Source organism: Mesorhizobium waimense (assembly GCF_003601975.1).
Classification (GTDB): domain Bacteria; phylum Pseudomonadota; class Alphaproteobacteria; order Rhizobiales; family Rhizobiaceae; genus Mesorhizobium; species Mesorhizobium waimense.
Genome location: NZ_QZWZ01000004.1, coordinates 164162 through 275046, shown reverse-complemented (window position 1 = coordinate 275046; position 110885 = coordinate 164162). Strand labels below are relative to the sequence as shown.

Annotated in this window: 111 protein-coding genes, 1 other RNA gene, 1 pseudogene and 1 riboswitch (1 of these 114 cut by a window edge); of the genes and pseudogenes, 61 read left to right on the top strand and 52 right to left on the bottom strand. The window is 63.7% G+C overall.

What is annotated here, in order from left to right; all coding sequences use genetic code 11:
- Together D3227_RS08185 and D3227_RS08180 are read left to right on the top strand one after the other, a co-directional pair.
- On the top strand, window positions 1–1655 hold a 1655-nt coding region (locus tag D3227_RS08185; RefSeq protein WP_120013588.1), incomplete at its 5' end, for a biotin/lipoyl-containing protein.
- Between the two features lie 268 nt (window positions 1656–1923).
- A complete protein-coding gene (locus D3227_RS08180; protein ID WP_006204859.1) occupies window positions 1924–2184 on the top strand; it encodes a DUF2312 domain-containing protein in 261 nt (86 codons plus the stop codon).
- Between the two features lie 276 nt (window positions 2185–2460).
- On the opposite strand, the gene D3227_RS08175 is transcribed toward D3227_RS08180, so the two are convergent.
- Window positions 2461–2799: a hypothetical protein gene (locus D3227_RS08175; protein WP_147377585.1), complete on the bottom strand. Its 339-nt coding sequence runs from the start codon at window positions 2797–2799 to the stop codon at window positions 2461–2463.
- 475 nt (window positions 2800–3274) lie between these two features.
- Between D3227_RS08175 and D3227_RS08170 the strand changes: the two genes are divergently transcribed.
- The gene (locus D3227_RS08170; RefSeq protein WP_120013586.1) at window positions 3275–5458 is read left to right on the top strand and encodes a TonB-dependent siderophore receptor; all 2184 of its coding nucleotides are present in this window, start codon (window positions 3275–3277) and stop codon (window positions 5456–5458) included.
- A gap of 108 nt (window positions 5459–5566) precedes the next feature.
- The gene (locus tag D3227_RS08165; RefSeq protein WP_120013585.1) at window positions 5567–6019 is read left to right on the top strand and encodes a hypothetical protein; all 453 of its coding nucleotides are present in this window, start codon (window positions 5567–5569) and stop codon (window positions 6017–6019) included.
- An 89-nt stretch (window positions 6020–6108) separates the two neighbouring features.
- On the opposite strand, the gene D3227_RS08160 is transcribed toward D3227_RS08165, so the two are convergent.
- Window positions 6109–6618: an arsenate reductase ArsC gene (locus D3227_RS08160; RefSeq protein ID WP_120013584.1), complete on the bottom strand. Its 510-nt coding sequence runs from the start codon at window positions 6616–6618 to the stop codon at window positions 6109–6111.
- Between the two features lie 208 nt (window positions 6619–6826).
- Between D3227_RS08160 and D3227_RS08155 the strand changes: the two genes are divergently transcribed.
- Entirely contained in the window at window positions 6827–7171 is a 345-nt protein-coding gene (locus tag D3227_RS08155) for a hypothetical protein (RefSeq protein ID WP_167480638.1), read from the top strand.
- A gap of 138 nt (window positions 7172–7309) precedes the next feature.
- On the opposite strand, the gene msrB is transcribed toward D3227_RS08155, so the two are convergent.
- The 5 genes from msrB to D3227_RS08130 all read right to left on the bottom strand — a co-directional run bounded on the left by msrB (window position 7310) and on the right by D3227_RS08130 (window position 11194).
- Complete coding sequence (gene msrB, locus D3227_RS08150; RefSeq protein ID WP_120013583.1) at window positions 7310–7714, bottom strand: peptide-methionine (R)-S-oxide reductase MsrB; 405 nt, start codon at window positions 7712–7714, stop codon at window positions 7310–7312.
- Between the two features lie 100 nt (window positions 7715–7814).
- Window positions 7815–8612, bottom strand: coding sequence for an MBL fold metallo-hydrolase (locus D3227_RS08145; RefSeq protein WP_120013582.1), 798 nt, complete (start codon window positions 8610–8612; stop codon window positions 7815–7817).
- An 18-nt stretch (window positions 8613–8630) separates the two neighbouring features.
- Window positions 8631–9821 (bottom strand): vWA domain-containing protein, encoded by a 1191-nt coding sequence (locus tag D3227_RS08140; protein ID WP_120013581.1) that lies wholly within the window; start codon window positions 9819–9821, stop codon window positions 8631–8633.
- 8 nt (window positions 9822–9829) lie between these two features.
- Window positions 9830–10276, bottom strand: a complete 447-nt coding sequence (locus tag D3227_RS08135; protein ID WP_120013580.1) for a GNAT family N-acetyltransferase — start codon at window positions 10274–10276, stop codon at window positions 9830–9832.
- Window positions 10277–10354: 78 nt separating this feature from the next.
- Window positions 10355–11194, bottom strand: a complete 840-nt coding sequence (locus tag D3227_RS08130) for an AAA family ATPase (RefSeq protein WP_120013579.1) — start codon at window positions 11192–11194, stop codon at window positions 10355–10357.
- Window positions 11195–11340: 146 nt separating this feature from the next.
- Here D3227_RS08130 and ssrS point away from each other — a divergent pair.
- The 6 genes and pseudogenes from ssrS to D3227_RS08100 all read left to right on the top strand — a co-directional run bounded on the left by ssrS (window position 11341) and on the right by D3227_RS08100 (window position 14548).
- Window positions 11341–11496: non-coding RNA, 6S RNA (gene ssrS / locus D3227_RS08125), on the top strand.
- 96 nt (window positions 11497–11592) lie between these two features.
- The gene (locus tag D3227_RS08120; protein ID WP_120013578.1) at window positions 11593–12174 is read left to right on the top strand and encodes a 5-formyltetrahydrofolate cyclo-ligase; all 582 of its coding nucleotides are present in this window, start codon (window positions 11593–11595) and stop codon (window positions 12172–12174) included.
- Window positions 12175–12236: 62 nt separating this feature from the next.
- Window positions 12237–12686, top strand: coding sequence for a DUF3592 domain-containing protein (locus D3227_RS08115; RefSeq protein ID WP_120013577.1), 450 nt, complete (start codon window positions 12237–12239; stop codon window positions 12684–12686).
- Window positions 12687–12715: 29 nt separating this feature from the next.
- A pseudogene (locus D3227_RS42595) lies at window positions 12716–12802 on the top strand (5-formyltetrahydrofolate cyclo-ligase); the annotation flags it as partial.
- 74 nt (window positions 12803–12876) lie between these two features.
- Window positions 12877–13701, top strand: coding sequence for a TIGR00282 family metallophosphoesterase (locus D3227_RS08105; protein WP_120013576.1), 825 nt, complete (start codon window positions 12877–12879; stop codon window positions 13699–13701).
- Window positions 13702–13780: 79 nt separating this feature from the next.
- A complete protein-coding gene (locus D3227_RS08100; RefSeq protein WP_006200155.1) occupies window positions 13781–14548 on the top strand; it encodes a TerC family protein in 768 nt (255 codons plus the stop codon).
- 49 nt (window positions 14549–14597) lie between these two features.
- On the opposite strand, the gene D3227_RS08095 is transcribed toward D3227_RS08100, so the two are convergent.
- The 4 genes from D3227_RS08095 to D3227_RS08080 all read right to left on the bottom strand — a co-directional run bounded on the left by D3227_RS08095 (window position 14598) and on the right by D3227_RS08080 (window position 16420).
- Entirely contained in the window at window positions 14598–15065 is a 468-nt protein-coding gene (locus tag D3227_RS08095) for an SRPBCC family protein (RefSeq protein WP_120013575.1), read from the bottom strand.
- Window positions 15066–15091: 26 nt separating this feature from the next.
- Window positions 15092–15454 carry a hypothetical protein gene (locus tag D3227_RS08090; protein WP_120013574.1) on the bottom strand — a complete coding sequence of 121 codons (363 nt, stop codon included), beginning with the start codon at window positions 15452–15454 and terminating at the stop codon, window positions 15092–15094.
- Window positions 15455–15516: 62 nt separating this feature from the next.
- The gene (locus tag D3227_RS08085; RefSeq protein ID WP_120013573.1) at window positions 15517–15909 is read right to left on the bottom strand and encodes a VOC family protein; all 393 of its coding nucleotides are present in this window, start codon (window positions 15907–15909) and stop codon (window positions 15517–15519) included.
- 28 nt (window positions 15910–15937) lie between these two features.
- Window positions 15938–16420: an SRPBCC domain-containing protein gene (locus D3227_RS08080; RefSeq protein ID WP_120013572.1), complete on the bottom strand. Its 483-nt coding sequence runs from the start codon at window positions 16418–16420 to the stop codon at window positions 15938–15940.
- Window positions 16421–16471: 51 nt separating this feature from the next.
- Between D3227_RS08080 and D3227_RS08075 the strand changes: the two genes are divergently transcribed.
- From D3227_RS08075 to D3227_RS08065, 3 genes are all read left to right on the top strand, one after another.
- A complete protein-coding gene (locus D3227_RS08075; protein WP_120013571.1) occupies window positions 16472–16795 on the top strand; it encodes an ArsR/SmtB family transcription factor in 324 nt (107 codons plus the stop codon).
- 224 nt (window positions 16796–17019) lie between these two features.
- Entirely contained in the window at window positions 17020–17769 is a 750-nt protein-coding gene (locus D3227_RS08070; protein WP_120013570.1) for a YebC/PmpR family DNA-binding transcriptional regulator, read from the top strand.
- Window positions 17769–18095 (top strand): Rdx family protein, encoded by a 327-nt coding sequence (locus tag D3227_RS08065; RefSeq protein WP_120013569.1) that lies wholly within the window; start codon window positions 17769–17771, stop codon window positions 18093–18095. The genes D3227_RS08070 and D3227_RS08065 overlap by 1 nt, the downstream gene beginning before the upstream one ends.
- Window positions 18096–18127: 32 nt before the next feature.
- Here the strand turns inward: D3227_RS08065 and D3227_RS08060 are convergent, their stop codons facing one another.
- Together D3227_RS08060 and D3227_RS08055 are read right to left on the bottom strand one after the other, a co-directional pair.
- Entirely contained in the window at window positions 18128–18607 is a 480-nt protein-coding gene (locus D3227_RS08060) for an anthrone oxygenase family protein (RefSeq protein ID WP_120013568.1), read from the bottom strand.
- A gap of 1 nt (window position 18608) precedes the next feature.
- Window positions 18609–19445, bottom strand: coding sequence for an NAD(P)H-binding protein (locus D3227_RS08055; RefSeq protein WP_120013567.1), 837 nt, complete (start codon window positions 19443–19445; stop codon window positions 18609–18611).
- A gap of 111 nt (window positions 19446–19556) precedes the next feature.
- Between D3227_RS08055 and D3227_RS08050 the strand changes: the two genes are divergently transcribed.
- Window positions 19557–20201 (top strand): TetR/AcrR family transcriptional regulator, encoded by a 645-nt coding sequence (locus D3227_RS08050; protein ID WP_120013566.1) that lies wholly within the window; start codon window positions 19557–19559, stop codon window positions 20199–20201.
- Between the two features lie 91 nt (window positions 20202–20292).
- Here the strand turns inward: D3227_RS08050 and rpmE are convergent, their stop codons facing one another.
- A complete protein-coding gene (gene rpmE, locus D3227_RS08045) occupies window positions 20293–20514 on the bottom strand; it encodes a 50S ribosomal protein L31 (protein ID WP_006200144.1) in 222 nt (73 codons plus the stop codon).
- Window positions 20515–20720: 206 nt separating this feature from the next.
- On the opposite strand from rpmE, the gene D3227_RS08040 reads away from it, so the two are divergent.
- A complete protein-coding gene (locus D3227_RS08040) occupies window positions 20721–22523 on the top strand; it encodes an ABC transporter transmembrane domain-containing protein (RefSeq protein ID WP_120013565.1) in 1803 nt (600 codons plus the stop codon).
- Between the two features lie 44 nt (window positions 22524–22567).
- Here the strand turns inward: D3227_RS08040 and D3227_RS08035 are convergent, their stop codons facing one another.
- On the bottom strand, window positions 22568–24055 hold the full coding sequence (locus D3227_RS08035) for a carboxypeptidase M32 (RefSeq protein WP_120013564.1): 1488 nt from the start codon (window positions 24053–24055) through the stop codon (window positions 22568–22570).
- Between the two features lie 167 nt (window positions 24056–24222).
- On the opposite strand from D3227_RS08035, the gene D3227_RS08030 reads away from it, so the two are divergent.
- On the top strand, window positions 24223–24576 hold the full coding sequence (locus D3227_RS08030; RefSeq protein ID WP_120013563.1) for a DUF1304 domain-containing protein: 354 nt from the start codon (window positions 24223–24225) through the stop codon (window positions 24574–24576).
- A 62-nt stretch (window positions 24577–24638) separates the two neighbouring features.
- Here the strand turns inward: D3227_RS08030 and D3227_RS08025 are convergent, their stop codons facing one another.
- The 9 genes from D3227_RS08025 to D3227_RS07985 form a co-directional block, all read right to left on the bottom strand.
- Window positions 24639–25073, bottom strand: a complete 435-nt coding sequence (locus D3227_RS08025; RefSeq protein WP_120013562.1) for a hypothetical protein — start codon at window positions 25071–25073, stop codon at window positions 24639–24641.
- 242 nt (window positions 25074–25315) lie between these two features.
- The gene (locus D3227_RS08020) at window positions 25316–26347 is read right to left on the bottom strand and encodes a peptidoglycan -binding protein (protein ID WP_120013561.1); all 1032 of its coding nucleotides are present in this window, start codon (window positions 26345–26347) and stop codon (window positions 25316–25318) included.
- Between the two features lies 1 nt (window position 26348).
- Window positions 26349–27374 (bottom strand): MotA/TolQ/ExbB proton channel family protein, encoded by a 1026-nt coding sequence (locus D3227_RS08015; RefSeq protein WP_120013626.1) that lies wholly within the window; start codon window positions 27372–27374, stop codon window positions 26349–26351.
- Between the two features lie 104 nt (window positions 27375–27478).
- Entirely contained in the window at window positions 27479–28171 is a 693-nt protein-coding gene (gene trhA / locus D3227_RS08010; protein ID WP_120013560.1) for a PAQR family membrane homeostasis protein TrhA, read from the bottom strand.
- Between the two features lie 198 nt (window positions 28172–28369).
- Window positions 28370–29170, bottom strand: a complete 801-nt coding sequence (locus tag D3227_RS08005) for an inositol monophosphatase family protein (protein ID WP_006200134.1) — start codon at window positions 29168–29170, stop codon at window positions 28370–28372.
- A 26-nt stretch (window positions 29171–29196) separates the two neighbouring features.
- Window positions 29197–29763 (bottom strand): elongation factor P, encoded by a 567-nt coding sequence (efp, locus tag D3227_RS08000; RefSeq protein ID WP_006200133.1) that lies wholly within the window; start codon window positions 29761–29763, stop codon window positions 29197–29199.
- A gap of 174 nt (window positions 29764–29937) precedes the next feature.
- Complete coding sequence (locus D3227_RS07995; RefSeq protein WP_425374483.1) at window positions 29938–31014, bottom strand: tetratricopeptide repeat protein; 1077 nt, start codon at window positions 31012–31014, stop codon at window positions 29938–29940.
- Window positions 30974–31621, bottom strand: coding sequence for a thiamine phosphate synthase (locus D3227_RS07990; RefSeq protein WP_120013625.1), 648 nt, complete (start codon window positions 31619–31621; stop codon window positions 30974–30976). Before D3227_RS07990 ends, D3227_RS07995 begins: the two co-directional genes overlap by 41 nt.
- Window positions 31622–31764: 143 nt before the next feature.
- Window positions 31765–32682 (bottom strand): DMT family transporter, encoded by a 918-nt coding sequence (locus tag D3227_RS07985; RefSeq protein ID WP_120013558.1) that lies wholly within the window; start codon window positions 32680–32682, stop codon window positions 31765–31767.
- 133 nt (window positions 32683–32815) lie between these two features.
- Between D3227_RS07985 and D3227_RS07980 the strand changes: the two genes are divergently transcribed.
- Window positions 32816–33271 (top strand): Lrp/AsnC family transcriptional regulator, encoded by a 456-nt coding sequence (locus tag D3227_RS07980; RefSeq protein ID WP_120013557.1) that lies wholly within the window; start codon window positions 32816–32818, stop codon window positions 33269–33271.
- Here the strand turns inward: D3227_RS07980 and D3227_RS07975 are convergent.
- Entirely contained in the window at window positions 33255–33731 is a 477-nt protein-coding gene (locus tag D3227_RS07975) for a GNAT family N-acetyltransferase (RefSeq protein WP_120013556.1), read from the bottom strand. The two genes, D3227_RS07980 and D3227_RS07975, sit on opposite strands and share 17 nt — an antisense overlap.
- A 187-nt stretch (window positions 33732–33918) precedes the next feature.
- Between D3227_RS07975 and D3227_RS07970 the strand changes: the two genes are divergently transcribed.
- Window positions 33919–34689 (top strand): sulfite exporter TauE/SafE family protein, encoded by a 771-nt coding sequence (locus tag D3227_RS07970; RefSeq protein ID WP_120013555.1) that lies wholly within the window; start codon window positions 33919–33921, stop codon window positions 34687–34689.
- Between the two features lie 9 nt (window positions 34690–34698).
- Here D3227_RS07970 and D3227_RS07965 read toward each other — a convergent pair whose 3' ends face one another.
- Window positions 34699–35250, bottom strand: coding sequence for a DUF2269 family protein (locus D3227_RS07965; protein WP_120013554.1), 552 nt, complete (start codon window positions 35248–35250; stop codon window positions 34699–34701).
- Between the two features lie 514 nt (window positions 35251–35764).
- On the opposite strand from D3227_RS07965, the gene rcdA reads away from it, so the two are divergent.
- The 5 genes from rcdA to D3227_RS07940 all read left to right on the top strand — a co-directional run bounded on the left by rcdA (window position 35765) and on the right by D3227_RS07940 (window position 39691).
- Window positions 35765–36295, top strand: a complete 531-nt coding sequence (gene rcdA, locus D3227_RS07960; protein ID WP_120013553.1) for a protease adaptor protein RcdA — start codon at window positions 35765–35767, stop codon at window positions 36293–36295.
- Window positions 36296–36418: 123 nt separating this feature from the next.
- Window positions 36419–36928, top strand: a complete 510-nt coding sequence (ruvC, locus tag D3227_RS07955) for a crossover junction endodeoxyribonuclease RuvC (RefSeq protein ID WP_120013552.1) — start codon at window positions 36419–36421, stop codon at window positions 36926–36928.
- A gap of 10 nt (window positions 36929–36938) precedes the next feature.
- Window positions 36939–37559, top strand: coding sequence for a Holliday junction branch migration protein RuvA (gene ruvA, locus D3227_RS07950; RefSeq protein ID WP_120013551.1), 621 nt, complete (start codon window positions 36939–36941; stop codon window positions 37557–37559).
- 43 nt (window positions 37560–37602) lie between these two features.
- Window positions 37603–38640, top strand: a complete 1038-nt coding sequence (ruvB, locus tag D3227_RS07945; RefSeq protein ID WP_006200120.1) for a Holliday junction branch migration DNA helicase RuvB — start codon at window positions 37603–37605, stop codon at window positions 38638–38640.
- Between the two features lie 142 nt (window positions 38641–38782).
- Window positions 38783–39691, top strand: coding sequence for a metallophosphoesterase (locus D3227_RS07940; protein ID WP_120013550.1), 909 nt, complete (start codon window positions 38783–38785; stop codon window positions 39689–39691).
- Window positions 39692–39712: 21 nt separating this feature from the next.
- Here the strand turns inward: D3227_RS07940 and D3227_RS07935 are convergent, their stop codons facing one another.
- A complete protein-coding gene (locus D3227_RS07935) occupies window positions 39713–40963 on the bottom strand; it encodes a glycoside hydrolase family 5 protein (protein ID WP_120013624.1) in 1251 nt (416 codons plus the stop codon).
- Window positions 40964–41015: 52 nt separating this feature from the next.
- Here D3227_RS07935 and ybgC point away from each other — a divergent pair, with 52 nt between their 5' ends.
- The 9 genes from ybgC to ftsH all read left to right on the top strand — a co-directional run bounded on the left by ybgC (window position 41016) and on the right by ftsH (window position 50976).
- Complete coding sequence (gene ybgC / locus D3227_RS07930; RefSeq protein ID WP_120013623.1) at window positions 41016–41489, top strand: tol-pal system-associated acyl-CoA thioesterase; 474 nt, start codon at window positions 41016–41018, stop codon at window positions 41487–41489.
- A 311-nt stretch (window positions 41490–41800) separates the two neighbouring features.
- Window positions 41801–42511: a protein TolQ gene (tolQ, locus tag D3227_RS07925; protein WP_120013549.1), complete on the top strand. Its 711-nt coding sequence runs from the start codon at window positions 41801–41803 to the stop codon at window positions 42509–42511.
- A gap of 9 nt (window positions 42512–42520) precedes the next feature.
- The gene (tolR, locus tag D3227_RS07920; protein ID WP_006200115.1) at window positions 42521–42973 is read left to right on the top strand and encodes a protein TolR; all 453 of its coding nucleotides are present in this window, start codon (window positions 42521–42523) and stop codon (window positions 42971–42973) included.
- 8 nt (window positions 42974–42981) lie between these two features.
- Window positions 42982–44139 (top strand): TonB family protein, encoded by a 1158-nt coding sequence (locus tag D3227_RS07915; protein ID WP_120013548.1) that lies wholly within the window; start codon window positions 42982–42984, stop codon window positions 44137–44139.
- 79 nt (window positions 44140–44218) lie between these two features.
- The gene (gene tolB / locus D3227_RS07910; RefSeq protein ID WP_245451690.1) at window positions 44219–45490 is read left to right on the top strand and encodes a Tol-Pal system beta propeller repeat protein TolB; all 1272 of its coding nucleotides are present in this window, start codon (window positions 44219–44221) and stop codon (window positions 45488–45490) included.
- Window positions 45491–45761: 271 nt separating this feature from the next.
- Window positions 45762–46268 (top strand): peptidoglycan-associated lipoprotein Pal, encoded by a 507-nt coding sequence (pal, locus tag D3227_RS07905; RefSeq protein ID WP_120013546.1) that lies wholly within the window; start codon window positions 45762–45764, stop codon window positions 46266–46268.
- A gap of 188 nt (window positions 46269–46456) precedes the next feature.
- A complete protein-coding gene (gene ybgF / locus D3227_RS07900) occupies window positions 46457–47533 on the top strand; it encodes a tol-pal system protein YbgF (protein ID WP_120013545.1) in 1077 nt (358 codons plus the stop codon).
- Window positions 47527–48918: a tRNA lysidine(34) synthetase TilS gene (gene tilS, locus D3227_RS07895; protein WP_120013544.1), complete on the top strand. Its 1392-nt coding sequence runs from the start codon at window positions 47527–47529 to the stop codon at window positions 48916–48918. Before ybgF ends, tilS begins: the two co-directional genes overlap by 7 nt.
- Before the next feature lie 123 nt (window positions 48919–49041).
- Window positions 49042–50976 (top strand): ATP-dependent zinc metalloprotease FtsH, encoded by a 1935-nt coding sequence (gene ftsH, locus D3227_RS07890; protein ID WP_120013543.1) that lies wholly within the window; start codon window positions 49042–49044, stop codon window positions 50974–50976.
- Window positions 50977–51249: 273 nt separating this feature from the next.
- Here the strand turns inward: ftsH and D3227_RS42590 are convergent, their stop codons facing one another.
- Window positions 51250–51906, bottom strand: a complete 657-nt coding sequence (locus D3227_RS42590; RefSeq protein WP_425374486.1) for a hypothetical protein — start codon at window positions 51904–51906, stop codon at window positions 51250–51252.
- Between the two features lie 887 nt (window positions 51907–52793).
- On the opposite strand from D3227_RS42590, the gene glmM reads away from it, so the two are divergent.
- The 7 genes from glmM (at window position 52794) to D3227_RS07850 (ending at window position 62812) form a co-directional block, all read left to right on the top strand.
- Window positions 52794–54146 carry a phosphoglucosamine mutase gene (gene glmM / locus D3227_RS07880; protein WP_006202419.1) on the top strand — a complete coding sequence of 451 codons (1353 nt, stop codon included), beginning with the start codon at window positions 52794–52796 and terminating at the stop codon, window positions 54144–54146.
- A 256-nt stretch (window positions 54147–54402) separates the two neighbouring features.
- A complete protein-coding gene (locus D3227_RS07875) occupies window positions 54403–55245 on the top strand; it encodes an outer membrane protein (protein ID WP_120013541.1) in 843 nt (280 codons plus the stop codon).
- A gap of 289 nt (window positions 55246–55534) precedes the next feature.
- Window positions 55535–56410 (top strand): outer membrane protein, encoded by an 876-nt coding sequence (locus tag D3227_RS07870; RefSeq protein WP_120013540.1) that lies wholly within the window; start codon window positions 55535–55537, stop codon window positions 56408–56410.
- Between the two features lie 200 nt (window positions 56411–56610).
- Window positions 56611–57786, top strand: a complete 1176-nt coding sequence (locus D3227_RS07865) for a phosphoserine transaminase (RefSeq protein WP_120013539.1) — start codon at window positions 56611–56613, stop codon at window positions 57784–57786.
- 69 nt (window positions 57787–57855) lie between these two features.
- Entirely contained in the window at window positions 57856–59457 is a 1602-nt protein-coding gene (serA, locus tag D3227_RS07860) for a phosphoglycerate dehydrogenase (RefSeq protein WP_120013538.1), read from the top strand.
- A gap of 210 nt (window positions 59458–59667) precedes the next feature.
- A complete protein-coding gene (locus tag D3227_RS07855) occupies window positions 59668–60966 on the top strand; it encodes an adenylosuccinate synthase (RefSeq protein ID WP_120013537.1) in 1299 nt (432 codons plus the stop codon).
- A 73-nt stretch (window positions 60967–61039) separates the two neighbouring features.
- A complete protein-coding gene (locus D3227_RS07850) occupies window positions 61040–62812 on the top strand; it encodes a hypothetical protein (protein WP_120013536.1) in 1773 nt (590 codons plus the stop codon).
- Between the two features lie 20 nt (window positions 62813–62832).
- On the opposite strand, the gene D3227_RS07845 is transcribed toward D3227_RS07850, so the two are convergent.
- Both D3227_RS07845 and D3227_RS07840 read right to left on the bottom strand, forming a co-directional pair.
- Entirely contained in the window at window positions 62833–63132 is a 300-nt protein-coding gene (locus D3227_RS07845; protein WP_120013535.1) for a CcdB family protein, read from the bottom strand.
- The gene (locus tag D3227_RS07840; RefSeq protein ID WP_120013622.1) at window positions 63132–63374 is read right to left on the bottom strand and encodes a type II toxin-antitoxin system CcdA family antitoxin; all 243 of its coding nucleotides are present in this window, start codon (window positions 63372–63374) and stop codon (window positions 63132–63134) included. Before D3227_RS07840 ends, D3227_RS07845 begins: the two co-directional genes overlap by 1 nt.
- A 167-nt stretch (window positions 63375–63541) precedes the next feature.
- Between D3227_RS07840 and D3227_RS07835 the strand changes: the two genes are divergently transcribed.
- Window positions 63542–64480, top strand: a complete 939-nt coding sequence (locus tag D3227_RS07835) for a homocysteine S-methyltransferase family protein (protein ID WP_120013621.1) — start codon at window positions 63542–63544, stop codon at window positions 64478–64480.
- A gap of 27 nt (window positions 64481–64507) precedes the next feature.
- Here the strand turns inward: D3227_RS07835 and D3227_RS07830 are convergent, their stop codons facing one another.
- Together D3227_RS07830 and D3227_RS07825 are read right to left on the bottom strand one after the other, a co-directional pair.
- Window positions 64508–66331: an ABC-F family ATP-binding cassette domain-containing protein gene (locus D3227_RS07830; RefSeq protein WP_120013534.1), complete on the bottom strand. Its 1824-nt coding sequence runs from the start codon at window positions 66329–66331 to the stop codon at window positions 64508–64510.
- Between the two features lie 2 nt (window positions 66332–66333).
- Window positions 66334–66978 carry a thiamine diphosphokinase gene (locus D3227_RS07825; RefSeq protein WP_120013533.1) on the bottom strand — a complete coding sequence of 215 codons (645 nt, stop codon included), beginning with the start codon at window positions 66976–66978 and terminating at the stop codon, window positions 66334–66336.
- Between the two features lie 134 nt (window positions 66979–67112).
- Window positions 67113–67227: riboswitch (TPP riboswitch) on the top strand.
- A 43-nt stretch (window positions 67228–67270) separates the two neighbouring features.
- On the opposite strand from D3227_RS07825, the gene thiB reads away from it, so the two are divergent.
- The 4 genes from thiB to D3227_RS07805 all read left to right on the top strand — a co-directional run bounded on the left by thiB (window position 67271) and on the right by D3227_RS07805 (window position 72294).
- Window positions 67271–68269, top strand: coding sequence for a thiamine ABC transporter substrate binding subunit (gene thiB / locus D3227_RS07820; RefSeq protein WP_120013532.1), 999 nt, complete (start codon window positions 67271–67273; stop codon window positions 68267–68269).
- 8 nt (window positions 68270–68277) lie between these two features.
- Window positions 68278–69888 (top strand): thiamine/thiamine pyrophosphate ABC transporter permease, encoded by a 1611-nt coding sequence (gene thiP, locus D3227_RS07815; protein WP_120013531.1) that lies wholly within the window; start codon window positions 68278–68280, stop codon window positions 69886–69888.
- The gene (gene thiQ / locus D3227_RS07810; RefSeq protein ID WP_120013530.1) at window positions 69885–70670 is read left to right on the top strand and encodes a thiamine ABC transporter ATP-binding protein; all 786 of its coding nucleotides are present in this window, start codon (window positions 69885–69887) and stop codon (window positions 70668–70670) included. Before thiP ends, thiQ begins: the two co-directional genes overlap by 4 nt.
- 217 nt (window positions 70671–70887) lie before the next feature.
- Window positions 70888–72294, top strand: a complete 1407-nt coding sequence (locus D3227_RS07805; RefSeq protein ID WP_425374485.1) for a M48 family metalloprotease — start codon at window positions 70888–70890, stop codon at window positions 72292–72294.
- A gap of 18 nt (window positions 72295–72312) precedes the next feature.
- Here D3227_RS07805 and D3227_RS07800 read toward each other — a convergent pair whose 3' ends face one another.
- Entirely contained in the window at window positions 72313–73176 is an 864-nt protein-coding gene (locus D3227_RS07800; protein ID WP_120013528.1) for an RNA polymerase factor sigma-32, read from the bottom strand.
- 329 nt (window positions 73177–73505) lie between these two features.
- On the opposite strand from D3227_RS07800, the gene D3227_RS07795 reads away from it, so the two are divergent.
- The 3 genes from D3227_RS07795 (at window position 73506) to D3227_RS07785 (ending at window position 75880) form a co-directional block, all read left to right on the top strand.
- Entirely contained in the window at window positions 73506–74279 is a 774-nt protein-coding gene (locus D3227_RS07795) for an amino acid ABC transporter substrate-binding protein (protein WP_120013527.1), read from the top strand.
- Between the two features lie 162 nt (window positions 74280–74441).
- Window positions 74442–75122, top strand: a complete 681-nt coding sequence (locus tag D3227_RS07790) for an amino acid ABC transporter permease (protein WP_120013620.1) — start codon at window positions 74442–74444, stop codon at window positions 75120–75122.
- Window positions 75119–75880 (top strand): amino acid ABC transporter ATP-binding protein, encoded by a 762-nt coding sequence (locus D3227_RS07785; protein ID WP_120013526.1) that lies wholly within the window; start codon window positions 75119–75121, stop codon window positions 75878–75880. Before D3227_RS07790 ends, D3227_RS07785 begins: the two co-directional genes overlap by 4 nt.
- A 51-nt stretch (window positions 75881–75931) precedes the next feature.
- Here D3227_RS07785 and D3227_RS07780 read toward each other — a convergent pair whose 3' ends face one another.
- The 5 genes from D3227_RS07780 to D3227_RS07760 all read right to left on the bottom strand — a co-directional run bounded on the left by D3227_RS07780 (window position 75932) and on the right by D3227_RS07760 (window position 82572).
- Window positions 75932–76513 carry a CarD family transcriptional regulator gene (locus D3227_RS07780; RefSeq protein WP_120013525.1) on the bottom strand — a complete coding sequence of 194 codons (582 nt, stop codon included), beginning with the start codon at window positions 76511–76513 and terminating at the stop codon, window positions 75932–75934.
- Window positions 76514–76884: 371 nt separating this feature from the next.
- Window positions 76885–77223, bottom strand: a complete 339-nt coding sequence (gene fdxA, locus D3227_RS07775; RefSeq protein WP_006202440.1) for a ferredoxin FdxA — start codon at window positions 77221–77223, stop codon at window positions 76885–76887.
- A gap of 150 nt (window positions 77224–77373) precedes the next feature.
- Window positions 77374–77760, bottom strand: coding sequence for an RNA-binding S4 domain-containing protein (locus tag D3227_RS07770; RefSeq protein WP_120013524.1), 387 nt, complete (start codon window positions 77758–77760; stop codon window positions 77374–77376).
- Window positions 77761–77772: 12 nt separating this feature from the next.
- The gene (locus D3227_RS07765; RefSeq protein WP_120013523.1) at window positions 77773–81180 is read right to left on the bottom strand and encodes a helicase-related protein; all 3408 of its coding nucleotides are present in this window, start codon (window positions 81178–81180) and stop codon (window positions 77773–77775) included.
- A gap of 693 nt (window positions 81181–81873) precedes the next feature.
- Complete coding sequence (locus D3227_RS07760; RefSeq protein WP_245451688.1) at window positions 81874–82572, bottom strand: TetR/AcrR family transcriptional regulator; 699 nt, start codon at window positions 82570–82572, stop codon at window positions 81874–81876.
- Between D3227_RS07760 and D3227_RS07755 the strand changes: the two genes are divergently transcribed.
- Window positions 82541–83791 (top strand): FAD-dependent oxidoreductase, encoded by a 1251-nt coding sequence (locus D3227_RS07755; protein ID WP_167480637.1) that lies wholly within the window; start codon window positions 82541–82543, stop codon window positions 83789–83791. The genes D3227_RS07760 and D3227_RS07755 overlap by 32 nt on opposite strands.
- Before the next feature lie 99 nt (window positions 83792–83890).
- Here the strand turns inward: D3227_RS07755 and phbB are convergent, their stop codons facing one another.
- Window positions 83891–84616 carry an acetoacetyl-CoA reductase gene (gene phbB / locus D3227_RS07750; RefSeq protein ID WP_120013521.1) on the bottom strand — a complete coding sequence of 242 codons (726 nt, stop codon included), beginning with the start codon at window positions 84614–84616 and terminating at the stop codon, window positions 83891–83893.
- 85 nt (window positions 84617–84701) lie between these two features.
- Window positions 84702–85880, bottom strand: a complete 1179-nt coding sequence (locus tag D3227_RS07745; protein WP_120013520.1) for an acetyl-CoA C-acetyltransferase — start codon at window positions 85878–85880, stop codon at window positions 84702–84704.
- A gap of 301 nt (window positions 85881–86181) precedes the next feature.
- On the opposite strand from D3227_RS07745, the gene phaR reads away from it, so the two are divergent.
- On the top strand, window positions 86182–86793 hold the full coding sequence (gene phaR, locus D3227_RS07740; protein ID WP_120013519.1) for a polyhydroxyalkanoate synthesis repressor PhaR: 612 nt from the start codon (window positions 86182–86184) through the stop codon (window positions 86791–86793).
- A 33-nt stretch (window positions 86794–86826) separates the two neighbouring features.
- Here phaR and D3227_RS07735 read toward each other — a convergent pair whose 3' ends face one another.
- On the bottom strand, window positions 86827–87972 hold the full coding sequence (locus D3227_RS07735) for a citrate synthase (protein WP_120013518.1): 1146 nt from the start codon (window positions 87970–87972) through the stop codon (window positions 86827–86829).
- Between the two features lie 94 nt (window positions 87973–88066).
- Between D3227_RS07735 and D3227_RS07730 the strand changes: the two genes are divergently transcribed.
- The 6 genes from D3227_RS07730 to D3227_RS07705 all read left to right on the top strand — a co-directional run bounded on the left by D3227_RS07730 (window position 88067) and on the right by D3227_RS07705 (window position 97069).
- A complete protein-coding gene (locus tag D3227_RS07730; protein ID WP_120013517.1) occupies window positions 88067–89155 on the top strand; it encodes a citrate synthase/methylcitrate synthase in 1089 nt (362 codons plus the stop codon).
- Window positions 89156–89358: 203 nt separating this feature from the next.
- Complete coding sequence (locus tag D3227_RS07725; protein WP_120013516.1) at window positions 89359–90489, top strand: patatin-like phospholipase family protein; 1131 nt, start codon at window positions 89359–89361, stop codon at window positions 90487–90489.
- 159 nt (window positions 90490–90648) lie between these two features.
- Window positions 90649–92070 carry a coniferyl aldehyde dehydrogenase gene (locus tag D3227_RS07720; protein ID WP_120013515.1) on the top strand — a complete coding sequence of 474 codons (1422 nt, stop codon included), beginning with the start codon at window positions 90649–90651 and terminating at the stop codon, window positions 92068–92070.
- 310 nt (window positions 92071–92380) lie between these two features.
- A complete protein-coding gene (locus D3227_RS07715; protein WP_120013618.1) occupies window positions 92381–93562 on the top strand; it encodes an efflux RND transporter periplasmic adaptor subunit in 1182 nt (393 codons plus the stop codon).
- Between the two features lie 75 nt (window positions 93563–93637).
- A complete protein-coding gene (locus D3227_RS07710) occupies window positions 93638–96814 on the top strand; it encodes an efflux RND transporter permease subunit (RefSeq protein ID WP_120013514.1) in 3177 nt (1058 codons plus the stop codon).
- 96 nt (window positions 96815–96910) lie between these two features.
- Window positions 96911–97069, top strand: a complete 159-nt coding sequence (locus D3227_RS07705) for a DUF3309 family protein (protein ID WP_006203743.1) — start codon at window positions 96911–96913, stop codon at window positions 97067–97069.
- Window positions 97070–97134: 65 nt separating this feature from the next.
- On the opposite strand, the gene D3227_RS07700 is transcribed toward D3227_RS07705, so the two are convergent.
- The gene (locus D3227_RS07700) at window positions 97135–98100 is read right to left on the bottom strand and encodes an SDR family oxidoreductase (protein ID WP_120013513.1); all 966 of its coding nucleotides are present in this window, start codon (window positions 98098–98100) and stop codon (window positions 97135–97137) included.
- Between the two features lie 95 nt (window positions 98101–98195).
- Between D3227_RS07700 and D3227_RS07695 the strand changes: the two genes are divergently transcribed.
- A complete protein-coding gene (locus D3227_RS07695) occupies window positions 98196–99110 on the top strand; it encodes a LysR family transcriptional regulator (protein WP_120013512.1) in 915 nt (304 codons plus the stop codon).
- Here the strand turns inward: D3227_RS07695 and D3227_RS07690 are convergent.
- Both D3227_RS07690 and D3227_RS07685 read right to left on the bottom strand, forming a co-directional pair.
- The gene (locus tag D3227_RS07690; protein WP_120013511.1) at window positions 99068–100249 is read right to left on the bottom strand and encodes an MFS transporter; all 1182 of its coding nucleotides are present in this window, start codon (window positions 100247–100249) and stop codon (window positions 99068–99070) included. The two genes, D3227_RS07695 and D3227_RS07690, sit on opposite strands and share 43 nt — an antisense overlap.
- A 119-nt stretch (window positions 100250–100368) precedes the next feature.
- The gene (locus D3227_RS07685; RefSeq protein ID WP_120013617.1) at window positions 100369–101040 is read right to left on the bottom strand and encodes a DNA alkylation repair protein; all 672 of its coding nucleotides are present in this window, start codon (window positions 101038–101040) and stop codon (window positions 100369–100371) included.
- 301 nt (window positions 101041–101341) lie between these two features.
- On the opposite strand from D3227_RS07685, the gene D3227_RS07680 reads away from it, so the two are divergent.
- Entirely contained in the window at window positions 101342–102193 is an 852-nt protein-coding gene (locus D3227_RS07680) for a dienelactone hydrolase family protein (RefSeq protein ID WP_167480636.1), read from the top strand.
- A 21-nt stretch (window positions 102194–102214) separates the two neighbouring features.
- Here the strand turns inward: D3227_RS07680 and D3227_RS07675 are convergent, their stop codons facing one another.
- Together D3227_RS07675 and D3227_RS07670 are read right to left on the bottom strand one after the other, a co-directional pair.
- Window positions 102215–102523 carry a DUF1244 domain-containing protein gene (locus D3227_RS07675; RefSeq protein ID WP_120013510.1) on the bottom strand — a complete coding sequence of 103 codons (309 nt, stop codon included), beginning with the start codon at window positions 102521–102523 and terminating at the stop codon, window positions 102215–102217.
- 13 nt (window positions 102524–102536) lie between these two features.
- Complete coding sequence (locus tag D3227_RS07670) at window positions 102537–103334, bottom strand: N-formylglutamate amidohydrolase (protein WP_120013509.1); 798 nt, start codon at window positions 103332–103334, stop codon at window positions 102537–102539.
- Between the two features lie 215 nt (window positions 103335–103549).
- Here D3227_RS07670 and D3227_RS07665 point away from each other — a divergent pair, with 215 nt between their 5' ends.
- A complete protein-coding gene (locus tag D3227_RS07665) occupies window positions 103550–104074 on the top strand; it encodes a DUF1036 domain-containing protein (protein WP_425374482.1) in 525 nt (174 codons plus the stop codon).
- A complete protein-coding gene (gene pyk / locus D3227_RS07660; protein ID WP_120013507.1) occupies window positions 104071–105507 on the top strand; it encodes a pyruvate kinase in 1437 nt (478 codons plus the stop codon). Before D3227_RS07665 ends, pyk begins: the two co-directional genes overlap by 4 nt.
- Before the next feature lie 120 nt (window positions 105508–105627).
- On the opposite strand, the gene D3227_RS07655 is transcribed toward pyk, so the two are convergent.
- The 3 genes from D3227_RS07655 to ykgO form a co-directional block, all read right to left on the bottom strand.
- Window positions 105628–106686, bottom strand: a complete 1059-nt coding sequence (locus D3227_RS07655) for an alpha/beta fold hydrolase (protein WP_120013506.1) — start codon at window positions 106684–106686, stop codon at window positions 105628–105630.
- Window positions 106687–106757: 71 nt separating this feature from the next.
- Window positions 106758–107354: a tetratricopeptide repeat protein gene (locus D3227_RS07650; protein WP_120013505.1), complete on the bottom strand. Its 597-nt coding sequence runs from the start codon at window positions 107352–107354 to the stop codon at window positions 106758–106760.
- A 113-nt stretch (window positions 107355–107467) separates the two neighbouring features.
- Window positions 107468–107593 carry a type B 50S ribosomal protein L36 gene (gene ykgO, locus D3227_RS07645; protein ID WP_006327841.1) on the bottom strand — a complete coding sequence of 42 codons (126 nt, stop codon included), beginning with the start codon at window positions 107591–107593 and terminating at the stop codon, window positions 107468–107470.
- Window positions 107594–107846: 253 nt separating this feature from the next.
- Between ykgO and D3227_RS07640 the strand changes: the two genes are divergently transcribed.
- The gene (locus D3227_RS07640) at window positions 107847–108278 is read left to right on the top strand and encodes a lysozyme inhibitor LprI family protein (RefSeq protein ID WP_120013615.1); all 432 of its coding nucleotides are present in this window, start codon (window positions 107847–107849) and stop codon (window positions 108276–108278) included.
- Window positions 108279–108334: 56 nt separating this feature from the next.
- Here D3227_RS07640 and D3227_RS07635 read toward each other — a convergent pair whose 3' ends face one another.
- From D3227_RS07635 to D3227_RS07625, 3 genes are all read right to left on the bottom strand, one after another.
- Entirely contained in the window at window positions 108335–109411 is a 1077-nt protein-coding gene (locus tag D3227_RS07635; protein WP_120013504.1) for a 5-(carboxyamino)imidazole ribonucleotide synthase, read from the bottom strand.
- Window positions 109408–109905, bottom strand: coding sequence for a 5-(carboxyamino)imidazole ribonucleotide mutase (gene purE, locus D3227_RS07630; protein ID WP_120013503.1), 498 nt, complete (start codon window positions 109903–109905; stop codon window positions 109408–109410). Before purE ends, D3227_RS07635 begins: the two co-directional genes overlap by 4 nt.
- 68 nt (window positions 109906–109973) lie before the next feature.
- On the bottom strand, window positions 109974–110885 hold the 3' portion of the coding sequence (locus D3227_RS07625; protein ID WP_120013502.1) for an aminotransferase class V-fold PLP-dependent enzyme. Its footprint extends 294 nt past the window's final position; 912 of the gene's 1206 nt are visible here — the last part of the coding sequence; its start codon lies off the right edge, out of view — the gene reads right to left on this strand; the stop codon is at window positions 109974–109976.

Genomic DNA, 110885 nt, shown 5'->3' with positions numbered 1-110885 from the left:
GGCTGTCGCTGGTGCGCGAGGCGGCGCCCAACCTCTTGCTGCAAATGCTCCTGCGCGGCGCCAACGGCGTCGGCTACACCAACTATCCCGACAATGTCGTGCAGCATTTCGTCCGCCAAGCGGCTAGCGGCGGCGTCGATCTGTTCCGCGTCTTCGACTGCCTGAACTGGGTGGAGAACATGCGCGTCGCCATGGACGCGGTCGGCGCCGAAGGCAAGCTGATCGAAGCGGCGATGTGCTATACCGGCGACATACTCGATCCGGCGCGGGCCAAATACGACCTCAAATATTATGTCGGGCTGGCGAAGGAATTGCAGGCCGCGGGCGCCCATATCATCGCGGTCAAGGATATGGCCGGGCTGCTGAAGCCGAGTGCGGCGCGCGTGCTGTTCAAGGCGCTGCGTGAGGAGACCGACCTGCCGATCCATTTCCACACGCATGACACGTCGGGCCTGTCGGCGGCCACGGTGCTGGCGGCGGTGGAGAGCGGTGTCGACGCCATCGACGCAGCGATGGACTCCTTCTCGGGCAACACTTCGCAACCGTGTCTCGGCTCGATCGTCGAGGCGCTCAAAGGCACCGAGCGCGACCCCGGCCTCGACCCGCAATGGATCCGCCACATCTCGTTCTACTGGGAAGCGGTGCGCAACCAGTATGCCGCGTTCGAGAGCGACCTCAAAGGACCGGCCTCGGAAGTCTATCTGCACGAGATGCCGGGCGGGCAGTTCACCAACCTCAAGGAGCAGGCGCGCTCGCTCGGTCTCGAAACGCGCTGGCACGAGGTGGCGCAGACCTATCACGACGTCAATCTGATGTTCGGCGACATCGTCAAGGTGACGCCGTCGTCCAAGGTCGTCGGCGACATGGCGCTGATGATGGTGAGCCAGGACCTGACCGTCGCCGATGTCGAGAACCCGAACAAGGACATCGCCTTCCCGGACTCCGTGGTGTCGATGCTGCGCGGCGATCTCGGCCAGTCGCCCGGCGGCTGGCCTGAGAAGCTGCAGAAGAAGGCGCTGAAGGGCGACAAGCCAATCATGACGCGGCCGGGCTCGCTGCTCAAGCCAGCCGATCTCAAGGCCAGCCGCAAGGAGATCGAGCAGAAGCTCGAGCGCAAGCTCAGCGAGTACGAATTCGCCTCGTGGTTGATGTATCCGAAGGTGTTCTCCGACTTCGCCGCCACGCAGGAGATCTATGGGCCGGTCAGCGTGTTGCCGACGCCGACCTATTTCTACGGCATGAAATCGGAAGACGAGATCTTCGTCGACATCGAAAAGGGCAAGACGCTGGTGGTGCGCTGCCTGGCGATCGGCGATGTCGACGAGAAGGGCATGGTCACCGTGTTCTTCGAGCTCAACGGCCAGCCACGCCGCGTGAAGGTGCCGGACAGGGCGCATGGCGCCTCCGCCGCCAAGGCACGGCGCAAGGCCGAGCCGGGCAACGAGGCGCATGTCGGCGCGCCGATGCCGGGCGTCGTCTCCGCGCTTGCCGTTGCCGCCGGCCAGGCGGTCAAGGCCGGCGACGTGCTGCTCTCCATAGAGGCGATGAAGATGGAAACGGCGCTGCATGCCGAGCGCGACGGCACCGTTGTCGAGGTGCTGGTCAAGGCCGGCGACCAAATCGATGCCAAGGATCTGTTGATCGCCTTCGGCTGAGACCTTCTCCATAATTCTACTCCGGCGGTCACCTGACGCGGTTTTGTGCGTTTCCGGTGACTCAAATGTCCGCTGCGCTCCGGTTCTCGACAACCACGCCATCTGACTCGCCGGAGCGAATTCTGAAGAAGGTCTTGGGCTGGCGGCAACCCTTCGTGTCGCACCGATAACGGCTTGACCCGTGCCGCCCGCTCGGGCATCGAACTCGCTCGAATTTGCCGCGGCGAGAATCGCCTGATCGCGGCGCAGAAAAGACGTGGAGAAAAAGATGGCCGACGATATCACCGAGACCAGCCAGACTGTTGCCGCCGGCCAGCTACGCGCCTTCATCGAGCGTATCGAGCGGCTCGAGGAAGAAAAGAAGACGATTTCCGACGACATCAAGGAAGTGTTCGCCGAGGCCAAGGGCACCGGCTTCGATACCAAGGCGATGCGCTCGATCATCCGGCTTCGGAAAAAGGATCAGGCCGAGCGACAGGAAGAGGAAAGCATCCTCGACCTCTACAAGGCCGCTCTCGGCATGGTCTGAGACCGGTCCGCTTCCGCGACCCTTTCTGTGGAGAGCCTCGGCGTTTGGCTTCGTCCCGCATTTGCCGGCACTTAGGCTTGAGGCGATTGCCATCGCGCGCGGCCCGCGCAGAATAGTCTGCCGAGCATTCGAAACGCGCTGTCGCGCCGGAGCCCGCAGGCTCGCAGGAAGGGGCTATCCCGGCGATAGAGCCAAGCCTAGATCTCGGCGAATTCTGCCGGGCGCATCTCTGGGCTTAGCTCCAATGCCCTACTTCAAAGTAGCCGCTGCACGGGTTCAAATTCCATGTTCACCAGCCGCCACAGCTGGTGCCTGGACTTTGGAAGGTGCATGCGCGATGGCAGGTCTTTGGCAATTCGCATCGGCAGCGCTTGGTGCATCGACGCGCATGGCATTGACGGCGCAAGCAGCGCCGGTTTCACCGCAAGCGCCGGCAGATCGCTTCGCGGGCGAGGGCGATATCGTCCTTGTCGGCACGAAATCCGTATCGACTTCGAAATCGTCCAGCTCGTCGAAATCGACGTCGAGGAGCTGCTCCGGCGGCTCTTGCAGCAGTGACAGGGATCGCGACCGCGACAGAAGTACAAACGGCAGCACGTCGACCAGCACCAGCACCTCGACGAGCTCGTCCAGCAACTCGAATTCCAATTCGAACTCGAACTGATCGAACCCGTCTCAACGCTCCAGAGCCCGCTCCAGCCCGCTTCTCGCGGCGGCAACGCAAGCGGCTGCGTGGGAGACGGCCAGCTGGGGCCTGAGTGCCCCCTCTTTTGGATTTCTATTGGTTTGGCTTCGCTAAGCTGAACCGTCGCGAGGCTACCGCGCGGGTCGCCGATGCCGTTTGGAACTCGGCGCCCACCTTGGCGGGGCGGTCGATGCCATGGGTTCGCAACGCGGCTCCCCGGTGCCCATTTCCGGCATCCTTCGTTGCCTCGCATCTGGAGCGCGTTTTTCCTTCCCAATGCCTTATAACCGATTGACTAAGAAACATGACTATTCTAGTCAACATTGAACTTGACTCGAGAAGTCAACAATTCGCAGGCGCCGGTGACCGCCGCCCGCGGCGGCCAAAGCAGTGGGGCATATCGAGATGGCATTTCATCGTGGTGGCGACGTGGCTGGACGTGGCGGAGTCCTTTACCGGAGAAGGCTGATTGCAACGACCTGCCTGTCGACGCTGCTTTATGCAGGTCATGCAGCGGCACAGGAAAGCGGCGCTCCCGCATCGGACGGCACGACGGTGCTGGAGCAGATCAAGGTGAGCGACAAAGCCGCCCAAAGCGATTCCCAGGAGGACAGCAAGACGGTCGTGGCCAAGCGCAGCTCCGGCGCGACCAAGACGGACACGCCGCTGATCGAGACGCCGCGCTCCGTCTCGGTGGTGACACGCAAGGAGATGGAACAGCGTGGCGCACAGGACATCATCGAAGCGGTCCGCTACTCGGCCGGCGTGACGACCGGCGCCTATGGCTTCGATCCGCGTTTTGACCAGATCTACATCCGCGGCTACAGCACGACGACGATCGGCGACTACAAGGACGGCCTGCGCCAGCCATACATGAACTACGGCACCTTCCGCACCGACCCCTATTCGCTCGAACGTGTCGAGGTGATCAAGGGGCCGGTATCGGTCCTCTACGGCGCCGGCACGCCGGCCGGCATCATCAACAAGGTGTCGAAACTTCCCACCGAAGAGAAGATCCGCGAGGTAGAACTACTCTACGGGACGCAGGACAGGGCGCAGGCGGCATTCGATGCCAGCGGCCCGGTTCAGGAGGGCAGCAACGATTTTCTGTACCGGGTCGTCGGTCTGGCGCGGAACGGCGAAACCAATTTCGACATCGCCGACGACCGTTATTTCCTGCAGCCTTCGCTTACCTGGGCTCCGGATGCCGCCACGTCGTTCACGATCTACGGGCTGGTGCAGGCCGACGAGACCGACACCGACGTCGGAGCCGTGAAGGACCCGTCGGGAAAGATTCTCCAGCTGCGCTCCAGCGATCCGGACTATGACTATCAGAAGGTGCGGCAGCAGCAGATCGGCTACAGGTTCGAGCACGAGTTCGACGGCGGCATCACGTTGCGCCAGAACCTGCGCTATTCGCATCTGGACCTGCAGTCGCGCTATCTCAGCATCTACAGCTGGACCGGCACGGTCGCCCATCGCGGCGCGAGTTCGATCCGCGACGAGATGAACGTCTTCCAGGCCGACAACCAGCTCGAGGCCAAGTTCGACACCGGGCCGCTGGCGCACACGGTGCTGTTCGGTCTCGACTACACCAACGTGACGTCTTCCTTCGGCTACGGATTGGATCTCGTCACCAACCCGGCCTACGATTTCGATATCGCAAATCCTACCTATGGTGTCTCCGGCCCGACCCCGGATTACACTTTCACGCAGTCCGACGCGGATCTGCGGCAGACCGGCCTCTATGTGCTGGACCAGATCGAAATGGACAAATGGCGCTTCACGCTTGGCGGCCGTCAGACCTGGGTCGAGCAGACGCGCGTTCAGCTTCTGAGCGACGGCTCCGAGGATGTGAAGAAGGACGCTTTCAGCGTGCAGGCCGGCGCCCTCTATCTGTTCGACAACGGCGTCGCGCCTTTCGCCAGCTATGCGACCTCGTTCGAGCCGATCACCAACCAGTCGGTGTCGGGCGGCATCCTCAAGCCCCAGGAGGGCGAGCAGTTCGAACTCGGCGTCAAGTACCAGCCGCCGGAAACCGATATGCTGCTCTCGGCGGTCGCCTATCATCTTGTTGAGAAGAACAAGCCGGTCGTCGTCAACGCCAATCTGGGGACATACCGTTCGCTGGGCGAGGTGACCAGCAATGGTCTGGAGCTGGAGGCCCGCGCCGCCGTCATGGACGGGCTGGATGTGATCGCTGCCTATACCTACAACCATGCCGAAATCACAGCAGGCGACAGTGTCGGCAATGCGCCGGCCGTCACGCCCGAGCATGTGGCGACCCTCTGGGCGAACTACACATTTGATCAGAGCTCGACCGTTTCGGGGCTGTCGGTGGGGGCCGGGGTGCGGTTCCTCAGCGAGACCTATACGGACACCGCCAACACCAGCAAGAATGATGCGGCCATTTATCTCGATGCCTCCGCGTCCTATGATTTTGGCGCCATCGACAAGAAGTATGACGGCGTCACCGCGGCCTTTGCCGTGCGCAACATCGCCGATGACCGTGCGACGGTGTGCAACGAAGGCTATTGCTATCTCGGCCAGGGCCGCAACATGACGGCGTCGCTGAAGTATCGCTGGTAGGTTCCGTGCGCCCAGGCGATGGCCGGGCGTGATCGTTGCATGTCAGCATGATGGTGTGATGTAAGGCAGCCTCGGCTATCCAAGGCTGCAACGAGCATCGAACCAACCATGAGCGAATTCGATTTTGGCGCCCGCCGCGGTTCGGAATTCCGGCATCGCGGCTTCTGGGCGCTGTTTGCGGAACGGCATCCGGAAGAAAGGGCCAGGCTGGCTCGGCGCGGGCCCTGGTTCTGGCAGCGCGGGCTGCCGGACTTCGCACTGGTCCTTTCCATGTATGTCGCGCCGGCGCAGAACCATGTCGGCGTTTTCTTCGGTCGCAATGAGAAGTTCGGTGCTACGGAAGCCTGGTCGCGGTTGAAGCCGTTCCAGCCGGCGATCGAAGACAGGCTGAAGCTCAGGCCGGAACAGAGTTGCGACGGCCTCGGCATCAATTCGCTGTGGCGCGTGAACTGCTTCGCCGAGGACAACTGGCCGGCCATGGCCGACTGGCTGGTGACGGAGGCGTCGCGAATCGAGCGCGCCGTGATCGAGGTGCTCGGAGATGGCGACGACGGTCCATGAATCGCCTCGCCGCCATTGTTCGCCAGCCCTGCTTGCGCCTGCGGCCATCCCGATAGGATCGCGATGGCCGCAACCGGGTCAGGCCTAGTTTAGTTCGGCTTCGCCTGGTCGCGGCCGATCTCGTCCAGATGGTTTTGCAGCGTCAGATGGTCGAGCGCGTCCACAGGCAGGTTGGTGAACAGCGAGATGCGGTTGTTCAGCATGCGATAGGCATCGGCGAAGGCAAGGTGCATCTCGGCGTCGGTCCCCGCCGCCTTGGCCGGGTCTGGTATAGCCCAGAGCGCCGTCATAGGGTGGCCGGGCCAGATAGGGCAGGTCTCGTTCGCGGTGTTGTCGCATACCGTGAAGACAAAGTTCATTTCCGGTGCGTCAGGCGCTGCAAATTCGTCCCAGCCTTTCGAGCGGGCAAAACTCGTATCGTAGTTGAGGCTTTCCAGCAGTTGCAGCGCATAAGGATTTACCGTGCCTTTCGGCTGCGAACCGGCGGAGAAGGCCTTGAACTTGCCGGCGCCGATCCGGTTGAGGATGGCTTCCCCCATGATCGATCGCGCCGAATTGGCGTTGCAAAGAAACAGTACGTTGTAGAAATTGTCGCTCATCTCAAGACCTCCCTGGCAGGCGACTGGATGATTGGCCGGCAGTTCCGGCAGGTGCCGATGATGCCGACAGGGGCGACGTAGGAAGGTTTCACGACGGTTTGATGACAATCGTTCAAATAATAGTCTCGCGCATGCCCGACGATCGCTTCGCGTCGACGTGCTTGTGGCGTTCTGCATGTCGGCGGCCGTCAAAAAGAAGGCCGCGGCAATGAGTGCTCCTGAGCCCTTCGCAGGCGAAGGTGGCAAGGCAGGCCGCATGCCGGGCTTCTTCCGCTCGCGCTGGCAGGGCTCGGTGCCGCTCGATCGTCTGTTCTGGCGCGACCTGGTGCTTGTCGGCACGGCGATCAACATCGCATTGTCGGTGGTGGCGCTGATCCTGCTCGGGATGAAGCTGTCGCTCGCCGTGGTTCTGGCGGTGCATTTCCTGCCGGTGCCCTACAATATCTTCCTGACCTTTGCCGTCTGGCGCACCGCGGAAAAATCCGGTGGTGCCAAGGCCTCGCTGATGATGCTGGGTTCCGCGCTTTGGCTGATCCTGGTGGTCGTGGTCTGACAGGCACGTCTCAGATCATTGTTGCCGGCGAAGAAAAAGGCGGCCGAAGCCGCCTTCCATTCTGATCGACTTGCCGCTTATCTCTTTGCTTGGACGCAATTCCGGACGGAAAACCGTTCACACTTTTCCTGGAATTGCTCAGGCGGCCGGTTCGAATTTCAGCGCTACGCCGTTGATGCAATAGCGCAGGCCGGTCGGCGGCGGGCCGTCTTCGAAGACATGGCCGAGATGGCTGCCGCAGCGGGCGCAATGGCATTCGGTGCGGACCATGCCGTAGCTGCGGTCGATGGTGTTCTCGACGGAGCCCGGCACCGGATCGTTGAAGCTCGGCCAGCCGGTGCCGCTCTCGAACTTCAGCTTGGATTCGAACAGCGGCTGGTCGCAGCCGACGCAGGAAAAGGTGCCGGCGCGCTTCTCGTAGAGCAGGGCGCAGCTTCCCGGGCGCTCGGTGCCATGGTTGCGCATGACGGCATATTGCTCCGGCGTCAGCCGGGCGCGCCATTCGGCGTCGGTGCGGGTAACGGGGTAGGCGTGGGTGTCCATTTGATCTCCTCAGCCTTGGCGACTTGTTGTTGGTTGCAACCTATGTTCGCACCAACATAGGCATTTGTTACGGATTTTGCCCGCATTTTCGATCTTGTTTTCAGGCAATGGCTGCGAGATAGCGTGTGACCGAAGCGGCGAATGCCGCTTTCGCACCGCCGATGATGTTCTGGCCCCACCAGGCACCATAGATATGGTCGAACTCGAATGGCTCCAGCGCCACCGCGATGCGGCGTACCGCCGCCGCGTTGAGCGGAATCTGGTTCGGGTAGCTGTACATGAAGCTGACATGGCGGCGGGTCGGCGTGACTTGCAGGATGTCGCCGGACAGCAGGGCGTTGCCGCTGTCGCGCTTCCAGTGCATCACCTGGCCACCAGCAAAGTGGCCGCCGCAGCGGATAAGTGTCAGCAATGGATTGATGGCAAGCCTCTCGCCTTCCCAACTGACGATGGCAGGATGTGGCCGCATGATCCACTGACGGTCGTCGGCATGGAGGTAGATCGGCACGCCGCCAAACGCTTCGCTCCACTCGACCATCACCGAATAATAGTGAAAGTGCGAGATGGCGATGGCACCCAGGCCGCCACGCCGGTTGATCTCGGCCACCGCCTCGTCGCTTACCATCGAGATGCAATCCCACAGCACATTGCCGTGCGGCGTCTGCGCCAGCAGAGCCCGCTGGCCGATGGCGAAACGCGGCTCGATGCCGAAGGCGAGCACGCCGGCATCGTCCTTCATCACAAGCCGATGCGTGGCGGCGAGCTCTTCCGACGTGATCCAGGCCTGGCCCTCCCAGCGCACAAATTGACGCTCGTCCTCGCAGATCGGGCAGTGTTGCGGAGGCGCTTCGGTCGCTGCGAACTGGACACCACATTGCAGGCAGAGGAAGCAGGTCATGGTGGCTCCGGGAATTGCTCAGTGCTTACGCGAAAGCTGCTTCGTCGCGGCCTCGAGCCCGGCCAGCGTCAGCGGAAACATGCGGCCGCCGAAGATGTCGCGGATGATCGTGATCGAATGGGTAAAACCCCAGTTCTTCTGGTTTTCCGGGTTGAGCCAGACGGCATTCGGCCATTGCTGCAGCAGGCGAGCCAGCCAGATGGCGCCTGCCTCCGGATTCCAGTGCTCGACCGAGCCGCCGGGATGGGCGATTTCGTAGGGGCTCATCGAGGCGTCGCCGACTATGATCACCTTGTAGTCCGGCCCGTATTTGTGAAGCAGGTCGAAGGTCGGGATCGTCTCGGTGAGACGGCGGCGATTGTCCTTCCACACGCCCTCGTAGAGGCAGTTGTGGAAATAGAAATATTCGAGCTGGCGGAACTCGGCGCGAGCGGCCGAAAACAGCTCCTCGATGCCCCTGATGTGGTCGTCCATTGAGCCGCCGACATCGAAGAACATCAAGAGCTTCACCGCATTGCGCCGTTCGGGACGCGTCTTGACGTCGAGATAGCCGTGCTCGGCGGTGGCGTGGATGGTGCCGGGCAGGTCGAACTCTTCCTCGGCACCCTCGCGCACCCAGCGGCGCAGGCGCTTCAGCGCGATCTTGATGTTGCGGGTGCCGAGCTCGACGGCATCGTCGAAATTCCTGAACTCGCGCTTGTCCCAGACCTTCACAGCGCGGCGGTGGCGGCTTTCGTGCTGGCCGATGCGCACGCCTTCTGGATTGTAGCCATAGGCGCCGAAGGGTGAGGTGCCGCCGGTGCCGATCCATTTCGAGCCGCCCTGGTGCCGGCCTTTTTGCTCCTCAAGCCGCTGCTTCAAGGTCTCCATCACCTTGTCGAAACCGCCGAGCGCCTCGACCAGTTTTTTCTCCTCGTCGGTCAGATGCTTTTCGGCGAGCCGGCGCAGCCACTCCTCGGGGATGTCTGCGACGTCGATCGCGTCCGTCCCGGCCAGCGCCTCGACGCCCTTGAAGACATGCGCAAACACCTGGTCGAAACGGTCTATGTGACGCTCGTCCTTCACCAGGGTGGCGCGGGCGAGGTAATAAAAACCCTCGACGTCATAGTCGACCAGCCCGGCCTCCAACCCCTCCAGCAGCGACAGGTATTCCCGAAGCGAGACGGGAACCCGCGCGGCCTTCAATTCGAGGAAGAAGGCGATGAACATGGCGCTATCTACAGCAAATCGTACTCGATGAAGCCGGTCCGCCGCGCGACATGGTCGTAGAGTTTGCGCGCGGTGGCGTTGGTTTCGTGGGTCATCCAGTAGACGTTCTTGACGCCGATCTTGCCGGCCTCCTGCTTGACCGCTTCGATGAGGGCCGCACCCACGCCCTTGCCGCGCACCTCCGGGTCGGCGAACAGGTCCTGCAGATAGCAGTTGTTTTTGTCCGACCAACAGGAGCGGTGGTAGAGATAGTGGGTCAGGCCGACAGCCTTGCCGTCGAGCACGGCGATGAAACCCTTTGGCTCGAACTCGCCCGCCGTGAACAGCCGCTTCCAGGTAACGGCATAGACCTCTTCCGGCAGCTTGGTCTCGTAGAAGGTCAGGTAGGCGGTCCACAGGCGCTGCCAGTCGGCATGGTCGGACTGCGCCAAGGGGCGGACGGTGATCTCGGTCATTTCATTTCCTCCGAAGGTTCGGGCCTGAAGCTGCCTCCCTGTTCTGCTGCCGGCAACGGTCCACAGCCAGGAAAAGCACTACCCCTGCCGTCTCGCCATGAAGGCCAGGCGCTCGAACAGATGCACGTCCTGTTCGTTCTTCAGCAGTGCGCCGTGCAGCTTGGGTAGCGCGTTCTTCGGGTCGGCGCGCAGATCCTCCGGCGCGATGTCATCGGCAACCAGCAGCCGGATCCAGTCGAGCGCCTCGGAGGTCGATGGCTTCTTCTTCAGGCCCGGCACATCGCGGATCTCGAAGAACTGGGTCAGCGCCGCCCGCACCAGGTTCTGCTTGATGCCGGGATAGTGCACGTCGACGATTCTGTGCAGCGTGTCGACATCGGGAAAGCGGATGTAGTGGAAGAAGCAGCGGCGCAGGAAGGCGTCCGGCAGTTCCTTCTCGTTGTTGGAGGTGATGATGACGATCGGCCTGACCGCAGCTTGGATCGTCTCGCCGGTCTCGTAGACGAAGAACTCCATCCGATCGAGTTCCTGCAACAGATCGTTGGGGAATTCGATGTCGGCCTTGTCGATCTCGTCGATCAAAAGCACGACCTTCTTGCCGGCCGCAAACGCCTCCCACAGCTTGCCGCGCTTGATGTAGTTCCTGATGTCGTTGAAGCGGTCGTCGCCGAGCTGGCTGTCGCGCAGCCGCGAAACGGCGTCGTACTCGTAGAGGCCTTGCTGCGCCCTTGTGGTCGACTTGACGTGCCATTCGATCAGCTCGAGGCCGAGCGCTGCCGCCACCTGGCGGGCGAGTTCCGTCTTGCCGGTGCCGGGCTCGCCCTTGACCAGTAATGGCCGTTCCAGCGCGATCGCGGCGTTAACCGCCACCATCAGATCCTTGTCGGCGACATAGGCCGCCGTGCCTTCGAAACGCATTTTGGCTCCTTGGTTCGATCGAGCCGACCGTAAGGAGGCGGCCTGGCCGGCGCAAGGGTGGGTTGGCGGTGGCGGGGGCCTGAACCCAGCGTGGAAAGAATGCCGTCTCTCTGGCGCTTGGCCGCCCATCGGCCTATATTGGGGTCGGCGGTCTGCGCTTCCCGGCAGGAGACACTTTTCCCCGGGGCCTTAACGATCCTTAGGGAGCTGTCCCTGGGAAGACCCGTGGGTTTTCTCACACGGCGCCCACCTACTTTGTAGGCACCCGGGATCGACTTCTCCACCGGTTGTGTGGATCGTCACTTGTCGCAAGGCAGCCGCACATTCCGGTGGATCATGCGGTAGAAAACGTCGCTCCCAACACTTCATCCAGATCTGACCTTTTCTACCTTGGCCGCATGACATCTTCGAGAGTCCTGAAAAAACAGCTGCGCAAGGAAGCGCTTGGGCGTCGCGATGCGCTCGACGAATTCTGGCGGGTGGAAATCGCGCTCGAAATGGCCGAGACCGCGCGCGACCAGATCGCCGTCGAACCGGGCCAGATCGTCTCCGGCTTCTGGCCGATGCGTTCGGAAGTCGACGTCCGACCGCTGATGTTTGCCTTGCGCGAAAAGGGCGCTAGGCTTTGCCTGCCGGCGATCCTCGACAAGACCACCATCGTCTTTCGTGAGCTGGTGCGGGGCGTGCCGATGGTCGAGATGGGGTTCGGCACGGTCGGCCCGCATGAGGAGGCTGCTGTGCTCGATCCTGCGGTGATGCTGGTGCCGCTCGCCGCTTTCGATGCGCGCGGCCACCGCATCGGCTACGGTGCCGGCTACTATGACCGCGCCATCGCCAAGCTCGTCGACAAGGGCCAGCCGCCGCGGCTGATCGGCATCGCCTTCGATTGCCAGGAGGTGGCACAGGTGCCGGATGAGAACCATGACGTGGTCATTCCGGAAATACTGACCGAGAGCGGGCTGCGTCGCTTCGATAGATGATGATCTGCTTAACGCGATTCTAAGACATTTCGGATAGTACTTCTGCAATACAATCCGATTCGATGGCAGCAATAGCTGTGGTCTTAATGCGTTTCCTCCTGATGCCGTTCGCTCTGATCGCGGTAGTGCTGTTTGCGATGGGATTGCACATCACCGGAACCACCCTGTATCACAAAGCCGCCTGGTATCAGACGGTCGCCACCGTGACGGATGTCGATCCCTACACTGAAACGAAAAGAAACGGCCTAACGATAGATGGCATCAATGTCGCCGTTACCTATGTGGTTGACGACGCGCCGATGACTTGGTCCGGAAAGGGAAAGATCATCGGTCTTTATGCGGCGTCCATAGGCGACAAGGTAGAATTGTACTACGACCCTGCCGATCCATCGAACCTCGATACCGCCGCAATGAACGGCTGGCGCGTTGGGCTGTTGCTCATTGCCGCTACCGGGGGTTTCAGCGCCTTCTACGTCTGGTTCTTCTGGCTACGCCGGCGGAACGCGCCGTAGACGCCGCCTAGCCCGATCGCGTTGCGGGCGCGCAGGTGCCGGATGAGAATCACGGCGTGATCATTCCGGAAATAGTCACCGAGAGCGGGTTGCGTCGCTTCACCCCGCAATTGTAGATAGTCTTGGGGTGCATGGTCTTTTGCGGAAAGTCATGCAGCTGGTGCTTCATGGACTTTCGGCTCGGGATCTTATGAGACTTCTCTTCCTCGGCGACATGGTTGGCAAGACTGGACGCACGGCGGTGTGGGAACAACTTCCCGGCCTGATCGCCGACTTCAAGCTCGACTTCGTCATCGTCAATGGCGAGAATGCCGCTGGCGGCTTCGGCATCACCGAAGAGATCTTTCGCGACACGATCGCGGCTGGAGCCGACGTCGTCACCACCGGCAACCATGTCTGGGACCAGCGCGACGCTTTGGTGTTCGCGCCGCGCGAGGAGCGTTTCCTGCGCCCATCCAATTTCCCCAAGGGAACGCCGGGGCGCGGCTCCGGCGTCTACATCGCCAGGAACGGCGCGCGCGTGCTGGTCGCCAACATCATGGGCCGCGTGTTCATGCACCCCGAGCTCGACGATCCGTTCCAGGCCGGCGAGCGCGAACTGGCGGCATGCCCGCTCGGCGAACAGGCCGATGCGGCGGTCATCGACTTCCACGCCGAGGCGACCTCCGAAAAAATGTGCTTTGCGCATTTCGTCGACGGCCGTGCCAGCCTCGTCGTCGGCACCCACACCCACCAGCCGACCGCTGACCACCAGATCCTCAATGGCGGCACCGGGTACATGTCCGACGCCGGCATGTGCGGCGACTATGATTCCTCGCTCGGCATGGACAAGGAGGAGCCGCTCAACCGGTTCCTGTCGAAAGTGCCGAAAGGGCGGTTCGAGGCGGCGAACGGACCGGCGACCCTATGCGGTGTCGGCGTCGAGATTTCCGATCGCACCGGGCTGGCCGAGAAGATAGCGCCGTTTCGTCGCGGGCCGCGGCTCGAGGAAACTGCGCCATCCTTCTGGTCGTGACATTGATATGAGCGTTGGCAGTCCCTAACTGCCGACGAACTCCGCCAAACTGCTCTAGATCGTAGAGGGGACGACCTCCATGCAGCTCATCGAATTCCTGGCGCCGCATTTTGCCTTTGTCTCGGACCCGACCGCCTGGGTCGCGCTGCTGACACTGGTGGTGCTGGAGGTCGTGCTCGGCATCGACAATCTGATCTTCATCTCGATCCTCACCAACAAATTGCCGGAAGCGCAACGCGCCCGCGCGCGCCGGCTTGGCATCTCGGCGGCGCTGATCATGCGGCTGGTGCTGCTTGCCACCATCTCGATCATCGTCCAGCTGACGACGCCGGTGTTCACCGCGCTTGGCCACGGATTTTCCTGGCGCGACCTGATTCTGATCGCCGGCGGCCTGTTCCTGGTCTGGAAGGCGACCAAGGAAATCCACCACACGGTCGATCCCGACGACCACAAGGACACGATGCTTGGCGAGACGCTGCAGATATCGCTTGCCGGCGCCATCTTCCAGATACTGCTGCTCGATCTCGTCTTCTCGATCGATTCGATCATCACCGCCGTCGGCATGACCGACGAGATTGCCATCATGTACATCGCCGTGATCGTGGCGGTCACCGTGATGATGCTGGCGGCCGGGCCGCTCGCCGACTTCATCGCCAAGAACCCGAGCATCGTCATGCTGGCGCTGGGCTTCCTTTTGATGATCGGCATGACACTGATCGCCGACGGCATGGGCTACCATGTGCCCAAGGGCTACATCTATGCCGCCATGGGGTTTTCGGCACTGGTCGAGGGCCTCAACATGTTGGCGCGGCGGCGGAGGAAGGCAAGGTCCGGCGGCGGGCACTGAAGCTGCAATTCCGGACGGAAAACCGCTACACACTTTTCCGGAATTGTTCTTAGCTTGCTGGCACGCCCTTCGGATGGCGATCGCTGATCAGCCTCAGCGTCAGACCCTGCTCCAGCCAGCCCTTGGCGCTGGCCAGCACGAGTGAGAAGCCGCCGGTCGAATCGATCGCCTGCCTGACCTGTTCGTCACCACTGCCGGCGAAGCCGAAATTGCGGACCTCGAGAAAGGTGGCGTTGCCTGGCATTTCGGTGAAGGTCCAGACCACCGTTGTTTGTGGATCGCTCCACTGCATGACGATCTTCTTGTCCTTGACGATCTCGCTGACATCGACCGCCGTCGAGACTCCGTACATGCGCCACTCCCACTGAACCGGCTTGCCTGCGTCCAGCCGGCCGCTGCCGTGAGTGAACCAGAACTTCGTGGTGACGGCCGGATCGACGATCGCTTCAAACACCTCGGCAACAGGCCGCCTGATCAGCATGGCAGTTTCGGCGGTTGGCGCTTCGTGGATTTCCATGACGGTCTCCTTTCAGGCTTTGGGGTTCACCATGCGTCGGGTTCGCGCACCATGTGGATGATGCCGACCGGATTGGTGATCCAGAAGCCATGGAAACCTTCGCCCAAGGGCTCGATGGCGTCACAGCGCACAATGCCGGCCTTGGCGAAATGATCCGCGGCCACCGGGAAATCGTCTGTGAACAATTCCAGCCAGATTTCGGCCTGGCTCATCATCGGCGCTTCATCGATCCACAGGCGGTTGGGGCCGAGTTCGAAGCCGATTGCCGGCGCCTTGGTGGTGAATGGCTTCAGGCCGACGACGTCGCGGTAGAAAGCGATCGTCGCCTCATACTGGTGCGGCGGAACTTTCATGGCGATGTTGACGCCGCCGGTGATTTTCGTGGTCATTGCTGGCTCCACTTCCTGCGTTCAGATGTTGTTTCTTCATCAGCCGGCGCGGCCCGCGCTCGCTACGCCAGATTGACCTGCCAGGAGACTCCGAACCTGTCGTTCAGCCATGCGAAACGGCGGCTGAAGCCATAATTGTCGGGCGGCATCAGGAACGCGCCGTCCTTTTCCATTGTCTCGACAATGCAGTTCAGCTCCTGCTCGGAGGAACAATCCACGTAGAGCGAGGCCGACGGCGTGAAGGTGAAGGCATGGTGGACGGGGCTGTTGTAGACCATCACTTCCAGGCCGCCGATGGACACACGTGCCAGCTTGAGCGTTCCTTCAGGGCCGTCTTCGCCGGGGCCGTAACGGGTGACGTCAAGGACGCTGCTGTCGGGAATGGTCTCGCAGTAGAGGGTCATCGCCTCCTCAGCCTTGCCCTCGAACATCAGGAATGGCGTTACTCTCTTCATCGCAGGCCTCCGTCTTCATCACGGTCGCTCAGATATTGGTCTCGTTGGCGGGTTCGCCCTTCATCTCGCTGCGGTAATAGCCGTCGCGCAAATTGATGCCGTATTCGACATAGGCCTTCATGCAGGCCAGCATCTGCGACCAGCCTTCGCAATTGAGGTAGGACTTCTTCAACCCGACCTCGCCCTCGTGCCAGCCGCTTTCGGCGATGGTGACGAAGGTGCCACCGTCGTCCAGCGGCTCGAAATTCATTTCGATGCGCGTCTTATAGGCCGGCTTGCCGTCGGCGTCGGTAGCATCCCAACGCAGCACGATGCGGCTGTCTTTCGCGACCTCGTCGACTTCGACAGGCACCGTCTTCCACCATGTTACGGTAGTGCCCGCCACCAGCGGTGCGCTGGCGCCGCCTATGGTGGTGAAGTAGCCGCTGAGCTTGTTCGGATTGACGACCGCGTCGAAGACTTCGTCGACCGGTTTGCCGATGCGTCCGGAGATCCTGAATCCAAGGGACATATCCACAGCTCCTTCCTTGATCTGCCCGACAATATGTTATAGAAACATAACATGTCAAGCCGATCGCAAGACGACAATGTTTTCAAGGCGCTGGCGCATCCACGCCGGCGCGAATTGCTGGACCAGATGAAGGACGCGCCGCGCACCACCGGCATGCTGTGCGAGGCCTTTCCCGACATGGACCGCTGCACCGTCATGCTGCACCTCAAGGTGCTGGAGGAGGCCGAGCTGATCGTGGCGCGGCGCGAGGGGCGCGAGCGCTGGAACCATCTCAACGCGCTGCCGATCAAGCAGATCCATGACCGCTGGATCAGTCAGTATGCCGGCCACGCGATCAGCATCATCGACCGGCTGAAGTCCGATCTCGAGGGCTGAACGGCTGCGGGCCAGGCCCGTCGGGCTGATCCCGCCCATGTCGCCAACGGCGCGGCTGGACGAATTGAGCCGATTTATTTATAAGCCGGCCATTCCGACAGAGATCGCCGTATGTCCAATCGGGCGTACCAGGGGCGTTCTGAAATTTGAATTCGAGCATTTTCGCAAACGCCGGGTGAATCCGCCCGGCCGCAAATGCTCTAGCCGAAGACGACAGGGGTGCCATGGCTGGCCATTCACAATTCAAGAACATCATGCACCGCAAGGGCCGCCAGGACGCGGTGCGGTCGAAAATGTTTTCCAAGCTGGCGCGCGAAATCACCGTCGCCGCCAAGACCGGGACGCCGGACCCGTCGATGAATCCGCGCCTGCGCCTTGCCGTGCAGAACGCCAAGGCGGTGTCGATGCCGAAGGACAACATCCAGCGCGCCATCAACAAGGCGTCGATGGGCGACGCCGAAAACTACGAAGCGGTGCGCTATGAAGGCTACGGGCCGGGCGGCGTGGCGCTGATCGTCGAGGCGCTGACCGACAACCGCAACCGTTCGGCCTCGAACGTGCGCGCGGCCTTCACCAAGGCCGGCGGGGCGATGGGCGAAACCGGCTCGGTGTCGTTCATGTGGGATCGCGTCGGCGAAATCTATTATCCGGCATCAGTCGGCAGCGCCGAAAAGGTCATGGATGCGGCGATCGAGGCCGGCGCCGACGACGTGCAGTCGGACGAGGAAGGCCACACCATCTATTGCGCCTTCGAAAATCTCGGCGAAGTCTCCAAGGCGCTGGAAGGCGCGCTCGGCGAGGCTGAATCGGTGAAGCCGATCTGGCGGCCGCAGAACAATATCCCGGTCGACGAGGAGCGCGCGCAGTCGCTGATGAAGCTGGTCGCCACGCTCGAGGACGACGACGACGTGCAGAGCGTCTACGCCAATTTCGAGGTCGACGACGAGACCATGGCGAAACTCAGCGCGGCGTGATGAGCGAAACGCCGCTGCCCACCATCCGCATCACATATTGCACGCAGTGCCAGTGGCTGCTGCGCGCCGGCTGGATGGCGCAGGAACTGCTCTCCACCTTTGGTACGGATCTGGCCGAGGTGACCCTGGTGCCCGGCACCGGCGGCATCTTCACCATCAGTTGCAACGACACGCTGGTCTGGGACCGCAAGCGCGATGGTGGCTTTCCGGACGCCGCAAAGCTCAAGCAATTGGTGCGCGACGTCATCGATCCGGATCGCGATCTCGGCCATGCCGACCGCAAGGGCCACACGTCAAAGGATGACACGCAAAAAAACCCCGCCTGAAGCAGTGTCTTTTGCATTTTGGGCCGTCATTTTCAGAGCAATGCGAGAATGAAGCAGGCCATCGCGTCGATCGCGGTGACAGTGCGGACATGGTTCCACATCACCCAGTTGGTCAGATAGTTCGTCCACACGGTGGCGCCGTTGGTGCTGGCCGGATCGACCGCGGCCAACCCATCGTTGAGCGGTACGTTGAAGACCATGGTAACGATCGGGTTGCCGACGAGATAGAGCAGCGCGCCGGCGAGCAGCCAGAACGAGCCCGGCTGGCCCCAGCCGATGATCGCGCCGGCAATGAGCACCAGGCAGACCAGCCCGGTGCCGAAAAGCGCGGTCATGAACAGCGGCGTAATCACGGTGATGTTGATCGAATTCATGGCAGCGATGCCGCCCGCGGCGGGCAGGCGGGCAAGCGCCGGCATGACGAAGTTGGAAAAGGCGAAGAAGACGCCGCCGACGATGCCCGAACCGAGCGCGGCGATGAAGATGAGGGTGGGAAGAAGCTTCGCGATCATGTCAGTTGCTCCAGATGCCAGAGGCCGCGGTTTCGGTTGTATAGGCGGAAAAGTCTTTTGGCGCACGGCCGAGAACGCGTTGGACGCCGTCGGCCAGCGCCTCGTTGCGGCCGTCGAGCACCTCGGTGAAGAGCTCGTTGAGCAGCCAGGCAAACTCGGCCGGCAGCTCGTGCGCGGCGATTGCGGCGGCGAACTCGGCATGCGAAATCTGCTTGAAACGGATGTTGCGGCCGGCGGCCCTGCCGATCTCGGCGATTGCGTCGGCGAAACTCAGCAGCCGCGGTCCGGTCAGTTCATAAAGCTGGCCGACATGCCCTTGCTGGGTAAGCGCCACCTCGGCAGCGTCGGCGATGTCGTCTGCATCGACAAAAGGTTCTCCGACATTGCCGACCGGCAACGCCACCTCGCCTTCGAGCAAGGGGCCAAGCAGAAAGCTCTCACTGAAGTTCTGGGCAAACCAGGCACAGCGCAGGATCGTCCAGTCGGCGCCCGAAGCCTTCAGTATCTGTTCGGCGCGCTGGGCCTCGGTTTCGCCCCGCCCCGACAGCAGCACCAGCCGCGTGATGCCGTTTTGCACGGCAAGATTGGCGAAAGCGCCGACCGCTTCAGCGGCACCCGGCACGGAAAGATCGGGATAGTAGCTGATGTAGACGGCGCCCACGCCCTGCATTGCCGGGGCCCAGGTCGCGCTGTCTTCCCAGTCGAAAGATGGGGCGCCGGAGCGTGAGCCGATGCGCACCGGAAGGCCACGCGCCGTCAGCCGCTCGGCGAGGCGGCGGCCGATCTTACCGGTGCCGCCAAGGATCAAGGTCGGATGTTTTGCTGTGTCAGTCGTCATCTCGGCTTCCTCTATTACAAATATGAGTAATCCTCACATTTGCAAAACGTGATAAACCCTCGTATTTTGCGAGTCAAGCCAGTTTGTCGAAGAATGTTTCCGGAGAGAGCCATGGAAGGCAGGTCCGCCGTGTCGCCGCAACAGGATGGGCAGGTTACATCGCCGCGCCGGGCGCCCAGCCAACAGCGCAGCCGCGAGCGGGTCGAGCGGATGCTGGCCGCGGCCTCGGCGTTGATCGCCGAGCAGGGCAGCGACGCCATGCGCATGGGCGAGGTGGCGGAGAGGGCTGGCGTGTCGATCGGCTCGCTCTACCAGTTTTTCCCGGACAAGCGGGCGATCGTCTGGGCGCTGGCCGAGCGCTACACCGCCGAAAGCCAGGCCTGTATCGCGGCCGCGCTGAAGGATGTCGGCGACGCCGAAGGCTTGCGGCAGGCGTTTTCGGAGCTGGTGGACATCTATTACCGGCTGTTCCTGGCCGAACCGGTGATGCGCGACATCTGGTCGGGCACGCAGGCCGACAAGGCGCTGCGCGAACTGGAGCTCGCCGACAGCCGCGCTAATGCCGAATTCCTCATCGCGGTGCTGAGGCGGCTGCGTCCGGCCGCCGACCCGGTGGCGCTGGAGACGACGGCGTTTTTCGTTTGGCAGATGGGCGAGGCCGCCATGCGGCTGGCGATCTCTGTCGATCGAGAGGAAGGCGACAGGCTGGTCGCGACCTACAAGCGCATGGCGCTGCGCGAACTGCTTGCAGAGTAGGCTGCGACCTCGGCTGAGAAGCGGCAAGGCTCAGACAACAAAAAAACCCGCCTCGAAGGCGGGTTTTTGATTCGTGAAGGACCGATGCGGCTTAGATGCCGAAGCCTTCGAAACGCTTCTTGAACTTCGACAGACGGCCGCCGCGGTCGAGCAGGGTCTGCTGGCCGCCGGTCCAGGCCGGATGGGTGGTCGGGTCGATATCGAGGTTCATCGTATCGCCTTCCTTGCCCCAGGTCGAACGGGTCATGTATTCGGTGCCGTCGGTCATGACGACCTTGATCGTGTGGTAGTCGGGATGGATGTCGGTCTTCATGGTTCTGTTCCTGGCTCGCAGGCGCTGTCGACGGGCCGATGGCCTGCGTCGATGCGCCCCTTTTTAAAACTCGAAGCCGCAGCTATTGAGGAGCCACGGCTTCTAAAACGGTCGGCGAGCCTATACATCAGCCGGAATTGAATCACAAGGCCGCGGCAGGCGCATATTGAAAGCGCCCCACCTGGAAGCGGCCAGAGGAAACGGTCATGGCGGATATCAGCGGCGAGGAAGACGGGCGCCGGCGCTCGCTCGGGCCGCTGAGGCGTCTTTTTCCCTACATTACCCGCTACCGCAAAATGGTCATCGGCGCGGTCATCTCGCTGGTCGTCGCCGCTGCGACGACGCTGGCCTTGCCGCTCGCCGTGCGGCGCATGATCGACCATGGCTTTTCCGCGTCCGATTCCAGTTTCATCGCCGAATATTTCGCCATGCTGGTGGTGATGGCCGCCTTGCTGGCGGCGGCTTCGGCCAGCCGCTACTATTTCGTCATCACGCTCGGCGAGCGCGTCGTCGCCGACATCCGCAGCGATGTGTTTGCCCATGTCACGACGCTGTCGCCGGCCTTCTTCGACACCGCACAGTCGGGCGAGATCGTGTCGCGGCTTGCCGCCGACACCACGCAGGTGAAATCAGCGGTCGGCGCTACCGCCTCGGTGGCGCTGCGCAACGTCATCCTCGGCCTCGGCGCGGTGGCGATGATGGTCGTCACCAGCCCGAAACTGTCAGGCCTGGTGATTGCCGCGATTCCCGTCATCGTGCTGCCGCTTGTTGCCTTCGGGCGCTCGGTCAGGCGCAAGTCGCGGCAGGCGCAGGACACGCTGGCCGACGCCACCGCCTATGCCAGCGAGCAGATCGGTGCGGTGCGCACGCTGCAGGCCTTCACCAACGAAAAACTGGTCACCGGCAAGTTCTCCGGTGCTGTGGAGGCCGCCTTCGAGGCGGCGCGGGCCTCGATCTTCGCCCGCTCCTTCCTGACCTTCTTCGCCATCTTCATGATCTTTTCCTCGGTCGTGGCGGTGCTCTGGTTTGGCTCGCGCGACGTGTTGGCTGGCACGCTATCGCCGGGCACGCTCGGCCAGTTCCTGCTCTATTCGGTGTTCGCCGCCGGCGCGCTCGGCGCGCTATCGGAGGTCTGGGGCGAGCTTGCCCAGGCGGCGGGCGCGGCGGAGCGGCTGACCGAGATCCTGGCCGAAAAGCCCGCCATCCAGTCGCCGGCCAATCCCGCGCCGCTGCCGGTGAAAGCGAAAGGCGCGATCAGCTTCGACGACGTGTCCTTCTCGTATCCGGCAAGGCCCGACCGCGCCGCCGTCCATGGCCTGAGTTTTCAGATCAAGCCCGGCGAGACGGTGGCGATCGTCGGCCCCTCGGGCGCCGGCAAGAGCACGGTGTTTTCGCTGATCCTGCGCTTCTATGACCCCGAGACCGGCCGCATCGTCATCGACGGTGTCGACCTGCGCGAGGCCGATCCCGCTAGTGTCAGGGAGCGCATCGCGATCGTACCGCAGGACGTCACCATCTTCGCGGCCAGCGCGCGCGACAATATCGGCTTCGGCCGGCCTGGCGCCAGCGAGGCCGAGATCGAGGCGGCGGCAAAGGCCGCCCTTGCCGACGAGTTCATCCTGAAACTCGAAAAGGGCTATGACAGCCAGGTCGGCGAGCGCGGCGTGACCCTGTCCGGCGGCCAGCGCCAGCGCGTGGCGATTGCCCGCGCCATATTGCGCGATGCGCCGATCCTGCTGCTTGACGAGGCCACCTCGGCGCTCGATGCCGAAAGCGAGACACTGGTGCAGACGGCGTTGGTACGGCTGATGCAGGGCCGCACGACTTTAGTCATCGCCCATCGCTTGGCGACGGTGCTGAAGGCCGACCGCATCCTGGTCATTGAAGGCGGCTGCGTCGTCGAGGAAGGCACGCACCAAAGCCTCGTCGCCAAGGGCGGCATCTATGCGCGATTGGCCAAACTGCAGTTCGAGACCGGCGCCAGTGCCTTCAAGGGTGCGGCCGAGTAGCCCACGTTATCCGGCGCGTGGCTAATGCCAGATCGCCTTCGCTGCTACACGGCACCGTATCTCTTGCGCAGATGGTCGGTGAAATACACGGCATTCAGCTTCTCGCCGGTGGCGCGTTCGAGCAGGTCCGGCGTCGACCAGCGCGACCCTTGCGACCAGATTTTTTCACGGCGCCAATCGTTGATGGTACTGAAATCCCCCTTGGCGAGATCCCCGTCGGCTGAAGGATGTTCGCTGGTCAGCGTCGCCCATTGCTGCGCCGCCATCATGGCGCCCAGCGTGTAGGACGGGAAATAGCCGAAGGCGGCGCCTGGCCAATGCACGTCCTGCATCGGGCCGTCGGCGGGGTTGTCGATGGTCGACAGGCCGAGATAGTCGCGCATCTTGGCATCCCATGCTTCGGGCAGGTCCGCCGCTTCCAGCCGTCCCGACACAAGCTCCTGTTCCAGCTCATAGCGCAGAATGACGTGCAGCGGGTAGGTGACCTCGTCGGCATCGACGCGGATCAGGCCGCGGTCGACCCGGTGCACATGTGGCAGGATGTCGTCGATCGACCAGGCCTCGCCGAGATGCTTTTCGACCACCGGTAGCGCCCAGCGCCAGAAGGCCGGGTTGCGGCCGATCTGTTTTTCGACGAACAGGCTCTGGCTTTCATGCACCGCCATGCCCCGCGCCTTACCGAGCGGCCAATGCGACCAAGCCTTGGGCAGGTTCTGCTCGTAAAGCGCATGGCCGGTCTCGTGCAAGACGCCCATCAGCGCCGACAGGAAATCCGACGTCTTGTAGCGGGTGGTGATGCGCACGTCGCTCGGCACGCCGCCGCAGAAGGGATGATGCGACACCGACAGCGAGCCATGGGTCAGGTCGAAACCGACGGCCGCCATCATGGCGAGGCCAAGCTCGCGCTGCCTGTCGATCGCATAGCTGCCGGAGAGCGGCTTCAGCGGATGCTTTGCCAGGCGCTCTTCCTGCACGGCCAGCGCCTCGGGCACAAAGCCCTTCAGAAAAGTCTTCAGCTCGGCGAACACCGGCGTAATGTCGGCGGCGCGATTGCCGGGATCGTACTGTTCCATCAGCGCGTCGTAGGGGTCGAGGCCGAGCACGTCGGCGCGCAATGCCGCCTCCTCGCGCACCAGGGCGACTACGCCCTCCAGCGCCGGCAGGAAGCCTGCCCAGTCGTTCTTGGCGCGCAGATCGCGCCAGAGTTGTTCGGAGCGCATGCGCGCCGTCGTCTGGCGCTCGACAAACTCGACCGGCAGGCAGGTCAGGTTGGTGTATTGTCGGCGCAACTCCCTGACCGCCGCCTGCTGTTCCTCGTTCAGCACCTCTTGTTCCGCAGCGGTGATCCAGTCTGATATTTCGGGCGCCGTCGCCCGGGCGTGGAGCATGCCGGCAAGCGCCGACATCGCCTCGGCGCGCTTCTCGCCGCCGCCGATCGCCATATGCGTCGCCTCGTCGGCGCCGAGGATGGCAAGCGCATGCTCCAGCGCTTCGAGCTTGTGGCCGAGGTCGTCGAGTTTTTGAAAGGACATGGCAGGTTCCGGTCTGGTCGGCTTCGATTGGCTGGCGGGAAAAGATACCAACATGCCGGGGTTGGCAACCCTGAGCCTCGCGCGGCCTAAGCTCAAGGCATCTTGCGCAGCGAGGCCCGTGCATGATCAATGCTGGCTGGCCGCAAAGACGGCAACGGAGGGGCAGAATGATCGGTAGCATTCTGGTCGGGCTGGTGGCGCTGATCCACTGCTACATCGTCTATCTGGAGATGGTGCTGTGGGATACGCCGCGCGGCCACAAGGCGTTCGGCCTGACGGCGGACTTCGCCAAGGCGTCCAAGGTGCTCGCCGCCAACCAGGGGCTCTACAATGGCTTTCTCGCCGCCGGCCTGATCTGGGGCCTCACGCTCGGGGCGGCCGGCTTCCAGATCAAAGTGTTCTTCCTGCTCTGCGTCGCCCTGGCGGGCCTCTATGGCGCGGCGACCGTCAGCAGGAAGATCCTGTTCATCCAGACCGTGCCGGCCGTTCTTGCCCTGATCGTGCTCTGGCTGGGCTGGTAAAAAAGGCGCCCTTGGGACGGGTTCCCTCGAGCGCCAGGTGGTCCCTTCCTCTGTTCCGGTGATCAGCCGTTCGGATAGTGGCCGCCGTCGGCGCCGTCGCCCATCAGGAAGCCGGTGCCCGTGTCGCTCCGCAGCGCCTGGTCGACATTGTCGAGCCGGCGCAGCAAATCATGATACTGCGCAGCCGGTATCCTGCCATGATCCGCGGCGGCCGTTCTTGCGGCAGCCTGGCTGATATGGGCGGCGCGCATGTGCAGCGTCTGCGCCTCGGACGGCGTGATCGTGTTCGCCTGCCTTGCATCGGTGATGCCTTCGTCGACGCCCTTCACTTGTTCGATCAGGCCGGTTATGCGCGGGCCGACCATGTCGGTCGGGTCCGTTGCGTCGAGAGCGCCCTTGTGATGTCCGGCGGCATAGGCGCCGGCCAAAGGAACCGCCACGAGAAAGGCGGCGATCGTTGCAGTCCTGATTGTTGTCCTGGGAGCAAAAGAGCGCATGGCTGCGTCCTCCTCTTAACATGGAAGGGGCGATTGCTGCGCCCAACTTCCGGTCACAGGCCGTCCGGTTCCGTCGCGTCGCGATGATGGGTGTCATCGCCGGCGGTTCTCGGCCTCCGCAGCGGAAACTAGTAGCGCTCGGCGACGAAGTGTAATTAAAAAAAGATAATCTTTTCAGGCCTTGCCGGCCTAATGTCTGCGCCCTAGCGTTGAGCCGGCGAACAAATTCGCGTGATGCGCGATCACCGTTCGGTGAGCTTCAGTTCAATCCGGCGGTTCTTGTTGCGCGCCTCGTCAGTGTCGGCGGGGTCGAGCGGCTGGAACTCGCCGAAGCCGGCGGCAACCAGCCGGTTGGCCGGCACGCCATTCTCGATCAGGAACTTCACCACCGAGGTCGAGCGTGCCGTCGACAGGTCCCAATTGTCGCGGTAGCGGCCGGTGCCGGACAGCGGCTTGTTGTCGGTGTGGCCGTCGACGCGCAGCACCCAGTTGATCTCCGGTGGGATCTCCTTCTGCAGTTCGATGATGGCGTCGGCGAGCTTCTTCATCTCGACCTTGCCGGCATCGTTGATCACCTCGGAGCCGGTCGGAAATAGCACTTCCGACTGGAAGACGAAACGGTCGCCGACGATGCGGATGTTCTCGCGGTCGGCGAGGATTTCACGCAGTCTTCCGAAGAAATCGGAGCGGTAGCGGTTCAGCTCCTGGACGCGCTGCGCAAGTGCGACGTTGAGGCGGCGGCCGAGATCGGCGATCTTGGTGTTGGAGTCGCGGTCGCGCGTCTCGGACACGTTGAGCGCGTCCTCGAGCGCGCCGATCTGCTTGCGAAGTGCTGCGATCTGCTGGTTGAGGATCTCGACCTGGCTCAGCGCCTGCTGGCTGATCTGGCGCTGGTTGTCGAGTTCGCCCGACAGGGCCGTGGCGCGCTGAGTGGCCGCATCGCCGGCGCCAGCGCCTTGCGCCAGCAATTGCTGGAGCCGGCTCTTTTCCGCCTCCGACGCCGACAGCGAGGCCTGCAAATTGGCCAGCGAATCCTCCTTGTCCTGCGTCGATGAGCGCTCAAGCGCCAGAAGCTGGGTCAGTTCGTTGATCTGCGAGTTGAGGCGGTTGAGCACAGTGTCCTTGCCGGAGATTTCGCGGCCGAGCAGGAACTGCGCCAGCACGAACACGGTGAGCAGGAACATGATCGCCAGGAGCAGCGTCGACAGCGCGTCGACGAAGCCCGGCCAGTAGTCGATGCGGCGATCGGAGCGCCGCGCGCGCGCCAATGCCACGTCAGTGCACTCCCTGCTTCTTCAGGGCGTCGGCGATCTTTTCCAGCGTGTTGCGCATCGCCTTCTGCTCGTCGGACTGGGCTTCGACCCAGTCGCGCATGATCTGCTGTTCGGAGCGCATGTTCTTGACAAGACCGGAGATGCCGTCGGCAAGATTGGCCATGGCGGTGGCGACGCGCGGATTGGAGCCGCCGCCATTCTCTTGCAGGCTGCGCAGCCTTTCCGACAACAGGCGGATCTCGTCGGAGGGTTCGTTTCTGGCCGGATCGGCAACGACGATGTCGGAGGAGAGATCGGTGACCGAGGACAGCCAGTTTTCCAGCTCGGTGTAGAAGCGGGTCTGGGCGCGGCCTGCCTGCAGGTCGAGGAAGCCGAGCACCAGTGAACCAGAGAGACCGAATAGCGAGGACGAGAAGGCGGTGCCCATGCCGGCCAGCGGCGCCGACAGGCCTTGCTTGAGCGAATCCAGCACGGCGGCGGCGTCACCGGTTCCGGGATCGAGAGATTCGATGGTTTCGCGGATCGAGCCGATCGTGTTGAGCAGGCCCCAGAAGGTGCCGAGCAGGCCGAGGAACACCAGGAGGCCGACGAGATAGCGCGAGGTGTCGCGGCTTTCGTCGAGGCGGGTGGCGATTGAATCGAGCATGGTGCGCATCGAGGAGGTCGAGAAGGCCACAGTCGACGAGCGGCCGATCATCGCCTTCATCGGCGCGAGCAGCACCGGTTCGGTGGTTTCCGAGCCGGCGCGGAAGGAGTTGACCCAGCGCACCTCGCGAAACAGGCGCCCGACCTGGGCGAAGGCGAGCAGGATGCCGACCACCAGAACGCCGATGATCAGCCCGTTGAGGCCCGGATTGGTGACGAATGCGCTCGAGACCTGGCGGGTCAGGATGGCGGCGATGAAGCCCACGATGACCAGGAAGATCAGCATGGTCAGCAGAAAAACCTGCGGGCTGGACAGTTTATGGGGGTCGTAGATCAGAACGTCGGAGCGTCTGCCGATGCCGAAGGATCTGAGAAAAGCCATTCGTGCCCCGTTTCCGATGCCGCTGCCGTCGATCAACTTGTTCGCGACTCTAAACGGAATTGTGACCAAATTGAATGGCGCTTGGCAATATTGCAGGCCAAAGCTTAGAAGCGGTTTATCACCAGGCAGTCGACCATGGCGGCCAGATGCAGGCCGGCGCCGGTCACGACAAAGCCGTGCCAGACCGCGTTGTGGAAGCGCAGGCCCTTCCATGCGAAGAAGATGACGCCCAAGGAGTAAACAACGCCGCCGGCGACGATCAGCGCGATCGACGTCGTCGGCAAGGTCTGCACCAGCGGGCCGACCAGGACGATGCCGCTCCAGCCGATGGCGAGATAGAAGACGACCGCCAACCGGTCGAAGCGGCCGGGAAGAAACACCTTTATGGCGATACCGATCGCCGCCGAGATCCAGACCAGGACGATCATCGAGACAGCCAGCGGAGAGCCGTCGAGCTGGGCGAGGAAGGGCGTGTAGGTCGCGGCGATCAGGAGATAGATCGCGGCATGGTCGAAGCGGCGCAGGATCCACTTCGCCGGCGATGATACCGGCCACAGATTGTAGGCCAGCGACACCGACAAGACGGTGAGCAGCGACACGACGTAGAAGGCGGCCGCGATATACTCCCCGGGACCGACATGGAAGGCCGCCAGCGCCAGGAACGCCGAGCCGGCCGAGATCGCCAGCACGATGCCCACCGCATGCACGATGCCGTCGGCGATCATTTCGGCGCGCGAATAGTGCCAACGGCCCATCGACGGGATTTCGAGCTGCAATTGTGGTCCGGTGTCGCTCATGAATAGTCCTGCATCGCCCGTATCTGGGCGGTTGCCGGACAGTATTTCAAGCTTTGGTTGCGATTTTGCGACTGCGGCGCTTCAGCGCGGCAACCTTCGTCAGAGCGCTTCAGTTTGGTAGAATCGTTGAGCCGCCCTGAGTATTTGTCGTACGCAATTCCGGACGGAAAACCGCTACGCACTTTTCCTGGAATTGCACTAGCGCGGCGTAACCGGCTTCTTCACCGTCTTCAACAGCGCGCGCTGGATGATCTCGTTGCCGGCGACGACCGAGCCGTTGTCCAGCATGTCCTGGCCGCCGTCGAAGTCGGAAACGAAGCCGCCTGCTTCGCGGATCAAGAGCAGGGCGGCGGCGATGTCCCAGGCCGACAGGCCGACTTCCCAGAACCCGTCCATGCGGCCGGCGGCGACATAGGCGAGATCGAGCGAGGCGGAGCCGAGGCGGCGCACGCCCGAAACCTCGGCCATGACATTGCGCAGTTCGACAAGGAAGTTGCCATGCTGGCCGCGTCCGAGATGCGGCATGCCGCAGCCGATCACCGCGTCGACCAGCTTGGTGCGGCCGGCGACGCGCAGCCGACGGTCGTTCATGAAGGCGCCGCCGCCGCGCTCGGCGGTGTAGAGCTCGTCCATGGCCGGATTGTAGATGACGCCGGCGACGATCTGGCCCTGGCGCTCGAGTGCGATCGAGATGGCAAACAGCGGAATGCCGTGCAGGAAATTGGTGGTGCCATCGAGCGGGTCGACGATCCAGCGGTGCTGGCCGTCATCGCCTTCGACGGCGCCGCGCTCCTCCATCAGGAAGGAGTAACCCGGCCGTGCCTTCGAGAGCTCGGTAAACAGGATGTCCTCGGCCTTGCGGTCGGCCTGGCTGACATAGTCGCCCGGGCCCTTCATCGATACCTGCAGGTTCTGCACTTCGCCGAAGTCGCGCGACAGCGAGCGGCCGGCCTTCATGGCAGCCTGGACCATGACATTGAGGATCGCGGAACGCGCCATTTTTGTTCTTCCCGCTGCTCGCAGCCTTATTCGGCGCGGCGAATGTAAGTGATTTCGTTGGTGTCGACGAGGATGCGCTCGCCGGCGCCGATGAACGGCGGCACGAGAACGCGGATGCCGTTTTCCAGGATCGCCGGCTTGTAGGACGAGGCCGCCGTCTGGCCTTTCACCACCGGGTCGGCCTCGGTGATGGTCAGCGTCACCTGGTCGGGCAGCGAAATACCGATCGGCCGCTCTTCATAGAGCTGCACCGTCACCATCATGCCGTCCTGCAGGAAGGCGGCGCGGTCGCCGACGAAATCCTTCTGCAGTTCGAGCTGTTCGTAGCTCTCGGTATCCATGAACACCAGCGCGTCGCCCTGCTCGTAGAGGAAGGAAAAGTCCTTCATCTCCAGCCTGATCTGCTCGACCGTCTCGGCCGAGCGGAAGCGCTCGTTGAGCTTTGTGCCGTTGATGAGGTTCTTCAGTTCGACCTGGTTGTAGGCGCCGCCCTTGCCGGGCTTGACGGTGTTGGTCTTGACCGCCACCCACAGGCCGCCATCGTGCTCGATGACATAGCCGGGACGGATTTCGTTGCCATTGATCTTGGCCATGTTGATGTGATCCGGAATGAGATGTTCGCCGCGAAAGGCGATTTGGCGCTCCCAAGACCACAAATCGCCAGGAGAGGCAAGGGAGCGAGGCGAGGCGGCCCTGAACCGTGGCGAGGCCATTGCCTTGCAGGCCGGCCGTCGGCGAGCAGGCTGGGCATGACAATGCGGGGCCGGTCAGGGCAGGCGGTTGGCCTTCTGCAGCGCCTGCCTGGTCTGGTCGTCGGTCAGGCCTTGCAGGAAATCGTCCATCTGCGGATCGATCAGCCCGGCGCGGCGGGCGACGACGTACCAGGCGCCGGCAAGGACGAAGTCGGGGTCGGTGCCGATGCCTTCCATGTAGAGCTTGGCGAGGCGGTTCTGGGCCGCGACGTTGCCGCCCTCGGCGGCCTGCTTCATCCAACCGAAGCCGGACTTGAGGTCGCGCGTGCCGCCGCGCCCTTCGATCATCCAGGTGGCGAGGTCGATCTGCGCCGTATCGTAATTCTGCCTGGCGGCCTGCGCCAAAAGGGTGCGCGCCTGGGCATCGTCGCGCGGCTTGCCGCCGATGCCGTTGGCATAAATCTGCGCCATCGCATATTGCGCGTCGGCGAGCCCGGTGGCCGCGGCCCGTTCGTAGTAGGACGCGGCCTTGGCCATGCCGACATCACCCGGGTCCTGCTGGACGAGCAATTGCGCAAAATTGAACTGCGCCAGGCGATTGCCGGCCTCGGCGGCGGCCTGCATCAGCGCATAGGCGCCCTTCTCGTCCTTCTTGACGTAGCGGCCGTCGAGCAGCATCAGCGCGTACTGAAACTGCGATTCCGGCACGCCCTGCTCGGCGGCAAGCGCGTACCATTTCGCGGCTTCCGCCGCGTTCAGCGGCACGCCAAGCCCGCGCGACAGGATCTCGGCCACCAGCGTTTCGGCCGCCGGATCGCCGTTCTGCGCGCGCACCAGAGCGAGATTGTAGGCGGTCTTGTAGAGCCCGCGCTGAAAGGCGCCATAGGCCGGATCCGCCGGCTTGGCGCCGAAACGGTCGGGATTGATGGTGTCGGCCGAGGGCAAAGGTGCCGTGGTGGCGGGCTGCGGCAGCGGCGTCTCGATCGGCTTGTCGACATGCGCGCCTCCATCCGGCTTGGGCTGCGGCAGCGGAACGGTCTGCGCGGCAGAGACGGGCTGGACCGCAACGGCCACGACCAGCGCCAGGAGAGTAAAACGCAGCCAGCGCACGTCAGTCCCCGAAACGCGGCGCGGTTTCGTCGAGCATCGCATTGGCGGTGGCGACCGCCGCCTTCGGGTCGATGCCGTCGGCAAAAACGGCGCTGGACAGCGCCACGAATTCGGCACCCGTGGCGGCCACGGTTTCGACGGAAGCGATGTCGGAGCCGGCCATGACGATGCACGGAATCTGGATCATATCCGCCCACCATCGCCCGAGCGACAAATTGCGTGGATGCGGCTCCGGCTTGTTGTCGTAGCCGAAGCGGCCGAAGAAGATGTAGTCGGGCCTGGCTTCACCGAGTTCCAGCGCGTCGTCGCGGGTCTTGGCGCCGCCGGCGCCGACCATCATTTTTCCCTGAAAATGTTCGATGGTCTCGGCGAGCTCGCCTTTGGAGACCTCGACATGGATGCCGTCGGCCTGGACGCGTCCGGCGATGCGGCTGTCGCCGGCGATGACGACGGCGATGCCGGCGGCCTGTGCGAGCGGCACGATCTGTTCGGCGAAGGCCTGGAAGGAGGCCTCGTCCATGCCGTTTTCAGGCAGGATGAGCGAGGCGACGTCGCCACCCTCGAAGGCCGCCGCAATGCGCTCGGCCGGCGCGTCTTTCGGCGCGATCAGCACGATGCGGCAGCGGTTGGGCGGTGTGGCGTCGTTCATTGGCTTTCGATCCCGGTTTTCGCCTATGCCGGGCGAAGATGGTTGCATTGCGGCATAGAACAAAGCGCCCGCCTTGAACAGGCCGGCGGGGATCATTGCGATGGCCTTGGTTTACGATCGTCGACGGGCGGCCGACCGCAGGTTCATTTGACGGCTTGAGGGCTTTCGAGCGGCGGTTTCGATTTCCACAGCGTCCAGCCGAGATTCATGCCGGCGGCGGCGATCAGGATGGCGGCGGCGCCGATGATCTGGGCGGGATGCAGCCGGTGGCCGAAGGCAACGACATCGACCAGGATCGCCACGACGGGATAGATGAAGGACAGCGATCCCTGCAGCTGCGTCGGCAGCTTCTGGATGGCGCCATACATCAATATGTACATCAGGCCGGTGTGGACGATGCCGAGCGTGGCCAGCATGGTCCAGTTCCACGCGTTGGCGGGAAGATTGGAAAGGTTGGCGAAGGGCGCCAGCATGACGACGCCGACGCAGACCTGGATCAGTGCGATCAGCTGCGGCGGCGTGCCCTTGAGTTTCTTGGTGACGATGGCGGCGACGGCCCAGAAGAAGGCTGCCCCGAGCGCCATCGCGATGCCGGTGAAATAGTCGGTGCCGATGGTGCCAGAACCGGGGCCGGCATCGGGCGTCGCCTGCACGATCAGCAGCATGCCGGCAAAGGCGATGCCAAGCCAGGTCAGCTTGGTCAGGGTCAACCGCTCGGCGAAGAAGAGCGCGCCGAAGCCGACCAGCATGAAAGGCTGGGTGTTGTAGACGGCGGTGGCGATCGAGATCGAGGCGCGCGAAAAGGCGCTGAACAGCAACAGCCAGTTGATGACGATGGCAGCACCGCCGAGGGCGGCGATCACCACGATGCGAAGCGTCAGCCTGCCGCGCAGCAACCCAAGTGCGGCGCAGATCACCAGCAGCGTGACGGCGCCGAAGGCACAGCGCCAGAACACCACGTCCATGATCGGCTGACCCGACATGACGACAAACCAGCCGATCGTGCCGAGGATCGCCATTGCGGCCGTCATTTCGATCGTGCCGCGCACTGTGTTGTCCATAGCTTGCTCCCGAGATCATCAATGCCTGACAATCCCATGTTGCTCGGGCTCATTCCATGAGATAGTAAATAAGGAACCGAGGCGATGCCTAATTTAATTAGGTATTCACGACATTTTAATTCAGGAAATAAAAATGCTGGATGAGCTGGATAGGAAGCTTCTCGAGATACTGGTGAAGGATTCACGGACTTCGCTGAAAGTCCTTGCGCAGCAGGTCGGGCTGTCCTCGCCGAGCGTCTCGGAGCGGTTGCGCCGGCTCGAGGAGCGCGGCGTCATCCGGGCCTTCACCATCGAGATCGATCCACAGGCGCTGGGCTTTTCGCTGCAGGCGATCGTGCGCATCCGCCCGCTGCCGGGCAAGCTGCATATCGTGCAGAAGCTGATCGAGGAAATTCCCGAATTCGGCGAATGCGACAAGGTGACCGGCGACGACTGCTTTGTCGCGCGGCTGTTCGTGCGTTCGATCGGCGAGCTGGATCACCTGCTCGACCGTATCGCCGACAAGGCGGAAACCAGCACGGCCATCATCAAGGGGCAGCCGATCCGCAGACGCCCGCCGCCGCTGGAGGCCCTTACCGGCCGGAGCTGATCAAGAGTTCCAGCTTGTAGCCTATATGGCTGGCCTTGAAGCCCAACCGCTCATCGAAGCGATGCGCGTCGAGGCGGCTCTTGTTGGTCGTCAGTTGGACCAGCCTGCAGCCGCGCCGGTGACACTCTTCGACCGCCCACTCCAGCAGGCGCCGCCCCAGCCTTGACCCGCGCCTGTCATCGGCGATGCGGACGGCTTCGATCTGGCCGCGCAAGGCGCCCTGGAGCGACAGCCCGGCAAGGTAGGTGATCTGCAGCGTGCCGATGACGCGGCTGTCTTCCGTCATGACGGCGAGAAACTGGTTGGGGTCCGCGTCGACAGCCGCGAAGGCATCGCGATAGGCCCTGGCAATTGGTTCGCTGGTGTCCTCGCGGCCGCGGCCGAGCGCGTCGTCGGCAAGCATGGCGACGATGGCCGGGAGGTCGGCTTCTTTCGCGCGGCGGATGGTGATTTCGCTCATTTTAAAAACCTTGTGCACAGGCCGGCGACCTTATGCATCGGCAGCAGCCTCGCCGCAAATCCGCGAGCGGCGGGTTACGGACAGTTGATCGTCAGCAGCGGCTGCCTCCAATATTGGCTGTCGCGGCGCGAAGGTTTCTGGGTTATTGCAGGGTTCCCGCCGTTCCTCCAGCCACCTCTCTCCTCTCATGTCAGGTCTGTTCGCCGATCCGTGGTTCTATGCCGCCGCCCTTCCGGCGGTCATTCTCGTCGGCCTGTCGAAAGGCGGCTTTGGCGGGGCGGTCGGCTTTGTCGGTGTGCCGTTGATGGCGCTGACGATGCCGCCGGTGCAGGCCGCCGCCATCCTGCTGCCGATCCTGTGCTTGATGGACATCGTTTCGGTCTGGACATGGTGGGGCGTCTACGACCGCAAGATGCTGGTCGACATGATGCCGGGAGCGGTGATCGGTATCGGCCTCGGCTGGCTGACGGCAGCTTTGGTTACCGAAGAGATGGTGCGGCTGATCGTCGGCGCGGTCGCGCTGATCTTCGTGCTGCGCTGGCTCTATCTGCAGTTCCGCCACGGTGCCGACCATGCGGCGGCGCACAATCGCGTGGCGGCTGCCTTCTGGGGCACCGTCGCCGGCTTCACCAGCTTCGTCGCCCATGTCGGCGGCCCTCCCTTCCAGGTGTATGCGCTGCCGATCCGGCTCGATCCCAAGGTGCTGTCCGGCACATCGGCGATCTTCTTCGCCGCCACCAATGCGCTGAAGCTCATTCCCTATTTCGCGCTCGGCCAGTTCGACACCGCCAATTTGACCGCATCGGCGGTGCTGATGCCGCTGGCGCCGCTCTCGACCATCGCCGGCGCCTGGCTGGTGCGGCGCATGCGGCCGGAGATTTTTTATCCGTTCACCTACGCCACCGTGGCGGTCGTCGCGGTCAAGCTTTTGTGGGATGGTGTCGCCGGCCTTTTCTAGATGGTGGCGTCAGGCTCCGCTCGGCACCAGCCGGCGGCTGCCGCCGAAGGCGAGCGTGGCGCCTGCCAGCACGACCAGCGCCATGCCGGCAAGGACGGCGATGTCCTGCGCGCTGGGCTTGAGAACCATGTCGGCGACAATGACCAGCATGACTGCATAGTCGAAGCGCGCTACAGTCATCATGCGCTGGCCCACGGCAAGGGCGGCCGGCGTCACGCCATCCTTGGCGATCATGCCAGCCATAAGCTCGGCGGTCGGCTTGAAGATGAACATGCCGATCGAAAAGGTCGTGGCGTAGCCGGCAAGGCCGATCAGGATCCACAGGTCGGAGAAACCAACCCAGAAGCCGCACATGATGAGCCCGAAGATGAGCGTCAGCATCGACATCGGCGCGAAGAAACGGCCGCCCAGCTGCCCGCTGGCGCGCATCGCCTGCAGCTTGTCCTCGATGTTGCCGGCGCGCTCGGCAAGCAGGCCAAGCAGGAACAGTACGAAACCGCCGCCGACCCACAGGGTGGCCGAGACGATGTGGAGAAATTTGACGATCGAGTACCAGTCCATGCTTTGCTCCTGAGTGTTCTGGTGATTGCAGCGGAGCGATTTGCCCCGCCCGGTTCAGAGGAGCGGGCGTTTAGCGTGGCGGCTGTTTCGGAACGATGTCGGGAGGGAGACCGGCTTGTATCGACGCCCGTTTGTCACGGGTGTGGGCGATGCCCGCCCTGTCCCGAAGCGGGACAGATTTGCGGCGCCGGGAGAATTTTTCCGACCTTGTTAAGGGTTCATTAAGCTTTACGGGCGTTTACTATGCGCATCCAGTGATCTGGATTCTTACCGAGTGGTTGGAGCCACTTTGTTTGACGCCTCCCTGTTAAACTTCTGAGAGCCGCCTTATCCGCGGCTCTTTTTTTGCCCGCTGCCGGCGCGACATCCACGCCGCCTCCACCGTTAACCCTTCGTTAAACATGTGCTTGCCTTCACCGCCGGCGAAGCGCATTTTCAAGCTTCAGTCATTTAGGGTTCAGGGCGTGACGGCATACGATGCCGAATCGGCTTGTGGCCGTGCAGGGGCGTAGCGATGAACGAGCCTTCCAAGGGAAGCGCGAAAACCATCAAATTGGCGGAGCGCCGGGTTTTCTCCCAGTCCTTCAAGCCACTCTACCAGGAGGGCATGGGCCTGGTCGAGCAGGCGGCCGAATATCTCGACGGCAAGGGCCGCGCCGAGGCCAAGAAGCTGTCGCGGACGGCTGCGACCCTCTATGCGGCCGAATCGATGCGGCTGACCACAAGGTTGATGCAGGTCGCTTCCTGGCTGCTTCTGCAGCGGGCGGCCAATTCCGGCGAGATGACCCGCGACCAGGTCGCGTCCGAAAAGTCCAAGGTGCGTCTCGACACCGCTTCCGCGCATGACGAAGCGATCGGCTGGGCCGAATTGCCGTCGGATTTTCTCGACCTCGTCACCCGCTCGCTGCGCCTGCAGGCGCTGGTGCGCCGCATGGACGAGGAGATCTACGGCAACGCCTTCGCCGATGCGCCGCCGGCGGTTCGCCGCGCCAATCCGGTTTCCGACCAGATCAGCTTGCTGAACACGGCCTTTGCCCGCGGCTGAAAAGCCGCTGCATTTCTCCCAACAGAGCGAACTTTCAAGCAGCCAGTGAGTTGCTGTGAGGCATCGTTTCTGGTTTGTTCACATTTCGCTGGCATCGCTTGCCGCCAAGGGTAAAGTTGGCGGATGGGGGAAACGATTCGCATCATCGGCATAGATCCGGGGCTCAGGCGCACCGGGTGGGGCATCGTCGAGAGCCTCGGCAATTCGCTGCGCTTCGTCGGCTCCGGCACCGTGCGTTCCGACGACAAGGCGGCGCTGGCGGTGCGGCTCTGCCAGTTGCATGACGGGCTGGCCGAGGTGCTGCACGCCGCCATGCCGCATGAGGCGGCGGTCGAGCAGACCTTCGTCAACAAGGATGCGACGGCGACGCTAAAGCTCGGCCAGGCGCGCGGTATCGCCATGCTGGTGCCGGCGCGCGCCGGGCTGGTGGTTGCCGAGTATGCGCCCAACGCCGTCAAGAAGGCGGTGATCGGCGTCGGCCATGGCGACAAGAAGCAGATCCACATGATGGTCAAGGTGTTGATGCCGAAGGCGACCTTCGACACCGACGACGCCGCTGACGCGCTGGCCATCGCCATCTGCCACGCGCACCACCGGCAGAGCGTCGCCTACCGGATGGCGGCGCTGGCATGAGGGATCAAGCATGATCGGCAAGCTCAAAGGCACGCTGGACGAGATCGACGAGGATTTCTGCATCGTCGACGTGCATGGCATCGGCTACGTCGCCTATTGCTCGGCGCGCACGCTGGCTTCATTGCCGGCGCCTGGCGAAGCGGTGGTGCTGTTCATCGAGACCTATGTGCGTGAGGACATGATCAGGCTCTACGGCTTCCAGTCGGTGCTGGAGCGAGAGTGGTTCCGGCTATTGATGAACAATGTGCAGGGCGTGGGCGCCAAGGTGGCGCTGGCTATCCTCTCGACGATGGCGCCGGCCGATCTCGCCAACGCGATCGCGCTGCGCGATATCGCCATGGTCAGCCGGGCACCTGGCGTCGGCAAGAAGGTGGCCGAGCGCATCGTCACCGAATTGAAGAACAAGGCGCCGGCCTATGCCGGTGCTGCCTCCGGCACCATCGGTCTCAAGCAGGAGCTCGGCGAGGGCGTCGCACCTGCGCCGATCACCGATGCCGTCTCGGCGCTGGTCAATCTCGGCTATTCGCGCGACATCGCCGCCAATGCGGTGTCGGCGGCGCTGAAGACAGCCGGCGAGGGCGCCGATGCCTCGAAGCTCATTCGATTTGGGCTGAAGGAACTGGCGCGGTGAGGCGTCGCTTGTTCCGTTCCCTGCCCTGTGCAAGGAAGGCAGCATGAGCCTTTCGCCCCGCCTGATTGCCCCCGACAAACGCGGCGAGGATGCCGAGCAGACCTTGCGGCCGCAGACGCTTGACGACTTCGTCGGCCAGGCAGCGGTGCGGGCCAATCTCAAGGTCTTCGTCGATGCAGCCAAGGGGCGCGGCGAGGCGCTCGACCATGTGCTGTTCGTCGGTCCGCCCGGTCTCGGCAAGACGACGCTGGCGCAGATTATGGCGCGCGAGCTCGGCGTCAATTTCCGCTCGACCTCGGGCCCGGTCATCGCCAAGGCCGGCGATCTGGCAGCCCTGCTCACCAATCTCGAAGACCGCGACGTGCTGTTCATCGACGAGATCCACCGGCTCAATCCGGCGGTCGAGGAAATCCTCTATCCGGCGATGGAGGATTTCCAGCTCGACCTGATCATCGGCGAAGGGCCGGCGGCGCGCTCGGTCAAGATCGACCTCGCCCGTTTCACGCTGGTTGCCGCCACCACAAGGCTCGGCCTTTTGACCAATCCGCTGCGCGACCGTTTCGGCATTCCCGTCAGGCTCAATTTCTACACGGTCGAGGAACTGGAGCAGATCGTGCGCCGCGGTGCCCGGATTCTCTCGATGCCACTGGGCGACGACGGCGCGCTTGAGATAGCGCGGCGCGCCCGCGGCACGCCGCGCATCGCCGGCCGGCTGCTGCGCCGGGTACGCGATTTCGCATCGGTTGCCGGTGACGGCCATGTCGACCGCCGGATCGCCGACGAAGCATTGACGAGGTTGGAGGTCGACGCGCTCGGCCTCGACGCGCTCGACCGCCGCTATCTCTCGATGATCGCCCGCAATTTCGGCGGCGGGCCGGTCGGCATCGAGACCATCGCGGCGGGGCTCTCCGAGCCGCGCGACGCCATCGAGGACATCATCGAGCCCTACCTGATCCAGCAGGGCTTCATCCAGCGCACGCCGCGCGGCCGTGTGCTGACCGCCAATGCGTGGCGCCATCTCGGCCTCGATGCGCCGAAGGACCTGGCGCAGCAGCAGATCAGCCTGTTCCAGGAAGAGTAACGGAGATTTGTTCGTCGGTCGCCCGAGGAACGGCTCTTCTGCGCAAAATCTCCTCGCCTCCGCCAGCGTGAAGGCGCAATTGCTGGCTCTAAGGCAAGCTCCTCAATGGAATTGCCATTCCAGGAACTGCCGGAGCCGACCGATGATCACCAGACGTGGTTTCCTTCGTTTCATGGGGGCCTCGTTCTTGTCAGCCGTGTCGCTCAGCGCCTATGCAGTCGGCATCGAGCCGATGCTGCTGACGCATGTGAAGCGCTATGCGCTGACACCGCCGCATTGGCCGGCAGGTCTCAAGCTGCGCGTCGTCGCGCTGGCCGACATCCATGCTTGCCGGCCGTGGATGACGCCCGAGCGGATCGCCTCGCTTGCCGCCGAGGCGAACGCGCTTCAACCGGACCTGATCGTCCTGCTTGGCGATTTTCCGGCCGGCACGCGCCTGATATCGGACTGGGTGGAGGCATCGGAATGGGCCCCCGCTCTGTCCGGGCTGAAGGCACCGCTCGGCGTCTGGTCGATCCTCGGCAATCATGACTGGTGGCAGGATCGTGCCGCGCAGGCGGCCGGGGCTGGGCCAACGATTTCGCGCAAGGCGCTGGAGGCCGTCGGCATTCCGGTGCTGGAGAACGATGTCGTGCGCCTGGAAAAGGACGGACACGGCTTCTGGCTTGCCGGACTTGCGGATCAGCTGGCGCTACGCCCTGGCCAGGCTTGGGGCCGGACCGGCTTCAAAGGTCTGGACGATCTCGATGGTACGCTGGCCAAGGTTAGCGACAGTGCGCCTGTCATCCTGCTCGCGCACGAACCCGATATCTTTCCGAAGGTGCCGTGGCGGGTTTCGCTGACCCTCTCCGGCCACACCCATGGCGGACAGGTCAGGTTGTTCGGGTATTCGCCGGTCGTGCCGTCACGGTTCGGCAACCGCTACGCCTATGGCCATGTCGTCGAACAGGACCGCAACCTGATCGTATCCGGCGGGCTCGGCTTTAGCATTATGCCCGTGCGCTTCGGCATGCGCCCGGAGATCCTGCAGATCGATCTCGGTTCCGTCTGATGCGCTCCAACCTCAGGAGCCTCAGTGAAGCGACCTGATCGCGTCCATCACTTCAGGCTCGGCCTTGTCGCCGTCGAAAGCATCGACGATGCCGAAGGCGCCGCCGAAACTCCACACCGACCAGGAAAAGCCGTGCGCTTCGGCGCGTGCGATCATGTCGCTGACATAGGCTGCGCGGTAATCGCCCGGCATCACATAGGAATTGCCGTATTCCTGGCGGATCATGCCGAACTCGCCCAACGTGATGTTTTCCGGCTTGATGCCGTTGGCCTTGGCCCAACCTTCCACCGTCTTGAATGGTGCATCCATCAGAGCAAGCAGTTTTTCGTCCGTGTCCATGCTGGCGACCTGCTCGTCGAGATAGGCAAGCATGCCGTTCTGTCGTGTCCATGGCGCTTCAGCCTTGATCCGGGCGCGGATCGTATCCAGCGCCACATCGAGCTGAGCGTGCGGCACCGCGGTCAGTGGAAAGGGCAGGCCGGTGACGTAGCGGATGAAATCGCCGGCCCAGGTTGCGCCCTGATGGGTGAGCAGGAACGGATCGTAGGAATGGAAGGTCCAGATGATGTTGTCGTCGGCGATCATCCTCGGGTCGATCTTTGCCAGCGAGGCGGCGTTGGAATAACAAGCCCCGGTCAGGATCAAGGTGAGCTTGGTCGCCGAGGAGCGCGCCGCCGCGAACAGCTTCAGCTGCCGGTCAGGCCACAGGCTGGTGCCGTCGCCGTCGCAGTCGACGATCGGCTCGTTCATCGGCTCGAAGGCGACCTGGCGCGGATTTTCGGCAGCCAGCGTGCGCGCCATCTTGCGCACCATTTCGACATAGGCGTCGAAGGTCTCGGGATCGTCCATCACCTCGCTCATGCCAATCTTGCGGCTGCCGCCGGACGGGATCAGGTGCAGGTCGACGATGACCTTCAGACCGGCGCGATTGATCATGCGCACCGAGTCCAGCACGCTGGCATAGAGCTCGTCGCGCAACGCCACCGTCTCGTCGGAGAGGAAAGGCGAGGGATCGACCGGCATGCGCAGGAAATCGAAGCCGGCATCCTTCAGCGCCTTGAGGTCATCGTCCCCAAGGACTTTGCGCCATTCCGGAAAGGGCAGGATGGCTTTCGGGTCGTTCCACTTCTCCTCGCCGACCCAGGTCGTCCACTGGTCGAGGTTGAGGCCGCGCTTCATGGAGAAGGTCGCCGCTTGGCCAGGCAGCACCAGATTGGTCAGCACCAGCAGCATCGCCAGCAAGGTCTTGATCATCGCGCCCAACAGTGCCATCCGGTTCCCGCGCCGCAACACCTGCCTGCTCATGCCCGAAAAGGAAAGCGCAATGGACGATCATGGTGAATCGGCAACGCTTCGGGCCGGGCTTTCCGGCGCGCTGACGGAATTCGGCCACCGGCTGATGGCGCGGGTCTATTATGCCGACACGGATTTCTCCGGCGTCGTCTACCATGCGCGCTATCTCGAATTCTTCGAGCGCGGCCGTTCCGACTATCTCAGGCTCGCCGGTGTCCACCACACCGAGCTGGCCGACGGCAAGCATGGCGAAAAGATCGTCTGGGTGGTCAGGCGCATGGAGATCGATTTCCGCTCGCCCGCCCGTATGGATGACATCCTGACCATCGACACGCGCACCGAGGACATTTCCGGCGCCCGCATCGTCATGGCGCAACAGCTTAAGCGCGGCGGCGAAGTGCTGGTCGAGGCGCGGGTCGAGGCGGCGATCATCGGCGAGAACGGAAGGCCAAGGCGCTTTCCCAAAGACTGGGTCGCGGCTTTCTTACCCAAGGCCAGCGGCTGATATTTCTCGCATCGGCGACCTCGGCAACGATTCGAATAACAGACGCGACCGCCGGCCAAGCAATCCGGAGGCGCGGCAATGCGCCGCGCTTTGCGTCCTAACCCATCCTTAACCATAACGGTTCATGAAGAGATTGGTGAAGATTGGCGGAATCCGAACGCCTTCCTTTGACCAATATTTGCCCCGAAAAGGCCGAGAACGGCGCATTTCGGGGTTGCTCCCGCAAGCTTCAAGCTTCGCACGAACGGACCACAAGGGATGCCCATGGGCCAGCCGCCAGCGATGCCCGGAAAATCTTTAAGGACGTAACCATGGAAAACATCGCACTCGCCGAACCGGGCGCGCATCTGTCGATTTGGGCGCTGTTCATGCAGGCCAGTTGGGTGGTCAAGCTGGTCATGATCGGCCTGCTCTTCGCATCGATCTGGACCTGGGCGATCATCGTCGACAAGCTCGTCACCTATGCCCGTATGCGGCTGGCGCTCAACCGCTTCGAACAGGTATTCTGGTCGGGACAGTCGCTGGAAGAGCTTTACCGCACGTTGGCCGACCGCAAGACCACCGGCATGGGCGCGATCTTCGTTGCCGCCATGCGCGAATGGAAGAAGAGCTTCGAAAAGGGCGCGAAATCGCCGCTTGGCCTGCAGACCCGCATCGACAAGGCGATGGACTTGGCGCTGACGCGCGAGATGGAGCGGCTGGAAGGCCGGCTCGGCTTTCTCGCGACCACGGGTTCGGCCGCGCCCTTCATCGGCCTGTTCGGCACCGTCATCGGCATCATGACCTCGTTCCAGGCCATCGCAGCGTCGAAGAACACCAGCCTGGCGGTGGTGGCACCCGGCATCGCCGAAGCGCTGCTGGCCACGGCCATTGGCCTGCTCGCCGCCATTCCCGCGGTCATCGCCTACAACAAGCTGTCATCGGATGCGAACAAGATCGCGGTGCGCATGGAAGGGTTCTCGGACGAGTTCTCCGCCATACTCTCGCGCCAAATCGATGAAAAAGTCGTGCAGAAGGCCTGAGGTACAAACATGGGTATGTCCGTAGGCATGTCGGGACGCGGCGGGCGCGGCCACAGGCGGCGCGGCCGCCATCATGCGCTGATGTCGGAAATCAACGTCACGCCGATGGTCGACGTGATGCTGGTGCTTTTGATCATCTTCATGGTTGCAGCACCGCTGCTGACGGTCGGCGTGCCGATCGACCTGCCGGATACGCAAGCCAAGGCGATGAATGTCGATACGCAGCCGATCACCGTCTCCATCAACGCCTCCGGCCAGATCTATCTGCAGGAAACCGAGATCCCGATCGACGAACTGGTGGCGAAGCTGCAGGCGATCTCGAAGACAGGCTATGACGAGCGCATCTTCATCCGTGGCGACAAGCTGACGGACTACGGCACGGCCATGAAGGTGATGGCCCGCATTTCGGCCGCCGGTTACAAGAATATCGGCCTGGTTTCGCTGCAGGAACAGGATCAATAGACAAGAAGATGAGGACCGGGCTCACCACATCGGTAATCTTGCATACTGTGGCGCTCGCCCTCGGGCTGTTCACGCTGTCGTCGCCGGCTGCGCTGCCGGCGGCTGATGTGGAGTCTGTTTCGGTTGACATCGTGCCGACGGAGGCCATGGCGCAGGTGCTGCAGGGCGATAAGAAGGCGGTGATGCATGACAAGCCGGCGCCGGTGCCGACCCAGCGTCCCGATATCGTTCCTGATGCCAAGAAGATCGGTGAGAACAGCGTCGATACCGACAAGCCGATAACGCCGGAGGCCAAGCCGAAGCCGGTCGACATGACGTCGGCGCCGCCGCCGGCACCAACGCCGGTCGAGAAGCCGAAGCCCGAGGACGTGCCGAAGCCGCAGGAAAAGCCGAAGCCTATCCCGGCGACGGAAGTGGCGCCGGTACCGCAGCCGAAGGAAGAGGTCAAGCCAGAGCCGGTCAAGCAGGCGGAGCCCAAGCCGACACCGGCCAAGGAGCCTGCCCCCACGCCGCCGGAGGACAAGACCGCCGCGATCGACCCGAAGCCCGAGGTCAAGCCCGACGCCGTCGCCGAAGCTATTGCCCAGGAGCCGCCGACCGAGACGACGCAGTTGCCCGACTCTGCACCGGCGCCGGAAGCCCGGCCGAAGCCGAAGCCCGCGCAGGCCGAAAGCGCCAAGGCGCCGGACCGCAAGGACGCCGAAAAGCCGGCCAAGGAGGCCTCCTCCAAACCGAAGTCGGAAGACAAGCAGTTCAACGCAGACGAGATTTCCGCCATGCTCGACAAGCAGAAGCCGTCGGGCGGTGGCGCCAAGCGCTCGACCCAGCAATCGTCACTTGGCGGCGACAAGGATCAGGGCGCGAAGCTTTCCAAGTCGGAGCAGGGGGCGCTGGAAAGTCAGCTCGGCGGTTGCTGGACCCTGCCGGTCGGGCTCGAGGGTTCGGAGAACTTCGTCGTCGTGGTCCGGTTCAATCTTGACACCTCCGGCAAGCTGGACGGCCGTCCATCTGTCGAGCAATCGAGTGGCAACCGCCAGTTCGACGAAAGCGCCGTGCGCGCGGTGCAGAAATGCGATGTGGCCGGCCTGCAGGTTCCCGCCGGCAAGCAGGACATCTGGAACGACATCCGGGTCACCTTCGATCCAAGGGAGATGCTTGGCCTCTAGGTCTGGCGTCCACACAATCAAAGAAGAGAAGCGAGAAGATATGAGATCTTTCCTCAAGCCGCTCCTGACGATTGCAGCGATGGCGCTGGGCATGACCGCCGCGGTGCCGCTGCCAGCGTGGGCGCTCGTCGAGCTCAACGTCAACAAGGGTAATGTCGAGCCGCTGCCGATCGCCATCACCGACTTCCAGGGCGGCGATGCGCTGGGGGCGGAGATTTCCGACATCGTCACCGCCGATCTCAAGCGTTCGGGTCTGTTCGCGCCGATCGACAAGAGCGCCTTCATCGAGAAAATCTCCAATCCCGATGCTCAGCCCCGCTTCGATGACTGGAAGGTGATCAATGCGCAGGCGCTGGTGACCGGCAGTGTCGGCAAGGAGGCCGACGGCCGCATCCGTGCCCAGTACCGGCTCTGGGATACATTCGCCGGCCAGCAGATGTCGGGCGAGCAGTTCTTCGCCAACGACGCCAACACCAGGCGCGTCGCCCACATCATCGCCGATGCCATCTATGAGCGGCTGACCGGCGAGAAGGGCTATTTCGACACCCGCGTCGTCTTCATCGACGAATCCGGCGCCAAGAACGCGCGCAAGAAGCGCTTGGCCATCATGGACCAGGACGGCGCCAATGTGCGCTACCTCTCGGATGGCCGGGCGATCGTGCTGACGCCGCGTTTCTCGCCGAACCGGCAGGAAATAACCTACATGTCCTATGAGAGCGGCCAGCCGAAGGTCTATCTGCTGCAGATCGAGACCGGGCAGCGCGAACTGGTCGGCAACTTTCCCGGCATGACCTTTGCGCCGCGCTTCTCGCCTGACGGCCAGAAGGTGATCATGAGCCTGCTGCGCGACGACGGCAATTCCAACATCTTCGCCATGGATTTGAGAAGCCGTTCGACGACCAGGCTGACCAATTCGACGGCAATCGACACCTCGCCGTCCTATTCGCCGGACGGCAGCAAGGTGGTGTTCACCTCCGACCGTGGCGGCCGCGCGCAGATCTATGTGATGGGCGCCGACGGTTCGGGCCAGACCCGCATATCGTTCGGCGACGGTGTCTATTCGACGCCGGTGTGGTCGCCGCGCGGCGACCTCATCGCCTTCACCAAGCAGACCGGCGGTGAATTCCAGATCGGCGTCATGAAGACCGACGGCTCGGGCGAACGCATCCTGTCCTCGGGCTTCCAGCAGGAAGGGCCGACCTGGGCGCCCAACGGCCGCGTGCTGATGTTCTTCCGCGATGCCAATGGCGGGCCGAAGCTCATCTCGGTCGATCTCACCGGCCGCAACGAGCAGTCGATCCCGACCTCGAACTTCGCCTCGGATCCGGCCTGGTCGCCGCTGCTCGAGTAGTCCCGGCAACCGATGTTCGGGTCGAGCATCCGTTGCTCAGTTGCAATTCGGTAACGGTGCCGGAAAAGCCCTATTTTGGGGCTTTTTTCATGCCTTGGTCGCGTTTTGGCCGCATTTCCGCCTACGGTCCGCGCCCATTGTGGCTCGCGCCAAAAGGGCTGCGGACGGGCAGCCGAAACCAAATTTTAACCGTGTTTCTTGAATGCCGGTTAACCCAAACGTGGTTACTGGGTGATCAACGAAATCACTCGAAATGCGAAGGAGAGGCGGCATGGGCCGTATCGCAGCACTTACTCGAAACCCGGTGATGATCGCGCTGGTCGCGATGCTCGCCATCACCGGTTGCGCCTCGAAGAAGACCCCGAACAGCGCCGCCGATCTCGGCCTTAACGGCGCCGGCGCGGCGACCCCCGGATCGGCGCAGGACTTCACTGTCAACATCGGCGACCGCATCTTCTTCGACACCGACTCGTCCTCGATCCGCGCCGATGCGCAGACGACGCTTGCCCGCCAGGCACAGTGGCTGAACCAGTACAAGCAGTATGCCATCGTCATCGAAGGCCATGCCGACGAACGCGGCACGCGCGAATACAATCTGGCGCTTGGCGCCCGCCGTGCCGCCGCCACCCGCGACTTCCTGGTCGCCAAGGGTGTCTCGGCGCAGCGCCTGAAGACGATTTCCTACGGCAAGGAGCGTCCGGTCGCGGTCTGCGACGACATCTCCTGCTGGTCGCAGAATCGCCGCGCCGTTACCACGCTGAGTGGCGCCGGTTCCTGATCGGCAAAAATACAACACACCTGTGCGAAAGGCGGCCTCGGGGCCGCCTTTTTCATGTGCCGCTTCGATATCCTTCGGCCAAACAAAATTTGGCCGAAGTCTCAGGCCCTGCTATGAGCCGAGGGCGCTTGGTCCCACTCTGATCGGAAGGGCGCAACAGACCAACGATTTTCACGGCGAGAGACATAATGCATTTCAGAACGGTCCTGAGCGGCACGCTTGCGCTGCTGCTCGTATCAAGCATCGCCGCCCCGGCAAGCGAGACCGGGCAGCCAGCAGACAGCGGGTTCTCCTTCCACCTGCCGACGCTGGGTATTTTCGGCCAGAAGAAAAAGCCGGACCAGCAGCAGGTCGCGCAACAGGACCCTGCCGGCACCGGCCTGGAAGATCAGCTTCGGCAGATGAACGGCAAGATCGAGGAACTCAATTTCCAGATCCTGCAGATGCAGGAGCAGATGCGCAAGCAGCAGGAAGACAACGAGTTCCGCTTCCAGCAGCTTGAAGGCGGCACGCAGGGGGCCCAGCAGCCGCCGGCACAGAAGAAGTCGGACGCCGCACCGGAGAATACCGACAACAGCGTCGCCGAGGCCCCGGCGACGCAGGCACCTGCCGATGCGGGCACGCCGTCGGCGGGTGGCCAGAGCGTCGGCGAGGTCATTGTCGAATCGCAGACCGGCGATCCGGGCAAGGTGATCACCGGCGCGCCGCCGAAGACGTTCGGCACCATCACCGTCGACAAAAACGGCAATGTGGTCGAGGCCGGAGGCAACACGCAGGCGAGCGCGCCGGCGGAGACTGCTGCTCCGGCCACCGAGGCTCCGGCAACCGGGCCCAAGACCGGCAAGCCCGACGGCACAGTGGTTGCGGCGCTGCCGTCCACCAACAATCCCGACGAGCTCTATCGCAACTCCTACCAATTCATCCTGTCGGGGGACTACGGCACCGCCGAACAGGGCTTCCGCGACCACATCAGTCGCTTCCCCAAGGACGCCAAGGCGGCGGACGCGCATTACTGGCTGGGTGAGTCGTTGCTCGGCCAGCAGAAATACCGCGACGCGGCCGAGATCTTCCTCGCCGCCAGCAAGGACTATCCGAAGGCCAAGAAGGCTCCCGACATGCTTTTGAAGCTCGGCGTATCGCTGGTCGGCCTGAAGCAGAACGACGTGGCCTGCGCCACCTTCGGCGAGATCGGCAAGCGCTATCCCGACCTTTCCAGCGCGCTCAAGGAACGTATCAAGCAGGAAAGGGCGCTCGCGGCGTGCTGACGCGCGATACCAGGCCTGACCTTATTGGGCCTGACCTTTCGGATTTTTCCAAGATCGACTTTACCAACGGCGCCATTGCAGCCGTGTCCGGCGGCAGCGACTCGACCGCCCTCCTCCTTCTCCTCAAAAACCATCTCGACCGCACCGCGCCGGCCACCAGACTGCTGGCGGTGACGATCGATCACGATCTGCGCCCTGGATCGGCGGCGGAAGCGCGAGCGGTGGCCATCCTCTGTGCCGAGCGCGGCATCGCGCATCGCACACTTCGCTGGTCTGGACCAAAGCCATCGAGCGGCCTGCCCGCCGCCGCGCGCGAGGCGCGCTACCGGCTGCTGGCGCAGGCCGCGCAAAGCGAGGGCATCGACCTGATCCTGACCGGCCACACCGCTGACGACCAGGCTGAGACCGTGCTGATGCGGCACGCGCGGGATGAGGGCCGAGGACCTGCCGAAATGGCAGGCCGCGGCGTTGCCGGCATGGCGCCGGCCACGCTCTACGATTGGCGGACCTGGATCGTCAGGCCCTTGCTTGGCATGAGGCGCGAAGCTTTGCGTGACATCCTGCAGAGCCAATATGTCACCTGGGCCGAAGATCCGACCAACGTGGACGCGCATTTCGAACGGCCGCGCATCCGGGCAAACCTTGCCGGCGAGGGTGGCGAGCGGCGTTTCGCGGAGCTGATTGCGCAGGCCGGGCAGGCTGGCGTCGAGCGCGAAGAACTCGGGCAGCGCGCGGCCATGCTGATCCGTGAATTTGCTACCATGCCGGCCAACGGACTCATCCGTCTCGACCCTGCCTTCGCGACATCTGGTGATGCCCCGGCAGCCATCTACGCCATGCGCATCCTTTTGGCGACTATTGGCGGCGTATCCTTCCCACCCGACGAGGCGCGCAGCGAAGCGCTGTTCCGCCGGCTGCGGGCCGGACCGCTTTGCGCCACATTGTCGCGGACGGTGGTCGACGCGCGGCGCGCCGGCATCTTCCTGCGCCGGGAAGCGCGCGGTCTGCCCTTGGCGGCGCCGGCCAGTGGCGATGTCTTTTGGGACGGCCGTCGGCGGATCACATTGGGCGACAGGTCAGGCGCATTGTTGATCGCGCCGCTCGGACAGGCTGCGGCTGCAAAGCGTGCTGTTGCCGAAGACGGCACGCCGCCGAGCCTTGCGCGCGCCGCCCTGGCCGCCGAGCCGGCGCTTTGGCGTGGGGCCGAATGCTTGGGTTCTGCGGGCGAGAGCGGCGTGCCGACGACGGTCGGCGTGTCTCCTGTCGTGGCGCCCTTTGCCCGCTTCCTGCCGTCCTTCGATCTGGCACCTGCTGCAGCCGTTGCAGGGCTGATCGGCGCGCCGCCGCTACCGGCCCTGCCTTTCCGCGGCCACAGTGCCGGGTGATCATGGGCGAAAGCTTAACCCAGACGTGCTGTTATGCTTGGCAAGGGGAGGCGCTCTCCCTATGTTAGGCACAAGCTTCCTCTCATCATGTGTGTCCGCGTGCGGGCGCCAACGGGACATTAGATGAATCCGAATTATCGCAACCTCGCGCTCTGGGCGATCATAGCGGTCCTGCTCATCGCCCTGTTCAACCTGTTCCAGACGCCGCAGACGCGCGGCGCCTCGAGCGAGGTCGCCTATTCGCAGTTCCTGCAGGATGTCTCGGCGGGCCGGGTCAAGACGGTGACGATCGCCGGCGCCCGCATCTCCGGCACCTACACCGACAGTTCGACCGGCTTCCAGACCTATTCGCCTGGCGACCCGTCGCTGGTCACACGGCTGCAGGACAAGAACGTCACCATCAATGCCCGGCCTGAATCCGACGGTTCCAACTCGCTGTTCGGCTACCTGATCTCCTGGCTGCCGATGATCCTGATCCTCGGCGTCTGGATATTCTTCATGCGCCAGATGCAGTCAGGCTCCGGACGCGCCATGGGCTTCGGCAAGTCGAAGGCAAAGCTTCTGACCGAAGCGCATGGCCGTGTCACCTTCCAGGATGTCGCCGGCGTCGACGAAGCCAAGGAAGATTTGGAAGAGATCGTCGAATTCCTGCGCGATCCGCAGAAGTTCCAGCGTCTCGGCGGCAAGATCCCGCGCGGCGTGCTTCTGGTCGGCCCTCCCGGAACCGGCAAAACGCTGCTCGCCCGCTCGGTCGCCGGTGAAGCCAACGTGCCGTTCTTCACCATTTCCGGTTCGGACTTCGTCGAAATGTTCGTCGGCGTCGGCGCATCCCGTGTCCGCGACATGTTCGACCAGGCCAAGAAGAACGCGCCCTGCATCATCTTCATCGACGAAATCGACGCCGTCGGCCGCCATCGCGGCGCCGGCCTCGGCGGCGGCAATGATGAACGCGAGCAGACGCTGAACCAGTTGCTGGTCGAGATGGACGGCTTCGAATCCAACGAGAGCATCATCCTGATCGCCGCCACCAACCGGCCGGACGTGCTCGATCCAGCGCTGTTGCGTCCGGGCCGCTTCGACCGCCAGGTGGTGGTGCCGAACCCCGACATCGTCGGCCGCGAGAAGATCCTCAAGGTGCATGTGCGCAACGTGCCGCTGGCGCCGAACGTCGACCTCAAGGTCATCGCGCGCGGCACGCCGGGCTTTTCCGGCGCCGACCTGATGAACCTCGTCAACGAATCCGCTTTGATGGCGGCGCGGCGCAACAAGCGTCTCGTCACCATGGCCGAGTTCGAGGACGCCAAGGACAAGATCATGATGGGCGCCGAGCGTCGCTCGTCGGCGATGACGCAGGCCGAGAAGGAGCTGACCGCCTATCACGAGGCCGGCCACGCCATCCTGGCGCTCAACGTGCCGTCGGCCGATCCGCTGCACAAGGCGACTATCATCCCGCGTGGCCGCGCGCTCGGCATGGTCATGCAGTTGCCGGAAGGCGACCGCTATTCGATGAGCTACAAGTACATGGTCTCGCGGCTTGCGATCATGATGGGCGGCCGCGTCGCCGAGGAGTTCAAGTTCGGCAAGGAGAACATCACCTCGGGCGCGTCCTCGGACATCGAGCAGGCGACCAAGCTGGCGCGCGCCATGGTCACGCGCTGGGGCTTCTCCGACAAACTCGGCCATGTCGCCTATGGCGACAACCAGGAAGAAGTCTTCCTCGGCCACTCTGTGGCGCGCACGCAGAACATCTCGGAAGAGACGGCGCAGATCATCGACGCCGAAGTGCGTCGGTTGATCGACGACGCCTATTCGACGGCGAAGGTCGTGCTGACCAAGAAGAAGAAGGAATGGATCGCGCTGGCGCAGGGCTTGCTCGAATACGAGACGCTCACCGGCGAGGAGATCAAGCAGCTGATCGCCGGCCACAAGCCGGCCCGCGACCTCGGCGACGACACGCCGCCGAGCCGTGGCTCGGCCGTGCCGAAAGCCGGTACCGGCGGCCGCCGCAAGAAGGGTCCCGAGCCCGAAGGCGGCATGGAGCCTCAGCCTTCGAGCTGAGGTTACTGACACTGGTTTCGAAACGCCGCGGCTTGGACCGCGGCGTTTTTGTTTGGAGGACTGGCGAGTTGTCCGTCACCTTTCACCTGCAACGCTGGCGATTGGCGAAAGCCGGCGTGACGACCAATCTCCCCCACAAGGGGGGAGATTGGCAGCGTCGCCGAAAGCGCATCCTTGCAGCGTAGACATGACCTCTCCCGAGGTCGTCCAGCAAAAAGGCCCGCGCACCTTGCTGGTGCGCGGGCCCTCGTCGTTGGGAATATTACTACGCTATCAGCTCTTCAGCTTGGCGTTGCAGAGGCTGTAGAAGCCGCCGCCCTTCTGGATCCACTTCAGGCCGCCCAATGTGTTGGCGTCCTTGTTGGCATAGTACCGTTCGAGGCAGGTGTGCATGCGGCCCTTGCCCGGGGCCTCGCCGGCAAACTTCTTCGAGATCGCCGTCGGGAATTTTACGCCCCCGGGGGCCGCAACCGTCGGCTTTTGCGGATCGCTGGTGTAGGTCGCCTCGTCGGCGGCCGGCACGGTGTCGTCGTCGGAGGCGGATGCACCGCACTCGCTCTTGCGGAAGTCGTTCCACTTCTTGCCGCCCAGCGAGTTGCTTGCCTTGGCCGCCTGATACTTGGCGCTGCAATCGGCCATGCTCAGGCCCTTGCCGTCTTCGGCAGCTGCCTTCGTCGTTGCCTTGGCGGGCTCGGCTGCGGCCGTTGCGCCGGCGGCGCATTCGGTCTTGCGGAAGTCGTTCCACTTCATGCCGTTCAGCGTGCCGGCGGCCTTGGCGGCCTGGTACTTGGTGCTGCATTCCTTCGCCGTCAGACCCTTGGCCGCATCGTCGTCACTGGCCGCGGCGGCTTTGGTCGTCGCCTTGGCGGGCTCGGCCGCGGCCGTTGCGCCGGCGGCGCATTCGGTCTTGCGGAAATCGTTCCACTTCATGCCGTTCAGCGTGCCGGCGGCCTTGGCGGCCTGGTACTTGGTGCTGCATTCCTTCGCCGTCAGGCCCTTGGCCGCATCGTCGTCACTGGCCGCGGCGGCTTTGGTCGTCGCCTTGGCGGGCTCGGCCGCGGCCGTGGCGCCGGCGGCGCATTCGGTCTTGCGGAAATCGTTCCACTTCATGCCGTTCAGCGTGCCGGCGGCCTTGGCGGCCTGGTACTTGGTGCTGCATTCCTTCGCCGTCAGGCCTTTGGCCGCATCGTCGTCACTGGCAGCAGCCGCCTTGGTGTCGGTCTTGGTTGTCTTCTTGGCCGGCTTGGTGTCGGTCGTCGCCGCCGCTTCGGTGCCGCACTCGGCCTTGCGGAACTGGTTCCACGTCTGTCCGCCAAGTGTTCCCGCATCCTTGGCTGCGTTATACTTGGTGCTACACTCGGCCATGGTCAGCGCGTTGGCCGGAGCCGCCAGGAACAGAGTTGTGACGGCAAGGCCCGTCAGTATTGCAAGTCGGTGGATGAGCATGGCGTTTCTCCGTTGCTGCCGCCCAAGTTTGTCCCTTTGCGGAATCAATAGCTCTCAACGGGTGGTTGCGCCAGATGCTAACTGGCGCGGGCGCCGCCGCAAATTGCGTTCTCCCGACAAGATGATGAAATCGTTGCGGACCAAGGCCGCCGGGGCAAAAGAGTTGCCTGGCGAATCCTCCCAGTTCCGCCCGCCGCGACTGGTTTATTGCGGCGAGACAGTGTCATCGTGGTAGACTGTCGAATCGCTTGAACTGCACGCGACAATGATTTTCTAAGGAATCGTAATACATAATCACGAAATGTGATGTTCGGACGCAGCCCAATTGTGGCAATACGGACGGCTGAAAATCGACGGGGACCAAGGCAGGTATGGCAGGGCAGTATTTCGGCACCGACGGCATTCGCGGACGCGCCAACAAATTTCCGATGACGGCGGAGATCGCCATGCGGGTCGGCATGGCCGCCGGCCTGTCGTTCCAGCGCGGCAGCCACCGCCACCGCGTCGTACTCGGCAAGGACACCAGGCTTTCCGGCTACATGATCGAGAACGCGATGGTGTCGGGCCTGTGCGCCGCCGGCATGGACGTGTTCCTGCTCGGTCCCATTCCGACGCCCGCGGTTGCCATGCTGGTGCGTTCGCTGCGCGCCGACATCGGCGTGATGATCTCGGCCTCGCACAACCCCTATTATGACAACGGCATCAAGCTGTTCGGCCCCGATGGCTACAAGCTCTCCGACGAGATCGAGGAGCGCATCGAAGGCATGCTCGACAAGGATATCGAACTGGCGCTTGCCGATTCCGACGGGCTTGGCCGTGCCAAGCGCGTCGACGGCGTGCATGACCGCTATATCGAATTCGCCAAGCGTACCTTGCCGCGCTCGATGTCGCTGTCGGGTCTCAGGATCGTCGTCGATTGCGCCAATGGCGCCGCCTACAAGGTGGCGCCCGAGGCGCTGTGGGAACTCGGCGCCGAGGTCGTGGCCATCAATGTCGAGCCCAACGGCTTCAACATCAACAAGGAATGCGGTTCGACCCATCCGGCCGGCCTGCAGAAGAAGGTGCACGAGGTGCGCGCAGATATCGGCATCGCGCTCGACGGCGATGCCGACCGCGTCGTCATCGTCGACGAGAACGGCACGATCGTCGACGGCGACCAGATCATGGCGCTGATCGCCGAGTCCTGGCACCAGAGCGGCCGGTTGGCCGGCGGCGGCGTGGTTTCGACGGTGATGTCCAATCTCGGCCTCGAACGCTTCCTCGGCGACATGAAACTGCAACTGCACCGCACCAAGGTGGGCGACCGCTATGTCGTCGAGCATATGCGCGCGCATGGCCTCAATGTCGGCGGCGAGCAATCGGGCCACATCGTGCTCTCCGACTTCTCGACCACGGGCGACGGCCTGGTCTCGGCGCTGCAGGTGCTGGCCTGCATCAAGCGGCAGAACCGGCCGGTCAGCGAACTGTCGAAGAAGTTCGAGCCGGTGCCGCAGCTTTTGAAGAATGTGCGTATCGCCGGCGGCAAGCCGCTTGAGGAGGCGCCGGTCAAGGCGGCGATCGAGGATGCCCGTCACCGCCTGGGCAAGGCCGGGCGACTGGTCATCCGTCCTTCCGGCACCGAGCCGCTCATTCGCGTCATGGCCGAGGGCGACGATCCGCAGTTGGTCGAGGCGGTCGTCAACGACATCGTCGGCATCATTTCCGAGACCCGCAGCGCCGCCTGACACCTGGCGCGTCCGAGAAGGGCGCGGCGCGAAAACTACCTGTTCCAGAGTTGCAAAGGCCCGCCTTCAGGCGGGCCTTTTGTGCTTGCCGGAACACCCTGCTGCTTGGGGAAAATGCTCTACTTCTAAAATTCTATAGATTCGTGGTTAATCAATACGGTTAAACGCCTTTTAACCTTTGCAATTCATTATCCACGCCGAGGTCAATCACATTCGGGCGGATACGTCGTTCCGAGGCTTCTTAGGGGTGACAAGCATGTTCAATACAGCAAGAATGGCACTGTTCGCCGCGCTGTTGGCGGGCGTGGCCGGACCGGTCTTCGCCGCCGATTTCGTGGAACCGCCCGTGGTCGAGCAGGCGCCGCCGCCAGTGGCCTATCAGGAACCGGCCGATTTTGGCGGCTGGTACATTCGCGGCGACATCGACTACCATTGGTCGGAGTTCGGCGGTGGCGACTATACCACCTACAGTGGAACAGCGCCCCAGAATCCTGGGTCTTTTGCCAGCGGTTCGCTGAAGGGCGCTTTCTCGGCCGGCGCCGGTGTCGGTTATCAGGTCAATCGGTACTTCCGCACAGACCTGACCTTCGACTGGATGGGCAAGTCTGATTTCCGCGGATCGACGAACGGCTTCTGCACCGGCGGCACGGTGGCCTGTACTTCGACCGACACTTCGTCCTATTCGGCGATGCTGCTGCTGGCCAACGCCTATGTCGACATCGGCACCTGGCACGGTGTGACGCCCTATGTCGGCGCCGGCATCGGCGGTGCCTGGGTCAAGTGGGATACGCTACACAATACCGACCTCGACGGCTCCTTCGAACACACGGGCGGCAAGGGCTGGCGCTTTGCCTATGCCCTCATGGCCGGCGCTTCCTACTGCCTGACCGACCAGGTCAAGCTCGATGTCGGCTATCGCTACAGCCACATCAATGGCGGCAAGATGTTCGAATACGCTTCGGACAGCAATGTCGGCCCGGGCTACGACCATGGCATCAACGTGCATGAAGTGCGCGGTGGCCTGCGCTACCAGTTCGGCCGGTCCGACTGCGCTCCTCCGCCGGAGCCCTATGTGCCGGAGCCGGTCTACACCAAGTAAGCGCCTCTATTTCAAGCTTCGCCAACCGCCCGGCCCTGCCGGGCGGTTTTCGTTTGTGCTGCTTCACTCCTGTCCGACTTTTTCGGAACCGAAGATCAGCGAAGCAAAGACCGGATCGCTTTCTGCCGCCCGACCTTCAGCGGGTTTCATGCTCCAGTCAAAACCCTGCCGAAATCAATTCGCTAACGCTCTGTTATCCTTAACCGGCACTTAACCACTATGGTTAACAATGCTCCCTGAAACGGCGCGTGCGATTGCAATGCGCGCCAAGTTCGGGAGCCCGGGGACCATGGTACTCAAATCGCGTATAGCGCTGGCGCTTGCGGCAATCATGCTGATGCCGGTGACGCAGGCGTCGTCTGCCGACTACGATCCGCCCATCTATGTCGACCAGGCACCCGACTATGTGCCGGTCGAGGTCGGTTCGGGATGGTATCTGCGCGGCGATATCGGCTACGCCTTCAGCCATCCATTCGACCACGAAGAGACCCCTGCCGGGTTCACCTCCAAGAGCAGCCTGTTCGAGGGCAGCGTCGGCATGGGCTACCATTTCAATGACTATCTGCGCGCCGACCTCAACTTCGGCATCCTGCCCACCAACAGGTTCGGCGACAATTTCGTCACCACATGCGACGGCTCGATCACCACAACTCGAACCGACGTCAATACCGGGATCGTTATCGATCAAACCAACGCCGCGGCTTCGGCACCTTGCAATGGCTCGAACATTGCGAACAACAAGGCCTACAGCCTGATGGCGAACGGCTATATCGATCTCGGCACCTATGTCGGGCTGACGCCGTATATCGGTGGCGGCCTTGGCGTCGTCTACAGCAAATACAGCAGGGCGATCGGCCAGCGCGATTGCACCGAAACGACCACCACCAACACAGCCGGCGGTATCCAGACCGTCGATCAATTCAACTGCGATGATCCCGCGGGCTACGCCGGCGCGGTTGCCTCGAAGGGCAGCTACGATCTCGCTTATGCGCTCGCTGCCGGCTTGTCCTACCAAGTCACGAAGAATGTTTCGGTCGACCTGGGATACGAATACTTCGCGATCCCCGGTGCCAAATACGTCGCCTATGACGGCGGCGCCTTCAACATCCATGAGGGCGTCGACTATCAGAGCGTCAAGGTTGGGTTGCGCTACGATCTCTGGTAGGATTGCCAGATCGACAACGGGACGGCGGATCTTCGGTCCGCCGTTTTGCATTTGCAGCCTTGGCTTTCTCTCATCTCACCCGGCCAGTATCCTGCCAGCGACAAAAACTTTCCTCTTGACGCCGGAAGCCTGAACGCATATCGCCGTCCGTGGGCCACCCCTCCCCAACGAGGGGCCACTATCTGGAAGGATAGACCACGATGACGACGCTTACGAAGCCCGGACTCCGTCCGGCAAACCCCAATTTCTCCTCAGGTCCCTGCGCAAAGCGCCCCGGCTGGTCAGTCGAGGCACTCCAGAATGCCGCGCTCGGACGTTCCCACCGCGCCAAGATCGGCAAGACCAAGCTCGAACAAGCGATCGAGCTGACGCGCGAGATCCTCCAGGTACCAGCGGATTACCGCATCGGCATCGTGCCGGCGTCGGACACCGGCGCGGTCGAGATGGCGCTGTGGTCGCTGCTCGGCGAGCGCGGCGTCGACATGGTCGCCTGGGAGAGCTTCGGTTCCGGCTGGGTCACCGACGTGGTCAAGCAGCTGAAGCTCGCGGATGTGCGCAAGATCGAAGCCGGCTACGGCGAACTGCCTGAGCTGGCCAAGATCGACTTCGACCGCGACGTGGTCTTCACGTGGAACGGTACGACATCGGGCGTGCGGGTGCCGAACGGCGAGTTCATTCCGGCCGAACGCCGGGGCCTGACCATCTGCGACGCGACGTCGGCAGCCTTCGCGCAAAGGCTCGATTTCGAAAAACTCGATGTCGTCACCTTCTCCTGGCAGAAGGTGCTGGGCGGCGAGGGCGCGCATGGCATGCTGATCCTGTCGCCCCGCGCGGTCGAGCGGCTGGAGGCCTACAAGCCGGCCTGGCCGCTGCCGAAGATCTTCCGCCTCACCTCGGGCGGCAAGCTGATCGAAGGCATCTTCAAGGGCGAGACCATCAACACGCCGTCGATGCTGTGCGTCGAGGATTATCTGGACGCGCTGCAGTGGGCGAAGTCGATCGGCGGCCTCGAGGCCCTGATCGCCCGTGCCGACGCCAATGCCGCGGTGCTCGATCGCTTCGTTGCCAAATCCTCGTGGCTCGGACACCTGGCCGTGGAGCCGGCGACGCGGTCGAACACCTCCGTCTGTCTGTCCTTCACCGATCCGGATGTCGCGGCACTCGACGCCGACGGCCAGGCGGTGTTCGCCAAGGGACTGGTGTCGATGCTCGACAAGGAAGGCGTCGGCTACGACACCGGTGCCTATCGCGACGCACCGCCCGGTCTGCGCATCTGGTGCGGCGCGACGGTCGAGACCTCCGATCTCGAAGCACTGCTGCCCTGGCTCGACTGGGCCTTTGCCATGCAAAAGGCGTCGCTGAAAGCGGCGGCCTGAGTTCATTGCGCGGCGGCCTTCGGGCCGCCGATTCCCGTACGGATCAATCCCATTTTCAAGGAGGCCGCCATGGCGCCCCGCGTTCTCGTCTCAGACAAACTTTCCACCACCGCAGTGCAGATCTTCAAGGACCGAGGGGTCGAGGTCGACTATTTGCCGGATCTCGGCAAGGACAAGGAAAAGCTCGCCGAAGTGATCGGCCAGTATGATGGGCTCGCCATCCGTTCGGCGACCAAGGTCACGGAAAAGCTGATCAATGCCGCTACCAAATTGAAGGTCGTCGGCCGCGCCGGCATCGGCGTCGACAATGTCGACATCCCGGCGGCGAGCCGCAAGGGCATCATCGTGATGAACACGCCCTTCGGCAATTCGATCACCACCGCCGAGCATGCGGTTGCCATGATCTTCGCGCTGGCGCGCCAGATCCCGGAGGCCAATGCCTCCACCCATGCCGGCAAATGGGAGAAGAACCGGTTCATGGGCATCGAGATCACGGGCAAGACGCTCGGCGTGATCGGCTGCGGCAATATCGGTTCCATCGTCGCCACGCGCGGCGTCGGCCTGAAGATGCATGTCATCGCCTTCGACCCGTTCCTGTCGGACAGCCGTGCGGAAGAACTTGGCGTCGTGAAGGTCGAACTGGACGAGCTGTTCGCCCGCGCCGATTTCATCACGCTGCACACGCCGCTGACCGACAAGACGCGCAACATCATCGACGCGTCGGCGATCGCCAAGATGAAGGACGGCGTGCGCATCATCAATTGCGCGCGCGGCGGCCTGATCGTCGAGGCCGATCTGGTGGCGGCGCTGAAGAGCGGCAAAGTGGCCGGCGCCGGCATCGACGTGTTCGAGGTCGAACCGGCGGAGAGGAATGAGCTGTTCGGCATGCACAATGTCGTGGCGACGCCGCATCTCGGCGCCTCGACCACGGAAGCGCAGGAGAACGTCGCGCTGCAGGTGGCCGAACAGATGGCCGACTACCTGATCAAGGGCGCCGTTTCCAACGCCATCAACATGCCGTCGATCAGCGCCGAGGAAGCGCCGAGGCTGAAGCCTTTCGTCAAGCTCGCCGAAGTGCTCGGCGCCTTTGTCGGCCAGGTCACCGAGGATCCGATCAAGGAGGTCGAGATCCTGTTCGACGGCTCGACAGCGACGATGAACACGCGCGCGCTGATCAGCGCCGCCCTTGCCGGCCTGATCCGGCCGCAGGTCTCCGACGTCAACATGGTGTCGGCGCCGATCATGGTGAAGGAGCGCGGCATCATCGTCGCCGAGGTCAAGCGCGACAAGTCGGGCGTGTTCGACGGCTATATCAAGCTGACGGTCAAGACCGAGCACAGGACGCGCTCGATCGCCGGCACCTGCTTCTCCGACGGCAAACCGCGCTTCATCCAGATCAAAGGCATCAATCTCGACGCCGAAGTCGGCCAGCATATGCTCTACACGACCAATGCCGACGCGCCCGGCATCATCGGCCTGCTCGGCACGGTGTGCGGCGAAAATGGCGTCAACATCGCCAACTTCCAGCTTGGCCGCAACCGGCCCGGCGGCGATGCCATCGCGCTGCTCTATCTCGATGCGCCGTTCCCGGAAAAGGTGCTGGAACAGGTGCGGGCGCACAAGTCGATCGACTCGGCCAAGCGGCTGCGGTTCGACGTCGGCAGCGCCTGACCTGATTCCAGGAAAGCTTTATCGAAGGCGCGGCTCCGTCCGCGCCTTTCTGTTTTTGCGGCGGCTCGCCCAAGTAAATGATGCGGAAGGCGAAAATTGTTGTGCCTCAGGCCGTTTCCAGCGGCAAAGAATGGTCGCATCGGCCTGCTCTTGACGCTATAGAGGCCTGTCGTTTCAAGCCGCCAGTCGGCATCTCAAGGGAAAAGAAACATGGCCAATGTGGTGGTCGTCGGCTCGCAGTGGGGCGACGAAGGCAAGGGCAAGATCGTCGACTGGCTGTCGGAACGGGCGGACGTTGTCGTGCGCTTCCAGGGCGGCCACAATGCCGGCCACACGCTGGTCGTCGACGGCAAGGTCTACAAACTGTCGCTGCTGCCGTCCGGCGTGGTGCGGCAAGGCAAGCTGTCGATCATCGGCAATGGCGTGGTCTTCGACCCGCACGCCTTTGTCGCCGAGGTGGCGAAACTGAAGGCGCAGGGCGTGGAGGTGACGCCGGATCGCCTGAAAATAGCCGAAAACACCGCGCTTATCCTGTCGCTGCACCGGGAGCTGGACGGATTCCGCGAGGACGCCGCCTCCAATTCCGGAACGAAGATTGGCACGACCCGCCGCGGCATCGGCCCCGCCTACGAGGACAAGGTGGGCCGGCGCGCGGTCAGGGTGATGGATCTGGCGGATTTGGAAACACTTCCCTTGAAGGTCGACAGGCTGCTGACGCACCACAATGCGCTGCGCCGCGGGCTCGGCCATGCCGAGGTCACGCATGACGCGATCATGGGCGAGCTGACTTCGGTCGCTGACGAAATCCTGCCCTATATGGACCGGGTCTGGAAGGTTCTCGACGACCGGCGCCGCGCTGGCGAACGCATCCTGTTCGAGGGCGCGCAAGGCACGCTGCTCGACATCGACCACGGCACCTATCCGTTCGTCACCTCGTCCAACACCGTGGCCGGCCAGGCTGCTGCCGGCGCCGGCGTCGGTCCCGGCGCCATCGGCTATGTGCTCGGCATCACCAAGGCCTATACGACGCGTGTCGGCGAGGGTCCGTTCCCGACCGAACAGAAGAACGAGATCGGCGAATTCCTCGGCACGCGCGGCCATGAATTCGGCGTCGTCACCGGCCGCAAGCGCCGCTGCGGCTGGTTCGACGCCGTGCTGGTCAGGCAGGCGGTCGCCGTCAACGGCATCAAGGGCATCGCACTGACCAAGCTGGACGTGCTCGATGGCCTGGACGAGATCAAGGTCTGCACCGGCTACCGCCTCGACGGCGAGATGATCGACTATCTGCCCGCCAGCCAGGGCGCGCAGGCCCGGGTCGAACCGGTCTACGAGACGTTGGAGGGCTGGAAAGGCACCACTGCCGGTGCGCGCAGCTGGAACGATCTGCCGGCCCAGGCAGTCAAATATGTCCGTTACATCGAAGAGCTGATCGGCGCGCCGGTAGCACTCCTTTCCACCAGCCCGGAACGGGACGATACGATACTTGTGACCGATCCGTTTCAAGACTAGTTTCTGAGCCTTTCCGGGCATTGCGGCTGATTTGCGCGGCCGGTCCGGGAACAAAATACAGGTCGACTGACGCATGGCAGATTTCGTTGCTGTTCTGAAAAAGACGATCGACGGTCTCGGTGAGAACACGCCGGAGATTCGGGCGAGGGTCTACGACAAGGCCCGGGCGACGATCGCGAAGAAGCTTGCCGATCACGTTCCGCCTTTGGCTCCGTCGGTCGCCGACCAGCAGAAGCGCACGCTTGAAGATGCCATTTCCAGCGTCGAGCGGAACTATGCCAAGAGCGTGCCTGCCGCCGACCCTTTGGCGGAGCTGGAGCACATCTTCTCGTCCATAGACCGCAACAAGAACCAGCCGAGCCACACACGGCAACCGGCAAAGACGGAACCGACCTGGCCGCCGCCGCCTATGGCCAAGCCGGAACCCGCCAAGTCGGAGACCTTCCAGCCGGCGCCGCCTGCCGCTAAGGCAGAGCCGAGTTGGCAGAAGGCGCCGCAGACGCCGCCATTCGACAATGCCGATACCCGCCTTCCGGGGATGGACGCACAGGCGCCGAACGACCAGGATGACGTCTTTGCCAATGACGAGCAACCGGCGGCGGAGGACACCTTCCAGCGCTTGCGCCCCGCCGTGCGCAAACGCAGCTATGGCGGGCTGATCGCGACCGCCGCCGTGCTGCTGGTGATTGCCGGCGGCGGGTACGGCATCTGGCTGAACAAGGACGCGTTCGGCTCGATGTTCGGCCCTGGCGGGTCGAAGACCGTCACCACCGAGCCGCTGGTGAAACCGGCGGCCCCGGCCAAGCCGGCGGCCGATGCCGCGGCGGCACCGCCGGCGGCGGGCGCCACCGACACCGCCGAGACAACCAAGTTCACCCAGCGCCTGACACCCGAGGGCAAGGAGACCGATCCCGGTCCGGCCGCCGGGCAAAGCGGCATAGGCGAAGGCGAATCCGTCGCTGCGTTGACCACGCCGCCGCCGGCCACGCCACCACCGGCCACGCCACCTTCGGCCGCTCCGACGCCCGCGCCAGCCGGTCAACCTGCTGCAGCCGGAGGCGCTCCCGCAGTGCCCGCGCCCGCAACAACGCCGCCAGCCGACGGTGCCGCGCCGCCCGCAGCACCGGCTGACGCGACTGCCCCCGCTCCGCCTGCGCCCGCAACAACGCCGCCAGCCGACGGTGCGGCGCCGCCCGCAGCACCGGCTGACGCGACTGCCCCCGCTCTGCCTGCGCCGGCGGCCGGCACCACACCGGCCGCGCCGGCGGCCGCACCCGCCGAGACAGCGCTGCCGGTCGGCCAGAAAGCGATCTTCTACGAAGAACGCACCAGCACCGCGCAAGGCTCGGCCGAGCCCGGCAACATCGTCTGGTCGCTGGTGCAGGAATCGCCCGGCGGTGACCTGCCGCCTGAGCCGGCGATCCGCGCCGAAGCAACCATTCCGGGCAAGGACATCCAGCTGCGCATGACGATCAGGCGCAACACCGACCAGACGCTGCCGGCCAGCCACATTATCGAGATGATCTTCCTGACGCCGGAAGGCTTTGACGGCGGCGGCGTCGACAACATCCTGCGCATCGCCATGAAGAGCTCGGAGCAGGATGCCGGCAGCCCGCTGATCGGCATTCCGGCCAAGATCGCCGACGGCTTCTTCCTTGTCGCGCTCAACGACACCAAGGCCGACGAGGACGCCAACCTGACCCTGCTACGTGGCCAGGACTGGATCGACGTGCCGGTGGTCTACAAGACCGGACGGCGGGCGCTGCTCACCATGGAAAAGGGCATCCCCGGCGAGAAGGTGTTCGACGAGGCGCTGAAAGCCTGGCAGGCCAAGACGTCGGGCTGAGCAAGGCTCGGCCCGACAATTCAAAAACCCTGGAACAGCATGTCGAGCGCGCCGACGATGTCGTCGTGATGCTTGGTGATGTTCAACCTGATTTCACCCAGTTCGCTGATCGGAACCGTGGCGATCAGATGGGTGGCCACAAGCAGCTTTCGGCCATTGATCTCGACGATGGGATGCAGTTTTCGAATCGCCGGCGGTGCGGTCTGGATCGGGAGAAGGGGGATCACCACTCGTGTCTTGAGGTGGTCGAGCAGATCGGACTGCACGTTCAGCAAATAGCTGCCTTCGACGCGACCCGCGAAGACATCATAGCGGGCCATCAGAATTGCCGGTACTCTTCCAGCGGTATTCCTTGCTTTTCGGCGTATTCATTCCACGCCTCCATCGTGGCGCGGTTCTCCAGCTTCCACAGCCGCGTCTTTTCGGCAGCCACCGCTTCGGCGATACCGGCTTCCGCGGCGCGCGAGACATTGACGTCCAGCCCCTTGGCTTCCTTCATGAGATTGGAATCGATCGACAGGTTCGCCGGTTGGCGGATCGCGTTCGAGGCTAGCTTGCGCATGGTGACTCTCCGCAACATGCGCATAATCTATGCGCATTTGCGCGCCGCGGCAATGGCGATGCGATGTCTGATCGCGTGCGCGCACGAGCTTGCTTGCCAGGGACATGGGCGAACTTGCCCCCAGATGCTATACTCACACAAACGGCAGGCCGAAACCGGGCACGGCGATGACCAATGCGAAGATTGATCTTCGTGAGCTGGGCGAAACCGTTCTCCTGACGGATGGCGGCCTCGAAACGTCGCTCGTCTTCATGGATGGGCTCGATCTGCCGTTCTTTGCCGCCTTTCCCCTGCTAGGCGAGGAAGAAGGCCAAGACAGGCTCGCTCGCTATTTTCGCCAGTTTCTGGATATCGCCGAACAGCGCGGCGTCGGCTTCGTGCTCGACACGCCGACATGGCGCGCCAATCCGGACTGGGGCGGGAAGCTCGGCTATTCGGACAAGGCGCTGTCGGCCACCAACCGGCACGCTGTCTCGTGGGCACGGGCGCTCGGTGCGCCTTACGCCGCGCGTGGGATGGTCGTCCTTGTGAATGGGGTGGTCGGACCGCGCGGCGACGGCTACCGGGTCGATGCGGTCATGACGACGGCGGAAGCTGAAAACTATCACATCGACCAGATCAAGGCATTCCGCGACGCTGGCGCCGATATGGTCAGCGCCATCACCATGACCTATTCGCACGAGGCGGCCGGAATAGCCTGCGCCGCAATGGCATCAGGCCTTCCGTCGGTGATTTCCTTTACTGTCGAGACCGATGGGCGCCTGCCTTCCGGCGAGAGCCTGAAAGAAGCCATCGAAACCGTTGACGACGAAACCGACGGTGCACCGGCCTATTTCATGATCAACTGTGCGCACCCCAGCCATTTCGACGCCGTTCTTGCCGGCGACGGAGGCTGGGTGGGCCGCATTCGCGGCGTGCGCGCCAACGCGTCCGCCAGGAGCCATGCCGAGCTCGACGCGGCGACCGAGCTCGATCCTGGCGATCCGGTCGACCTCGGCCGGCGCTATCGCGCGATGCGCGACCGTTTCGGCCACATCGGCGTGCTCGGCGGCTGCTGCGGTACGGACGCAAGGCACATCGCCGCGATCTGCGATGCCTGCCTGTGACGGCGGCCAATCAGGGAAGGTAGAAGTCTATCCTTCCATCTCCTCGCGCAGCATCTCCAGTTCCAGCCACTCCTCCTCGAGCGCGGCCAGCGTGGAGCGCTCCTTGTCGAGGGCGGCAATGGTCTTCTGGAACGAGGCCGGATCGCGTTCGTAATAGGCGGGATCGGCGATGTTGTTCTCCAGCCTGGAAATCGATGCGGTCACCGCCTCGATTTTCTTCGGCAGCGATTCCAGGGCGAATTTCTGCTTGAACGATAGTTTTTTCGCCGGGCCCTTCGGGGCAGCAGCAATCTCGGCCCTGCCGGCCACGGCCGCCTCACCGGCCTCCGCCTTCGGCCTTACCTTGCGGTCTTCCAGCTTGGTGCCGCCGCGCTGCGCCAGCATGTCGGAATAGCCGCCGGCATATTCGATCCAGCGGCCGCCGCCGTCCGGCGCGATCACGCTGGTCACCGTGCGGTCGAGGAAATCGCGGTCGTGGCTGACCAGGATGACTGTGCCGGCAAAGCCGGCAACCAGTTCCTGCAGCAGTTCCAGCGTCTCCATGTCGAGATCGTTGGTCGGCTCATCGAGCACCAGCAGGTTCGCCGGCCGCGCCAGAACGCGGGCGAGCAGCAGCCGTGCCCGCTCGCCGCCCGAAAGCTCACGCACCGGCGTGCGCGCCTGTTCGGCCTTGAACAGAAAGTCCTTCATGTAGGAGACGACATGGCGCTGCTCGCCATTGATGACGAGGCTCTCGCCGCGCCCGTCGGTGAGATAATGCGCCAGCGTCTCGGCCGGGTCGACGGCCTCGCGCTTCTGGTCGAGCGTGGCGATCTCCAGATTGACGCCGAGCCGGACCGAGCCGGCATCCGGTGCTAGTTCGCCGGTCAGCATCTTCAAGAGCGTCGTCTTGCCGGCGCCGTTCGGTCCGACAAGGCCAACGCGATCACCGCGCTGGATGCGGGTCGAAAATCCCTTGACCACGGTGAGGTCGCCGAAACTCTTTTCGATGTTCTTGGCCTCGATCACTAGCTTGCCGGATTCGGCGGCATCGCTGGCCACCAGCGTTGCCGTGCCTTCGGCGCCGCGATGGCCGCGAAAGCGCTGGCGCATGGTTTGCAGCTCGCCAAGCCGGCGCATGTTGCGCTTGCGCCGCGCCGTCACGCCGTAGCGCAGCCAATGCTCCTCGCGCACGATCTGGCGGCCGAGCTTGTGCTGCTCGCGCTCTTCCTCTTCCAGAACCTGGTCGCGCCACTCCTCGAAATGGCCAAAACCCTTGTCCAGCCGGCGAGTCTGGCCACGGTCGAGCCAGACGGTGGCGCGCGAGACGCGCTCGAGAAAACGGCGGTCGTGCGAGATGAGGATCAGCGCCGACGAGGTGCGGGCAAGCTCCTCCTCCAGCCACTCGATCACCGACAGGTCGAGATGGTTAGTCGGCTCATCAAGCAGCAAGATGTCAGGCTCGGGCGCCATGACGCGAGCAAGGGCTGCGCGGCGCGCCTCGCCGCCGGAGAGATCGTTCGGCTTCTCCTCGCCGGTGAGGCCAAGGTGTTCCATCAGATAGGTGGCGCGGTAGGGATCGTCGGCGGGCCCCAGTCCCGCTTCGACATAGGTGCGAACGTTGGCGAAATCGTCCATGTCGGGCATTTGCGGCAGATAGCGCACGGTCGCCGAAGGTTGGCGGAACACTTCGCCGTCCTGCGGCTCGATCAGCCCGGCGGCGATCTTCAGCAGCGTCGACTTGCCCGAGCCATTGCGGCCGACCAAGGCGATCTTGTCGCCGGCCGAGGCGCTGAGTTCGGCGCCGTCAAGCAGCGGCGTGCCGCCGAAGGTGAGCTTGATTCCGTCGAGATTGAGAAGCGGCGGAGCCATGATCAGCTTTCAGGCAAGGGGTAGGGGTGGGCAAGCAGCAGCGCACGGCCGCTGCCCAAGGCGATTTCGAGCCGGCCCTTGACCTCGTTGGAAATGGTCAGCGACGAGCCGAACGCAACTTCGACATGGTCGAGCGGCCATTTGGCGCCGGTGACGCTGAGGCCGGCAAGGTCGGAGAAGCCAAGCACCGAAAACAGCGTGCCGTCGGCATAATCGAAACCGGCCATTCCCGGCAAAAGCGGAATGCCTTCCTGCGCGCCGCTGGTCAAAAGCATTTCCATCCCGCCTTCGGCCAGGCGCACCGCGAGGGCCAGGTGCAGGAAGGCATGGTCGGCGCGCTTGCCGCCGAAGGCGCCGGCAAGTATCAGGCTGGTGGCGCCGCGCTCGAGTGCGGCCGATATCGCCAGTTCGCCGTCGGTCTGGTCCTTTTCGGCCGGGAAAATCTGACGCGGCACGGCGGCCAGATCGTCGGGCAAATCCGCCGGCACGGAATCGAAATCGCCGACCCAGAGTTCCGGCGTCACCCCCAGAAGCCGGGCATGGCCGATGCCGGCGTCGGCGGCGATGACGCGCGTGCCTTCGACCTGGCGGTCGAGCAACGGCGTGCGGATGAGATCGCCGCCAAGCAGGATGGTGAATGTGCTCATATCTCGTGGCCCTTACCAGCCCTGCCTGCGAAACGGAAGGCCGCGCCTTAAGTGCGTCGAGTCTTTGGGCAACATGCATTGGATGCCCGGCAAAGTTCCGCTTGCGCGGCTGATCGGCCGGGCCTATGTGTCGAAACGCTCTAACGGGGTGCCGGACGCGATCTTCGCGGACCGGCTGAGAGGCAAACCAGCCAACCCGCTGAACCTGATCCGGTTTGTACCGGCGGAGGGATTAGACGTTTCGGACAACCCGACGCCTCAATTCCTTTCAACACGAACGAAGGAGGCGCCGATGCGCACGCTTTTATGCTCGCTTATCTCAGCAATCACCGTGGCTGTCGCGGCACCCGCGTCGGCGCAGGACAAGCTCACCGTCTACACCTATGAGAGCTTCACCGCCGAGTGGGGGCCGGGGCCGGCGGTGAAAAAGGAATTCGAGGCCGAGTGCGGCTGCACCCTCGACTTCGTCTCGGTGGCCGACGGCGTGGCGCTGCTCAACCGCGTCAAGCTCGAAGGAGCCTCGACCAAAGCCGACATCGTGCTCGGCCTCGACACCAATCTGACGGTCGAAGCCAAGGCCACCGGCCTGTTCGCGCCGCATGGCGCGGTGTCCGACATCAACGTGCCGGGCGGCTGGAGCGACGACACCTTCGTGCCCTTCGACTATGGCTATTTCGCCGTCGTCTACGACACCGAAAAGCTGAAGACGCCGCCGAAGAGCCTGAAGGAACTGGTCGAGGGGGATGCCGCCGACAAGATCGTCATCCAGGATCCGCGCACCTCGACGCCGGGCCTCGGCCTGCTGCTCTGGGTCAAGTCGGTCTATGGCGACAAGGCGCCGGAGGCCTGGGCCAAGCTCAAGTCGAAAGTGCTGACGGTGACACCGGGCTGGAGCGAGGCCTATGGCCTGTTCACCAAGGGCGAAGCGCCGATGGTGCTGTCCTACACGACGTCGCCGGCCTACCACATGGTCGCCGAGAACAGCGAGCGCTACCAGGCGGCGTCCTTCGAGGAAGGCGAGTATCTGCAGATCGAGGTGGCTGGCATCACCACGACGGGCGCCAAGAACCCGCTGTCGGAAAAGTTCATGGCCTTCATGACCGGGCCGAAGTTTCAGAATGTCATTCCCGAGACCAACTGGATGTTTCCGGCCGGTAAAACCGACAAGCCGCTAAACCCGGCCTTCGACAAGCTGGTCAAGCCGACCAAGACCTTGCTTTTCAGCCCTGAGGAGGTCGCCGCCAACCGCAAGGCCTGGGTCGACGAATGGCTGGCGGTGATGAGCAAATAGGGGTCGGGATGGTGCCGGCGCGTTCGACCGATTCTCGTGTCACCGCCGGCATCGTCGCGCTTGCGGCAATAGCGCTGCTAATCGGCGGCGCGTTCGCGGGGCTCATCCTCGAAGGCGCGCGCGACCTCTCCGGTGCCGCGTCGGCCTTCGATCCCTATCTCCTGCGTGTCGCCCGCTTCACGCTATGGCAAGCGGCGCTCTCGACGCTGCTTTCCGTCGTTCCGGCGCTGTTCGTGGCGCGCGCCCTGTCGCGGCACCCGCGCTTCCCCGGCCGCGGCCTGATCCTGCAGCTCTTCGCCCTGCCGCTGGCGCTGCCGGCGATCGTCGCGGCGCTCGGCATCCTGGCGCTCTACGGCAATGCCGGCTATTTCGCCGGTATGCTCGGCAGCGAGAATTGGCCTGGCATCTACGGGCTGTCAGGCATCCTCATTGCCCATGTCTTCTTCAATCTGCCTTTGGCCACAAGGCTGTTCCTCGAAGTGCTGGGGACAGTGCCTGCCAACCAATGGCGGCTGGCGAGCCAACTCGGGATGGGAGCAAAACCGGCCTTCCGGCTGATCGAATGGCCGGCGCTGCGCGCGGCATTGCCGGGCATTGCCGGGCTTGTCTTCATGCTCTGCATCACCTCCTTCACCATCGTGCTGACGCTGGGCGGCGGGCCGGCCGCCACGACGCTGGAGGTCGCCATCTACCAAGCGCTGCGCTTCGATTTCGATCCCGCGCGGGCCGTAACGCTAACATTTCTGCAGATCGCGCTCACCTTCGTGGTCGTGCTGGCCTTGATGCGGCTCGGCGCCAACACGGCTGGCGATGCCAATCTACCGGTGGCGCCGCGCCGGTATCTTTCCGCCGGCACGGCCGAGACAGCGTTGAACGCAACCTTGATCGGTCTGGCTTTGCTGTTCGTCGCCGGGCCGATGGCAGCCACGCTGGCAGCCGGCCTTGGCGCCGATCTCGGCCGGCTGGCGGGCGAGGCTGCCGTGCGACAGGCGACGCTGACCAGCGTCGTGCTTGCCTTGCTGTCGGCGGTGCTTGCGGTGGCGCTGTCGCTGTCACTCATCATGGCGCGGCGGGCACTCGCGCTGATGCGCGGCGCCGGTCCTCGGACGCTGCTCGAACATGCCGCCGACACCGGCGCCGGTTTCGTGCTGGTCGTGCCGCCCATCGTCGTCGGCGCCGGCTGGTTCCTGCTGCTGCGCAGGGTCAGCGACGTCTTTGCCGTCGCCCCTGTCATGGTCGTTGCCGTCAACGCGGTGATGGCGATGCCCTTCGCCATCCGCGCTGTGCGTCCCGCCTATGATGCGGCGAGCGAACGCCACGAAAGGCTTTGCGCGCAACTTGGCATCTCAGGCTGGAGCCGGCTCATTCGGGTCGACTGGCCGTCGCTCCGGCGGCCTCTGGCCACAGCCTTCGCCTTCGCCATGGCGCTGTCGCTCGGCGACCTCGGTGTGATCGCGCTGTTCGGCAGCGATTCGGTGCAGACCTTGCCTTATCTTTTGTTGGCGCGCATGGGCAGTTACCGGACTGCGGACGCCGCCGGCCTGGCCTTGCTGCTCGGCATGGTTTGCCTGGCGCTCGTGCTTGTCGCGGACCGGCTGGGGCGCGGAGAACGAGCATGACGCCCACCCATGATGGCGCCGACGTAAAACACGGGGCAGCAGTGCGGCTAGACAATGTTTCGTTCAGCTACGGCGAGGCGTCGTTTCTCTTCAATGTCCAGTTTGCCGCTTCCAGGATCACCGCGATCATGGGGCCAAGCGGCTCCGGAAAATCGACGCTGCTCAATCTCGTTGCTGGTTTCGAGGCGCCAGGGTCGGGCCGCGTGCTGATCGGCGAAGCCGATGTCAGCGCCGCTCCGCCTTCGGCCCGGCCGGTGTCGATGGTGTTCCAGGAAAACAATCTGTTTGCCCATCTCTCGGTGGAGCGCAATGTCGGGCTCGGCCGTTCGCCGTCGCTCAGCCTGACCGACGTCGACCGCGAGGCGATCGCCGGGGCGCTGCAGCGCGTCGGCCTTGCCGGCAAGGAAAGTCGCTTGCCGCGCGAGCTCTCCGGCGGCGAGCGGCAGCGCGTCGCACTCGCCCGTGTGCTGGTTCGCGACCGGCCGGTGCTTCTGCTCGACGAGCCATTCGCCTCGCTCGGACCGGCCTTGCGCGACGACATGCTGGATCTGCTGGCCAGTGTCCATGCCGAGCGGAAGATGACGGTGCTGTTCGTCACCCACCAGCCGGAAGATGCGCGCCGCATCGGCCAGAACATGGTGTTTCTCGACAATGGTACGGTGGCCGAGGCGGGGACGGCGGCCGATTTCTTCGACGGCTCTGGACCGGAAGCCTTCCGGCGCTATATCGGCTCGGGTCCGGTCAACGCCGGATCACGAGATATTGCCCGGAAGCGGACATAATTTACGGCCAAACCGGGTTTGGACGATGCGGCGTTTGCTTGCCTTGACCGGAGGAGTGTGGCTAGGTCCGGCCATACTGGTCCGGCATAGGCCGTGATTTGCCGCAAAGAACAGAAGGGACGCCGATCTGCCGACCGGCAAGGACAGACTGTTGACGAAGCCGCTGGCGCGGTTCCTTGCGCTGGCCGGCTTGGCCGTGGCGCTGGCAAGCTGCCAGATGTTCACGCCGCCGGATGTGGAGGAATCCGGTTTCCAGCCGTCCGACAGACCCGTCACCGTCGACAATGTCGTTGCCAACAGCAAGCTCGCCGAGATGGCGAAGGCGCAGCATCCGCGCATCCTTGCCACCTATGGCGGCGAATATTCCGATCCCAAGCTCGAGCGTATGGTGGCCAAGGTGGTTGGCAGCCTGACGGTGGTATCGGCCAATCCGACCCAGACCTATCGCATCACCATCCTCAATTCGCCCAACGTCAACGCGTTCGCGCTGCCCGGCGGCTATCTCTACGTCACGCGCGGCCTGTTGGCGCTGGCCAATGATTCGGCCGAGCTTGCCGCCGTCATCGCGCATGAGATGGGCCACGTCACCGCCAATCACGGCCTGCAGCGGCAGCAGTTGGAGGCCGAGGAAGGGCTGGCGACCAAGGTCGTGTCCGATGTGCTCGGCGACAGCCCGACCGCCAAGGCCGCACTCATCCGCGGCAAGCTCAGGCTTGCGCAGTTCTCGCGCAATCAGGAACTCGAGGCCGATGCCATCGGCATCAAGTCGGTCGGCGAGGCGGGTTACGATCCCTACGCCGCCGGCCGCTTCCTGCAGTCGATGTCGGCCTATACCGATTTCCGCTCGATCAGCGGCGCCACCGATGCCAGCCTCGACTTCCTGGCGACGCACCCCAACACACCGCAGCGCATCGACCTGGCACAGCGGCATGCCCGCCAGTTCGGCCCGCCGGGCGTGGGCACGCGCGACCGCGATGCGTTCCTCGCCGGCGTAGACGGCCTGCTTTACGGCGATACGCCGGAAGAAGGCTATGTGCGCGGCCAGACCTTCCTGCATCCTGGCCTCGGCGTGTCGTTCACCGTGCCCGACGGCTTCGTCATCGACAATTCGGCCGCCGCCGTGACGGCGACCGGCCCGGGCGACATGGCGATCCGCTTCGATGGCGTTGCGATCGACAAGAATCGCCCGCTGACCGACTATATCCGCAGCGGCTGGGTGGCCGGTCTCGACGATGCGAGCGTGAAGCAGGAAACCATCAACGGCAACGAGGCGGCGACAGCGCATGCCGGCGCCGACGGCTGGCAGTTCGACATCGCGGTGATCCGCGCCGGCGGCCAGGTCTACCGTCTGTTGACGGCGGCACCCTCGGCCAGCACCACGCTGGAGCCGGTGGCGCGCTCGGTCAGCGGCTCGTTCCGCATCCTCAGCGCGGCCGAAAAGGCGGCGCTGAAGCCGCTGCATATCCGCGTCGTCACGGTGCAGACCGGGCAGACCATGGGTTCGCTCGCCGCGCAGATGGTCGGCGTCGACCGCAAGCTCGACCTGTTTAGGGTGCTCAACGCGATGTCGCCGGGCGCCGCGGTTTCGACCGGCGACAAGGTCAAGATCGTCACAGATAGGTAAGGTTCAGGACGGCAAGGCTCAAGCCGCTGTCGCCATGAATTCGGGGTTCTGCTCGACCAGCGCAACCTTGAGCTTTTCCATGGCGCGCGCTTCGATCTGGCGGACACGTTCCTTGGAGATGCCAAGCGCTTCGCCGAGCGATTCCAGCGTCGCGCCCTCGTCGGTCAGACGGCGCTGCTCGATGATCCTGAGTTCGCGGGCATTGAGCGCGCCGAGCGCTGCCTTGAGCCATAGTGAGCGGCGTTCGATATCGATCGTGTCACCGACAATTTCATCCGGCAAGGGATCGTCCGAAATCAGGAAATCCATGCGCTCGGCCGTGCCGCCATCATCGGCAAGCGGCGCGTTGAGCGAAGAGTCGGGTGCCGAGAGGCGGGAATCCATCATTGCGACGTCGGCCTCGGAGACGCCGAGCGCGACGGAAACTTCGCGGTAGAGCGAGGCGTTGGAGATCGGCTCGGCACCGTTCGCCAGCCGGGCGCGCAGGCGCCGCAGGTTGAAGAACAGAGCCTTTTGCGCCGAGCTGGTGCCGCCGCGCACGATCGACCAGTTGCGCAGGATGTAGTCCTGCATCGAAGCGCGAATCCACCATGTCGCGTAAGTCGAAAACCGCACCTCGCGGTCCGGCTCGAAGCGCGCCGCGGCCTCCAGCAGGCCGACATGGCCCTCCTGGATCAGGTCGCCGAGCGGCAGGCCGTAGTGGCGAAACCGCGAGGCCATGGAAATGACCAGCCGCATATGCGCGACCGTGATCCGGTGCAGCGCCTGCTGGTCGTTGTCTTCTTTCCAGCGCAACGCCAGAAGATGCTCCTCCTCGCGCTCGAGATAAGGAGCCTTCATCGCCGCGCGGACCATGGTTCGTCCTGCCGTGTCTTCGATCATGCCGCGCTCCTGTTCCCGGGCCTTGCCGACGGACTGGCCACCACGATCTCGCCGGCGCTGCGGTTGAAATGTCGGCGCCGCGCCCTACAACAGCGAAACTCGCCACGCCGGGGAATGTTCCCGGGCGCGGTCGTCCTGCGGTTGAACGGAGTGGGGCGAAGCGGGCGCGGCGAAGCTTAGCTTCGCATTCATCGGCGCAGATTTTGAGAATGGGATTTCTGGAATGACCTATCTTTGAAATCCGATTCCTTATTTTGCCGAGATGCATCTGCCAGTTTCCAGCCCTTCACAAAGTGCCGACCAACCGGCCAAGACGGGATCACAGAAAAATGAAATGGCTCACTTCGCTCATCGTCGCTGGAACGCTGCAGGTTCTGGCGGTTACATCAGGCCATGCTGGCGCCAACCTCGACCAGATCAAGCAGGCCGGCGTGATCAAGGTCGGCACGGAAGGCACCTATGCGCCCTTCACCTACCATGACGCTTCCGGCGCGCTGGTCGGCTTCGACGTCGAGATCGCCAAGGCGATCGCTGACAAGCTCGGCGTGAAAGTCGAATTCCTCGAAGGCAAGTGGGACGGGCTGATCGCCGGCCTCGACGCCAACCGCTATGACGCCGTCATCAACGAGGTCGGCATCACCGATGCGCGCAAGGCCAAGTACGACTTCTCCGACCCCTACATTGCCTCCAAGGCGGTGCTGATCGTGCGTGGCGACAACACCGACATCAAGAGTTTCGCCGATCTCAAGGGCAAGAAGTCGGCGCAGTCGCTGACGTCCAATTTTGGCAAGCTCGCCGAGACCAACGGCGCCGAGCTTGTCGGCACGGATGGCTTCGACCAGTCGATCCAGCTGCTGCTCACCGGCCGCGCCGACGCCACCATCAATGACAGCCTGTCCTTCCTCGACTTCAAGAAGCACAAGCCCGACGCCAATGTGAAGATCGCGGCGCAGGAAGAGAACGCCGACTATTCCGGCGTGATCGTGCGCAAGGGCGATCCGGAACTGGTCGCCGCCATCAACAAGGCGCTGGCCGACATGAAGGCCGACGGCACCTACAAGAAGATCGCCGACTCCTATTTCGGCCAGGACGTCTCGAAGTAAGTGCTCTTTTCACGAGCGGGCCGATACCGGCCTGCTTTCCACATGTTGCGGCGAGTCGTCTTTGACGGCTCGCCGGTTTTCGCGTGATATCCAGTCCCTGTGTCCGTGCCTCGACGGATATCGGCTGATGCGCCGTAGATGATCTGGCAAGGAGGCCTTTCTGTGCCGCACTGGCTGCAACTGATGCTGGACTCCTTGCCGACGCTGTTGTGGGCGGCGCTGATCTTCACCGTGCCGTTGACGCTGCTGTCGTTCGCCTTCGGCCTCGCTGCCGGATTGGCCACGGCGCTGATCAGGCTGTTTGGCCCGAGGCCGTTGGTTGCCGTGGCCCGTTTCTATGTCTGGATTTTTCGCGGGACGCCGCTGCTGGTGCAGCTGTTTTTGATCTTCTACGGCCTGCCGTCGGTCGGCATATTGCTCGACGCCTTTCCCGCCGCGTTGATCGGCTTCACGCTCAACATCGGCGCCTACACGTCGGAGATCATCCGCGCCGCCATCGGTTCGGTGCCGAAGGGGCAGTGGGAGGCGGCCTATTCGATTGGCATGAGCTGGAGCCAGGCGATGCGGCGCACGATCCTTCCGCAAGCCGGACGCGTCGCGGTGCCGCCGCTGTCCAACACCTTCATCTCGCTGGTCAAGGATACGTCGCTGGCCGCCGCCATCACCGTGCCGGAAATGTTCCAGGCGGCGCAGCGCATCGTCGCCACCACCTATGAGCCGCTGATCCTCTATGTCGAGGCGGCGGCGCTCTATCTGGCGCTGAGCTCTGTGCTGTCGGCGCTGCAGACGCGGCTGGAGGCCAGGCTCAACCGCTATGGCGGTTTCCTGGAGGCGCGCGCATGATCGGCCTCACCAATATCGAGAAGCGCTTTGGCGACAATCTTGTGCTGAAGGGTGTCACCGTCGCCATCGAGGAGGGCAGCGTCACTGCCCTTGTCGGCCCCTCAGGCGGCGGCAAGAGCACGCTTCTGCGCTGCATCAACCTGCTGGAGCTCCCGACCTCCGGCACGGTGCGCATTGGTGACGAGACGCTGGAATTCCGCCCGGGCATCAAGGTCGCCACAAGGGATATTCGGCGCCTGCGGCTGCAGACCGGCATGGTGTTCCAAAACTTCCAGCTGTTTCCGCACCGCAGCGCCATCGAGAACGTCATGGAAGGATTGGTGACGGTGCTGAAATGGCCGGTTGATAGGGCGCGCGAACGGGCGATGGCCCTGCTCGAGAAGGTCGGCATGGCGCACAAGACCGATGCCTGGCCGGCGACGCTGTCGGGTGGCCAGCAGCAGCGGGTGGCGATCGCCCGGGCGCTTGCGCCGTCGCCGAAGGTGCTGCTCTGCGACGAACCGACCTCGGCGCTCGACCCGGAACTGGCGCAGGAAGTGGTCGACGTGCTTGGCCAGCTCGCCAGCGAAGGCACGACCATGGTGATGGCGACACATGATCTCAGGCTCGCTTCCAAGATCGCGCAGGAAGTGGTCTTTCTCGACGCCGGTGTCGTCGTCGAGAAGGGCCCGGCTTCTGTGGTGTTCAGCACCCCGGAGCGCGAGCGGACCAAACGATTCATCGCCACGCTGAGGCAGGAGGCGGGCGAGTCCCAATAAAAAACCCGGCGCGAGGCCGGGTTTTCCGTAAACTTGTGAAGAGCGAAAAGTTCAGGCAGCTTCTTCCTGCTCGGATTCCTCGTTGTCGGCCTTGGCGCCGCGCTTCGGACCCTTGTTGAGGTTCACCTCGATGAGGCGCACCGCTTCGGTCTCCGACATGCGGTTGACGGCCGCGATCTCGCGAGCCATGCGGTCGAGTGCCGCCTCGTAAAGCTGGCGCTCGGAATAAGACTGCTCCGGCTGGTTGTCGGCGCGGTAGAGGTCGCGCACAACTTCCGAGATCGAGATCAGGTCGCCAGAATTGATCTTCGCGTCATACTCCTGGGCGCGGCGCGACCACATGGTGCGCTTGATGCGGGCACGGCCCTGCACCACCTTTAGCGCGCGGTCGACATAGTCCTCTTCCGACAGCTTGCGCATGCCGATCGAGGTCGCCTTGGCGACCGGCACCTTCAGGCGCATCTTGTCCTTCTGGAAGTCGATGACGAAGAGTTCCAGCTTGTGGCCTGCCACCTCCTGCTCGTCGATCGACACGATCTGGCCGACGCCGTGCGCCGGATAGACGATGAACTCGCCGGTCTTGAAACCGTGACGCGCTGCGGTGGACTTCTTCTGCGGGGTGATCGGTGCCATACGCCCTGAACTCCTTGTTGTAGCGCCGGCATGGCGGCGCCGGCTGAAACTTCGCGCGATCGGGGTGGCCGACCGTTAGCCGCACAACAGATGAACCACCGGAAAAGCCGGGACCGGCAAACCGCGATAACGCGAGCGCCTGCCCCAGATCGCTCTGGTCCGGATTGAAAAGTTCACCTTTCAGTGATTTGGGGCGTTTGCGCCATAAATCGATGTTGTGTCACCGGCATGTTTGGCTGATGTAACACAAAAAGTCGGAAGAATCAAGGTTTTGCTGCATTAGCGAAGGCAAAGGGCCATCGCCGCCTGTCAAGACAGTTGGTGTCTCATGTCCGTTACGCAGCGTCATGCCGGCCGAGCCGGCGCGACCGTCAGTCGCCTTCGCCGGGCTCGGCGGAGAAATATTTCTCGAACTTGCCGGCCTCGCCATCGAAGGTTTTGGCGTCTGCCGGTGGCTCTTTCTTGGCGGTGATGTTGGGCCATTTCTCGGCGTATTCGGTGTTCACCTGCAGCCATTTTTCAAGGCCCGGTTCCGTATCGGGCTTGATCGCGTCGGCCGGGCACTCCGGTTCGCAGACGCCGCAGTCGATGCACTCGTCGGGATGGATGACGAGCATGTTCTCGCCTTCGTAGAAACAGTCGACCGGACAGACCTCGATGCAGTCCATGTATTTGCATTTTATGCAATTGTCGGTCACGACGTAGGTCATCGGTCGGCTCCGGGACGTCCCGTTTTTGTTGGGCTTTTTTGGTGAGGTAACGCCTTTGCCTGCCTGTGGCAAGGGCGGCCATTCCCAAGGATGTCGGCGTCTCCGGAATGGAATTCCAGAGCGCGACCCTGGCGAAAGTCGGCCGTGCCTTCAATCCTCGCCGATGAGACGGTTGGTTTGGCGGCGTTCCTTCTTGGTCGGCCGGCCGCTGCCGGCGTCGCGCAGCGCCGGAATTGCATCCGGAACGGCCTCGCCCTTCGGTGCCGGCGGTGGCGACATGTCCTCGTAAAGCAGCCGTGCTTCTTCAGCCGGGCCGCGCCGGACCCCCGCGCCGAGCACCTTCCAGACGAAGATGCGGCGCTCCAGCGTGATGGTCAGGACGTCGCCAGGCTTGACCAAATCCGAGGCCTGCGCTGCTTTGTCGCGATTGATGCGCACGCGCCCGGCAACCACCAGCTTCGCCGCCAGCGAGCGCGATTTCACCGCGCGGGAAAAGAACAGCCATTTGTCGATTCTCTGGCGGCCTTCGGCAACCATTGGACCTTTGACTTACTTCTTCAGCTGGTCGCGCAAAGCGGCGAGCTTGGCGAAGGGCGAGTCCGGATCGAAACGCACCGGACGCTCCTCGCGCGGCTTTGCCTGGAATGCAGGCTTGCCGCCCTGTGCGCCGCCCTTGCCGTCCTGCCGGCCGCCTTTCCAGTCGGGCCGGCTCTCGCGGCGATCGGGACGCTCACCCTGCGGCTTGCCTTCGCGGCGCTCGCCACCTTCGCCCTGGGGCTTGGGTTTGAATTTCGAGCGATCGAAGCGCGGCTTGGCGGCGCCGTCGCGCTGGTCGCGCCGGCCTTGATAGGCCGGCCGCTCGCCGGGGGCGGTCACCGGCTGTCCGCCACCGGCATCCGCCGGGGCATCGCTTCGACCCTGCGCGGCCTGTCCGTTGCGCGGGCGATTGTCGCGGCGGTTGTCGTGGCGATGGCGCGGGCGCTGCTCGAAACGGCCCTGCCGCCACAACAGGATGGGCTTTGGCTCCTCGGCCTCCGGAGCGGGCTCGCCGGCAGCGGCTTCCGCTACCGTGACCGGCTCGGCTTGCAGCACTTCCTGAGCGGGCGCTGCTGCTTCGGTTGCCTCGACCGTCGCGGCTTCAACCTCGGCGACTTCGGGTTCTGCTTCTGGTTCGGCGGCCGATGCAGGTTCGGCCGGCATTTCCGCTGCGGCTTCTGCTGCGGGCGCGATCTCTTCCGCGACTTCAGCCGGAGCTTCCGAGTGCTCTTCCGCGACAGGCTCCACCGCTGCCTCGGCGACGGGCTCCGCAGGAGCTTCGGCTGAGGCCTCAGCAACGGTAGCTGCATCAGGTTGCGAACCCTCCGCTGGCGCCTCGGCTGCGACTTCAGCTACAGCTTCCGCCATCACGGCCTGCGCGGCCGCTTCCGCCGCCAGCTTTACGGCAGCGGCTTCGCGTGCGGCATTGTCCTGCGCTTCGAGCCGCGCCTTGACTTCGGCGGCAGGCTTCGGCTCGGCGCGGTAGCCGAGGCCTTTCAGGATCTCTTCCATATCGTCGGCGGTGGCGCCGAGGATCGACATCATCGGCGGCGTCACCATGAAGGCCTCGCCGTCATAGGCGCCTTCGGGGCGCTGTCCCAGGCCCGGCTTCCAGTTGGTCGCCGGACGGATCAGGTCGGCCAGCCGCTCGAGGATGTCGACGCGCACCGCGCGGCGGCCGAGATTGCGGTAGCCGGCGAGCTTGTAGAAGGATTTGTCGAAGGTCGGATCGATGACCACCGAGGTGCGGCCCGACGCCAGGGCGTGAACCACGTCGCCGAAGCCCGGCTTGTCCTTGCCGTCGTTCTTCAGCGCCCAAAGCAGCGTCACCAGCCCGGCCGGTGCCGGCTTGACCAATGCCGGCACGAAGACATGGTAGGCGCCGAAGCGCACGCCCAGCCGGCGCAATGCGGCGCGGCCTTCCTGATCGAGCGACTTCATCTCCTCGGCGATGTCACGGCGGTTGATGAGGCCGAAATTCTCGACCAGCTGGAAGGCGATGCCGCGACCGATGCCGGTGATCTGGTCGGCGTTCTTCAAGTCGACCAGCGGCTTCAGCAGGGATTCGACCTGGAAGTTGACGAAGCGCTCGGCGCGCGCTGCGACCTTGTCGCGGGCGGGACCGGTAAGCTGCTCGTCGGCCAACAGCACAAGGCGCGGCTTCAGCGGCTCGTCGCCGGCGACCAGCGTGCCAACCGGCGCGCCGATCCAGCGCAGCGTGCCGTCGGAGCCGAGCGCGATGTCGCCATTGGCGCAGGCGCCGAAACGCTCGGCGCGGGCCTCGAATTCGGTGGCCAAAGCCTTTTGTGCCGCCGTGCGCACGGCCTTGGCATCCTCGCCGCCGGCGCTCTGGTCGGCGGTGAAGCGGAACCCTTGCAACTCGCCGACATGATGGCCTTCGACAAGGACGGTTCCGGTAGGGCTAATTTCGGCTTCAGGCATGGTATTTTCTCTAAGGCGCCGCATGAGGACGGAAGTCCTGCGGTCTACGAAGCGTTTCGTCAACCGCTCATGCAGCGCATCCGACAATCTGTCTTCGATTTCGCGCGTCTTTTCCTGCCAGTGTGCCTGATCGGCCAGCCAGCCGGGCCGGTTGGAAACGAAAGTCCAGGTGCGGATCTGGGCGATCCGGTGGGATAGCGTGTCGATGTCGCCGTCTGTCGTGTCGGCACGCCGCACCTGCTCGGCCATGTAGTTCTCGTCGACATGGCCATGCCGGGCGAGGTCCATATAGATCGAGGCGATGAGGTCGGAATGCTGGGCCGGCGCGATCTTCCTGTAGTCGGGGAGCGCACAGGCTTCCCACAGCAGCGCCACGCGCTTGGCGTCCGTGGCCAGAGCTCGGATGTCCGCGTCGCGCGACAGATGTTCGAGCGCCTGCGCGTCAACTGCCGGCAGCGCCCGCGTCAGGCCCTCGACCGGTGCGTTGGTCTCGATCGAGCGCTTCAGCGCATCGAGGCTGGCGAAATCGAAATTGGCGGTGCGCCATTGCAACACCTTCACCGGGTCGAAATCGTGGCTTTCGATCTTCTTGACCAGCTCTTCCTCCAGCGGATCGACCTGGCCGGTGACGCCGAACGTGCCGTCGCGCAAATGGCGGCCGGCGCGGCCGGCGATCTGGCCGAGCTCGGCGGATGTGAGGTCGCGAAACTGGTAACCGTCGAATTTGCGGTTCTGGGCGAAGGCGACATGGTCGAGATCGAGGTTGAGGCCCATGCCGATGGCGTCGGTGGCGACGAGATAATCGACATCGCCGGACTGGAACAGCGCCACCTGGGCGTTGCGGGTGCGCGGCGAGAGCGCGCCGAGCACGACAGCGGCACCGCCCTGCTGGCGGCGGATCAGTTCGGCGATGGCATAGACCTCGTCGGCGGAGAAGGCGACGATTGCCGTGCGCCGGGGCAGACGGGTTAGCTTCTTCGATCCGGCATAGGCCAGATGCGACAGCCGCGGCCGTGTCACCACCGAGACGCCCTTCAGCAGCCGCTGCAGGATGCCGTGCATGGTTGCAGCACCCAAGAGCAGCGTTTCCTGGCGGCCACGCAGGTGCAGGATGCGGTCGGTGAAGATGTGGCCGCGCTCGAGATCGCCGGCGAGTTGAACTTCGTCGATGGCGACGAAGGCGGCGTCGGTCTCGCGCGGCATGGCCTCGACGGTGCAGACTGAATATTTGGCGCCTGCCGGCTGGATCTTTTCCTCGCCGGTGATGAGCGCCACCTTGTGGGCACCGACCTTTTCGCAAACGCGCGTGTAAACTTCCCGCGCCAGCAGTCTGAGCGGCAGGCCGATGACGCCGCTTTCATGCGCCACCATGCGTTCGATGGCGAGATGGGTCTTGCCGGTGTTGGTCGGGCCGAGCACGGCCGTCACGTCGCGGCCCGAAAGGATCAGCGGCTGGGAGTGTTTCGGCTGGATGTTCATCGGCTCGGAAATAACGCTTCTGCCGCTCGTTGCCGGGGAGCACGCCAGTGGTGGCGCGTGTGACAGCCGACACATAAGGATTTCAGGCGCGAAGCGAAAGCGGAATGTTCCGCAGATGGAGCGAAGAGCCGTCCGGCTCGCGCGAAATCCGGTCCCGATTAAGAGTTGGAACGAGACTGGAACGAATCGGCGACGAATCACTGACTCTCGCTGATTCAGGTTTTGTTCACGGCTATATGTGGATTCTTTGACGGTGAGTCTCACCACATGCTGAATCGCTAAACTGGCCCGATTTATGCAGGGAGAAGAAAGCTGTTAACCTTTGCCGGGGAACGATCCCCGCACTCCGATCGGCCTCAGTCAACATTATGAAATCCTTGACTTTTCCTAACTGGCTTTAACCATTTGACAGAGCTTTTCGGCCTCCATCGTTAATGTTTCGGCCAAAGCCGGAACGAATCGGCGACGAATCAGCGATGGTCAGGTTTTCTTGGTTTGTTCACCCCAATATGTTGTGTTGTGAACAGCTTATCCACCGAGAAGTCACAGCTTGTCAGAGGCGTTGTGCACAGCCAGCGCCTGCGCCGTTAACCTTTGCGTGCCGCTCCGGCACAGATCGGCGTTGGGTGCATCGGGTCTGCCCGATCGTAGCAGCGCGACCAGGGCTCGGTCAGCAATGCCAAAACGGCTGCTTCAGGACTGGTCCTCTCCCGTCACATAGTGCTGCAACGCCGCGCCGACGTTCCGGACGAGCTCGTCGTGCGACAGGGCGACGACTGGCGGAAGCCGCAGCAGGTATCGGCACATCGCCAAACCCAGCAGCTGGCTTGAGACGAGACCGGCCCGTCGACCCGCATCGGCGGGGTCGCCGACCGCCGCAACCACTGGCCTCACCTGGTTGGCAAACACCTCGCGCAGCTTTTCGGCAGCAAAATCGTTGGACATCGCCGAACGCAGCAGAATTGTCATGCCAGGACCGCTGGCCGGACCTTCCCAGATTTCGAGGAAGCGTCGGATCAGTGTTTCGCCGATGGCCGCTCGGTCAATCACCCGCAGCTCCGGCAGATGCAGGTCGACGACCGCCGCCCTGGCGAACAGTTCGTCCTTGCTGCGGAAATAGCGGATCACCATGGCCGGATCGATCGAGGCATGCGCCGCGACATCGCGGATCGAAGCCCCGTCATAACCGTGCTCGGCGAAAAGCAGCCTGGCGGCCTCCAGGATATGGGCCCGCGTGCGGTCCGACTTGCTGATTTTCATTGCCTGATTCTGAGTCATGAAATTCATATGCCAACGACTGTTGACAAATGCAATGGCGTCTATTAGAAAGTCAACACTTGTTGATAAATGGAGAGAGAAAATGTTGCCCGATACAACGCAAGTCCTGATCATTGGCGCCGGCCCAACCGGCATGGCGCTGTCCATCACGCTGCACCAGGCCGGTGTCGATCACGTTCTGATCGACAGGCTGGCGCAGGGCCTGCAGACCTCGCGCGCCGGCGTCATCCATGCGCAGACGCTGGAAGCGCTGGAGCCTCTCGGCGTCACCGGGCGGCTGGACGAACTTGCCCTGAAGCTGCAAAATTTTGCCATCCGCGACCGCAACCGGGCGCTGCTCAATCTCGATTTCGGCAAACTTCCATCAAGGCATCCCTATCTGTTGATGCTGCCGCAGAACCTGACCGAGCAGGTGTTCGCCGAGCGGATCGCAGCCCTGGGCGGCGTCATTCATCGCGAAGTCGAGGCCAAATCGGTTGTTCAGGATGCTGACGGCGCCCGTGTGATGGTGGTCGAGAACGGCCGCGAGAAGCTGATATCGGCGCGCTATGTCGTCGGCGCCGATGGTATGAACAGCCTGGTGCGTAGGTCGACCGGCATCGAGTTCGACGGCGCTGCCTATGACGGGTCGTTCGTTCTCGCCGACGTCCGTCTCGACTGGCCGGTTGGGCCGAAGGAAGTGTCGCTGTTCTTTGCACCGGCCGGGCTGGTGGTGGTAGCGCCGCTTCCGGACGGATCATACCGCATCGTTGCAACAATGGACGACGCGCCGGAAAAGCCAGGGGTTGCCGACATCCAGGCGCTGCTCGACAGCCGTGGGCCGACCAGCCAACGAGCCCGGGTGCTCGGCCTGGCGTGGAGCTCGCGCTTTCGTGTGCATCACCGCCTGGTCCGGTCATATCGCAAGGACCGGTTGTTCCTCATGGGCGATGCCGCGCACGTGCACAGCCCGGCAGGGGGACAGGGCATGAATACCGGCATCATCGACGCGGTCGTGCTTGGCGAACTGCTTGGCGATGTGGTGAACGGCGTGCGCGCGGAAGCCGAGCTCGACCTCTACGAAACGTTGCGACGCCCGGCGGCCCAGGAGGTGCTTGAACTGGCGGGAAGGATGACCGACATGGCGCTTACCCGCAATCCGGTGAAGCGGTTCGTCCGCAATGGGCTGCTCTCGCTGATGAACCTCAATCCATTGCTGAAGCGTCGCATGGCCTTGAAACTGTCGGGCCTCAGCCGCGCGCCGCTGGCCCGGCTGCCGGCACCATCGCTTGAGCCGGGTTCAATCTCCGCTGCCAAGCCTGCAGCCAAAGCAGCGCTGAAGCTTGCCGCCTGACAGCTCTGATTGTCAGGCCGACGGGCCTCGATCGTGGATGTGTATGTCTGTGCCGGCCGTTGGGCCGGTACATCAGTTGTCGCTGAGTGACGCGAAAGCTCAGGCGAAATACTGCCCGCCATTGGCGGATATGGTCGAGCCGGTGATGAAGCCGGCTTCATCGGACGCGAGGAAGACGACGCAGCGTGCGATCTCTTCCGGTTCGCCGAGGCGCCCGACCGGGATTTGCGGGATGATGCGCTCGTTGAGCACCTTCTCGTCGATCGCCTTGACCATCTCGGTGGCGATGTAGCCCGGGCAGATGATGTTGACGGTGATGCCGGCGCGGGCGCCTTCCTGGGCGAGCGCCTTCGAGAAGCCGATGTCGCCGGCCTTGGCGGCGGAATAGTTGACCTGTCCAGCCTGGCCCTTCTGGCCGTTGATCGAGGAAATGGTGATGACGCGGCCGAACTTGCGGTCGCGCATGCCGCCCCACAAAGGATGCGTCATGTTGAAGACACCGGAAAGGTTGGTGTCGATGACTTCCTTCCACTGCTCGCGCGTCATCTTGTGGAACATGCCGTCGCGGGTGATACCTGCATTGTTGACCAGCACGGAAACCGGACCGAGATCGGCCTCGACCTGCTTGATGCCGGCGGCGCAGGCGTCATAGTCGGCGACCGACCATTTGTAGGTCTTGATGCCGGTTTCGGCGGTGAACTTCGTCGCCGCTTCGTCGTTGCCGGCGTAGTTCGCGGCAACCGAATAGCCGGCGTTCTTCAGCGCGACCGATACCGCCGCGCCGATGCCGCGCGACCCGCCCGTGACGATTGCAACCTTGCTCATGCGTTTCCCCTTTCGGTACCGCCCTGTTTTCGGGCTTTTCATGCAGAATGGAACGGGCGGCTCGCACCGCCCGGATAGTCTGTCGTTACAGCGTTTCGATGCACATGGCGACGCCCATGCCGCCGCCGATGCAGAGCGTGGCGAGGCCCTTCTTGGCACCGCGGCGGCGCATTTCGAAAACCAGCGTGTTGAAGATGCGAGCACCGGAGGCGCCGATCGGATGGCCGATGGCGATGGCGCCGCCATTGACGTTGACGATCGAGGGATCCCAGCCCATGTCCTTGTTGACGGCGCAGGCCTGCGCGGCGAAGGCCTCGTTGGCCTCGACCAGGTTGAGATCGCCGACCGACCAGCCTGCTTTGGCCAGCGCCTTGCGCGAGGCGGGAATGGGTCCGGTGCCCATGATCTGCGGATCGACGCCGGCGGTGGCCCAGGACACGATGCGCGCCAACGGCGTGATGCCGCGCCGGGTGGCTTCGGCTTCGCTCATCAGCAGCGCACCTGCAGCACCGTCATTGATGCCGGAGGCGTTGGCGGCGGTCACGGTGCCGTCCTTGTCGAAGGCTGGCTTCAGCTTGGTCATGGCGTCGATGGTGGCGCCGTGGCGGATGTACTCGTCCTGGTCGACGATGGTGTCGCCCTTCTTGCCCTTGATGGTGAAGGCGACGATCTCGTCCTTGAACTTGCCGGCCTTCTGCGCAGCTTCGGCCTTGTTTTGCGAGGCCAGCGCGAACTGGTCCTGGTCGTCGCGTGTGATCTGGAACTGGCGAGCGACGTTCTCGGCAGTGTTGCCCATGTGATAGCCGTTGAAGGCGTCCCACAACCCGTCCTTGATCATGGTGTCGATCATCTTGTAGTCGCCCATCTTGACGCCGGCGCGCAGATGCTGGGCATGCGCCGAGAGCGACATCGATTCCTGTCCGCCGGCGACGATCACTTTGGCATCGCCGGCGGCGATCTGCTGCATGCCGAGCGCAATGGCGCGCAGGCCCGAGCCGCAAACCTGGTTGAGCCCCCAGGCGGTGGTCTCCTTGGGCAGGCCGGCGTTGATCGAGGCCTGGCGGGCGGGGTTCTGGCCTTGGGCGGCGGTCAGCACCTGACCGAGGATGACCTCGTCGACCTCGCCCGGCTCGACACCGGTACGCGACAGCAGCTCCCGGATGACGACGGCGCCGAGCTCGTGCGCCGGAGTGGCGGCGAAGGCGCCGTTGAAGGAGCCAACAGACGTGCGTGCCGCGCCGGCGACAACGATGGCATTGGACATTTTCTTCTCCAGACTTCGAGGTGACGTGTTTTGAGTATCGTTAGGGACTTTTCTTGCCCGTTCCATGACCCAAGTCAAACCGGAAATAGGCATGCCAGCCATGCGCGGCAAGCAGGCTGCCGGCGGTCAGTGCAACTGCCGCGGCTTTCGCTGCGCAGCATATTTTGCCCGCCATGCAGCATAAAATGATGCCGCACTGCACAAACCACTTGGAATTGTGACGCTTTTGCGCATATCCTCGAAAGGGCGCAATCGTTACCGGCGGCTTACTCACATGCGCCGGTGTCCGGGGAGGATACTGATGGCCGCGAAAGTCGATCCGATCGTTATCAAGAAATATGCCAATCGCCGGCTCTACAACACCGGCACCAGCACCTATGTGACGCTCGAGGACTTGGCCGACATGGTCAAGAAGGGTGAGGAGTTCACCGTCCAGGACGCCAAGACCGGTGACGACATCACCCACCCGGTGCTGACACAGATCATCTTCGAGCTCGAGAACAAGGACGGGCAGAACATGCTGCCGATCCCGTTCCTGCGCCAGCTGATCGCCTTTTACGGCGACCAGATGCAGATGATCGTGCCGAGTTTCCTCGAACAATCGATGATTGCCTTCTCCAAGGAACAGGAACGGTTCCGCGAGCAGATGAAGGGCGCCTTCGGCAAATCGCCGATCGACGTGATGAAGATGGCCACGCCGATCAAGGCGCTGGAGGAGCAGACGCGCCGCAACATGGAAATGTTCCAGAACGCGATGCGCCTGTTCACGCCGTTCCCATCGGCCGGATCGAACGGGCCTGCTCCTGCCCCGGCCGAGCCGGCCAAGAAGGAAGCGCCGGAGAAGCCGGACGACCTTCAGGAGCTGAAGGAACAGATCGCCGCCATGCAGCGCAAGCTCGACACCATGTCGTGAACGACGGCGGCCATCGCCATTCGCCAAGCCGATCTAGAGTCGGCTCACAGGCCCGTCGTAGCGGGCGCGCGGCCTGATCAATCCGTTGCTGGTCACCTGTTCGACGGCATGCGCGGTCCAGCCGATGCTGCGGCCGAGCGCGAACAGGCGAAACGGCGCGTCTGAAGGCAGGCGCAAATTGCGGGTCAGCGCGGCCAGCGCAAAGTCGATGTTCGGGCGCGTGCCGGTCGCCGCGAGAACGGCATCCCGCAGATGCGCAAGGCCGCCATCGACCTCGATATCGGCCAGCAGGGCGTCTGCCCTGGGATCGCCCTCGGGGTAAAGCTGATGGCCGAAGCCTGGCAGTGGCCGGTCATGGCCAAGCCAGCGCCCGACCGCGACATCGGCCCCTAGCCGCTCCGCGTCCTCGACGAGATTGAGGGCCGCCTCGCCGGCGCCGCCATGCCGGGGGCCGGAAAGGGTGACGAGACCGGCAAGCAGGCAGGCGGCAACCGGCGCGCCGGTGGAGGCGGCGACACGCGCGGCAAAGGTCGATGCGTTCAATTCATGATCGGCCAACAGCACCAGCGCCCTGCGGATCAGGGCCGCGCCGGCGCCGCCGACGGACCAGCCGCGCGCCAGCCTTTCATGCACGGCACCGCTTCCGGCAACCGCGCCAAGTGCCGCGGCCAGAGCGCCGATGGCACCGGCCGCATCCTGATACAGCATGGCCGGCAAGCGTCCGAGGGAAGGCCGGCCTTCCGCCGCCAGCCGGGCAAGGTTCGTGAAGGCCGCGGCGCGGCCGCTTTTGCTGCCATCAGAAGGCTCCTTCGAGCCAAACGACACGCCAGCATCCGCCGCCCAAAGCAGGCTCGCCGTCTGCTCCAGCGTGATCGCGGCGGAGAGTGTCGCCGCGTCCTCGCCGCGATAGACGAGGCGACCGTGCACGATGGTCGAGATCGAGGTGGCAATGGCCGGTTCGCCCCAGGCGATGGCGCTTTCGGCGATCGCCTGGGGGCTTCGTCCACGCGCCCGGCGGGTCGCAAGTGCTGTGATGTCGTCGGCGCGATACTGGCTGCGGCGCGGATCGGCCTGATCCGGCCTCATGCCGATGCGCCCGCGGCTGACATAGGCATAGAGGGTCTGGGGTCGCACCTTGAGCCGCCCCAGCGCTTCCTCGCGTGTCAGCCATTCCGACATGCCCAGGCACCTGTATATTGATTCACTTGATCAAGATTGATGCATTGATGGTGCACCATTAATTCCAGTCGGTAAACCTCTCAAGGAGACAGACATGGCAAACGGGCTCGATGACGTGGTGGCTGCGGAAACCGTGCTTTCCGATGTCGACGGTCTTGGCGGCCGCCTCACCATAAGAGGCCATTCGCTGCCGGAACTGGCTGGCCGTTGGCGCTATCCGCAAGTGGTTCGCCTGCTGCTCGACGGCTTCTTCGACGATCTCCCCGGCGACGCCGAGCTTGCGCAGGCAATCGGTCGATCGCGCGTCGAAGTTTTCGAGCGGTTGCAGCCGATGCTGCCGGCCCTGGTGCCGCTCGATGTCTACAGCGGCATGCGTGCCGGCGTCGCCTTGCTGCCGGACGGTGATACGTTGGCGGACGCCTTGCTGATGATCGCGGCGCCGGCGGTGCTGACGCCGGCCTTGCTGCGCGGCGAGCGCGGAAGTCCGGCGATCGCGCCGAATCCGCAGGCGGACCATGCCGCCGATATGCTGCGGATGCTGAGCGGCACCGACGCATCGCCTGCTTTGGTCACGGCCCTAGACACCTATCTGGTCACCGTCTGCGACCACGGCCTCAACGCATCGACTTTCGCGACGCGTGTAGTCGCCTCGACGCAGGCCGGCCTGACCTCGGCCATACTGGCCGGGCTCGGCGCGCTCAAAGGGCCGCTGCATGGCGGCGCCCCCGGTCCGGTGATCGAGATGCTCGACGCGATCGAGGCCGGCGGCGACGCTGCCGGCTGGCTGCGTGCCGAGATCGCGCGCGGCGAGCGCATCATGGGTTTTGGCCACCGCATCTACCGGGTGCGCGACCCACGCGCCGATGTGCTGAAAGCGGTGGTGCGGCAGCTCGGCGCCGAGGGCGCAACCGGCCGCCGGCTGGCTTTTGCCGAGACCGTGGAGCAGACGGCGCTCGAGGTGCTGCGGCAGGCCAAGCCGTCGCGCTCGATCCAGACCAATGTCGAGTTCTACACTGCGCTCTTGCTGGAGGCGGCGGGCTTTCCTGCCGAGGCATTCAGCAATGTCTTTGCTGCCGGGCGCGTCGCCGGCTGGGTCGCCCATGCGCGCGAGCAGCAGACGACTGGCCGGCTGATCCGGCCGCAGTCACGCTATGTCGGCCCGGTGCCGGACCTGGTGGCTTGAGTCTTCCAACCTGTTTCGATTGACACAGCCTCTCCGCTTCAAGGCGGGGTGTTTCGCCATGACCGAAATTTCATGTGATCACGCGACCGTGTTCGTGTTCTTGCCTTGGTCAGGACTTATATGCTGCACTGCAACATTAGTCCGCTGCAGTAGAACTGTCCGATTCCCGGCAGGCGCGCAGCACCCAAACCGACAGGAACGCCATGACGACGAACGGCAAGGCGGAGGAAAAGAAGAAGATCAACATCGCGCTACAGGGCGGCGGCTCGCACGGGGCCTTTTCCTGGGGCGTGCTCGACCGGCTGCTGGAGGATGGGCGGCTCGAGATCCAAGCAGTTTCCGGCACCAGCGCCGGCGCGATGAACGCGGTGGCGCTGGCCGACGGGTTCGTGCGCGGCGGTGTCGAGGGGGCTCGGCAGAAGCTCGACGATTTCTGGCGCGCAGTGGCGGCGAAGGGCCGCTTCAGCCCGGTGCAGCGCATGCCGTGGGATGTCGCCTGGGGCAACTGGTCGATCGAGAACACGCCGGGCTATTTCTTCTTCGATACAATGTCGCGGGTGTTTTCGCCCTATGTCGCCAATCCGCTGGGGCTCAACCCGCTGCGCGACGTTGTCGAACAGGAGATCGATTTCAAGAACGTGCACGCCTGCAAGTCGTTGGAGCTGTTTATTTCGGCCACCAATGTCGAGACCGGGCAATTGCGCGTCTTTTCCGACGGCGAGATCGACCTCGACACGGTGATGGCCTCGGCCTGCCTGCCGCAGTTGTTTCGCGCCGTCGAGATCAAGGGCGTGCCTTACTGGGATGGCGGCTATGGCGGCAATCCGGCGCTGTTCCCGTTCTTCAAGACCGCGGCGACCGACGACGTGCTTCTGGTGCAGATCAATCCGGTTGTGCGCGAGGGGACGCCGAAGAGCGCCAACGAAATCCAGAACCGGATAGACGAGATCACCTTCAATGCCGGGCTGTTGAAAGAATTCCGCTCGATTGCCTTCGTCAAGGAACTGATCGCCGCCGGCCGCCTGCCGCATGGCGAATACCGCGACATCCGCATGCATCGGATCGACGCCGACGAGGCGTTCAAGGACCTGTCGGCATCGTCCAAGGTCAATGCCGAATGGGCGTTCCTCGCCTATCTGCGTGATCTCGGCCGCACCGCGGCCAGCGACTGGCTGGAGGAAAATTACGACGCCGTCGGCAAGCGGCCGACGCTCGATCTCTCCGGAGAACTCGACGACGGTTTCAAGCCGGTGCGCGGGCCGGCGCCCGGTCGGCGGGTCAAGGAATTTTTGGCCGCGCGCAAGAAACCGGAGCAGGCACGCCGTCAGGCGTAGAGCGCACGGTCTTCGGTGCGCCCGCTGCCAGGTGGTTGCCCTGCGGCAGACCGACATCGAGATGTCCGCCGGCGCGGTGCTTCCCCAAGGGAAATGGGAAGTGCTGGATTCGACCTCTGCTGCGATGTAACCTTACCTAGACGTAAACGGGAGGTTGCGATGCTGCAGACCAGACAGGATGCCCTCGGCGCACAGTTCGCATTGCAGCGTGGTGCGTTCGAGAAAGAGCCTTTCCCAAGCCTTGATCTCCGCAAGGATCGTCTCAAGCGTCTGCTGGCGCTCACCGAGCAGCATGAGGCCGAGATATGCTCTGCCATCGACGCCGATTTTAGCGCCCGGTCGGCGCAAGAAACGCGTCTTGCGGAACTGTTCGTCGTCGGCGCGGGGATAAGACATGCGCTTGCGCATTTGCGTGGATGGATGCGGGAGCGCCGTGTCGCCACCAGCCTGCCGTTCCTGCCGGGGCGCAATCGACTTCTGCCGCAGCCGGTCGGTGTGGTCGGCATCGTGTCGCCGTGGAACTATCCGTTCCAGCTGGCCATCGCGCCGGCCACGGCTGCGCTGGCCGCCGGCAACCGCGTTCTGATCAAGCCCTCCGAACTGACGCCGAAATTTTCCGCGCTGCTCGAACGTCTGGTCGGCGAGCATTTTGCCCCTGACGAGATGAGTGTCGTTGTCGGCGACGCCGAGGTCGGAAAAGCCTTCGTGTCAGTGCCCTTCGATCACCTGCTGTTCACCGGCTCGACCGCGATCGGCCGCCAGGTGGCGATGGCCGCGGCAGCGAACCTTACGCCAGTGACGCTCGAACTTGGCGGCAAGTCGCCAGCTATCTTCGATGCGTCCTGCGACCTCGACGCAGCCGTGTCCAGCGTCGCCTACAGCAAGCTTTTGAATGCGGGCCAGACCTGTATCGCTCCGGACTATCTGCTGGTTCCGCAAGGGCAGTCGCAGATGATTGCCACGAAGTTTGCGGCCGCGATGGCACGGCTCTATCCGAGCTTGCGCAACAATCCCGACTATACGGCCATCGTCAGCGAGCGGCACCATCGACGCCTCAGCGACATGGTCGCCGAGGCTCGTGAGAGTGGCGCCGATGTCATCGAGGTCAATCCGGCAGGCGAAAAACTCGGCGTCACCGATCGCAAGATGCTGCCTACGCTGGTCAGGAACGCAGGCGAGGATCTGCGGCTGATGCGCGAAGAGATTTTCGGGCCAGTGCTGCCGATCATCGAATACGCCAAGGTCGATGACGCCATCGATCATGTGAACCGGGCGGAGCGTCCGCTGGCGCTCTACTGGTTCGGCCGCGACAGCGGCAATCGCCAACGGGTGATGCGGGAAACCATTGCCGGCGGCGTTACGGTCAACGACTGCATGCTGCATCTGGTGCAGGAACGCCAGCCATTCGGCGGCGTCGGCGCCAGCGGCATGGGCGCCTACCATGGCGAATGGGGTTTTCGGACCTTCAGCAAGGAAAAGCCGATTTTCCTCCAGTCCAAGTTGAGCGCGGGCGCCCTTTTGCGCCCACCCTACGGCAAGACATTCGAGCGGCTTTTCCGCCTATTGAAGCTCATTACCTGATAGATTTGCCCTCTGTTTTCCTCGAATGCATGAGAGGTTTCGCATCATCCTGACATCTGCTGCCAATGACCGTCCGACCCAGTGAGGGCGGGCGGCCAAGTGGCCAAGCGCTGGAGAATGGGGCGCGCGCCCTGTCTGGTGGTACAATGACCCATCAAACTTTCTCACTGTTTTGCGATGCAACTTTGAGGTAGAAGCGCGCTTCGCCGTTCACGGCAAATTGAACATGGCCCTACGCGCACCCATATCGGCGACGCGCCCGCGTTTTTGAAGACGCGGCCTGGCCCGACCCGCAGTGGAAAAAAACGACATGCCGAAAATCAGGTTTCACAAGCTTGCAGCAATTGTCGTGCTTATCGGATTCGCAGCCTGGATGGGAACGGGCGCGTTCTCGTCCGTCGGCAGCGCTGCCCCCGACAACAAGCCCAAGGCCGGCGAAGCCGATCAGCCCAAGGCGGCGGGCACCGACAAGCCGAAGGCCGCCGAGGCCGAGCAGCCCAAGGCCGCGCCGCGCACCGTAGCGGTGGTGACGCCGCCGCGCAAAACCTATGCGCGCGCCATCCGCATTTCCGGATTGACCGAGGCCGACAAGCGCGCGGTGCTGGCGACCCGGGTGGCCGGCATCATCGACAAGCTGCCGGTCAAGCAGGGACAGCACGTCAAGACCGGCGACCTCGTGCTGATGCTTGCCACCGAGGAAAAACTTTCGGCGGTCAGCAATGCCAGGCAGCTTCTTGCCCAACGCCAGGCGGAGCTTGCTGCTGCCGAGCGATTGGCCAAGACCGGAAATCTGCCCAAGCTGCAGCTCGATAACGCCCGCTCCAGCCTGACGTTGGCACAATCGGTGCTGGAAGCCATGCAGGCCGAGCTTGGTCGCAATGAGGTGAAGGCGCCTTTCGATGGCATCATCGACCGGGTGCCGGTGGAAGTTGGCAGTTCTGTGATGGCGGGCGGTGAGGTGGCGACCATCCTCAAGCTCGATCCGGTCATTGCCCGTGGCGAGGTCAGCGAGCGCGACCTGCGCTACATCAAGATCGGCGACGAGGCCAATGTGCGCCTGGTCAACGACCAGAAGGTCACCGGCACCGTGCGCTACATCAGCCGCGATGCCTCCTCGCAGACCCGGACCTTCCGGGTCGAAGTGGCGATCCCCAATGCGGACGGCAGCATCCCGGCCGGCATGACGGCGGAGATCGCGCTCAGCGCGCAGCCGACCGACGCGATCATGCTGCCGCGCTCGGTGGTGACGCTCGGCGACAAGGGCGATCTCGGCATCCGCGCCGTCGGCAAGGACAACAAGGTCGCATTCTTCCCCATCGACCTGGTGGATGACACGCCAAACGGCCTGGTGCTGGGCGGCATTCCCGATGATGCGCGCATTATCGTCGCCGGTCAGGAGCTGGTGAAGGAAGGCGATTTGGTCAAACCGGTCGAGGCCGACCAGGCGACAATCAACAAGCTGATCGGCGAGGCGACAGCCGGCACGCAATAGCATGGTCTGCCGGGGCTCCGCCCCGATGACGACACGCTGCCGCGCAGCTCCCGAAAGCAACAGCAGGCCTAAGTCATGGATATCGTAAGACTCGCAATCCACAACGCCCGGCTGACCATTTCGGTCCTGGTCTTCCTCCTGCTCGCCGGCTGGGTCGCCTATCAGTCGACGCCGAAGGAAGCGGAGCCCGACGTTCCGATTCCGATGATGTATGTCAGCCTGATCTATCAGGGCATCTCGCCGGAGGATTCGGAGCGCCTGCTGCTGCGGCCGATGGAAAGCAAGCTGAAGAGCCTGAAGGGGCTCAAGGAGATGCGCTCGGCCGCCTTCCAGGGCGGCGGCTACGTGCTGGTCGAGTTCCAGCCGCAGACGAACCTGGCGACGGCACTGCAGGATACGCGCAGCAAGGTGCAGGACGGCAAGGCCGACCTGCCGCAAGCGGCCGAGGAGCCGACGGTCACCGAGGTCAACGTCTCCGAATTCCCCGTCCTGGTGGTGACGCTGTCCGGCGAAGTGCCGGAGCGTGTGCTGACGGCGGCGGCGCGCGAATTGCGCGACCGCATCGAGGAAGTGCCGGGCGTGCTCGAAGGCTCGCTGCAGGGCGCGCGCGACGATCTCGTCGAAGTCGTCATCGATCCGATGAAGCTGTCATCCTATGGGCTGCAGCTCGACCAGGTGATGCAAGGCGTCGGCGCCTCCAACAGCCTGGTTGCCGCCGGCAACATCGAAGGCTCGGAAGGTAAATACGCCGTCAAGGTGCCGTCGCTGATCGAGAAGCCGGAGGACGTCGCCAATTTGCCGGTGGTCGCCACACCGGATGCTGTCGTTCGGGCCAAGGACATCGCCACCATCCGCTCCACCTTCAAGGATGCCGAGACGGTGACCCGTCTCGACGGCAAGCCGGCGATCGCCATCGAGGTGAAGAAGCGCATCGGCGCGAATCTCATCGACACGCTCACCAATGTCCGGGCGGTGTCGGACTCCTTCATCAAGTCGATGCCAGAAGGCATGCACGTTACCTACACGCAGGACAAATCGGTCTTGGTCAACCAGCTGCTTGGCGACCTGCAGAACCATGTCATGATCGCCGTCATACTGGTGTTCATCGTCATTCTCTACGCGCTGTCCGGCCGCGCATCGCTGCTGATCGGATTGGCCATACCATCGTCCTTCCTGATCGGTATCCTGCTGCTCGCCATGATGGGCTACACGATCAACATGATCGTGCTGTTCAGCCTTATCCTGGCGGTCGGCATGCTGGTCGACGACGCCATCATCGTCACCGAATTCGCCGAACGGCGGATGAGCGAAGGCATGCCGAAGGAAGAGGCGTTCGCTCTTGCCGCAAGGCGCATGGCCGGTCCGGTCATCGCGGCCACGATGACGCGAATCGCCGCCTTCTCGCCGCTGCTGTTCTGGCCGGGCATCATCGGCGATTTCATGAAATACATGCCGATCACGCTGATCGTCACGCTGTCGGCCTCGATGCTCTATGCGCTGGTCTTCGCGCCGACGCTGGGCGCGATCTTCGCCAAGGCGCCGAAGATCCACGAGGACGACAACCGCGACGGCTGGTACATGGCCGTGGTCAAGCAGGCGGTGCGCTTCCCCATCACCGTGCTCGTGCTCACCGTCGCCTTGCTGTTCGGTGTCGGCTTCGCCTATTCGAAGTTCGGCGCCGGCGTCGAGTTCTTCCCTAATGTCGAGCCCGACTACGGCCTGCTCTACGTGCATGCCCGCGGCAATCTTTCGCTTGCCGAAATGGATGCCGCGACCAAGGAGGCGGAGAACCGGCTGCTCGGCTGGCCGGGCGTGAAATCGGTCTACACCCGCGTCGGCAAGACGCAAGGCGGTGGCCAGGACATTCCCGAAGATGTGGTCGGCGTGATCCAGTACGAGTTCGTCGACTGGCGCGAGCGCAAATCGGCGAACGACATCCTGAACGATTTGCGCGGCGTCATGGCCGGCATTCCCGGCGTCGATGTCGAGGTGCGCGTTCCGGAGGCCGGTCCGCCGACCGGCAAGCCGATCCAGATCAGGCTTTCGGCCGCCGATCCGGCCGGTCTCGATGACAAGGCCCGTGCGGTTGCCGCGCGTATCGGCAAGGTTCCCAACGTCATCGACATATCGGACGGCCTGCCGCCACCCGGCGTCGACTGGGCGCTCGAGGTCGATCGCGCCAAGGCTGCGCAGTACGGCATCAGCCCGACCTCGGTCGGCACCGTGGTGCAATTGGTGACCAACGGGCTGAAGCTCAGCGAATACCGACCCGCCGGCGCCGATGACGCCGTCGACATCCGGCTGCGCCTGCCAGAAGACCGGCGCACGCTGTCGACGCTCGACGAGCTCAGGGTGCAGACCTCGCAAGGGGCGGTGCCGATCTCGAACTTCGTCGTCCGCAAGCCGGAACCGACGGTCGGCGTGCTCAACCGCATCGACGGCGCGCGCACGGTGGTCGTCCAGGCCAACGTTGCCGCCGGCGCCCAGGTCGCTGCCGTGCAGCAGGAGGTCACCAAGGCCGTCTCCGACATGGATCTCGGCAGCGGCATACGCTGGAAGCTTGCCGGCTCGAACGAGGACAGCGCGGAAGCCAGCGCCTTCCTCAGCAAGGCCTTCGGTGCGGCGATCTTCCTGATCTTCCTCGTGCTGCTGGCGCAGTTCAACAAGTTCACCAGCGTCTGGCTGGTGCTGTCCTGCGTGGTCATGGCGACGATCGGCGTGTTCCTCGGACTGCTGCTGACGGGCGAAGCCTTCGGCATCGTCATGTCGGGCATCGGGGTCATCGCACTGGCCGGCGTGGTGGTGAACAACAACATCGTGCTGATCGACACCTATGACCGGCTGCGCGAAGAGGGCTGGGACAAGGTCGAGGCGGTGCTGCAGACCTGCCGCGAACGCGCCCGCCCGGTGGTGCTGACGGCGGTATCGGCGATCCTCGGCGTGCTGCCGATTGCCTTCGGTCTTGGCCTCGAAATCTTCCATCACGAGACGACGATCAACGCGCCGTCGACGCAATGGTGGATTTCGTTGTCGTCGGCAATCGTCTTCGGCCTGTCCTTCGCCACCATCCTGACGCTGGTGGTGACGCCGTCGATGCTGATGGTGTTCACTCGCGCCAAGGTCAAGCCCGGCGCCCGGCGCGGCTGGTTCAGCCGTCTGTTCCGGCGCGGCAAGGGTGAGATTTCTTCGGATGCGCCGGCGCCGGATCTCGGTGCGGAGCCCGCAATCGCCTTCCCGAAGGCTGCCGAATAGCCTTGTTTTGGTTAGCCGAGCAAAAGGCCGTCCGGGAACCTCGGGCGGCCTTTTGCATTGTCCCTTCGAATTCAATTTTAAGGCGAGGGATTTCTCATGACAATCAGCACGCTTCTCATCATCATTCTGATCCTCATTTTGATCGGCGCCGTGCCGGCATGGCCGCATTCGCGCGCCTGGGGCTATGGCCCGTCGGGCATCGTCGGCGTCCTTCTGGTGGTGCTGCTGATCCTGCTCTTGATGGGCAGGATCTAAGCCGAGACTCCGGCAGCAAGCAGCGGAGGCCCATTGGGCGCCGGCTGCGTTGTCCGACCTGTAGATCAGGCAGCCTTCTGGCTGTCCGCTGCGGCAATGGTGGCAATGCCAATGTCGTTCAAGGCATCCGCAACGGCCGTCTCCAGCGGAGTTTGCGGGATCGGGCCGATGATGCCTTCCAGCCTTGCCGAGGTCAGTTGGTGCGGTTCGAAACGCAGGTAGGACATCGAGACGATCTCGCGCCACATTGCCACGAACGGGCTGCCGGCGCGCAGCACCCACCAGGGCATCGACGTCAGCTTCAGCGTACGCCCGAGCGCTTTCTCGGCCGCCGCCTTGATCTCCAAATCGGTGACGGCATGTCCGGGAAAGTTCAGCGCTTCGTAAGAGCCGAGCTTGTCGAGGTTCTCCGCCAGGCCGACGAAGGCCTTGGCCATATCCGGCAAATAGGCCCACTCATGCACGAGATCGACCGGCCCAGGCGCGATATAGACGCCCTTGTTCATCTTGGCGGCGACGATTAGGTCGAACCAGGAGCCGCTGCCGGTGCCACCGAAGAAATCGCCACCCCTGAGCAGGATGGTGCGGACACGTCCGGCGTCCGCCTCACGGCGAAACAGCTCCTCCATGGCGATGCGGATGCGGCCCTTTTCGGTGGTCGGGTGGAACGGCGTGTCTTCCGTGATCACCGCCGGGATGGGCGATCCGAAATTGTAGACATTGCCCGGAGCAAGGTGCAGGGCGCCATTCGCCCGGCAGGCGGCCATGACGTTTTCAGCCATCGGCAGGCACTTGCCCCAGTCGGTGTAGATCGGGTTCAGGCCATTGAAGATGATGTCGACGCCCTCGGTGGCGCAAATCAGCGCGTCGCGATCGAGGGCATCGCCGGCGACAGCCGTGGCGTCCCCGAGTTCCGCCGGCACCTTGCCGCTGCGCGTGACGGTGCGGACGTCGTAGCCGGCGTCGATGAAGGCCCTGGCGACCACGCGGCCGAGCCGGCCATTGGCGCCGAGGATTGCGATCTTGGTCATTTTTCGTCTCCGTGTTTGCATTGAGGACCCCAATGTGGAGCCTTTGCAAACGAATGGAAATTGACTGAGATTGGCGATATGATATTCAATCTTGAATGGTCGACATCGACTGGAACCTGATCAAGAGTTTCGTCACCGTGGCGGAGGCCGGCAGCCTGTCCGCTGCGGCGCGAAGGCTCGCAGCAAGCCAGCCGACGCTAGGCCGCCACATCGCCGAACTGGAGCAGGCGCTGGGCGTCACGCTGTTCCGGCGCGGGCGGCGTGGTTATGCGCTGACCGAGGCCGGCAGCACGCTCTATGAACGCGGTCGTGCCGTCAGCGAGCAAGCCAGCGCCTTTTCGCTGCTGGCGCTGGGATCGGTTGAGGCGATCGAGGGCACGGTGCGTATCGCCGCCAGCGAAGTGGTGGCGGCCTATGTGCTGCCGGAGATGACGGCGCGGCTCGGTGTCGAGGAGCCTGGCATCGAGGTCGAAATCGTCGCCTCGAACCAGGTCGAGAACCTGTTGCGCCGCGATGCCGATATTGCCATCCGCATGGTCAAGCCGGCGCAGAACGAGCTGGTGGCGCGCAAGGTCGCCGATATTCCGCTCCGTCTCTGCGCGGCATCATCCTATCTCGACCGCCGGGGCCGGCCGCTCGAGCCCAGCGACCTTGTCGGGCATGACCTGATCGGCTTCGACCGCAGCGACGAGATCATTCGCGGTTTTACCCAGTTCGGAATCTCGCTCACGCGCAACGCTTTTCGCTTCAGGACCGACAACCAGATCGTGCTGTGGGAGGCGGTGCGGGCGGGAAACGGCATTGGCTTCGGCCAGGGGCCGCTGATCGACCGCGATCCATTGATGGAGACGGTACTGCCGGAGCTGACGCTGCCGGTGCTACCGGTGTGGCTGGCCATGCACCGCGATGTGCGCAGCAGCGTGCGCATCCGCCGCGTCGCGGATTTTCTCTACGAGGAACTGAAGCGTTATTCGGCCGGCGCCGGCTCGGGCGCGAATTCGGCGCGGTGAGCAAGGCCCGCCATCAAAAGCACGATGACGAGCAGCCCCGATAGCGCGACGAAGATCGGTCCGAAGCTCGAATGCTCGGCGACGAAGCCGATCGCCGACGGCGCCACCAGGATGCCTGAGTAACCCATCGTGGTGACGACGCTCATGCCGGTGCCGGACGACATGCCGTCCTGGTTGCCGCCGGCCGAGAAGATGATCGGCACCATGTTGGCGATGCCGAAGCCGCAAAAGGCAAAGGCGGCGATGGCGAGCCAAGGCGAGGGCGACAGGCCGGCGACCAGCATGCCGGCTGCGGCGACAAGCGCCGAGCCGCGCAGCGTCGCCACCGCGCCGAAGCGATTACGCACGCCGTCGCCAAGGAAGCGCATGACGGCCATGACGCCGGAAAAGGCGGCATAGGCGAGGCCGGCTATGGCAAGGTCGGCGCCGAGTTCCTGGTGCAGATAGAGCGCTGCCCAGTCGAGCACCGCGCCCTCGGAAATCATGGTCAGCAGCGCCATCAGCCCGACCAGATAGACCAGCGGATTTGCGGGCAACGAGAACTTCTGGTGCTCGGCCACCTGAGGCTTGTCCTTTACGATGAGGTAGCCGACGGCCACAGCGACCACAGCGAAGGCCAGCACCGTCACCACTGTCGCGTGGGGAAGATGGCCGTAGTTTTGTATCGCGAAGCCGCCGAGCGCGCCGCCAGCAAAACCGCCGAGGCTCCAGAAACCGTGCGAGGACGACATGATGGCGCGAGAAAGCCTTCTTTCCACCGCCACCGCATTGGCGTTCATGGCGACATCCATGACGCCGATCGAGCCGCCGAAGATGAACATGGCGATTGCCGCCAGCGGCACATTCGGCGCCAGCGCCACGACCAGCAGGCCGAGACTGCCGCACAGGCCGAAACAGCGCAGTACGGTGTGCGAACCATGTCTGGAGATGAGATGGCCGCACCAGGTCATTGCGGTCACCGCGCCGGCGCCGAACAGCAGGATCAGCAGGCCGAGCGTGAACTTCGAGATGTCGAGCCGGGTCAGGAACACCGGAATCTGCGGCGCCCAACTGCCGGTCAGGAAGCCGTTGGCGAGGAAGATGCCGGCCACGGCCCACCGCCCGCGAATGGCAGCCTGCATGAGGCTTTGCGCGTCCATAGTCGAGAATCCGGTATAAAAATGGCTTTGCGCGGCAAATTAGATCGATTCAATTTTCAGTCAAGCGCCGGGGGCCGAAAGTGTTTGGGCCAACAGGGACGGAGGCACAGTTATGCGCCTTACGTCGTCTGGCGTCGGCGAACCATCTCTGCGATCCAGACCGGCGCATAGGGTGGCGTGCAGCCAGGGGATGCGGGGTAGTCGATAAGGACGGCGAGCCGCTTGCCAATCCCGATTGCCCGCGTTCGAAGTTTCGGATGGTGAATGCCGATCTCGGCGAGGCAATGGTTCATGGCCCACTGTTTCTTGGCAGGTGCCTCTCTCATCTCCTTCTCGATCTGGTCGAGCAACGCATCGAGGTCGAGGTCCTCGGCGTTCTTGACGACTCTGTCGGTCGTCAGGCTCCAGCCCGCGCGACCGACAAGGTCGTCGCCATCCTTCCAGCCCAAACGGAGCTCCTCGGCGTGGCGACCGGCTTTGACCACGTTCACGATAAACCAGTCGAGGAGCTTCGGAGAGGAAATGTCGCGGATCATTGTGTCTAGCTCGGCCGTAGAGAAGGTCGTCGGCCTGCACACCAGGGTCGAGAGAAGGCGCGCGGCGGTGTCGCCGGTTGACCAGAGCTGAACCGCGAGTTCGTGCTGTGTCTTGAGTAGCTTGGCGAGAGAGCGAAGCTGGGTGAGGTTTACACCGTGATCGTCACCACGCCGTTCATTAGCCTCGCGCATCTTCGGGTCTTCGAGCGTGGCGAGCTCGCGCATGACGTCGTCGATCGTCGTGCTCGTGGACATGATGCTCTCCTCCCTTCGCTGCTTCCTTTCGCTCACTTGACCGGAGGGGCTTGCACGCCAGTCCCGTCAGCAATCCACCATAGCGTATGAGCAACCCCGGCGACAAAAGCGCAGCATGCGTTGTAAGCAAAGCTGAAACCCAGTCGGATCTGCTTGAAAGCCGCGCGGTCCCTCAAGGAGATCACAACGGGATCACAATCACGCGACATGGGAGTGTAAGTTGTGGACTAAAAGAACGAAGCCGCTCATCATCTAAGAAGGCGACAGTCGTCCTCCTGCGGAATAATTGCGGAGAAAACCTTTGAGGCTGTTCAAAAAGGTTGTTTGTGTGGCTGGCCTTTGTATTGTCAGCTATCTTTATGTCGTACATGCAGATGCTGGCCAGCCGGTGCAACTTGAAAGTGCGCCTGTGAAGCCAACGCCGTTTCAGGAGCGCATTGCGCAACAAAACGGGCAAGTGCTCAAAGTTGTTCCCGGCACGCCATTGAACGGGTATCTAACGCGACCGCCGGGTGAGGGGCTGTTCCCGGCAATCGTGGCGCTCCACGGATGTTCGGGTCTATTCCCAAGTGTCAAGCAAACCTGGTCCGAGCGGCTGTCTTCCTGGGGTTACGTCGTCCTCGTTGTCGACAGCTTCAGCACGCGCGGCATTCGCGAGACATGTGATCGCAGCCTGCTTGCTGATCGCGTCTATGACGCCTACGGCGCCTTGGATTTCCTGTCGAAATACAGTTTTGTCGACCCGCAGCGCATAGCGTTGATGGGGTTCTCCGCTGGCGGGACCACAACGCTCGAGGCTGTGCAACTTGGTGGCGCCGAGCAGCTTATGGAGCGCAAGTTCAAGGCAGCGATTGCCTACTATCCGAATTGTTCGGCTGCGAACGGCGACATGATGGTCCCGACCTTGATCCTGATCGGCGAGCTTGACGATTGGACCCCCGCCAAAAAATGCCAGGAGATGATGGCGCAACGCGGCGGCAAGGGAAGCGCCGTGCAGCTTGACGTCTTCAAGGGCGCTCGTCACGCATTTGCCTCCCCAGGATTCAAGACTGGCACCGAGGACTATGGTCACCGGGTGGAGTACAATGCGGCTGCGGCCGATCAATCCATAAGCGATGTCCGTGTCTTTCTACGAGGAGTTTTTGGGAACTAAGTCAGTCCGTCGTTCGCTGACCTAGTGATCCCTGGGGCGCCTTGCCTCGAATTCGGCCTTCTTGGCGTCTGAGGCCTCGGTCTGGTTGAGCGCCTGCCATTCGGCATAGGGCATGCCGTAGATGATCTCCCGCGACTCGTCCTTCGACAGGGCAACGCCCTCGGTCTCGGCGGCTTCGCGATACCAGTTGGACAGGCAGTTGCGGCAGAAGCCGGCAAGGTTCATCAGGTCGATGTTCTGCACGTCGCCGCGATCACGCAGATGCGCGACTAGCCGGCGGAAGGCGGCGGCCTCGAAATCGCGTCTCTGTTCGTCGCTGAGTTCGGTCATTGTCGGCTCTCCGTCACAGCGGCCCGGTGCGCGAGCCGAACATTTTCACCTGATGTATATCGGGAAGGCGGGCGATCGCGTCAACGATAGGCGCCAGCCTTTCGGCCCATTGCATTGCGCCCTTGCTGTCGGCGATCAGGTCCTGGCGGATCTCGATCAGCGTATGGGCAAAGCCGTTGACGATGGCGTGCCTGAACATGGTGTCGCCGCGAAGCGCGCCGTCATAGGGTTCGTTGTCGCCGACCACGATGCTCGCGTCGGCAGCCAGCATGTCGATCAGCGGCCGCGCCACCCGATCGTCCAGGTCCCACAATATGCCGACATGCCATGGGCGCTCTATGCCCTGCATGGCCGGCGTGAAGGAGTGCACGGAGAAGATGAAGGGCGCTTTCGCGGACGCCTGCGCCACCGAGGCAATCATGGCGCCGACGGCATCGTGATAAGGCCGGTAGAAACCGTCGAGCCGTCTTTCCCGCTCTTCCGTCGCCATGGGGTAATTTCCCGGCACGATGGTGCCGTCATAAAGCTGGCGGATCAGTGTCGGGTCGTCCTCGCCGCGATTGGGGTCGATCAGGAGCCGCGAGAAATTGGCGAGCACCGCCGGCACACCAAGCGCTGCTGCCAGCTCGCGCGTCACCGTCTCGACGCCGATATCGTAGGCGATGTGGCGGTCGAACTCCTTAGCCGGCAGGCCGAGGCTGCCGTACTCTTCCGGGAGTTCGCGGCGGGCGTGATCGCCAAGAAGCACAATGCCTCGCTTGCGGTCGCCTTCGACGATATCGAAAGGCGCGAAAACTGTGGATCGGGTCATTGTCTGAAAATGGTCTGGTCGCTGGCTTCCGGGGAGGGTGGTATCGTCATTCCACGAAGAGGACGCTGGCGCAATGCCGTTGTTTGGCCACGGTTTCTGCGAAAAATCCGTCGCATGGCGACAGATCGCTCGCGGGGCCTTTCTAAATCGATTGGAATTGGACAGAACGGCGCGTTGACATGCGCCCGGAGTTTTCCGAAAAGGGGCGTCGAGAGATGCAGATGTGGTACTTGAGGGGTTTCAGGATGGGTTTCGCCGGCAGGCCGCGCAGTGGCCGTGCCTTCGCCTTGCCGCTCCTGATCGTCACCGTCGGCCTCACCGCCTTGGTCGCGACCTCGCCCGCCCGCGCCGACTTCCGCGTCTGCAACGCCACGCAGAACCTGGTCGGCGTCGGCATCGGCTACCGCGCCAAGGCCGGCTGGATCACCGAGGGCTGGTGGCACATCGAAGGATCGAGCTGCAAGACGCTGATCGAAGGGCCGCTGTCATCAAGGTTTTACTATCTTTATGCAGAAGACGCCGAGCGCGGTGGGCGCTGGGATGGCCCGATCAACATGTGCGTGGCCGAAAAAGAGTTCAAGATCGCCGGCGTAACCGATTGCGTCGCCCGGGGCTTCCAGCGCGCCGGATTTCAGGAATATGACACGGGCGAGCAGGCAAGCTGGATGGTCCAGCTGACCGACGAGCCCGCAACGGGAGGCGCTCCAGCGACTCCCGCCCCGGGAACAAACAGTCAATGAGACGTAACCGCAAGGTCAAGATCCTCGCCACCATCGGTCCGGCTTCCTCCTCCGAGGAGATGCTGAAGAAGCTTTTCGAAGCCGGCGCCGATGTCTTCCGCATCAATATGAGCCATACCGACCATGATTTGATGCGCACGCTGGTCGGCCGCATCCGCACCGTCGAGGAGGAGGTCGGCCGTCCCATCGGCATCCTCGCCGACCTGCAGGGGCCAAAGCTGCGCGTCGGCAAGTTCGCCAATGGCAAAGAAGTGCTCTCCCCAGGCCAGACCTTCACGCTCGACGACAATCCCGAGCCCGGCACGTCGAGCCGGGTCTACCTGCCGCATCCGGAAATCCTGAGCTCGGTCGAAGCCGGTCATCGTTTGCTGATCGACGACGGCAAGCTGGAGCTGAGGGCGGTCAAGAGCGACGGCAAGTCGATCGTCTGCACGGTCGTTGCCGGCACCACCATTTCAGACAAGAAGGGCGTCAGCCTGCCCGACACCGACCTGCCGGTTGGCGCACTGACTGAAAAGGACCGCAAGGACCTCGACGCGGTGCTGGCGGCAGGCGTCGACTGGGTGGCGCTGTCCTTCGTGCAGCGGCCGGAGGATCTCGCCGAAGCGCGAAAGATCGCGCGCGGTCGGGCGTTGATCATGGCCAAGATCGAAAAGCCGCAGGCCGTCGCCCGACTGCCCGAGATTATCGAACTATCGGACGCGCTGATGGTCGCCCGCGGCGATCTCGGCGTCGAGATGCCGCTCGAAGCCGTGCCCGGCATCCAGAAGCAGATCACGCGCGCCGCGCGCCGCGCCGGCAAGCCGGTGGTGATTGCCACGCAGATGCTGGAATCGATGATCACCGCACCGGTTCCGACCCGCGCCGAGGTGTCTGACGTGTCGATCGCCGTGTTCGAAGGCGCGGACGCCGTCATGCTGTCGGCCGAATCGGCGGCCGGCGCCTATCCAGTCGAGGCTGTGGCGATGATGGACAGGATCGCCACCAAGGTCGAAACCGATCCGACCTATGCCGGCATCATCAATGCGCAGCGTTCGGAACCGGAAGCGACCGGCGCCGACGCCATTTCGCTCGCCGCCCGCGAGATCGCCGAGACGCTGAAACTTTCGACGATCGTCACCTATACGGCCTCCGGCACCACCGGCCTGCGGGCCGCGCGCGAGCGCCCGCAAGTGCCAATCATCGCACTCTCGCCGATCCTCAACACCGCCAGGCGGCTGTCGCTTCTGTGGGGCACGCATTGCGTCGTTTCGCCCGATGCGGTCGACCTCGACGACATGGTCGATCGCGCCTGCCGCATCGCCATCGACGAAGGGTTCGCCAAGCCGGGCGACCGCGTCATCATCACCGCCGGCGTGCCGCTCAGGACGCCCGGGTCGACCAACATGCTGCGCATCGCCTATGTCGGATCGGAGACGCAGCCCAGCCGCTAAGGCTGGCTCGCCGATCCATTAGAGCAATTCCAGGAAAGTGCGCAGCGGTTTTCCGTCCGGAATTGCGTAAAAACAAAGAGTTAGAGAGGTTACAGCGATTCTATTAATCGCTGAACCTCTCTAGGTTGGTGCGAGTTCGGCTTCCGGCACCTTGAGATCTGGACATTTGGCGCCCTGCGTGTCGCCGGCGATGCGTGCCTCCACGGTCCTTGCCATCGCCTGCAGGTCCATATCTTCGCCGGCGACCTTGCCGATCGCGCCGACGACGAGATCGGGGGCGATCCAATCCGGCTTGTGGCCGAGATTGCGCACCCAGACCAGTTCGGCGCCGGGAATGTCGCGTGCAAGGCCAACCGAATGGACCCTCGCATAGACGATTTTGTCACGATCGCCGGAGATGACCACGGTCGGCGCCTTAATGTCGCGGTAGCGCGGCGCGGCGGCGAGCACATAGTCATAGAGACCCGCCACATCGATGGCATTGGCGCGGAAGGCGGCGGGCCGCAGCACCAGAGGGATCGAAGCCGCGGCGACATAGCCGTCCGGAACCTTGTTGGGGGAAAAGACGCAAGTGGTGGCGGCGTCCATTTGCAGCGTTCCCGCCGGATAGGCCAGCGTTTCGGAAAACAGCCGGCCGACGACCGGAATCGCCGTCAGCTTGTAATACCAGGCGGTCGCGCCGCCCGGCCAAGGATGGCTGACGGGCGAGAGGAAGACCAGGCCCAGCGTCCTGTCGGCATGCGCGCGGCCGAAGGCCGCGGTTACCACGCCGCCGAAGGAGTGGCCGACGACGATCGCCTTCTTGATGCCGAGGCGATCCATCAGCGCCGCGATGGTGCTGGCCTGCGCGGTCGGGGTCTCATTGCTGCCGCGTCCAGACCAGCCGAAGCCGGGACGGTCGAGGAACAGCATCTCGGCGCGGCCTTCGAGCAAGGGCCTCAGCGGCAGCATCTGATCCCGGAGATTGGCGCTGGCGCCGTGAATGAAGAGGATCGGCGGCAGTTCGGCATTGGCCGGCGCCGGCACGTGGACAAAATGGATGCGTGCGCCGTCGATATCGGCAAAGTTGCCGGCCGGCGGATTGCGGCGCTCGACCAGCCATGCACCGGCGCGGGTGACGCCGGCAAAGGCGAAGACCAGCGCCAGGAGGAAAGCGAACGCAGCGTAGATGAGGTTCATGAGCAGGAGGTACGGAGCGGAGAGAAATTAGTTCAGGGGGCGCAGCGGTTTTTGTGCTGCAAGCCTGCGCATCAAATGCCCTCGCCGGCAAGCTCTTCCGACAGCGCGCCGACCTGGTCCTGGGCGCTGCGCATCATCGGATAGATGGCGAGGACCTTCTGCCAGGCTTCAAGCGCCGACTGCTTGTGGCCGGTCTCGGCCATGATCTGCGCCAGTCCGGAAAGCGCGCCGAAATGGCGGGGCTCGAGCTGCAGCGTATGGTCGATGTCGGACATCGACTTGCCGTAGTTCTTCATCATGAAATGCACCGTCGCGCGCCGGTTCCAGCCTTCGGCGTAGGCCGGTTGCAAGGTCACCACCTGGTCGAGGAAATCGAGCGCGACGTCGTATTTCTGATTTTCCATGGCCTTCTGCGTCCATTGCATCATCAGGTCGATCGAGGCGCTGCCGGACTGGAACCATTCGCTCCAGATGCGCCCGGCAATGCGCTCGGCGGCCTTTTCATTGCGTTCGCGTCTCAGGTCGACGAAAAGCTGGTCGAGGCGGGCTTGTTTGGTCGTGGCGACCGTGGGCGCGACCGGGTCATCCGCCCAAGCCGGTGAGATGGTGGCCGGCAAGACGATGCCGGAAAGCATAAGGGCCGGGATCAATGCAAAAAGAATCCGCATCGCCGGAATCTAGCCCCGGACGGCGGATCGTCAAAGTGATTTTAGCGTGAAGGGGCCGGCAGGCCGGCAAATAACATCATACGGGCGCGGCAAAACAGCCGCGCGTGCAAAACTCAGCCCTGGCGCGCCTTGTAGCGCGGTGCGGTCTTGTTGATGATGTAGACGCGGCCCTTGCGACGAACCAGCTGGTTGTCGCGGTGACGCGCCTTCAGCGCCTTGAGCGAATTCTTGATCTTCATGGTCTTGCCCGTCGGTCTGGGCCCGGTTCGGGCCGAATTTTTAAGGCGCGCCCGAAGACGCGCCTTTCAACTTGTGCGTGGCTCATAAACGAGGAGCCTTGCCCGTGTCAACCGCAAGTCGGCCACAAGAGCGCTTCCGATATGCGGCAAGTGACCTTGCCCATCAAATATTCGCCATCCGCACCGGGCGGCATTGCGCGATACGGGTCCGGCTGGAATGGTGCCGTCGCCGCGAAGCAAATCGGAGATCACCATGCGCCGCCTTCTTTTGTCCGCCTGTCTCGTGGTCCTTGCGGCCGGGTCAGCCGCCCAGGCACAGGAGGAATGCGACCGCAGCGACGATAGCCAGTCGATGATGACCATCTGCGCCGGCACCGAATACCAGGCCGCCGACGCCAAGCTCAACGCAGCCTACAAGGACCTTGTCGGCCGCAACGACGACAAGACCAACAAGCTGCTGCAGACCGCCCAGCGCGCCTGGGTTGCCTTCCGTGACGCTGAATGTGCGTATACGACCGCGGACAGCGAGGGCGGCTCCATTCATCCGATGGAGGTTTCGCAATGCCTGACGGAATTGACCGACCAGCGCATCAAACAGCTCACCTCCGGCGCCAACTGCCAGGAAGGCGACGTGAGCTGCGACAGTCCGAACGAGGACGAGGACCCGAATAGCGACCCGCAATAGGGCTTTTTAACGCAATTCCGGACAGAAAACCGCTTCACACTTTTCCTGGAATTGCTCTAGTCGCGGCGGCTAATGCGTGTGAAATGGCCCATCTTGCGGCCGGGCCGCGCCTCAGCCTTGCCGTAGAGATGCAGCATCAGGTCGGCTTCCGCGAGCAGGGCCGGAACGCGCAGGATATCGTCGCCGATCAGGTTTTCCATTACGCAGTCGGAGTGCCGCGCAGGCGATCCCAGCGGCAGGCCGGCGACGGCGCGGATATGCTGCTCGAACTGCGAGACAGTGCAGGCTGCTTCCGTCCAATGGCCGGAATTGTGGACGCGCGGCGCCATCTCGTTGGCCAGCAACGAGCCGTCGGCAAGGACGAAGAACTCGACGCCGATGATGCCGACATAGTCGAGTGCCGTCAGGATCTTCGCTGCTGCCGCTTGGGCCGCGGCGGCTGTTTCCGGTTTTATCCCGGCTGGCAGGGTCGAGGTGTGAAGGATGCCGTTGCGATGGACATTCTCGGCCGGGTCGTAGGCGGCGAGCGTGCCGTCGATGCCGCGTGCGGCGATCACGGAAATCTCGCGCTCGAAGGCGACGAAGGATTCGAGGATCAGCGGCACGTTGCCCATCGCCTCGCAGGTGCCGGCAAAGCCGCCGGTCTCCATGTTGCGGAAGACGCGCTGGCCCTTGCCGTCATAGCCCATGCGCCGGGTTTTCAATATGCCGCTGCCGTTGAACTTCTTCAGCGCCGCCGTCAGTTCCTCGTCATTGTCGACGGGACAATAATCCGCCGTGGCGATGCCTATGCCGTTGAGGAAATTCTTCTCCGCCAACCGGTCCTGCGACACCTCCAGCGCCCGTGCCGGCGGATAGACAGGCACCTTGGTGGCAAGTGCTGTGGCGGCAACGACCGGGACGTTCTCGAACTCGTAGGTGACGACGGCGCTGGCCGCCGCCAGTTCGGCAAGTGCGGTGGCATCGTCATAGGCGGCGGTGATCTGCCGGTTGGCGACTTGCGCGGCTGGACAATCGGCCTGCAGCTCGAGCACCACCGTGCGGTAGCCGAGGCGGGCGGCTGCCATCGCCAGCATGCGGCCGAGCTGGCCGCCGCCGATGATGCCGATTGTCGATCCCGCCGGCAGGCTCACGGCGCGTCCGTGGGTTCGGCGGCGACCTTGGCGGTCTGGGCGGCGCGCCAGGCATCCAGCCGGTCGGCTAGTTCTTCGTCGTGCAGCGCCAGCACGGCGGCGGCAAGAAGTGCGGCATTGGCGGCGCCGGCCTTGCCAATGGCTAAAGTGCCGACCGGGATGCCGGCCGGCATTTGCACGATGGACAGCAGCGAGTCCTGGCCGGACAGAGCCTTCGATTCCACTGGCACGCCGAATACGGGCAGCGGTGTCATCGCCGCGGTCATGCCGGGCAGGTGCGCCGCACCTCCGGCGCCGGCTATGATCACCTTGTAGCCGGCCGCCTTGGCGCCCTTGGCGAAGTCATAGAGCCGGTCCGGCGTGCGGTGGGCCGAGATGATCAGGCGCTTGTGCGCAATGCCCAGCGCCTCCAGCGTTTCGGCGGCGTGGCGCATCGTCACCCAGTCGGATTGGCTGCCCATGATGATGGCGACGTCGGCGCGGTGATCGTTCAAGCGCTTGCTCCCGGCGGCAAAGGCGCGCCTTAGCGGAATTCGCCAAGGGCCGCAAGGATCGGGAGCATCTAATCCGGCCACCGCAAGGCGCCGGAGGACTCCTTGCGCGGCTCCTTCATGGCATTCGCGGGGCGCTCAGCCGCGCTCAACACTGCACGCAAACGCTCGGCGACGATCTCGGCCTCGCCGGCATGGAGATTGCACGGATCGAGGAAGAAATGGCCGCGCTCGACCTCGTGGTTGCGCACGATGATCGGCGGCGAACCGGCGGCAAGCGCCGAGGCGAGGCCGGCTGCGGTGAACCGGCTTTCCGGTCGCACGAAGACCTGCAGGCGGTCGAGCGGATTGGCGGTCGGGTCCGGAATGATCTCGGCGCCTATGCCAGCAATGCCCTGCAGGGCGTCCTTCCACAGGTTGAGCGCGGCTTCCTCAAGCCGGCGGATGCCAGCATGGTCGCGCCGCTCCCAGGCCTCGAGCGCGGCCATGGCGCCGGCGATGCTTTCCTTGCCGACCTTCATCGCCCTGGCGACGCCACGGTTCTGCAGATAGGCGGTGCGCACCAGGTCCTTGCGCCCTGTGACGATGCCGCTGGTCGGTCCTGAGAGGAATTTGTGGCCGCTGTAGACGACGATGTCGGCGCCGCGCGCGAGGAAGCTGCGCAGATCGTATTCGGAAGCCGCGTCGACGATCACCGGAACGCCCGTGGCGTGGCAGATCTCGCAGAACTCCTCCAGCGACAGCATGCCGTACTGCACGGTGTGATGGGCCACCACATAGAGGCCGGCCGCCGTGCGCTCGTTGATCGCCTCACGCACATGGTAATCCTGGGTGACGCTGACCGTGCCCGCGGGAATGGTCTTTGCTCCAGCAAGCCGGATCGACTGGTCGATAGGCGCGCCATAATTGACGATATGGCCGAGTTGGATGACGACCTCCGACTTCAGGCCTTCCGTGTCGTCCGGCAGTCGCTCGATCGCCAA

Coding starts and splice junctions, on each gene's coding strand:
- D3227_RS08180 (WP_006204859.1), top strand. CDS start 1,924: ATGGCCGACGATATCACCGAGACCAGCCAGACTGTTGCCGCCGGCCAG.
- D3227_RS08170 (WP_120013586.1), top strand. CDS start 3,275: ATGGCATTTCATCGTGGTGGCGACGTGGCTGGACGTGGCGGAGTCCTT.
- D3227_RS08165 (WP_120013585.1), top strand. CDS start 5,567: ATGAGCGAATTCGATTTTGGCGCCCGCCGCGGTTCGGAATTCCGGCAT.
- D3227_RS08160 (WP_120013584.1), bottom strand. CDS start 6,618: ATGAGCGACAATTTCTACAACGTACTGTTTCTTTGCAACGCCAATTCG.
- D3227_RS08155 (WP_167480638.1), top strand. CDS start 6,827: ATGAGTGCTCCTGAGCCCTTCGCAGGCGAAGGTGGCAAGGCAGGCCGC.
- msrB (WP_120013583.1), bottom strand. CDS start 7,714: ATGGACACCCACGCCTACCCCGTTACCCGCACCGACGCCGAATGGCGC.
- D3227_RS08145 (WP_120013582.1), bottom strand. CDS start 8,612: ATGACCTGCTTCCTCTGCCTGCAATGTGGTGTCCAGTTCGCAGCGACC.
- D3227_RS08140 (WP_120013581.1), bottom strand. CDS start 9,821: ATGTTCATCGCCTTCTTCCTCGAATTGAAGGCCGCGCGGGTTCCCGTC.
- D3227_RS08135 (WP_120013580.1), bottom strand. CDS start 10,276: ATGACCGAGATCACCGTCCGCCCCTTGGCGCAGTCCGACCATGCCGAC.
- D3227_RS08130 (WP_120013579.1), bottom strand. CDS start 11,194: ATGCGTTTCGAAGGCACGGCGGCCTATGTCGCCGACAAGGATCTGATG.
- D3227_RS08120 (WP_120013578.1), top strand. CDS start 11,593: ATGACATCTTCGAGAGTCCTGAAAAAACAGCTGCGCAAGGAAGCGCTT.
- D3227_RS08115 (WP_120013577.1), top strand. CDS start 12,237: ATGGCAGCAATAGCTGTGGTCTTAATGCGTTTCCTCCTGATGCCGTTC.
- D3227_RS08105 (WP_120013576.1), top strand. CDS start 12,877: ATGAGACTTCTCTTCCTCGGCGACATGGTTGGCAAGACTGGACGCACG.
- D3227_RS08100 (WP_006200155.1), top strand. CDS start 13,781: ATGCAGCTCATCGAATTCCTGGCGCCGCATTTTGCCTTTGTCTCGGAC.
- D3227_RS08095 (WP_120013575.1), bottom strand. CDS start 15,065: ATGGAAATCCACGAAGCGCCAACCGCCGAAACTGCCATGCTGATCAGG.
- D3227_RS08090 (WP_120013574.1), bottom strand. CDS start 15,454: ATGACCACGAAAATCACCGGCGGCGTCAACATCGCCATGAAAGTTCCG.
- D3227_RS08085 (WP_120013573.1), bottom strand. CDS start 15,909: ATGAAGAGAGTAACGCCATTCCTGATGTTCGAGGGCAAGGCTGAGGAG.
- D3227_RS08080 (WP_120013572.1), bottom strand. CDS start 16,420: ATGTCCCTTGGATTCAGGATCTCCGGACGCATCGGCAAACCGGTCGAC.
- D3227_RS08075 (WP_120013571.1), top strand. CDS start 16,472: ATGTCAAGCCGATCGCAAGACGACAATGTTTTCAAGGCGCTGGCGCAT.
- D3227_RS08070 (WP_120013570.1), top strand. CDS start 17,020: ATGGCTGGCCATTCACAATTCAAGAACATCATGCACCGCAAGGGCCGC.
- D3227_RS08065 (WP_120013569.1), top strand. CDS start 17,769: ATGAGCGAAACGCCGCTGCCCACCATCCGCATCACATATTGCACGCAG.
- D3227_RS08060 (WP_120013568.1), bottom strand. CDS start 18,607: ATGATCGCGAAGCTTCTTCCCACCCTCATCTTCATCGCCGCGCTCGGT.
- D3227_RS08055 (WP_120013567.1), bottom strand. CDS start 19,445: ATGACGACTGACACAGCAAAACATCCGACCTTGATCCTTGGCGGCACC.
- D3227_RS08050 (WP_120013566.1), top strand. CDS start 19,557: ATGGAAGGCAGGTCCGCCGTGTCGCCGCAACAGGATGGGCAGGTTACA.
- rpmE (WP_006200144.1), bottom strand. CDS start 20,514: ATGAAGACCGACATCCATCCCGACTACCACACGATCAAGGTCGTCATG.
- D3227_RS08040 (WP_120013565.1), top strand. CDS start 20,721: ATGGCGGATATCAGCGGCGAGGAAGACGGGCGCCGGCGCTCGCTCGGG.
- D3227_RS08035 (WP_120013564.1), bottom strand. CDS start 24,055: ATGTCCTTTCAAAAACTCGACGACCTCGGCCACAAGCTCGAAGCGCTG.
- D3227_RS08030 (WP_120013563.1), top strand. CDS start 24,223: ATGATCGGTAGCATTCTGGTCGGGCTGGTGGCGCTGATCCACTGCTAC.
- D3227_RS08025 (WP_120013562.1), bottom strand. CDS start 25,073: ATGCGCTCTTTTGCTCCCAGGACAACAATCAGGACTGCAACGATCGCC.
- D3227_RS08015 (WP_120013626.1), bottom strand. CDS start 27,374: ATGGCTTTTCTCAGATCCTTCGGCATCGGCAGACGCTCCGACGTTCTG.
- trhA (WP_120013560.1), bottom strand. CDS start 28,171: ATGAGCGACACCGGACCACAATTGCAGCTCGAAATCCCGTCGATGGGC.
- D3227_RS08005 (WP_006200134.1), bottom strand. CDS start 29,170: ATGGCGCGTTCCGCGATCCTCAATGTCATGGTCCAGGCTGCCATGAAG.
- efp (WP_006200133.1), bottom strand. CDS start 29,763: ATGGCCAAGATCAATGGCAACGAAATCCGTCCCGGCTATGTCATCGAG.
- D3227_RS07995 (WP_425374483.1), bottom strand. CDS start 31,014: ATGCGATGCTCGACGAAACCGCGCCGCGTTTCGGGGACTGACGTGCGC.
- D3227_RS07990 (WP_120013625.1), bottom strand. CDS start 31,621: ATGAACGACGCCACACCGCCCAACCGCTGCCGCATCGTGCTGATCGCG.
- D3227_RS07985 (WP_120013558.1), bottom strand. CDS start 32,682: ATGGACAACACAGTGCGCGGCACGATCGAAATGACGGCCGCAATGGCG.
- D3227_RS07980 (WP_120013557.1), top strand. CDS start 32,816: ATGCTGGATGAGCTGGATAGGAAGCTTCTCGAGATACTGGTGAAGGAT.
- D3227_RS07975 (WP_120013556.1), bottom strand. CDS start 33,731: ATGAGCGAAATCACCATCCGCCGCGCGAAAGAAGCCGACCTCCCGGCC.
- D3227_RS07970 (WP_120013555.1), top strand. CDS start 33,919: ATGTCAGGTCTGTTCGCCGATCCGTGGTTCTATGCCGCCGCCCTTCCG.
- D3227_RS07965 (WP_120013554.1), bottom strand. CDS start 35,250: ATGGACTGGTACTCGATCGTCAAATTTCTCCACATCGTCTCGGCCACC.
- rcdA (WP_120013553.1), top strand. CDS start 35,765: ATGAACGAGCCTTCCAAGGGAAGCGCGAAAACCATCAAATTGGCGGAG.
- ruvC (WP_120013552.1), top strand. CDS start 36,419: ATGGGGGAAACGATTCGCATCATCGGCATAGATCCGGGGCTCAGGCGC.
- ruvA (WP_120013551.1), top strand. CDS start 36,939: ATGATCGGCAAGCTCAAAGGCACGCTGGACGAGATCGACGAGGATTTC.
- ruvB (WP_006200120.1), top strand. CDS start 37,603: ATGAGCCTTTCGCCCCGCCTGATTGCCCCCGACAAACGCGGCGAGGAT.
- D3227_RS07940 (WP_120013550.1), top strand. CDS start 38,783: ATGATCACCAGACGTGGTTTCCTTCGTTTCATGGGGGCCTCGTTCTTG.
- D3227_RS07935 (WP_120013624.1), bottom strand. CDS start 40,963: ATGGCACTGTTGGGCGCGATGATCAAGACCTTGCTGGCGATGCTGCTG.
- ybgC (WP_120013623.1), top strand. CDS start 41,016: ATGGACGATCATGGTGAATCGGCAACGCTTCGGGCCGGGCTTTCCGGC.
- tolQ (WP_120013549.1), top strand. CDS start 41,801: ATGGAAAACATCGCACTCGCCGAACCGGGCGCGCATCTGTCGATTTGG.
- tolR (WP_006200115.1), top strand. CDS start 42,521: ATGGGTATGTCCGTAGGCATGTCGGGACGCGGCGGGCGCGGCCACAGG.
- D3227_RS07915 (WP_120013548.1), top strand. CDS start 42,982: ATGAGGACCGGGCTCACCACATCGGTAATCTTGCATACTGTGGCGCTC.
- tolB (WP_245451690.1), top strand. CDS start 44,219: ATGGCGCTGGGCATGACCGCCGCGGTGCCGCTGCCAGCGTGGGCGCTC.
- pal (WP_120013546.1), top strand. CDS start 45,762: ATGGGCCGTATCGCAGCACTTACTCGAAACCCGGTGATGATCGCGCTG.
- ybgF (WP_120013545.1), top strand. CDS start 46,457: ATGCATTTCAGAACGGTCCTGAGCGGCACGCTTGCGCTGCTGCTCGTA.
- ftsH (WP_120013543.1), top strand. CDS start 49,042: ATGAATCCGAATTATCGCAACCTCGCGCTCTGGGCGATCATAGCGGTC.
- D3227_RS42590 (WP_425374486.1), bottom strand. CDS start 51,906: ATGAAGTGGAACGATTTCCGCAAGACCGAATGCGCCGCCGGCGCAACG.
- glmM (WP_006202419.1), top strand. CDS start 52,794: ATGGCAGGGCAGTATTTCGGCACCGACGGCATTCGCGGACGCGCCAAC.
- D3227_RS07875 (WP_120013541.1), top strand. CDS start 54,403: ATGTTCAATACAGCAAGAATGGCACTGTTCGCCGCGCTGTTGGCGGGC.
- D3227_RS07870 (WP_120013540.1), top strand. CDS start 55,535: ATGGTACTCAAATCGCGTATAGCGCTGGCGCTTGCGGCAATCATGCTG.
- D3227_RS07865 (WP_120013539.1), top strand. CDS start 56,611: ATGACGACGCTTACGAAGCCCGGACTCCGTCCGGCAAACCCCAATTTC.
- serA (WP_120013538.1), top strand. CDS start 57,856: ATGGCGCCCCGCGTTCTCGTCTCAGACAAACTTTCCACCACCGCAGTG.
- D3227_RS07855 (WP_120013537.1), top strand. CDS start 59,668: ATGGCCAATGTGGTGGTCGTCGGCTCGCAGTGGGGCGACGAAGGCAAG.
- D3227_RS07850 (WP_120013536.1), top strand. CDS start 61,040: ATGGCAGATTTCGTTGCTGTTCTGAAAAAGACGATCGACGGTCTCGGT.
- D3227_RS07845 (WP_120013535.1), bottom strand. CDS start 63,132: ATGGCCCGCTATGATGTCTTCGCGGGTCGCGTCGAAGGCAGCTATTTG.
- D3227_RS07840 (WP_120013622.1), bottom strand. CDS start 63,374: ATGCGCAAGCTAGCCTCGAACGCGATCCGCCAACCGGCGAACCTGTCG.
- D3227_RS07835 (WP_120013621.1), top strand. CDS start 63,542: ATGACCAATGCGAAGATTGATCTTCGTGAGCTGGGCGAAACCGTTCTC.
- D3227_RS07830 (WP_120013534.1), bottom strand. CDS start 66,331: ATGGCTCCGCCGCTTCTCAATCTCGACGGAATCAAGCTCACCTTCGGC.
- D3227_RS07825 (WP_120013533.1), bottom strand. CDS start 66,978: ATGAGCACATTCACCATCCTGCTTGGCGGCGATCTCATCCGCACGCCG.
- thiB (WP_120013532.1), top strand. CDS start 67,271: ATGCGCACGCTTTTATGCTCGCTTATCTCAGCAATCACCGTGGCTGTC.
- thiP (WP_120013531.1), top strand. CDS start 68,278: ATGGTGCCGGCGCGTTCGACCGATTCTCGTGTCACCGCCGGCATCGTC.
- thiQ (WP_120013530.1), top strand. CDS start 69,885: ATGACGCCCACCCATGATGGCGCCGACGTAAAACACGGGGCAGCAGTG.
- D3227_RS07805 (WP_425374485.1), top strand. CDS start 70,888: ATGTTCACGCCGCCGGATGTGGAGGAATCCGGTTTCCAGCCGTCCGAC.
- D3227_RS07800 (WP_120013528.1), bottom strand. CDS start 73,176: ATGATCGAAGACACGGCAGGACGAACCATGGTCCGCGCGGCGATGAAG.
- D3227_RS07795 (WP_120013527.1), top strand. CDS start 73,506: ATGAAATGGCTCACTTCGCTCATCGTCGCTGGAACGCTGCAGGTTCTG.
- D3227_RS07785 (WP_120013526.1), top strand. CDS start 75,119: ATGATCGGCCTCACCAATATCGAGAAGCGCTTTGGCGACAATCTTGTG.
- D3227_RS07780 (WP_120013525.1), bottom strand. CDS start 76,513: ATGGCACCGATCACCCCGCAGAAGAAGTCCACCGCAGCGCGTCACGGT.
- fdxA (WP_006202440.1), bottom strand. CDS start 77,223: ATGACCTACGTCGTGACCGACAATTGCATAAAATGCAAATACATGGAC.
- D3227_RS07770 (WP_120013524.1), bottom strand. CDS start 77,760: ATGGTTGCCGAAGGCCGCCAGAGAATCGACAAATGGCTGTTCTTTTCC.
- D3227_RS07765 (WP_120013523.1), bottom strand. CDS start 81,180: ATGAACATCCAGCCGAAACACTCCCAGCCGCTGATCCTTTCGGGCCGC.
- D3227_RS07755 (WP_167480637.1), top strand. CDS start 82,541: ATGTTGCCCGATACAACGCAAGTCCTGATCATTGGCGCCGGCCCAACC.
- D3227_RS07760 (WP_245451688.1), bottom strand. CDS start 82,572: ATGATCAGGACTTGCGTTGTATCGGGCAACATTTTCTCTCTCCATTTA.
- phbB (WP_120013521.1), bottom strand. CDS start 84,616: ATGAGCAAGGTTGCAATCGTCACGGGCGGGTCGCGCGGCATCGGCGCG.
- D3227_RS07745 (WP_120013520.1), bottom strand. CDS start 85,880: ATGTCCAATGCCATCGTTGTCGCCGGCGCGGCACGCACGTCTGTTGGC.
- phaR (WP_120013519.1), top strand. CDS start 86,182: ATGGCCGCGAAAGTCGATCCGATCGTTATCAAGAAATATGCCAATCGC.
- D3227_RS07735 (WP_120013518.1), bottom strand. CDS start 87,972: ATGTCGGAATGGCTGACACGCGAGGAAGCGCTGGGGCGGCTCAAGGTG.
- D3227_RS07730 (WP_120013517.1), top strand. CDS start 88,067: ATGGCAAACGGGCTCGATGACGTGGTGGCTGCGGAAACCGTGCTTTCC.
- D3227_RS07725 (WP_120013516.1), top strand. CDS start 89,359: ATGACGACGAACGGCAAGGCGGAGGAAAAGAAGAAGATCAACATCGCG.
- D3227_RS07720 (WP_120013515.1), top strand. CDS start 90,649: ATGCTGCAGACCAGACAGGATGCCCTCGGCGCACAGTTCGCATTGCAG.
- D3227_RS07715 (WP_120013618.1), top strand. CDS start 92,381: ATGCCGAAAATCAGGTTTCACAAGCTTGCAGCAATTGTCGTGCTTATC.
- D3227_RS07710 (WP_120013514.1), top strand. CDS start 93,638: ATGGATATCGTAAGACTCGCAATCCACAACGCCCGGCTGACCATTTCG.
- D3227_RS07705 (WP_006203743.1), top strand. CDS start 96,911: ATGACAATCAGCACGCTTCTCATCATCATTCTGATCCTCATTTTGATC.
- D3227_RS07700 (WP_120013513.1), bottom strand. CDS start 98,100: ATGACCAAGATCGCAATCCTCGGCGCCAATGGCCGGCTCGGCCGCGTG.
- D3227_RS07695 (WP_120013512.1), top strand. CDS start 98,196: ATGGTCGACATCGACTGGAACCTGATCAAGAGTTTCGTCACCGTGGCG.
- D3227_RS07690 (WP_120013511.1), bottom strand. CDS start 100,249: ATGGACGCGCAAAGCCTCATGCAGGCTGCCATTCGCGGGCGGTGGGCC.
- D3227_RS07685 (WP_120013617.1), bottom strand. CDS start 101,040: ATGTCCACGAGCACGACGATCGACGACGTCATGCGCGAGCTCGCCACG.
- D3227_RS07675 (WP_120013510.1), bottom strand. CDS start 102,523: ATGACCGAACTCAGCGACGAACAGAGACGCGATTTCGAGGCCGCCGCC.
- D3227_RS07670 (WP_120013509.1), bottom strand. CDS start 103,334: ATGACCCGATCCACAGTTTTCGCGCCTTTCGATATCGTCGAAGGCGAC.
- D3227_RS07665 (WP_425374482.1), top strand. CDS start 103,550: ATGCAGATGTGGTACTTGAGGGGTTTCAGGATGGGTTTCGCCGGCAGG.
- pyk (WP_120013507.1), top strand. CDS start 104,071: ATGAGACGTAACCGCAAGGTCAAGATCCTCGCCACCATCGGTCCGGCT.
- D3227_RS07655 (WP_120013506.1), bottom strand. CDS start 106,686: ATGAACCTCATCTACGCTGCGTTCGCTTTCCTCCTGGCGCTGGTCTTC.
- D3227_RS07650 (WP_120013505.1), bottom strand. CDS start 107,354: ATGCGGATTCTTTTTGCATTGATCCCGGCCCTTATGCTTTCCGGCATC.
- ykgO (WP_006327841.1), bottom strand. CDS start 107,593: ATGAAGATCAAGAATTCGCTCAAGGCGCTGAAGGCGCGTCACCGCGAC.
- D3227_RS07640 (WP_120013615.1), top strand. CDS start 107,847: ATGCGCCGCCTTCTTTTGTCCGCCTGTCTCGTGGTCCTTGCGGCCGGG.